This window comes from Terribacillus sp. JSM ZJ617 (assembly GCF_044383785.1).
GTDB lineage: Bacteria > Bacillota > Bacilli > Bacillales > Amphibacillaceae > Terribacillus.
In genome coordinates this window covers 114,418-224,403 of sequence record NZ_JBISEQ010000005.1, presented here as the reverse complement: position 1 = coordinate 224,403, position 109,986 = coordinate 114,418, and the positions used below count along the sequence as shown (strand labels likewise).

The window sequence follows — 109,986 nt, the reverse complement described above, 5'->3', positions numbered from 1 at the left end:
GTCAATTCCTTTTATAGTACCTCTAAAACCCCTCTATCTCAAGGTTATTTCAGCCACGCACTCAATATGCCCAGTCTGAGGGAACATGTCTACTGGTTGTACTTGCTTCGTTTCAAAGCCACCGTCTTCCAGGAAGCGGAGGTCGCGAGCGAGCGTGCTTGGGTTACAGCTCACATACACGATGCGTTTTGGCTTCATGTCGATCATAGCTTGAAGCAGATCTTCTTCACAGCCTTTACGTGGCGGGTCGACGACAATAACGTCAGGGTTGAGGCCTTGTGCTTTCCACCATGGCATAACTTCTTCAGCTTTGCCGACGTAAAATTCAGCGTTGTCCATGTGGTTGAGCTTGGCGTTCATTTTAGCGTCAGAGACTGCTTGCGGTACAATTTCAACACCGTAAACTTTCTTTGCTTTCTGTGCAAGGAATAGTGAGATCGTACCAATCCCAGAGTAAGCATCAATAACAGTTTCATTGCCGCTCAGGTTGGCATATGCCAGTGCTTGGTCGTACAATACTTTCGTTTGTGCGGGATTGACTTGGTAAAAAGATTGCGCTGAAATAGCGAATTTAATATCTCCGATTGTATCGTAGATGTATTCTTCGCCCCATAGCAGCTTCGTCTTACGGCCAAGAATCACGTTCGTGCGTTCCTTGTTGATGTTCTGAACGATAGACTTGATTTGCGGGTACGTCTCATGCAGTTCAGCTACAAGTTCCTTTGCATAAGGCAGTTCGTTCATGCGCGTGACGAGCACGATCATCGTCTCGTTCGTCTGCTGACCGGTACGGACCATGATGTGGCGCAGGTCACCGCGATGCGTTTCTTCATTATACGCCGAGATGCCAAGACGGCTAGCGATGCGGCGAACAGCCTCCACCATACGGTCATTTACTTCATCTTGAATAACACATGTTTCCATATCCTCGATGATGTCGTGGCTGCGTTTGCGATAAAATCCGGTGATCATTTCGCCATTGCGTTCTGCTGTCGGAATTTGGATTTTGTTTCGGTAACGCCATGGATCATCCATGCCAAGTGCCGAATGTACAGGTACATGCTCCAGATGGCCAATTTTCTTCATCGCGTTTTGTACTTGTTTTTGCTTCATGTCCAGCTGCATCTTATAGCTCATATGCTGCAGCTGACAGCCTCCGCATTGAATATATACATCACAAGGCGGTTCTACTCGATGTTCACTCGGCTTTGTTACTTCAAGTAGTTTACCGAAGCCGAAATTTTTCTTTGTCTTAATCACTTTCACTTGCGCTGTCTCGCCTGGAAGCGCATATGGTACAAACAATGGATAGCCGTCTACTTTACCGACACCGTCTCCATCATGCGTCAGGTCTTCGAAGGTCAGTTCAATTGTTTGGTTCTTTTCAACTGGTGGCGCTAATTTTGCCATTTTCATCGTCCTTTTTAATTTGCTTTCAAGATTGTATCACATTGTGGGTGAAATCAGAAATCCAGGTCTATTACCCGGGAAATATGTCGAAAAAAGAAACAAGACAGCTTAGTCAGCTAAGCTATCTTGTTTCTGGATGAATTCCTCTGTAACGAAGTATTCAATGTGCTGATGCAGATTAACGAATTCACCTGGCAATAAACCGCCGTATTCGCCATCTATGTTCAACTGCATTTTATCAGCAGGTTTTACCTTGATTCGATTCGCTCTTGTATAGAAGATAAGATCATGATCCAAGTGCGCTCCTCGGATTGCCAAGGAAGCAATACGGATAAATTCCGCTATATTCGTTTTGCGTAAGATAACCAAATCGAACAATCCATCATCCAATAACGCGTCCGGTGCGAGCTTCTCGAAGCCGCCAACGGAGTTTGTGTTAGACACAAGGAAAAGCATGATTTCATCTTCGAACCATTTGCCATCATACTCTATTTCCACCTTGATTGGACGAATCGATGGCAGCATTTCAATGCCTTTTAAATAATAGGCCATCTGACCGAGCATCGTCTTCGTCTTGCTTGGAACATCATAGGTAAGCTCTGTTAGCTTCCCTCCGCCAGCGATATTCATAAAGTAATGGTCATTGACCTTACCGATATCAAGCTTGCGAGTCTTTCCTTCCACAATGATCTCAGCTGCTCTCTTGATGTTGCGCGGAATAAATAGTGCACGAGCTAAATCGTTCGTCGTACCGACTGGAATGATGCCGAGCTTCGGTCGGTTTGGCTGTTCAGCCAAGCCTGATACGACCTCGTTGACAGTACCGTCCCCGCCGCATGCAACGACAAGATCATAGCCGCGCTCTACTGCCAAGCGCGCTGCCGCCGTCGCATCTCCTTCACATGTGGTCGCATGCGTCGAAGTTTCATAGCCTGCCTTTTCAAAAATTTCTAATACATCTGGGAGTTCGCGTCTAAACGCTTCTTTACCTGATGTTGGGTTGTAAATGATCCGAGCGCGTTTCATTGTATTGCCTCCTACCAAACCTTACGTTCACATTGTCCAAGTCTTATCATAGCTTTTTTTTCTTATTTTGAAAAGGTCTTTGCCCGTTCCTGGAAGCCTATCTCAATCAGTATAGGAATAATATGCCCCTTTTAACCCGGTTACAGGAAATTCCTTGGCTTTTTCCAAGTGTGTTGATAGACGTCGCTTCTCAGCTTCTTCATAATAAATTTCCTTTACATCACTCTGCAATTTGGCATATTTCTTTCTCTCTTAGTATATGTATTGATGTTCTGCCCTTTTATTTTGTAACGTTAACATAACGAGGTACTATAATTTGTTCTATTAATCCGCTAAACTAAAAGGAAGAAGAGGAGGAGATGAAACGTTTGGAAAACAAATGGAGCGACGTAGATACCGTGTTTTTGAATAGCTTGCTGCCTGCTGAGGAGGATCATAATTATGTACTGAAAGTAAATCAAGAAGCAGAACTGCCTCAGATCGATGTATCCCCATTACAGGGAAAGCTGCTGCATCTGCTGGCAAAAATCAGAGGAGCTAAGCGCATCCTGGAAATTGGCACGCTTGGCGGCTATAGTACTATCTGGCTTGCAAAAGCCCTTCCCGCTGCTGGAAAACTGTATACCCTGGAAGCCAATCCCTATTTTGCTGAAGTAGCACGCAGCAACATCGCAACAGCTGGGCTGGAGAATAAAGCAGAAGTAGTCGTCGGCAATGCAATTGATACACTGCCTGAACTCTATAATGAGCAGAAAAATGTTTTTGACTTCATCTTCCTCGATGCCGATAAACAAAGCTATCCAGATTATTTGAAATGGGCTACCAAGCTAGCTGCTCCAGGAGCAGTTATTGTTGCCGATAATGTAGTCCGCGAAGGCGAAGTAGCCAATGTGCAGAGCACAGATGAACGTGTCCAAGGCGTACAGGAGTTTCTGAAACTGCTTTCCGAAGAACCTCGTATTGAAGCTACAGCTGTGCAGACTGTAGGAAGCAAAGGTTATGACGGTTTTATTCTCGGATATGTTAAATGAGCTCCTGGATTAAGGACGCAGTGAAAATTATGATGCGTCCTTATTATTTCTTATTAAGTAGAATGCTTGCTGTCAGAGCAATAGCAGCAAGCATGCCTATCACAACTTGTTTATTATCAATGCTGCTATGTAATAATGCCTGAGATCCCTATATGAAAACAGCAGTGAGAAAAAATACAGTTAGTAATCCAAGAAATCCAGTGCGTATTTTCCGAGGAATAGCTATCCACCATTCAAGCAGTCTACGTTTCATATACAGCTTCTCCCGAATTGCTCGTTCAGCCAAGACTTGAGCCCTTCCACCATATCCTCCGTAAACTGATGATTGACATCGTTAAAGATATCAAAGGTAACATCGGAACTGCTGCAGTGCGCGTAATAAGCATACTGTCCAGAGGTATCGAGGACTTGATCACTATCTCCATGCATAAGCAGTACAGGTTTTCTGCTATATGTGTAATTTATTGGATCATACTTTTCAAGCACTGCTCTCTCCTTGCCAGACAGTTTGTCTCTTCCGTCAACTCTCCTGAAAAATTCATCTGCCACTACAAAGGCGCCGGATCCATTTACATTTACCAAACCTTGTATTTCAGGATTCTTTGCAAAAATACTACTGGCTATAAAACCGCCCATAGAACTGCCAATGACAAGGACGTCCTTCTTATTCACTTTCAAGTTGGCTATCAATTTATCGAATTCATCGATTGCCTGAAATACTGTCCCCCAGAACATTTGCTGACGAGTACTTTCGTCGAAGTAATTATCTATTGTCCCTCTGCTGTCATGATGGACTATGTCAGGTAAAACTACCGTATAGCCTTGTTCCTGAAGCTCTTCCGCCAAGTCATAATATCCGGCATTACTGCCTGCCCATCCGTGATAAATGACAAGTATCGGCGCTTTCTCATTAGTACCCTGAAAAAGGTGAAAAGGCAGTTTCTGATTACTGTTAGACTCAGATGAATGTATCTCCATCTTGCCGCCCCCTTTTCTAATATTCTACCAAAACTTGAAGCAATTAGAAGTTGGTATTAAAAACTTCAATACATAAAAAAATCCCGCCAAAGGCGGGATCTTCAGATTAGCGCTTATTCATTTCCGCAATCAGGATTTTGTTTACCATTGGCGGGTTGGCTTGGCCTTTTGTCTGTTTCATGACTTGGCCGACTAGGAAGCCGAGGGCACGGTCTTTCCCGTTCTTGAAGTCAACAACAGATTGTTCATTCTGATCAAGGATGCTTGAGATGATTTCAGTCAGCTGGCCTTCATCAGAGATTTGGACAAGTCCTTTATCTTTTACGATCTGTTCTGGATCGCCACCGTTCTCAACAAGCTCAGCGAATACTTTCTTCGCCATCTTAGAAGAGATAGTGCCATCTTCGATCAGTGTGATCATTTTCGCTAGTCCTTCTGGAGTCAAGGCGATATCAGCAAGATCTTTCTGCTGCTTGTTCAAGTATGCAGAAACCTCACCCATCAACCAGTTGGAAGCAGCTTTAGGATCAGCTTCAGCTTTCAATGTCGCCTCGAAGAAGTCGGACATTTCCACGCTTAGCGTCAATACCATTGCATCATATGCAGGTAAGCCAAGCTCGTTCACATAGCGGGCTTTACGAGCATCTGGAAGCTCAGGGATGGATGCACGTATGCGTTCCTTCCAAGCGTCGTCAATATACAATGGTACAAGATCTGGCTCTGGGAAGTAACGGTAATCGTCAGAACCCTCTTTAATACGCATTAAGATTGTCTCTTTTGTAGACTCATCATAACGGCGAGTTTCCTGCAGGATTTCTCCTCCAGCAAGCAAGACCTTCTGCTGGCGTTTTTCTTCGAACTCTAGGCCTTTTTGAACGAATGCGAAGCTGTTCAAGTTCTTCAGCTCTGCTTTTGTACCAAATTTCTCTTGTCCAATTGGACGAAGCGAGATGTTGGCGTCACAGCGAAGGGAACCTTCTTCCATTTTCACATCGGATACACCTGTGTACTGAATGATATTACGAAGCTTCTCAAGGTAAGCGTAAGCTTCTGCCGGTGTACGAAGATCTGGCTCGGACACGATCTCAATCAATGGTGTTCCTTGACGGTTATAATCGACAAGGGAGTAGCCATCGCCTGTGTGAGACAGTTTCCCAGCATCCTCTTCCATATGAATACGTGTGATACCAATTTTCTTTGTATAACCGTCTACTTCAATTTCAATCCAGCCATTCTCTCCGATCGGCTGATCGAATTGAGAAATCTGGTAAGCTTTCGGGTTATCCGGATAGAAGTAGTTCTTCCGGTCAAATTTTGTATGTGTCGCGATTTCACAGTTCAGTGCCATCGCTGCTTTCATAGCAAAGTTTACTGCTTCTTTATTTAAGACAGGAAGCACACCTGGGTACCCAAGGTCGATTGGGTTGGTGTTTTCATTTGGTGCGGCACCGAATGCATTTGGGCTCGGACTGAAAATCTTAGATTTCGTTTTCAGCTCCACATGTACTTCGAGTCCGATGATAGTTTCGAAATTCATCCTTTTACGCCTCCCAATGCCGGTTTCTGTTTGTGATAATCTGTCGCTTGCTCGAATGCGTGAGCAGCGCGATAGATCGTCGCCTCATCAAAGTGCTTCCCGATGATTTGCAAGCCAATCGGCAGCCCTTCACTTGAGAATCCGCAAGGCAAGGAGATTCCTGGTACGCCTGCAAGGTTTACAGGAATCGTCAGGATATCAGTTGCGTACATTGTCAATGGATCTTCAACTTTTTCGCCAACTTTGAAAGCAGGAGTAGGAGTTGTTGGTCCAACGATGACATCATAGTCCTCGAACACTTTATCAAAGTCGTTTTTAATCAATGTACGTGCTTTTTGTGCTTTTTTGTAATACGCATCATAATAGCCGGAGCTAAGAGCGAACGTACCAAGCATGACACGGCGTTTTACTTCTTCACCGAAACCATCGCGGCGGGAATATTTGAACACATCGACCATGTTTTCCGCTTGTGTAGAGCGAACACCATAGCGGACGCCATCAAAACGCGCTAAGTTAGCAGATGCTTCAGAAGAAGACAGCAAGTAGTATGCTGCTACTGCGTAACGGGAGTGAGGCAGGGAAACTTCTTCCCAAGTTGCGCCAAGATCCTCATATACTTTTAGTGCAGCTTTGATGGATTCGCGAACTTCATCAGAAACGCCTTCCCCAAGATACTCGGAAGGTACGGCAATGCGTAAACCTTTCACATCTTGTTTCAAAGCTTCTGTGTAGTTCGGAATTTCCACATCTGCACTTGTAGAATCCATTTCATCATGACCTACGATTGCTTGCAGCAAATGCGCGTTATCTTCAACCGTACGAGTCATCGGTCCGATCTGGTCAAGAGATGATGCGAATGCAACAAGACCGAAACGGGATACAAGACCGTATGTAGGCTTCAAACCGACTACGCCACAGAATGCAGCTGGTTCACGGATGGAACCACCTGTATCAGATCCTAGGGAGAAGAATACCTCTCCTGCAGCTACAGCAGCTGCTGATGCACCGCTGGATCCGCCAGGAACATAATCTGTATTCCAAGGGTTACGTGTCGTGAAATAAGCGGAGTTCTCATTGGAAGAACCCATCGCAAATTCATCCATGTTCAGTTTACCGATTGTAACAGTTTTCTTATCCTTTAGCTTGGAAACAACTGTCGCATCGTAAAGCGGATCTGTGAAATTATCAAGGAACTTACTCGCACAAGTTGTACGAAGACCTTTTGTTACGATATTATCCTTGATACCGATAGGAATACCGAATAGTGGGTTGTCGCTACCCTGCTCGTCCAATTCCTTAGCCGCTGCACGTGCATTTTCTTCATCAAGCGTCAAGAAAGCTTTCACTTCATCGTCTACTTCCTTAATACGCGCATAGGAAGCATCCACAAGATCCGTTACCGTGATCTCTTTGTTATGTAGCTTTTCCTGCAATTCTTTCAATGTATAATCAAACAAAGACATAATCTTCCTCCTCAGTCCAAAATCGACGGCACACGGAACTGGCCATTTTTCTGATCCGGTGCATTTTTCAATGCATCCTCCCGGTCGATCCACTTGCGCGCTTCATCCTCACGCATGACGTTCTTTAAATCAAGCACGTGCGTCGTAGGCTCCACGTTATCAGTATCAAGCTCATTCAAAAGCTCGGCATACCCGATAATCGCATCAAGTTCCTTCGTCATTTTTTCTGCTTCTTCATCAGTAATTGCAAGACGCGCCAAATGCGCTACATGCAACACCTGTTCTTTCGTAATCTCTGACATACTGTCACCTCCGGAATTCACCTTACATGTATATAAAAATGATCATAGCAAAAGGAGCTGCCGTAAAGCAACCAGACTATAACATATAACTATTTTAGCACGTTTTTCCCTCTAAACGAAACTAAGCACAATAAAAAGAAAAAGCCCGCCTTATCCGAAAATAAAGCGGGCAATTGAGGGTCTTACTTAAGGGAAATAGTACATGTTGTATTTATTCGGCGAAAAATTGAATTCTCCTTCTGAAAAAAGAAAAAAATGTAGCATGAGCTACATTTTAGAATGGTAGATTTATAATTGTATAAATACCAGGCTGATTATCAGCAGTATGAACATCATCATTATTTGAAATTAGAAAACTCGCACCTAGAGTAACAACAATTGCTCCAATAACGATAAGTTTTTTCATTGTGATTTCCTCCTAGATTTTCAAAAGATTTTCATACGTACGGCTAGCCAATTTGTAATAGTTAGCTGCATTCTTATACTTTTTAATATCTTCATAATATGAAGCGATCATATTAGAATAAGTAATAATAGATACATTATCCTCTTGTTCAATTAAATAAGGAATTAATTCATTTACCATTAAATTTTCATACTGGTCAAATTCTTTGTTTAACAAATACTTGAAAACTTTAATTTCCAAATCTACTAACTTTGTTTTAATAGAATTTGATTTCATTACTTCCTCAGCAAGAGATATATATTTACAGGCTTTTTCGAAATCCTTGTTTAGTAAATATTCTCTAATTAACGAAGTACCCGTAGTTAATTTATAATGTAAAGGTACATTCTCTAATTCAAATGCCGCTGTATAATATTTAATCGCTTCTACAGTATTTCCAGCTCTGGAATGCAAATAACCCAGGTTATGATTAGTCAATTGTATTACATCGTTAGATTCTGTTATTTCACCTAAGTGTTTAGCTAAATTATATTGTTTAATAGCTTGTTCTAGCATATGAAGTCTTCTATATGCAATGCCTAATATAATGTGGCATTGCGCGCAACGAACAAACTTATAACTATTTCTAAAAATATTCAAAGCTTTATTCGCATATTCCATCGCACTAAGATCATTTACAAGTTTACTATGCAATATACTTATAATGTAATAAAGATCTGCAGATTCATCTTCTGTAATATCAACAGTGTCTAAAAAACCTTCTGCTTGTTGGTAAAGGGATAACGCTTGATTTAATTTTTCTTTTTCACCATGATAATAATTTCCTAAGAACTTATACCAGTAAAACAAATGAATAGGCTCGAAAGTATTCTGCAGAGGTTCTAAACGTTCAATCTGATCCTTCGCTTCCTGCACTCTGCCCTCAACCAAAAAAAACCTGATCTTCTGAATTTCAAACAACATCTCATGGTCGGAATTATTCGCTTTGAACAGTGTTTCAAGTTCCTGGAACCGCTGTCTTCTTTCGTTAGCATTGTGCACTTCGTACAGCATGCCATACCATTCCTCAGCCTTTTCCTTAATTATATCCTCGTTCTCCGCGTTAAGCTGGATTCCGAGTCGTTCGCATAATAATGCGATGACTTCTGGACTGGCATCAGTTTTCTGGTTTTCGATTTTGGACAGGTAGGATTCTGAAACAATGCCCGCTGCTAGGTCTTCTTGCGTCATATTTTGCTTGATTCTATGTAGTTTAATTAAAGGGCCTATTTCCATTTGGGCTACACCTCGAAACATAGTTATTTCTTTCTGCGTAAGAGCTTGTGCCCAAGACCATTGCTGGGATGTGTTCCTGCTTTCATTCTAACACATCCCAGCTTTAAGTATATTGGGAAAGTAGGGATTGAAGCATGTGCTTCTCTACCTATTTTCTGGTGATACTTTCCTAGTCTTGTCTAATAATGCAATTTTTTGTCTCTTTTTGTATGGCTGCTTTAATTAAGGATGTAAACTTCCGGTTCTTTGGTATCATGTTCCCTCGTAATGATTGCTTCTGTCTGATCATTTGAGGTGATGTTTATTTCGAGGTCATAATAGTTCGGGAAGATATCCATGATCTGGCTGTATGCATATTGTGTAAAGGCAACTACTTCAGCATTTCCTTCGAATTGAATCGGGATATCAATCGTCAGCTTCTTAAGTTCGTCATTTTGGTAGAATCCTCTGCCGACCATTCCTGTGTAATTCGGGAAGAAGCTTGCCACTTTTGTCGTGAAAGCGGAAATATATTGACTTTCATCTGGATGGTTTTCATTTGCATCATCCGAAGGGAACAAGACGTTCTTCTCGTCGATCTTATCCCAATCTCCGACTGAGCTGCTGCCTTTATCTACAGTAGTTTCAGCAACGAAGCTACCTGGCACGACAGATTCCTTCTTAGCTTCCTGGTAAACTGTGATATGAATTGGAACGTCACTTAAGCCGTCCATGCTGCGCATTCTTTCGACAATCTTTTTAGACATTTCATTCGCCTGTGCGAGCATCTTATCCTCTGGAATTTCCTCACGGTAAGGACCTTTTCCGCCAGTCGTAAACTGATATTCCGACTTCATCGCAAGTGCAATGGAGACTCCGCCCAGCTTAATATCACCGTTATCATCTTCGATCATATAATCCTGCTCCAGGATGTGAGATAGATACTTCGGATTATCACGGAAATCCTTCTCCGATGCTTTGTCCTCATTCAGCTCCGGATTGAGCCCGAGCTCCTTCGCTTTTTCATCGTCGGATATTTTGCCCTTATCGTCCTTTTGTGCTTTTGCATAACGGCCGATCCAGCTGTAAAGTGTATCACTATCGAGCATTTGTCCTTCACGGAAATAATAATCATCTGGACTGAATACGTCCTTCGAATGATTGCGAAGCCCTTCTTCGACTTCATCAATATCCAAACGGTTGGCAATTTGGTTAATGATTACTCCGCGAGCTGCACTAGTCTCATAGTTGACGACGCCTTTAGATTTGCCGCTCTCATAAGGCAGCAGCACCTTGTATTCTTCGTCAGAGAAATTATAGCTGGAAACGACGGACGTTTTTTCCCCGCCATCTGCCGTTTCCTGCTTTACTTCTTCTTCCCCGCCGCCAGACGGTCCGCAGCTTGCCAGCAATACGAGTGCTCCTATAGATAGAACACCTGCTAATCTTTTCATGTGTTTCTCCTCTCTATTCCTGTAACGCTTCAATCAAACGTGCTTCATCCCATATCTCTATACCGAGCTTCTCTGCTTTTTCATATTTTGAACCAGCATCCTCGCCAGCAATCAGCAAATCAGTTTTCTTACTGACACTACCTGTGACAATACCACCGAGTGCTTCGATTTTCTCTTTCGCCTCTGGCCTTGTGAGAGCCTCCATTTTCCCGGTCAAAACAATGGTTTTGCCGCTGAAGATGCTATCACTTGTTACTTCCTGTGGCTTGATGCCTTTATAGGTCATATTGACGCCTACAGCTTTTAGTTCTTCTATCAGCTGAGTTACTTTGTCTTCTTGGAAATGCTGATAAATGGAGTCAGCCATTTTTTCTCCGATTTCATCAATAGCAACAAGCTCCTCAACAGTTGCCTGCTGCAATCTGTCAATTGTTTCGAAGGCTTGTGCTAATGTTTTCGCAGCTTTCGCTCCGACAAAGCGAACGCCTAGCCCGAATAGCAAGCGCTCCAGCGAATTGTCCTTAGACGCTTCAATTGATTTGAGCAGATTATCAGCTGATTTCTCGCCCATACGCTCCAGATCAAGTAAAGCATCCCGATCGAGTTTGTATAAATCATCAATCGTATGCACCAATTCAGAACGGTACAGTTGGATGATAACCTTCTCCCCAAGTCCATCAATGTTCATGGCATTCCGGGAAACAAAGTGAATCAATCCTTCGACAAGTTGTGCCGGGCAGTTAGGGTTGATACAGCGAAGAGCCACTTCTTCTTCCAAACGCACTGTTTCACTGCCGCATTCTGGACAGTGCTCTGGCATATGGAATTCCTTTTCCTCTCCTGTACGCGCATCTGTAACGACACGGACAACCTCTGGAATAATGTCACCGGCCTTTTTAATGACAACCGTATCTCCAATACGAATATCCTTCTCGCGAATCAGATCTTCGTTATGCAGAGTTGCTCGCTGTACCGTCGTTCCTGCCACTCGGACAGGTTCCAGCAATGCTGTCGGGGTGATGACACCAGTACGCCCGACATTAAGCTCTATATCATAAAGCTTTGTGGTCACTTCCTCGGCTGGGAATTTATACGCAATTGCCCAGCGCGGTGTCCGGGCCGTGAAGCCAAGTTCATCCTGCTGTTCACGCTTGTCCACCTTGATTACAATACCATCGATTTCGTAGCTTAGGTCGCGTCGTTTGGCGCTCCATTCCTCGACATAAGCGAGCACTTCTTCGATTGTCTGGCAGCGACGGCGTTCTTTATTTGTCTTGAAGCCTAGCTGCTCCAAGTAGTCGAGCAGCCCGCTATGTGAATCCAGATTATTGGTCTCCCATTGCCCGGAACCATAGAGGAATACGTCCAAATTACGGCTGGCAGCAATCTTCGGATCAAGCTGACGCAAAGATCCGGCTGCAGCATTGCGCGGATTCGCAAAAGGCGCTTCGCCGTTTTCTTCTTTTTGGGCATTCAGTGCTGCAAATGATTTTTGCGGCATAAATGCTTCTCCGCGCACTTCGATTGCTTCCTCTAAATCAATTCGAAGCGGGATGCTGCGAATTGTCCGTAGATTCTGGGTAATATCCTCACCAGTCGTCCCATCGCCGCGTGTCGCTCCTTGGACGAACTCTCCATTTTCGTAACGGAGAGAAACAGCCAGGCCATCTATCTTCAGCTCACAGATGTAAGAGTAGTCATCGGTTTCCAAGCCGTTTCGGACACGCTTATCAAAACTTCGCAAATCTTCTTCATTAAATGCGTTGCCCAAGGATAGCATCGGCACGCGGTGCTCTACCTTGTTGAATGCTTCAAGCGGTGCAGCGCCGACACGCTGCGATGGAGAATCGTTTGTGACAAGGTCAGGAAATTCCCCTTCGATATCAAGCAGTCGTTTCAGGGTCTGATCATACTCAAAATCAGACACCTGCGGATTATCAAGGACGTGATAATCATAATTATATTGATTGAGCTTTTTGCGCAAATCTGCAAGCTCTAAAATCGCTTCATCTTTGTTCATGCTTGCCACCTCGGTTAAGCTTTTGTGATCGGTGCGAATGAAGCAAGCAGTCGTTTGATTCCAACAGGCGCAGGGAAGGCGATATCAAGTTCCATCGCTTCTCCTTCTCCGTTGACCTTAACTACTGTTCCTTCGCCCCATTTCTTATGAACGGCCTTGTCACCAGGTCCCCATCCGAGCGCGTCTGCTCCAGATTTAGGCTTTGGTTTACGGACGATACGTTTTTGCTCTTGGGGTTTAGCTGGTTGACGACTGTTTCCAAGTCCGAATGGGTTTTGTTTTGTTTCTTGTATACCTTCTAGCAATTCACTTGGAATTTCACCGATAAAGCGGCTGACAGAGTTCATATTCGTCCGTCCGAACAATGTCCGCATTTTGGCATTCGTAAGGAATAACTCCTCTTCTGCACGAGTGATGCCGACATAAGCAAGACGTCGCTCTTCTTCCATCTCTGTCTCATCCATCTGGGAACGGCTATGTGGGAATACGTTCTCTTCCATTCCAATCAAGAACACAACCGGAAACTCAAGTCCTTTGGCACCATGCAGCGTCATAAGGATGACTTTATCATCGCTGGATGGATCTTCATCCATAGAATCGATATCCGCAATCAGCGCAAGATCTGTCAGGAAAGTAACCAGTGTTTTATCTTCACTCGTCTGCTCGAAGTTTTTTGTTACTGTCTTGAACTCTTCTAAGTTCTCAAGTCGGCTCTGTGATTCAATGCTTCGTTCTGCCTTCAGCATCTCCTCATAGCCGGAACCTTCCAGCACCTGCTCGACCATATCGGTCGCAGTCAGGAAATCAGTCTGCTTGGCCCAGTTGCTGATCATCGCTCCGAACTCACTTAAAGCATTTGCAGCTTTGGCACTGACGCCAGTGAAATCAACTTCTTTAAGCGTATCAAACAAAGAAATCTCGTGTTCGTTTGCATACGCCTGCAGTTTTTCGATCGATGTTTTACCGATGCCGCGCTTCGGTTCATTGACTACACGCTCAAAGCTGATGTCATCATCCGGATTCGCAATCAGACGAAGATAAGCCAACATATCCTTAATTTCTTTACGATCGTAGAACTTCGTTCCGCCGATCATTTGATACGGAACACCTGCTTTTACAAACGTTTCCTCAATGGATCGAGACTGGGCATTCGTCCGATAAAGGATCGCAATATCGCGGTAATGCCGTTTTTTCTCCATCATGACCATTTCTTCAATTTTCTCTGTTACATATAACGCTTCATCACGCTCAGTAGCTGCTTGGTAATAACGAAGCTTCGAACCATCGATATTGTCTGTCCAAAGATTTTTCGGTTTGCGTCCTGAATTGTTGCCGATCACTTTGTTAGCTGCATCCAGTATTGTCTTTGTCGAGCGGTAGTTCTGCTCGAGCATGACGACCTTCGCGTTCGGATAATCCTTTTCAAAAGAAAGGATATTCGTAATGTCTGCACCCCTCCAGCGGTAGATGGATTGATCGGAGTCCCCGACTACACAAAGGTTTTTATAACGGGAAGCTAGCTGGTTTACCAGGCGATACTGCGCGTGGTTTGTATCCTGATACTCATCCACGTGGATGTACTGGAAACGACGCTGGTAATATTGCAGCACTTCCGGCACCCGGTCAAATAGCTGTATTGTCTGCATGATCAAGTCATCAAAATCTAATGATTGATTGCGACGCAATGTCTTCTGATACAGGTCGAATATTTCGGCTACTTTTCTTTCGTAGACACTTCCTGCTTCCTTACTGTATTGATCAGGTGTGATCAGTTCATTCTTCGCTGAGCTGATGGCACCGAGCATTGCACGCGGATCGTATTGCTTCGGATCAAGGTTAAGCCGTTTGAGCGCTTGCTTGATCACAGAAAGCTGGTCGCTTGTATCCAGTATCGAAAAATTGCTATTGTATCCTATTCTGTCTATATCACGCCGTAAAATGCGTACACACATAGAGTGAAAAGTCGAAACCCAGATCTGAGAACCTTCATCTCCGACTAATTTGTGTACACGTTCCCGCATTTCGCGAGCTGCTTTATTTGTGAAGGTAATCGCCAAGATACTGCGCGGCGACACTTCCTTCTCTCCAAGCAAATAGGCAATTCTGTTCGTCAGCACGCGAGTTTTACCGCTTCCCGCACCTGCCATGATCAAAAGCGGCCCTTCGGTATGCTTAACCGCTTCTGCTTGTTCTTTATTTAAACCATTTATTAAATCATTCGCCAATCGGCTCATGTTTGCACCGCCTTTATTTCTTTCCTTTTACTGCTCTCACTGTCTTCAGAGCAGACTTTATATTATCATACACGCTGTTTCCCACAATAATCACATCAGCATATTGCTTCATCTCCGCTGCTTGCTCCGGCGAAACGATACCGCCTCCATAGAATAGCAGCGTGTTTGAAAGCTGATCTTTCACCTTTCTGACAAGTGCAGGATCAGCATATGCTCCGCTGTTTTCCAGATAAAAAATCGGGAGCTTGTACATATGTTCCGCCATATAAGCGTAAGCAACCGTATCTTCTTCAGTTGGCAGCTCACATTGCGTGTGGGTGAAAACCTTCGCTTGCGGATTGATGACACAATAGCCTTCCATCATGATTTCATCCCAGTGCATCATATCCCGATACGCTTTGACTGCTTCATGATGCAGCCCCATGACCCATTGCTTGTCCTTGCTGTTCATCACCATCGGCACATAATAAAAATCGAAGCCAGGTGTCAAAGCTTCCATCGTGCTGATCTCCAGAATGACCGGAACTGTGTGACGTCGTATCCGCGCGAGCAAATCGAGTACACCATCCAGAGTTACATTGTCTGTACCGCCGACAATGATGGCATCCGTACCGGACTCACAGATTTTCTCCAAATCTTCATCGCCTATTTCCTTGGCTGGATCGAGTTTGAATATATGTTGCCACTCTTTCATGTTATACACGTGCATATCCTCCATTACTTGCTTGCATAACGTTCATTATAGCAAAAATCGACTGGATAATTTAGTGGTTAGGGCGAGGAAAATACGAAGAGTTTGCGAATGAAGAAAGCCCGGCAACTGATTGCCAGGCTTCATTGTGTCATTGGATCCGATCAGCTGGGTAAATCAAGCCAAACTGACTTCGCGCTTTCTCCATAATTTCGGCTACAGATAGTGCCAGTTCATGTGTATTGATACTTGATTCCCGCTTGCCTGTTTGAATCAGGTTCACGAATTCCTCTATTTCATATTTCATGTTATGGTCGTTATCCTGCGGACCGCTGATGGTATCCTCTGTGCTGTCATGATATTGGATCGTAACGTCCTCAAAATGTCCAATATGATCGATCCGAATCGTCGCATCTTCTCCTTGAATCTCAGAAGGCAACGTAGAGCTGGTAATTTTCGAATAGTAAACAAGCGCCTCCATACCTTCATACGTCAGCGTTATTGTTGCTTGGCCATCCACACCGGACTCAAGCAAAGTTCCGCTCGCCTTGATTTCCTTCGGTTTGCCGAACAAAGCAACAAGTGGATACAAGCAATAGATACCGATATCCATTGTTGCACCATTACTAAGTTCGGGATTGAACGCATTCAGAATCGTCCCTTGCCGGTAAGCATCGTAGCGGGACGAGTACTGACAAAGCTGTGCCACATAGCGGCGCACCGGTCCTATTTTCTCAAGATGCTGCTGAACGGCATGGAAATTCGGAAGAAACGTCGATTTCATCGCTTCCATCAGTAAAACATCGTGCTGCTTTGCTGTTTGAATGAGGTCCTTTACTTCAGCAGTATTCGACGCCAGCGGCTTTTCACATAAAACATGAACACCATGCTGCATGAAAATCTTGGCTTGTCCTGCATGCAAAGCATTCGGACTCGCAATATAAACTGCATCGATTTCCCCGCTCGCCGCCATTTGTTCAATGTCGATGAACGTATGTACTGCTTTATGCTTGCTGGCGAATTCTTCCGCCTTTTCAAGCTTTCGAGAGTAGACAGCCGTCAGCTCGAAATTATCGACCTTTTTACTTGCTTCCAGAAATATTTCTGTAATCCAGTTCGTTCCGACCACACCAAAGCGTACCATCCAATGTCAGCTCCTTATTCTTCTGGTTTTTCTTCCAAACGCTCAAGAACCGTATTATAGCCGTCGTTCCCATAATTAAGGCAGCGTTTCACACGGGAGATCGTTGTCGTCGATGCGCTCGTTTCCTGAACGATTGCATGATATGTCGCTCCATCACGCAGCATCTTCGCCACTTGGAGGCGTTGTGTAAGCGATTGTATTTCGCTGATTGTCGCAATATCATCAAAGAAGCGATAGCATTCCTCGACGTCGTTTAATGAAAGTATTGCTTGAAATAATTCATCTAAATGCTCACCACGGAGCTTATCAAGCTGCATACAGCTTCCCTCCCCCATACGCACGTATGTGCTTCTTCCTTATCCTTTATGATACATCATCTCGACCCATTTGCGTAATACGATGCGCATTGGAATTTTTATACTAGCATAAACACCTGATATAGCAGGAAAAATAGAGTTAATAAAGGAAAGGGGTGCATAAGGTTGAAACCGAATATGGGAATAATCCAGGCAATGATTCGAATTGCGGCTGGCGTCAGCATGGTCGGGTATGCCACTGCTGCACTTGTCACAAAACCGAAGCAATTAACTGCCCATTTGACTTTGCTGGCAGGCGCCATCAAGATCGCTGAAGGTATTGTGCGCTATTGCCCAAGCATGACTCTGATCAATCAATTTCGCCAAAAACAGGATTCTCAAGGTGAATAAAAAAGAAGAACTGGCCCGTATACCAGTTCTTCTTTCCTTTATTTCCCGAATCCAATATCAGTCCGATAATGGAAATTTGGATTACTTTTAAAGATGGTAAGTCCTGTTTTGACACTTTCCACCGCATCCGTACGATTATGGTGTACAGAACCGATGAACAAGATACGTCCTCCGTTCGAAACATAACCTTCCGCCGTTTTTTCCGTACCGGCGTGAATACAGTACACGTCCTGCGGCAGTTCTGATAAGTCAGGAATCGGAAGCTGCTTGTCATAGCTTCCCGGATAGCCACTTGCAGCAATAACAGTACCTGTAGCATAAGCATCCTTCCACGTCAGCTGAGGATTGTTACCAGCTGTAACATCCCGCATTACTTGCAGCAAATCATTTTCCAACAATGGTAAAATGACCTGTGTTTCAGGATCTCCGAAACGGGCATTGAATTCAATTACTTTCGGTCCGTCTGTTGTTTCAATAAGTCCTGCGTACAAAACACCAGTAAAGGAACGGTCTTCTTTTAAAAGTCCAGCAGCAGCAGGCTTCAGAATTCGTTCAATTGCTTCATCAATCACACTTTGTTGCAGATCAGGGATCGGAGCATAGGCACCCATTCCGCCTGTATTCGGTCCTTGGTCATTATCGTAAACGCGCTTATGATCACGAGCAGGCACGAGCGGATAGACATCTTTACCATTCACGAAAGCCATAAGTGAAAATTCCTTACCGTCAAGGAAATCCTCAATAATAACAAGGCTTCCCGCTTGGCCGAACTGGTTATCGACCAGCATGCTTTCTACAGCTTCATTTGCTTCCTCAACTGTGTTGGCAACGACAACGCCTTTACCTGCAGCAAGACCATCTGCTTTCACAACAATTGGCGCACCTTTTGTCGCAATATAATCCTTTGCTTTCTCTGCGTCAGAAAAAGTCTCACTTGCAGCAGTCGGGATAGCATGTACACGCATAAAGCTTTTAGCGTAATCCTTGCTTCCTTCAATCAAAGCAGCTTCCTTCGTAGGTCCGAATACGTTTAGGTTTTCCTGCTGAAAAGCATTGACGACACCTGCAAGCAAAGGAATTTCCGGACCGACAAACGTCCAGTCGATTTGTTCTTCCTTTGCAAAATGGACAAGGTCATCTACAGCTGTTACATCAATTGGCACACAAGTTGCCAAATCGTTTATACCTCCATTGCCTGGTGCTGCGTACAATGCCGTTATCTCGGTACTTAAAGCTAGCTTTGCGACGATACTATGCTCGCGGCCGCCGCTGCCTATCACAAGAACTTTCACAACGTCTCCCCCTGACAATTAGTGCTTAAAGTGGCGCATATCTGTGTAGACCATGGCAATGTTGTGCGCATTACATACAGCTACAGAATCTTCATCTCGTTTAGATCCGCCTGGCTGGATGATTGCTGTCACGCCAGCTTTAATAGCTGCTTCTACTGTGTCCGGCATCGGGAAGAATGCATCCGATGCAAGCACCGCTCCTGCTGCTTTTTCACCAGCTTGTTCCAAGGCAATTTTAGCTGCTCCAACTCTATTCATTTGACCTGCACCAACACCGATTGTCTGATCATCTTTTGCGATTACAATCGCATTCGATTTTACATGCTTCACAACTTTCCAGGCAAAGAGAAGATTTTTCATTTCTTCCTCTGTCGGCTTACGATCAGTCGCTACAGTAGGTTCTGCTTCCGTAATAGCACCTGCATCATAATCCTGCACAAGCAAACCACCGCTTACGCTAACGAACTTTTTCGGCTGCTGAATTGCATCTGCAGCAAGCTCCAATAGACGGATGTTTTTCTTCTCTGTCAATAAAGCCAATGCTTCTTCTGTGAAGCTCGGCGCAATGACAATCTCAAGGAAGATTTCCTTCAGTTGCAATGCCGTATCTTTGTCGACTTCACCATTCAAAGCAACAATGCCGCCAAAAATAGATGTCGGATCTGCTTCGAATGCTTTTCGGAAAGCATTCGAAATAGTTTCTCCGATACCAACGCCGCAAGGGTTCATATGTTTGACTGCTACTGCGGCAGGCTCTTGGAATTCCATGACGATTTCAAGTGCCGCATTGGCATCCTGGATGTTGTTGTAAGAAAGCTCCTTACCATGAAGCTGTTTCGCATTTGCAACGGAAGCTCCTTTGACGATTGGATCCTTATAGAATGCTGCTGCCTGATGCGGGTTTTCTCCATAACGCAAGGATTGAACTTTTTCATATGTGAGCGTCAATGTTTCCGTATCATGCTCTTCGTTCAATTCGGCAAAATAACTTGCTATCATCGCATCATAGTTTGCTGTATGGCGGAATACCTTACCTGCTAAGCGGCGTTTCGCTTCATAAGAAAGCTCACCCTGTTGTAAAGCAGATAAAGTTGCGTCGTAATCTTCTGGATCAACTAGAACAGTGACACCTGCAAAGTTTTTAGCTGCAGAACGAAGCATTGTCGGTCCGCCGATGTCGATATTTTCAATTGCATCCGCTTCCGTAACGCCTGGTTTTTCAATTGTATTTTTAAACGGATAGAGATTTACCACGACCAAGTCGATTGGCGTTATGTCACGCTCTTTCAGCTGCTGCATATGGCTTTCATCATCTCTTCTAGCTAACAAACCACCGTGAATGGCTGGATGCAGAGTTTTCACACGTCCGTCCATAATTTCATCAAATTTCGTCACGTCAGACACTGCTACAGCTGGAATACCTTCTTCCTGCAGCTGTTTCAGAGTGCCTCCAGTCGAAATGATGTCATAATTCAATTCTGCTAAACCTTTAGCAAATGGGATGATTCCTGTTTTATCTGATACGCTGATTAACGCACGTGGCATTATAGTCATTCCTTTCTATCGCGTTCTTTGAGTATGTACGAAATCGTTTCCGGATAAAGACGGTGCTCAATTGCTTGGATTCGTTGATGCAATGTGTGATGTGTATCTTCTTCCAGTACTGGAACTGCTTCTTGGGCAATGATGTTTCCTGTATCCATTCCCGCGTCAACGAAATGGATCGTCACGCCGCTCACTTTCACACCTGCTGACAAAGCCTGCCCAATGGCATCCTTGCCGGCAAATGCAGGCAGGAGCGATGGATGGATGTTCAAGATCCGCTCTGGATATGCTTCGAGCAGTGTCGGCCCGATCAAACGCATATAACCTGCAAGAAAGATCCATTCTATATGCTTTTCCTGGAGCTTAGTAAGAATAGCTTGTTCATAGGCTTGTTTATCTTCAAAGGTTTTCGGGTCACAGACAAAAACCTCTGCGTCCCACTCTTTTGCTTTGCTTATAACAGGTGCTTCCGGTTTATCACAAACAAGCAGCTGGATTGTGCAAGGTAATTCCGAAGCCTGCACAATCGCTTCTGCGTTGCTGCCGCTGCCAGATGCAAAAATAGCAGCTGAAATCATGCGGTAAACTCCACGCCTGTCTTATCCGTTACTTCACCAATGATCCAGGCTCTCTCGCCTGCTTCTTGCAGGATTGTCATCGTCTCTGCCGCTTCTTCCTGAGATACGATTAGTGCCATGCCGATTCCTGTATTGAAGACACCGAGCATATCCTCGAAGACTAGCTGTGCTTTTTCCATTAGGAATTCATAGACAGCCGGCAGCTCCCAGCTTCCAGTCTGAATGCGAACACCTAGATCCTCGGGCACTGCGCGCGGCAGGTTCTCATGGAAGCCGCCGCCAGTAATATGAGAGATACCATGAATATCGATTTTCTCTTGGACAGCACGCACTGCTTTCGAGTAAATTTTGGTCGGCTCAAGCAAGATTTCTCCTAAAGGACGATCAAATGGTGCGTACACCTCGTCCAGGCTCAGTCCATGCTGATCGATCAGACGTCGCACGAGGGAGAAGCCATTGGAATGCAGGCCACTTGAAGCAATACCGATAATGCTATCTCCTGCTTTAACATCTGCACCACTAATTAGCTTTGACTTTTCTCCGATACCAACGACAAATCCAGCTAAATCATATTCTTCTGCTCCGTACATACCTGGCATTTCAGCTGTCTCGCCCCCTATCAACGCCGCACCTGCTTCGACACAGCCATCAGCAATACCTTTCACGATCTGCTCGATCTTCTCCGGTTCATTTTTGCCGCAGGCAATGTAATCAAGGAAGAACAACGCTTGTGCGCCTTGAGCGATGATATCATTCACACACATAGCGACAAGGTCGATTCCGACTGTATCATGCTGATCCATATCAATAGCAAGCTTCAGCTTCGTCCCAACTCCATCCGTTCCGGAAACAAGCACCGGTTCTTTATAAGAGAAAGACGACAAGTCGAACAGTCCGGCAAACGCGCCGACACCGCCGATCACTTCCGGACGGTTCGTACGGTTGATATGTTTTTTCATTAAATCTACTGCGCGATAGCCTGCTTCGACATCCACGCCGGCTTGTTTGTAAAGTTCGCTCATGCTTGCCCTCCTAACATTTATACGCCGGAAGTACTGTATCCGGATAGATTTCAGTTGGATAGTTTCCTGTAAAGCATGCTTTGCAAATACCATGTGTCATCGTGTCGTTGTCTCCGACGATGCAATCTTCCAGACCTTCGACAGTCAAGAAAGACAGGGAATCTGCTTCAATCAGCTCGCGCATCTCCTCAATACTGTGGTTAGCAGCAATGAGCTCAGATGTTGTCGATGTATCAATACCGTAGAAGCACGGATTTTGAATCGGAGGAGAAGCGATGCGCACGTGCACTTCTGTTGCACCCGCTTCTTTCAGCATCCTGACGATCCGTTTGCTTGTCGTCCCCCGCACGATTGAATCATCGACCATAACTACGCGTTTACCTTCGACAATCCCGCGTACAGCCGAAAGCTTCATTTTGACGCCTTGTTCACGAAGCTCCTGTGAAGGCTGGATAAAAGTACGGCCGACATAACGGTTTTTAATCAAACCAAGCTCGTATGGAATGCCAGAAGCCTCGGAAAATCCGATAGCGGCAGAAATACTTGAATCAGGTACACCTGTTACAACATCCGCTTCAATTGGAGCTTCCTGTGCGAGCATTTTACCTGTTTTTTTACGGGAAGCATGAACATTCTGGCCGTTCAAATTAGAATCTGGACGGGAGAAGTACACATACTCCATGGAACAAAGCGATCTTTCAAGAGTGGAAGAAAAACGCTGCGTATGAAGACCAGCATCGCTGATCGTTATCAATTCGCCTGGCTCCACTTCACGTACATATTCCGCACCTGTTACATCAAAAGCACACGTTTCAGAGGAAACTACCCAAGCGTCACCAAGACGACCAAGTGACAACGGACGCAATCCCTTCGGATCGACTGCCACAAACAGCTGTGTTTCGGTAAGGATTGTAAGGCTATACGCGCCCTTGACCATGCTGAGGGCTGATTTGATTGCATCTTCCAATTCTATCTGCCCGCTCCGTTTGATCAAGTGGGCGATCACTTCTGTATCAGAGGATGTTTGCAAAATGCTTCCCTGTGCTTCCAGCTGCTGTTTCAGTCCGTATGCATTGACGAGGTTTCCATTATGCGCGATTGCCAGACTATCTTTCTGGGAGCGGAACAGCAATGGCTGTACGTTCTCATAGCCTCCTCCGCCAGCAGTAGCATAGCGGACATGACCGATAGCAGCATCGCCGTTCAGCTTGTTGAATTGTCCTTCCGAAAATACATCATTGATTAGGCCAATTCCTTTATGCAAATGAAGGTTTTCCCGATCAGTAGTGACAATACCTGCTCCCTCCTGCCCGCGGTGCTGCAGGGCATGAAGGCCATAGTACGTTACTTCTGCCGCTTTCTCATGTCCCCAAATCGCAAAGACGCCGCATTCCTCATTCAAGCCTTTGATTTCAGCAAGCATGGGATAGCTCCTTTCCAAAGTGCCTCGAGTGTTGGTACTGCTTCTGAGATGATAGATTGCCCGTCTTGTTCTACAGCAAGCTCTGCTTCCTCTGTCACCAAACCAATTTGCTTCGCTCCTGGGACTGCCTGTTCAAAAGCTGCCTGGTTTTCTGAAGAAACTGTCAAAAGAAAGCGTGACTGTGATTCACTGAAAAGTGCTGCCGTCACATCACCGTCGATTGTTACTTTAGCGCCAAGCTCTGTACCAAACAGGCTTTCCGCCAATGCAACACCAAGTCCGCCTTCTGCGAGATCATGTGCAGACGCTACGAACCCTTGCTGGATGCTGGCTAGTACTGCTTGTTGATTGCTTGCTTCCACATCTAGATCGATAGCAGGCGCTTTGCCGTAATAACGTCCTTCGAGCACATTCTGCAGCTCGCTTCCGCCGAATTCAGCCTTCGTTTCACCTAGTAAATAAATAGCATCGCCAGCTTGTTTGAATTGGCTTGTCGTTACATGTGCCAATTTCTCTACCAAGCCAACCATTCCGACAATCGGTGTCGGGAAAATCGCTTGCTGGTTGGATTCATTGTAAAGCGATACGTTACCACTGATAACTGGCGTTTCCAAAGCTAGACATGCGGCGCTCATACCATCGACGCTTTTTTCCATTTGCCAGAAGTTCTCAGGTTTATCCGGGTTTCCGAAGTTCAAGCCGTCTGTCAGCGCAAGCGGCTTCGCACCAGAGCTGATGATATTTCGAGCTGCTTCAGCCACGGCAATTTTGCCGCCGGTTTCTGGATCCAAGTAGATATAGCGGGAGTTACAATCTGTCGTCATCGCTATTGCTTTCTCTGTTCCTCGCACACGCACGATTGCAGCATCACTTCCAGGTGCGACTACTGTACTTGCACCAACCATGGAATCATATTGATCATAAACATATTCCTTGCTGGCAATTGTCGGCTGCTGCAAAAGCTGCTTCAGCATCGCTGCATGGTTCATGACAGCTGGAGTATAATCTATAGTTTGGAATTCTGTGTAATAGTCAGGTACCTTTGATTCTTTGTAATATACCGGTGCATCTTCTGCTAGGCTGTCAACTGGAATTTCTGCTGCAACTTCACCGTGATGTAAAAGACGGAACTGCTTATCATCCGTTACAGTACCTACAGCAACAGCTTGTAGTCCGTATTTTTCGAATACTTCGATGATGCCCTGCTCTTGGCCTTTCTTCACGACAAGCAGCATACGCTCCTGAGATTCGGAAAGCATCAATTCATATGGTGTCATATGCTGTTCACGCTGCGGAACAAGGTCAAGGTTCATTTCCATACCCATACCAGCTTTACTTGCCATTTCACTTGCACTAGATGTCAAACCAGCTGCGCCCATATCCTGGATACCGACAAGCGCTTCATGCTGAATCACTTCTAAGCATGCTTCGATCAAAAGTTTTTCCATGAATGGATCTCCGACCTGTACGGAAGGACGTTTTGATTCGGATTCTTCACTCAAATCTTCTGATGCAAACGTCGCACCATGGATACCATCACGGCCAGTCGGAGCACCTGCGTAGATAACGGTATTACCGACACCAGCAGCAATCCCTTTTTGAATATCCTTTTGGTCGATCAAACCAACACACATCGCATTTACAAGCGGGTTGCCTTCGTAGCTGTCATCAAACTGGATCTCGCCGCCAACAGTCGGAACACCGACACAGTTTCCGTATCCAGCAATACCGTGGACAACTTCCTCAAGCAAATATTTAACACGCGGTGTTGTCAGGTTACCGAAACGCAAACTATTCAACAGCGCAATTGGTCGAGCTCCCATAGAGAATACGTCACGAATGATACCGCCGACACCTGTAGCTGCACCTTGGTAAGGTTCGACAGCAGACGGGTGATTATGACTCTCGATTTTGAACACAACCGCTTTGTCATCCCCGATATCAACGATTCCGGCACCTTCACCTGGTCCTTGCAGGACATGCGGACCCTCCGTCGGGAATTTACGCAATAATGGCTTGGATGTTTTGTAGCTGCAATGCTCTGACCACATAACCGAGAAAATGCCTGTTTCCGTAAAATTCGGCTGTCTGCCAAGGATATTCTTAACAGATTGGAATTCCTCATCTGTCAAACCCATATCCCGATACAGACGGTCTTGTTCGATTTTTTCCGGACTGATTTCAGCTTGTTGTAACATACATTTCCCTCCAGTGTTGTAGTACGGATTGGAACATTGCCAGCCCATCGCTTGAACCGAGCAGATCCTCGACAGCTCGTTCCGGATGCGGCATCATACCTAGCACATTACCTGCTTTATTGACGATCCCGGCTATATCAGACCGAGAACCGTTCGGATTGTTCTTGTAAGTAAAAACAATCTGATTATTTTGCTTCAACTCTTCCAGTGTTGCATCGTCGCAGTAGTAATTTCCTTCACCGTGAGCGATTGGAATTTGAATTTGCTGGCCTTTCTCATAGCCGCTTGTGAACATCGTATCGTCTCTTTCGACAACGAGTGTCTCATAATGGCACATGAACTTCAGCTTTTCATTTCGCAGCATTGCACCTGGCAGCAAGCCTGTTTCCAATAAAATCTGGAAGCCATTGCACACACCAAGGACTGGTGTACCAGCTTCAGCTTTAAGCTTGATTTGGTTCAGGACATTGGAGACAGATGCGATCGCGCCGGAGCGGAGATAATCACCGTAGCTGAATCCCCCTGGAAGCAAGATAGCATCATAGTCTGCCAGATTCGCATTTTCATACCATACTAGATCGACTTCTTCTCCTAAACCGTCCTTGACCGCATGGTACATATCCCGGTCACAGTTGGAGCCTGGAAAAACGATGACAGCAAATTTCACGAGCGTATGCCCTCCTCGACTGTATAGCTGTATTCCTCCATGACAGGGTTGGCAAGAAGCTTATCACACATACGCTGTACTTCCAGCGCGACATCAGCTTCATCCGGCAGCGTTATTTCGATGTACTTACCGACACGAGTTTCTGCTACATCCGGGAATCCATTCGCCTGCAATGCTTCCTGAACAGCCTTACCTTGCGGGTCTAAAACCCCTTCTTTCAGCGTGATAAAGATTTTTACCTTTTTCATTTTGCTGCCTCCAGTCGATTTAAGATTGCATCATATACGTCGATCAAGCTACCAAGGTCTTCTCGGAATACATCCTTGTCCATCTTGCCGCCATTCTCCTTATCCCAAAGCCTGCATGTATCTGGGGAAATTTCATCTGAGAGAATGATGGAGCCGTCTTGATCACGGCCAAATTCTAGTTTGAAATCAACCAGCTGCAGGCCGACTCTATCGAAGAACGTCTGCAGATGCTGGTTGACTTCCAATGCTGCTTGCTTAATGAAGGCAAGCTCCTCCTCATTCACATCCGTCAGCAGTAATGCGTGTGCATCATTGATGATCGGATCATCCAAGCTATCATCCTTATAGTAAAGCTCTGTCAAAACGGGTTGGAAAACTGTCTTTTCCGGAATACCAAGCCTTCTTGTAATGCTTCCTGCTGCAACATTCCGAACGACTACTTCAAGCGGTACAATCGTCGTCTTCTTTACTAGCTGCTCCGTTTCACTGAGCGGCTTGATAAAGTGCGAGGATATGCCCTGCTCTTTCAAGTACTCGAAGATATGGGTCGAGATAAGATTGTTGTAACGGCCTTTTCCTTCAAAGCTTGCTTTCTTCTTACCATTAAATGCTGTTGCATCATTTTTATAAGACAGCACGAGCTCTTGCTCATTTTCGGCTGATTGAAACACTTGCTTGGCTTTTCCTTCGTACAGCAATTTTCCTCTCACGTTCTCCACCCCGTTTGTCAAAGTATTATTCTAATCCGATCTTATGGAAAATCTGATCTACATTCTTCAAGTGGTACGTATAGTCGAAGCAGTCATCAATTTCTTCCTGGCTAAGGAATGCAGAGATTTCTGTTGTTGCTTCGATAAGCTGCTTGAACTGTGTTTCTGTTTCCCATGCTTCCATCGCTTTCGGCTGAACGATATCATACGCCTGCTCACGGCTCATGCCTTTATCGATTAGCGCAAGTAGTACACGCTGGGAGAAGATAACGCCGTATGTGCGATCGATATTACGCTTCATGTTTTCCGGGAAGACCGTCAAATTCTTCACGATGTTAGAGAAGCGGCTCAGCATATAATCTAACGCGATTGTCGCATCCGGCAAGATGACACGTTCGGCAGATGAATGAGAGATATCGCGTTCATGCCAAAGGGCAACGTTCTCGTAAGCTGTGACCATGTGTCCACGGATCAGACGGGACATGCCGACCATATTCTCAGATCCAATGGGATTACGTTTATGAGGCATCGCAGAAGAACCTTTTTGGCCTTTAGCGAAGAACTCTTCCACTTCACGCGTTTCTGTTTTTTGAAGACCGCGGATTTCAGTCGCGAATTTCTCGATGCTAGTTGCAATCAATGCCAATGTGCCCATGTATTGTGCATGGCGGTCACGCTGCAATGTTTGCGTGGATACTGGTGCTGGCTTCAAGCCTAGCTTCTTAGTGACGTATTTCTCCACGTACGGATCGATATTCGCATATGTACCGACCGCACCGGAAAGCTTGCCGTATTGGATCGTATCAGCAGCAGCGTCAAAACGCTCCAGATTACGTTTCATTTCTTCATACCATAATGCCATTTTCAAACCGAAAGTCGTTGGCTCAGCATGAACTCCATGTGTACGTCCCATCATGACCGTATGCTTATGTTCCTTCGCTTTCGCTTCCAAAATCTCGATGAAATTGACGATGCCTTTGCGAATGATTTGGTTCGCCTGCAGCAAAAGATAGGATAAAGCTGTGTCGACTACATCTGTGGATGTCAGGCCGTAATGCACCCATTTGCGTTCTTCGCCCAATGTCTCGGATACTGCGCGAGTGAAAGCAACAACATCATGACGTGTCTCCTGCTCGATTTCCAAAATACGATTAATATCGAAGGATGCATTTTCACGCAATGCTTTTACATCTGATTCAGGGATGATGCCTAGATCACTCCATGCTTCACATGCCAAGATCTCGACTTCAAGCCACGCCTTGTATTTATTTTCATCCGTCCAAATGTTGCCCATTTCTTCTCTTGTATAACGTTCAATCATGCTTTGTTTCCTCCTAGTGATCGTGTAAAAGCGTCGGTTGCGTCCAGCAAGGCCTTACGTGACGTACCCACCATTGTGAAATGCCCCATTTTCCTTTTGGGCTTGGCTTCTTGCTTGCCGTAATCATGGATGTGGGCTAATGGTCTGTCAGGCTGCTGCCAGTACTGGTCCAGCTCTTCTCCTAATAAATTTATCATAACGGCGGCCCCGATAAAATGGACCGACAAAAGAGGCAGTGCGCAAATGGCGCGGATATGCTGCTCGAATTGCGATACCGTACAAGCTTCAATTGTATAATGACCGGAATTATGCGGTCGCGGTGCCACTTCATTCATATAAAGCTCATCGCCTGAGACGAACATCTCGACGGTAAATGTACCGACAACTCCGGCTGCTTCTGCCAGCTTTCCAGCAGCAGTACGCGCTTGCTCCGCCACATTCTCAGAGACAGTTGCAGGTGCAATCGTCCGATAAAGGATGTGATCACGGTGTTCATTTTCTGCCACCGGAAAATAAGTAATTTCTCCATCCTTGCCTCTAGTCAGCACAACCGATATCTCCTTATCGAATGTAAGCCATGATTCAACAATGCAGCGTCCATTTTGCCGGACGAATGCAGCAGCTTCTTGCAAGTCATCCTTAGACTCCAGTTTTAGCTGTCCTTTGCCATCGTATCCGCCGCGGCAAGTTTTTACGACCGATGGAAAACCGATTTCTCTAACACCTGTCAGCAGTTCCTTTTCATCTGTGACTATTGTAAAGGGCGCTACGGGAAGATTCAGTTCCTTCATGAGATTCTTTTCATTCGCTCGATCTCGGCTGATTTCCAAAAGAAGGGAGCCTTGTGGAAGTTTCCCCTTTTCCTCTAGCAGTCTTGCTGCATCCAAATCGACGTTTTCGAATTCATAGGTGACAACATCGCTTAAGCTCTCTAGTTTCCGGATAGCGTCCCTATCATCATAGGCTGCTTCAATATGCAAGTCCGCTACTTGTGCAGCTGGACAATCGTGCGTAGGATCGAGGACAATAATTCGGTATCCCATATGCTTAGCAGTTATAGCCATCATGCGGCCAAGCTGCCCGCCTCCAAGAATGCCGATAGTGATGATATTATTTGGTCGCAAGCTGATTCCTCATTTCCGCTACTTGTTTCTTCATCCCTTGCTGATAATCCAGCAGACGTTCAGCAATTTGTTTGTCATGAGTACCGAGAATTTGGGCCGCCAGGATGCCGGCATTTTTAGCTCCTGCTTTTCCGATTGCTACCGTAGCTACTGGAACACCGCCTGGCATCTGAACGATAGAGAGCAAAGAATCCATTCCATCAAGCGCTTTTGTCTGTACTGGAACACCGATCACAGGCAACGTCGTCTTGCTTGCCACCATTCCTGGCAAATGGGCTGCACCGCCTGCTCCAGCAATGATAACTTTCAAGCCTTTTTCTCTAGCACTCGCTGCATAGTCAAACATATCCTCAGGTGTACGATGAGCTGAAATCACTTCTTTCTCAAAAGAAATATCCAGCTCTTCCAATAGCTTGCACGCATGCTCCATTGTCTCCCAATCAGAGATGCTTCCCATGATGATTCCAATCTCCGCCATCCAATCCCTCTTTTCTCTTTTTGCCGTAAAAAAAGCCTATTCACCTCTCCCGCTAACTGAGAGAAGACGAATAGGCATACGGTGTCGTAGGCTCATAATCATGCAGTCCATCTTCCCTCATAGTCCGCCATTTACGGTAGCAGGTAGAGACTTCCGGACCGTATTTCCGGAAATATATGAGGTACGATCTATAAAGCACAGCTTCACATCTCACGCTGTAGTGTTGTCAAATCTAGCCGTGTCTTTCATGCATGTTTATGATAACAATTCTGACACACATCGTCAATGAAAAAATCGAACGATGATTATATTGTTATATTTAATGTTCGGTTTTTAGTAATTTTGTATCAAAAATAACTTTTCTTCCAATAGGTTCTACCTTCTTTGCCCCATTCTCGGTGGTTTCCCGAAAGACCGGTTCTTCCACTTTCCGGACTGGCAGATAGCCCTCTGCTTTGATACGATCCAAGCAAGCATCGATTGTCTCATTCTCACCGAGCTCAAATCGTTTCTTTGCTGGTTTCTTTTCTTTTGGCATTACGGATACGCTCCCTCTTTACACTTTTCACCCAGAAACCGCCAAAGATTTGACGAGGCTCGTAGGCAATGATAAAAGCCTTCGGATCGACTTCCTTAATTGCCTCATACAACTGGAGCTCGTATTTACGAGGCGTCAGAATTTGCATGGCGAGGCGATCCCCATCCATTCCATAAGCAAACCAGCTGGTGACACCATACCCTTTCTCCCGCAGTCTTCTCGTGAACTCGATACTCGGGTCAGACGAGATAACATTGACGGTAATATAGCCGAGTGCAAGCTTCTCCTCTATCTTCGAACCAAGAATAACACCAATCCCGAAACCAAGTGCGTAGGCAATCAGGTTCTGGATTTGATCCAAGTTATCTAGAACTAAGCCGAGACCAATCGTATAGATCGTAACCTCGAAAACACTAACGAATGCTGCTATATAACGCCGTCCCTTCAATGTCAAAATCACCCGTAATGTATTCAGGCTCACATAAACAATATTGACGACAAAGATAATCAATAACATGACGAGTGGGATTTCTAACAACTTACTTCCTCCTTCTTGCTAATAAAAAATTGCTGCTTATGTGTATCAGTAGCCGTACTGCTTACGTTTTCGTCTTCGAAACAAATGAATCGGTATGGCAATCAAAATGACTAGCGCCATAATGCTGGCAACTGCTGTAATTGCCGGAAAGTTCTCCGCTCTCGCAGAAGCAATAGCCACATATGCCCAAATGAACACGAGTGGATAGATACTATCACGGAAAACATGCATGAAGCCAATTGCCAGAACAGCACCGACTATCAGCAAAATGATTGTCCAAACTTCTCCTGACAAAAGCCACCCTTCAATATTATCTACCCCAAGCGATACAAAGAGAATTCCGACGTTCAGAATTGTCGCGACGGAAACCCAGCCGATATAGATTGAAAACGGAAACAAATCAAATTTCCGGCGGTCAGATGAAGTGGAGATGGCTTGATACAGGATGATCAAGGAGATTAACAGTCCCACCATCGGAATGATGGAAATACTAAACAGCTGATAATGGAAGCTGAAAAGCCAAGCGATGTTAAAGATACAGCTTGCAATGAATGCTCCAGCTGCTCTTCCATACCACTCTGTTTCGCGTGTCGACCGCAAGAATAAGCGGATGACCCAAATAAAAGCGAATAGATAAATGACTCCCCAAATGCTGAAAGCATATCCTGCTGGCTGAAATAGTACGCCAAGTTGATCAGATAATTGACGGGTGTTTTTCCCACCGAGCGGCAAGGCGTTGGATAGATAATTGACGACGATGGCTGCGATAAATGCCAGTAAGCTGAACCAAGCCAGCTTCACTGAACGGTTACTCATAGAAACTCCTCCTCCTCGCCCGCTGACAGACGATTGTAATCTCTCGTAAGTATAATACAATTATACCCGTCACCGTTGCAATCAACGCATAAAGGTAAAATCCGATCACAAATCTGTCATATATCTCCTATAAAAAAGCCGCCCCAATAGGAGCGGCTTCTATTTATGCCAAAAAGATGAAGTACAAGATGAATACGACGAACAAGAACCACATAACTGGGTGGATCTCTTTTACACGCCCTTTTACAAGCAACGTAAGCGGATAGAAAATAAATCCGACCGCAATACCAGTAGCAATACTGCCTGTGAGCGGCATCATGAGAATTGTGAAGAAGGCTGGTACAGCCAACTCTACTTTATCCCATTCAATTTCCTTCAAGGAAGAACACATCAGTACACCAACCACGATCAAGGCCGGCGCTGTCACTTCGTTGGTAATGACAGACAATAGCGGACTGAAAAATAGTGCCAAAAGGAAACAAATCGCAGTTACTACAGCTGTAAATCCTGATCTTCCGCCTGCGCCTACACCTGTTGTTGATTCAACATATGCAGTTGTGTTTGAAGTACCAAGCACTGCACCTGCAACAGTAGCACCAGAATCAGCAAGTAAAGCCTGACCTGGATTTGGAAGCTTGCCGTCTTTCATCAAACCAGCTTTGGTAGCTACTGCAACCAATGTACCAGCTGTATCAAAGAAATCCACGAATAAGAAAGTCAAGATGACAGTCAGCATTTGAATCGTGAAGATATCACCGAAATGCGCAAATGCTGCCCCGAATGTAGGAGCAAGACTTGGTACGCTTCCGACAACGTCTCCGACTGCCGTTGGCGGATCAATCAATCCGACAACCATACCAGCTACTGCAGTAATGATCATTCCAATGAAGATCGCTGCGCGGAATCCTTTTACCAAGAGAATTGCTGTCACAAAAATACCAAAGATAGCTAACAGTGCTGGACCGCTATGGATATCTCCAAGAGCCACAACTGTATCCTCACTCATCACAACGAGGTTAGCGTTCTTTAAACCGATGAAAGCTATGAAAAGACCAATACCAGCGCCGACAGCCAATTTCAAAGTCGGTGGAATTGAGTTAATCAAAAGCTCACGTAAACCCGAGAGAGAAAGAATCATGAAAATGACACCGGAAGCAAAAACGCCTGCCAATGCTGTTTCCCACGGAATACCATAAGTTAGAACAACTGTAAAAGCGAAAAAGGCATTCAATCCCATACCAGGAGCGAGCGCAATCGGCAATTTAGCGAATACTCCCATTATCAATGTACCAATCGCGGAAGCAATCGCTGTTGCAGTGAAAATTGCACCCGCATCCATACGGCCTCCAGGAATTGCGCTGTCCGGCACACCTTGCAGAGTCAGAACATTAGGATTAACGAACAGGATGTACGCCATCGACAGGAATGTTGTGATACCGGCGATAATCTCAGTTCGGTAAGACGTGTTCAATTCATCAAAACGGAAAAAACGTTTCATAACTTGTTACTCCTCCTGTTGCTTCGATTGGGCAGGATAAGCTTTCAAATAAAAAACACTTCTGCCCTAAGAGCAAGAAGCGTTTCCTATCTACACCACATCTGCGTATGTAACTCAGATTGAGAGGTCAGCGTAGTCAGGTTAATGACGGTAACCTGGTAGAAACTCATGGGCCATATTCCCAAAATTATACGAAGACGAAAAATATATAGTATTAATACTCTTTCACTATAAAAGCATTCTGCCTGCTTCGTCAATGTTTTTTCGGTAAATGTACCTAAGAATAGTATTAGTAATCGTTTCCATCTTATTCAGCTGATAGTGGATTGTACCTTTTCTGCATTTTGTTCTTCGAAATATGATTGAATAATTGCGTGGTCAGAATGCGGAATAGCCTTTCCTCTGACGAACTGTGCACCATTGATTTGTCCGCCTGTAAGCAGGACAATATCTCCTTCCCGACTCAGATCGAGCGCAAGACAGACAGCTTTGGCTCTCGTCTGTGCCGTGGACACATTCTGCACCCGGTCACTAAAACCCTTACATACCGCATCGATGATGTTTTTTGGATCATGATGACCTGGATGATCAACAGACACAACAATCTCATCTGCTCTTCCCTCAATTGTCTGCGCCATTTTCGGCATCTTCCCGAAATCCCTGATGCCGACTCCCAATATCATTACGATCAAGCGACGATGCGGAATAGCATTCACCGCTGTTAATAACTGATCCAATGCAGCTGGAGTGTGGGCATAATCAAGAATAATTTTCCTGCTGCCGTACTGTTCGATTACTTCAAAACGCCCTTCAGGATTCTCCATTGTAACTAAGACATCCACGATTGATTCCAAATCGTAACCAAGATGCATTGCTGTTCCAACTGCAGCAAGAAGATTAGACACGTTGTACGCACCATAAATCGGTGCACGAATCGTATATGTTTTTCCATTTGTATAAAGCTCAAATTGGATACCATGCGCATCTGTCTGAAGATTTGATGCAATCAAATCTGCCTCGCTATTTTTCTTAAGACTATATGTCAGCAGCTTCCCTTGGAACGTATCCAGAATATCCTGCGCCATTCCTTCGTCGTCGATATTTACGATTGCAGTAGCGGCTTGCTCAAACAATTTCATCTTCGCCTGCTTGTAATTATCCATTGTTTCATGGTATTCCAAGTGCTCTGGAGATAAATTTGTATGAATTGCAACATCAAATGTCATGGCTGCCGTACGCTTCTGATCCAATGCAATAGACGTTGCCTCCATAACTACCGCTTTTTCGCCCTCCGATTCCAGCAATTTGAAAAGCGCATGCAAATCAGCAGATTCAGGCGTAGTAGGCGTGCTTTTAAAGAAGTCGAGCTTCTCTTTGGACGTAACAATACCGCATGTTCCAATTGACGTTGTCCGAAGCTGGAGCTGATTCAACAAGGAACGGACATACGCCGCTACTGTCGTCTTCCCATTTGTTCCGGTGACAGCAACTGTAACAAGCTTTGTCCAAGCCTCATCTGATAGCAGCACTGCCAACTGTGCCATCGCCAGCCGGGCATCCTCTACAACAAGGAAGGTGCAATCCTCAAACTGGCGATAATAGGATTTCAGCAGATCTTCATTTGTTCCTACAATGATAGAAGCACCTTGTGCAATGCTATCCTCTATAAAAGCGTGCCCATCATGGTTATCCCCTTGGATACAAACGAAAACATCATGTTTCGTTACGTAACGGGAATCAAAACGGACAATATTGGCAATCGTACTAGAAGCACCGTAAATACGCTTAAAATTGACCTTATTCTGTTTCATTAAATTGATAATCATGGCTACCCCCTGTATTTCCGGTCCAAGTATTTTCTTTTTTTACCCGAAATTTACGGCGGTTATACCATTTCTTCAAAAAACATGCTCCAAGCCCTATAACTCTTCCACATTCAACCATTGATTGCCAGCTTTATACACTTTATAATGTAAACATGCTACATCAAAGGTGTTGACAGACAGTGAAGAAATATTTCATCGGCAGCCGTGTCATCAAGACAGGGATTGCTGTGTTTTTTACTGCATTAATTTGTGAAATTGTACACATATCACCGGCTTTTGCGGTTATTGCAGCTATCGTGACGATAGAGCCGACAATTCATGCATCCATACAAAAAGGTCTGATCCGTTTACCAGCCAGTATGGTCGGAGCAGCATTTTCTGTTCTTTCGATTTATTTATTCGGAGCTTCTCCGCTGACCTACACGGCAGCGGCTTTTTTGACGATTCTGGTTTGCTTTAAATTAAAACTCCATGCAGGTTTGATTGTAGCGACAATTACAGCAGTTGCTATGATTGACGTGGAACATACAAGTTTATGGGCAGATTTCTGGGCCCGGCTCGGCGGAAGCGTTATTGGAATTATCATTTCAACATTGGTTAATATGCTTATCCTGCCGCCAGATTACTTTAAGAAATCTCGTCAGCAGTTAGATTTAGTTATTTCGCATACGAATGAGCTGATCCATGCTTTCGTTGATATAAGGATCAGGAAAACACAAGGTGACCAGCCTGTCCACAGTTTAACGGCATCGTTCAGCAAACTGACAGATGAACGGCTGCTCCTGGAACAGTATGTGCAGCACCAGCAGATGGAAATGCGATATCATCTTCCGAATTCGAAAGCAAAAGCAGTATTAGATAAAGAAGCAGCCCTAACTCAGAAGCTGAAGCTGATTCATTATCATCTTTGGAATTTGATTCACGCAGGGCGCAGCGACAGACAGCTGCATTGGAATACAGAACAGCGCAACCGCTTCGGTGCAGCTGCTGAAGCAGTTCAAGGGAAACTATCACATTGGATGAAGGAAGATCAAGTGTCAGGCGAAAAGCAGTTTCAGGACTTGTTCCAGTTATTCTGGAGCATCGATATGCCGAAGGATCCGTCAGATGGCTACTTCCCGATTGAAAGTATCTATCTGTACGAACTGCTATCCATACACGAGCTTGTTTATGACCAGAAATCCGGTAAAACTCATCTGCTTGTACAAAAAGAGGCCATGCTATCTGATTGATAGCATGGCCTCTTTCCTTTATTCCCACTCGATTGTTGCAGGTGGCTTACTCGTCACGTCATACACGACGCGGTTTACATGTTTCACTTCATTGACGAAACGTACAGAGATACGCTCCAATACATCCCATGGGATACGTGCCCAGTCGGAGGTCATACCATCAATAGAAGTTACCGCACGAATTCCTAGTGTGTAGTCATACGTACGAGCATCTCCCATTACACCGACGCTCTTGAATCCTGGAAGGACCGTGAAGTACTGCCAGATATCGCGTTCAAGACCTGCTTTTGCAACCTCTTCATGTAGAATCGCATCGGATTCGCGCACGATTTCCAGCTTCTCTTCTGTAATTTCACCGATAACACGGATTGCTAGTCCAGGCCCAGGGAATGGCTGACGGTGAACGATCGCGTCCGGCAAACCAAGCTCAGTTCCTAGTTCACGTACTTCATCTTTGAACAATGTTTTCAATGGTTCGATCAATTCGAACTGCATATCTTCTGGCAGTCCGCCCACGTTATGGTGAGATTTAATTGTCTGTGCTGTTTCTGTACCGCTTTCTACGATATCCGTATACAGTGTACCTTGTGCAAGGAAGTCCATGTTTTCAAGCTTGGATGCTTCATCATCGAATACATAGATGAATTCATTACCAATGATCTTACGTTTCTGTTCTGGATCTGAAACGCCTTTCAGCTTGCCCAAGAAACGGTCTTGTGCATGCACTGCAACCAAATTGATTTTAAATTCGTCACGGAAAGTCTTCTCGACCATTGCGCCTTCGTTTTTACGAAGCAAACCATGGTCCACAAAAATACATGTCAGCTGATCGCCGATTGCTTTGTGGATAAGGGCAGCTACTACGGAAGAGTCTACACCGCCGCTCAATGCGCAAAGAACGTTTTTGTCGCCGACTTGCTGACGAATTTTTTCTGTTTCCATTTCGATGAAGTTTTCCATCGTCCATTCCGCTTTTGCATGGCAGACGTCGAAAACGAACTGCTTCAGCATATGGTTTCCGTACTCGGAATGGCGCACTTCAGGGTGGTACTGAACACCATAAAGGTTACGTTCTTTGTTGCTGATGGCAGCAACTGGGGTGGACGGGCTTGTCGCATCAACGCTGAAGCCTGGTGCTGGATCCAATACTTTATCACCATGGCTCATCCAGACTAGCTGTTTTTCCGGTGAATCTTTAAAGATGACAGATGGGTTTGTCAATGTAATTTCCGCACGGCCGTATTCCCGGCTGTCAGCACGCTGAACATTTCCGCCGAAATGCTGCGTCATTAGCTGCATACCATAGCAGATACCCAATACTGGAATTCCAAGTTCGAAGATTTCTTCGTCACAACGGAAACTGTTTTCGTCATATACACTGTGCGGTCCGCCGGAAAGGATGATTCCTTTCGGGTTCATCTTACGAATCTCATCTGCTGTCAGTTTGTGGGAATGTAATTCGCTGTATACACCGAACTCCCGGATCCTTCTTGTGATTAATTGATTGTACTGGCTTCCAAAGTCCAGTACCAATATCATATCTGTATCGATATCCAAAGTCTGTCCACTCCTTCATTATTCTCTAGATATAAGCAGGTTGGGTGCATGCACCACATTTTACCTTTATCACGTCTTGAAAAAACAGAAGCTGAATTCGCGCCATGTTTAAGGCGGAATCCAGCAAAAGTAACGTTGTCGGCTCAAGCCTTCACAAACGTCAGCAGCACTAAACTGCGTCCTTCTGAAGGTGCTTATTGCCTCTTATTCTATCAATGTGCCCAAAATGGGTCAAGATGCCGCTTGTTTAATTAAATTTTCCCACAATTCGACGGCATTTATCCATGCAGGTGCGCTTTTTTCGTTGCGGTACAAGATTCTTTCGTATTCGCTCGTTAGTTCAGACATCTGTTTATTGCCGAATTCCCGATCAATTGTAATGGCATATTCCCTGAGCGTCTGACCGGAATGACGTTTAAAGCCCTTATGCGCTAGCAGGCGCAGCAAATAATGATAGGCTTTCTCATATGTCTCCTCAGATTGTTCATTTCGGTATTTTCGAATGTAATAAGCTGTCAGCCATTTGTAGCGGGTGAAATACAGGGCAAGTGCTGCTATAAGAAATACTGCCGACGGAATGACCCAATACAGTGGATGAATGGAAGCCCTATCCGTTTGACTATCTGCCGCCTGTTCTTCTTCCTGCTGCTGCTCTTCTGGCTGCTCTGGAGCCGGGCTTTGTTCTTCTTCTTCTGGCGTTTCTGTTTCTGCTTCCGGAGTCTCTGGCGTCTCATCTTCTTCGCTAGTAAACTCTGCTGGGTTTGTAAATCCTTGAGTTGGTTCAAATGGAACCCAACCAGTTTCCGGGAAATACACTTCTACCCATGAATGAGCATTTCCGTTCGTAATTAGATAAGAGGACATACCATCAAGGGTAGATACACTTGGGTTCGACCCAGGCTGTCCTGCTGTGAACCCTTTCACCCAGCGCGCAGGAATATCCGCTGCTCGTAACAGTACAACCATTGCAGACGAGAAGTTATCACAATAGCCGATTTTGCTTTCAAATAGAAACTGATCGACATAATCCTGATCATCTTCTGGTACAGGTATATCCTGTGTCTGGTATTGAAAGCCATTCTGATTGAAATATTGTTCCACTGCCTTTGCCTTATCATACCGTGTATCGGCAGAAGAAGTGATCTCCTCGGCTAATTCACGGACACGCTCCGGCAAATATTCAGGCAGCTGCGTATAACGATAATGGGTATTGTCATCATCCAGCTCAGAATCATTGCGCAGATCATCGATATTATACTGTGGTTCTTCAAAGGCAATCGTATAATTCTCATCTGGATATTGTGCTCGATTGAATGTTTCTACGACACCGAAATCAGAATCAACAGCAGCTCCTACCTGACCGCTGAAAAATGTCTGCACACCATAAGGATATACGAGCCTGTCCAGTATTTGATTTTGACTTGGATAGACAATCGCTTCCCGCGCTTCAGTGGCTACATTTTCTGTGTAAAGATCAATACCGACTTGGTCTCCGCTTTGGAAGCTTTGCGGTTCTGCCTCCCTTGAACGTTCCCAGCCCTTGCCTGTATACACATCCTTACTGTCAACACGCCAATAGCCGCTTGCTTCTGTTGCTGCCCAGAATGCGATTGAATTGTCCTGAACAAACGGACCTCCAAGACGGGAATCATTTTCTCCGTAGCCTACTTTTTGGATGCCGCCTTCCCCTTCATTTTCATTGTTGTTATCTGACATCGTTTGGATAAATGGCACAGGATCAGCCCATTGCGGCGGCAGCTTCGGTGCTGCATAGCCTACTGCAGCGGAAACAGCAAGTATGGAGAGTAGCGGGATGCTCCACAGCAGCACCTGCTTCGGAAACTTCCGTTTTTCTCTGCCTTGATATAATTTTGCAAAAGTAGAAATTCCCATCGCAAAAAAGCTGATCAGAAAGACACGGACAATTGCTCCGCTGCCATCGTAAGGGGTAAATGTATCAAGAATCCCGATGTAAAGGAAAGTCATGATAATAAAGAAAAAAATACGATTGACTACGATGAACCAGTAATAAAGCAAATAGCTCATCAGCCAGAGCAAAGTCAAAAATAGTAACGTTCTAAAAAATGGTGTCAACGAGACAAAATCACCCGTAAACAGCAATTGGAGATTATTTTCAAGCTCCGTTAGGATAAACGTAAACCAGCTTCCGGATATTAAGTTTTCCTGAATAAGAAATACTTGCAGAACTATTACCATTAAAATAAACTTCAGCAAAAAGCTGACCCACCAGCGCAGTTTAAGCGCGGACAGCAAAAAGCAGATTGCTGTAAATACTACAAAGATGGGCAAATTGCCTGTATCACTAATCTGATCAAGCGGACGGAGCCATTCCCAAAACAAGAGGAATCCACACACAAAGATGAGATAACGCAGCCACTGTAATTGACCGATTTTTCTACGCATTTTGCTGCACCTCCGTTTGGACCGTTTGCTGTATCGGATAGATATCCATCTGATGACCAAGCTGACGAACTTCCCGTATTAGGTTCTTTTCCTTTGTTCCTACTTCTGCATGACGACAGATGTATAAAACGGTCAGTATATAACCGCTTTGCCTTAATTTGCGGAGCACTGCCAGCTCCCGACTGTCCAAATCAGTTGTTACATAATAAACTGTTGAACCTTTAGGTTGTCGAGACAGTTCTGCTGCTAAAGCTTGGAGCCGCGTCTGTTCCTGCTCCTGTTTCACAGTAGTCAAATACTGCTGCACACGCTGAAGCTGAGCACTGCCCATTGCAGCTGGCAGCCACTTAGCTGAATTGCCGATGCTCATGAAGCCGACTTGCTCATTTCTGCTTTTCAGCTTCTGGTAGACAGAAAAAGCAATGACGACGCTATATTCAAAAAGTTCTTCTGTCTGCTTTGCTCCTCTTCTATCGAAAACTACAAGTACATCCGCGCTTTTTTCCTGTTCGAATTCTTTCGTCATCATATCTTGTTTCCTGGCAGACGCTTTCCAGTCGATCCAGCTGAACCGGTCACCTGGGGTGTACTCCCGAATGCCAGAGACAACGCTAGTCTGCTTTGAACGCGGAGCATAGGCAACAGCAGCACCTTCTTCAAAAACGCTTTGCGGGTTCCCAACTGTAATCTCCCTTTCAGCTGGATAAACATGCAGCTTCTGAACGACTTCAAAAACCGCTTCTTTTTCGACCAGCTTAAACGGGTCGCCAGTACGCAGACGAATTTGATAGAAGCTATGCTCCCCTCGAGGAAGCCTGTCCAGCACATATTGGATTCTAAGATTCCTCCGAAACCAAGGAAATAGAATATGCTGCTTCGGCTGACGAGATTGGGCAAACTGCAGGGTTCCGTCTGGTCGGCTTACTTTGAGCAGAGATCGGTCATAAAGATCTTCCATTTCCAAATATATAAGCGGGAAGGGAAAACGGCGGGTCAAACTGACTTCGACAGTTACTTCTCCACCGCTCCTGATATATGTTTTGGAAAGCGTACGATCCACCTTCCAGCTAGCAAGCGGGTAGCACAGCACCAGCAGCACATAAAGCAGAATCGGAAGAAAAGCATAAAACAGAAACCAGCTGACAAAACCGCCTTGGAACATGCTGTAACAGAATAGGATGGCAGCCAGCAAGACGATGCCTCCGAGCCTAAAGGCGAACCGGAACTTACCTTTCATGTACAGATTCCCTCTCTACAGGTACATCCACTGCTTCCAGCAGACGCTGGACCAATCTTTCAGGTGTCAGGCCATCGTAGCGTGCTTCTGAACGGAGTAAAATCCGGTGGCCAAGTACAAACGGCGCCAAAACTTGTACATCATCCGGTAAACAATAGTCGCGATTATGGATATAAGCATAAGCCTTCGCTGCCCGCATCATGGCAATGGATCCGCGCGGGCTAAGTCCTAAATAAACATCTGGATGACTGCGGGATATCTGCGCTAAATCTACTATATACTGCTGTATCTGAGGAGCGACATACACATTGGCTGCTGCTTCCTGCATTTTTAGTAGATCTGCTTTAGTCATAACTGGCTCAACACGATTAATTGGATGTTTCATACCAACAGAATCAAGCATCTGCATTTCTTCTTGTGCATTCGGATATCCCATTCGCAGCTTCAGAAGGAAGCGATCTAACTGTGCTTCAGGCAGCGAATACGTACCTTCGTAGTCGACAGGATTCTGTGTTGCCATGACTAAAAAAGGATCCGCTAGCGGCAGTGCATTACCCTCTACTGTAATATTCTTCTCCTCCATCGCCTCAAGCAAAGCAGACTGTGTCTTTGGAGATGTACGGTTAATCTCATCGGCAAGCACGATATTCCCTAAAATAGGTCCAGGACGGAACTCGAATTCTAGCGTTTTTGGGTTGTAGATAGAAACACCTGTAACGTCAGATGGCAATAAATCAGGTGTGAATTGGATACGTTTGAAATCACAATCAACTGAACGAGCAAGGGAGCGGACCAGCATCGTTTTACCGACACCAGGTACGTCTTCCAGTAAAACATGACCCCCAGCAAGGAGTGCAGTCAGACTAAGTACAATTGGTTCTTCTTTTCCAATGATTACTTTATTAATATTATCTATAATCCGCGAGACTGACGGATGATAGATTGATAGCTTCGTCATACAAGCATTCCCTTCAAATTGGATTCGACAGAATATTTTGGACAAGTGTTCCTTATATGTTACCTGCCATATACGGCTTGCCGCAAGCTATATACTTGTAAATTTATTGTCATAACAAAAAGAAGGCACACTTTGTGCACCTTCCTTTTAAATTAGGATTCACGAACCCTTTTCGGTTTGACTTCCTGCCATTTGAATATTTTATTAAGGAAGTTAAAGATATGCTTGGATTCTTTTGTCATCAATGGGCCAAGTATGGCAAGAATCAGCACATACAACGCTGAGAACGGCTGCAGCACACCCATAAGTCCTCCGGCCAAACCTATATTGGCCATGATAATAGAAAATTCTCCACGAGAGACAATGGTCAGACCGATGTTCGTGGACGCTTTATGTGATAGACCTGCCCGCCGCCCTGCGATCATACCAGCAACAAAGTTACCGATTATTGTGATGGCTACAGCTCCGAGTGCAAGCCATACAGCGTCTCCCAGTGTAGTCGGATCGATACTCAAACCAAAGCTGAAGAAGAAGATGGCTCCGAAGAAATCACGGAATGGGACAACCATATGCTCGATCCGTTCACCTTGATCGGTTTCAGAGAATACAAGTCCGAGTAAGAGGGCTCCGATTGCTTCGGCTACATGGATTGTCTCCGAGAAGCCTGCGATAAAGAATAGTGATGCGAAAATGACGATGATAAATATCTCATTTGAGGAGATACGTAGAAGCTTGCTTAAAAGAGGTGCTGCTTTCCGTGCAATGACGAAGAACAACAGCATGTAACCTAGCGCGATCAGAATGGACAGGATTGTTCCTCCCAAGGAACTGGAGTCTCCTAATACCAAGCCTGATACAGTGGATAAATAAACTGCGAGGAAAATGTCCTCAAACATAATGATACCTAGAATCAATTCAGTTTCCGTATTACCGGTACGACGTAAATCTACAAGAACTTTTGCGACGATCGCACTGGAACTGATTGTTATGACACCTGCAATAATCAATGTTTCCTTGATTGGAAAACCGAGTATAAACGGATACAGGAAGCCGAGGGCAAAGTTGATACCGATATAGATACTGCCGCCTACAACAATATTTTTACCTGATTTAATCAGTTTCCCTATTGAGAATTCCAACCCTAGATAGAACAGGAGGAATAGAACACCAATTCGTCCGAGGAATGCAATGATATCTTCACTGTGGACAAACTGGAGATTAATAATGCCAAAACTAGGTGCATGTGGTCCGACCAGCATCCCGATGATAATGAGGAACGGGATGATGGAGAAGTTTAACTTGTTGGCAAGTATGGCTGCGATTGCAATTAAAACAAGCGCAGTCCCTACTTCAAATACTAAATGGTCCATAGCCTATCCCCTTTCTTTCAAGAATAATTCACTGTTGGCACGTTTAATATCGGCCCGCTCTCCTGAAATAACAATAGTATCTCCACTCTTGAATGCTGTATCGACACCAGGGTTCAGCTGCTTCGAATGATTCTTGCGAACGATTCCAATGATGTTGATGTTGTAATTCTGGCGGATACCGATCTCTCCAATGGTCTTCCCGATGATCGGAGCATTGGGGCCAAGCTTATACCATTCGATCACAAGGTCATCGAATGCGACTTCAATTGTTTCCACTGCCTTCGGCTTATACGTCATGCCGCCGATGATGGAAGCGAGCTGTCTTGCCTCAGAGTCGGTGAAAGTAACACCGGAGATGCTTTCATCCAAATCTTCGTCATCGTAATGGTAAACTTCCCGACGGCCATCGTCATGGATGATAACGACTACCTTATCGTCATTATCCGTCATAAGCTCGAACTTTTTCCCGATACCCGGCAAATCTGATTCACGGATGTTCATACTGATGCCTCCTATTTCAATTGTTTTGCCTTCCGGACGACTTCCTTGAACTTACTGTCACTTAGTATTTCCTGCAGATCGTGGATCGAATCAAGATCCGCCTTCGCCATGAACACGATACCGCCTTCTTCAACAAATGCGACATGTTCTCCTTCTTTGACGCTGAGCACATCCCGGATATGTTTCGGAACGGTGATCTGCCCTTTTGAACTAAGCTTTGCTAACTCCATGATTTCGCCCTTCTTTCAAGTTTTCCTTACATTCTTTACTTTCTTTACAACTAAAGTTTACTATACATTCAGGATAGGTGCAAATAGCGCGCTTACATTACTGAATGTTTTCTATCATTGCTGTTCAATAATTTGTCACAATCAATCAAGGTTTATTTTGCCAATTTACACTAGTCAACTTACTGCATATCCTTTATACTATAAACAAGAACAAACGTTCTAATTTATAGAGCATACCTAGGAGGACGAACAGCCAGATGCAATTTCGATACGCATATACTGCAGGCAAAGAAGCAGTTATCCGGCATGAGCTAGAGCGGAGCATTTCCGATTATGTAAAGGAAATCATCCCGGATGCACATCGACTCTATTCCAAGAAGACAGCTTCAACTAATAAAGGACAAATTCGACAGGATTGGCGCAATATCATAAATAAGGATGGCCAGGAAATAAACCAGATCTATATTGAGATGTACAAAGAACTAGCAGATGGGTCTTCCTATTACATTGCTGATGTCGAATTGGCAAAATAAAAAACGATGCGGAATTTCCGCATCGTTTCGTGTTTTTTATTGATAATAATTCTCCAGTCCCTGCACAATTCCAGATGCAGCTTTTTCCTGATAGCTGCTTGTTGCCAGATTAGCAGATTCTGCTGAATTGGTAATATAACCAATTTCCGCTAAGATCGCTGGTGCATTGGTATTACGCAGGACACTGAAATCAGCTGCCTGTGTACCTCGGTCAATCGATCCAAGCTGAGAAGAAAGATTATCCTGTACTTTCGAAGCGAGCTGGACACTCGTATCTCCATCCGGATAATAATAAACTTCCGTACCGCTGACGTATTCCTCTGAAGTAGCATTCAAGTGAATACTTACGAACATAGATGCATTCGCAGCATTTGACATGGCTGCTCTTGCTTCCAGCGCTACAAATGTATCATCATCCCGCGTCATGATTACATTTGCGCCTAAATTCTCCAGCTGTGCTTGTGTTTTTAATGCAATGGACAGGACGACGGACTTCTCATAAAAGTAATCCCCGATAGCGCCGCTGTCTTTTCCGCCATGACCTGCATCAATTACAATAGTTTTTCCTTTTAACGGTGACAGGCTGTAAGATGCTTCATTTTCACTTGTCGTAATGAAGTCCATGCTCACATAACCCGTTGTTCCATTATGTTCAATTTGTGCCCAATTATTATCAATCGAAAGAATAGAGACAGCATCACCATTATACAGACTGTCTACTACAGAAGCTGACATATCCGGAGTTGATCGGACATTCAACGACGTGGCAACTTGGACATAGCCTTCGGTTGCGTCAGCAGTCTGTGAAGTCTGCTGCACATCTGCTTGTGCAGAACCCGAGTCTTGGGCTCCGCTGACAAACACCATACTTATGTATCCTTCTTGCCCATAATAATCTATCTTGCCCCAGTCATGATTGACTTCCTTAATTTCAATTGCTTGTCCGCCTTGCAGTTTACCAATTACTTCTGCAGCATTAGAAGGCTCTGCTCTTACATTCAGAGACGTTGATACGTCGATAGTTCCGCTATTCGCATAACTCGTTGCCGGCATAAAAGCAACAACTGCTATAAGTGCGATAATAAAGACCAACAGCGAGCGGTGCGTCAGATGTTTTCCTAGCATACGATTTCCCCTTCCGTGTTTGTAGAATTTTGTAGATTCGCCATCCATTATAGATGAATATGTTACCAATTAATAGTCTAATAGTCTTGCCAAATATTTTACAATTCCTCTCCTTAAAGGAAATCAGAGCTTTTATGCGCTACTTGATCAAGTCAATGAAAGTAAAAGGCAGCAAATACTAGATTTGCTGCCTTTTACCGGAATAAATAAATAGATTATTCTGTGTATTCTTTTACTCCTTGCACAAGTCCAGTGGCTGCTTTGTCCTGATATGCACTCGATGCCAGCTTACCCGCTTCTGCAGCATTTGTGACGAACCCGATCTCTGCTAGTATAGCAGGCATGCTTGTGTTTCGAAGAACATTGAAATCAGCACTCTTAATGCCACGATTACGTGATCCAAGCTGGTTCACGAGACCACTTTGCACACTGTTCGCTAGTGATTGGCCGCTAGATGACCTAGGATAATAATAGACTTCCGTGCCGCTAGCAGATGTTGCCGAGGAAGCATTTGCATGAATACTCACAAATACATCCGCTCCTGCTGCATTTGCCTTAGCAGCTCGATCTTCCAGCTCAATGAATGTATCCCCTGATCTAGTCATGATCACATCAGCACCTTGTGCTTTGAGCTTCGCTTCTGTTTTCTGTGCAATAGGCAGAACAACATTCTTTTCGAGCACACCGTTTGCGACAGCACCGCTGTCCTTGCCGCCATGCCCAGCATCAATAGCAATTGTCTTTCCTTCTAATGCACCAGAACCTGTCTGTATGTAAGTCATGCTTACATAACCTGTTTTGCCTTTGTATGTAATCTTGCCCCAGCTGTTTGTCACTTCCAACAGATTGACTGTCTCGCCCGGTTGAAGACTCCCGATAATAGCGGAAGAAGTGGACGGCTCTGCCCGGACATTTAAAGTCGTATCAACATCAACAGTGCCGCTTTGGGCGAAACTCGTTGATGGATAGAGCAGAATAAATGCGCCAAAAAGAACTAAAATCCCTATAAGTAACTGTCGTTTCATATACATGCATGTCCTCCTTTGCTGATACTAATCAGATATTGTCACAATTATAGAGGACATGCTGTATAGCAGATAGACCCAAACCGGTAAAGGGTGCGGACTGTCTAGATGCCATACTTGTTTTTCCAGACATGGGTGCATCTGCATAACCTTTTTCCCATTACTAAACTGCCATGATTCGTTAACGGTTAGCATAAATCTGTTCTGTTCTGTACTGTGTGAATAAACCTCAATAATATTTCCGAATGGATCCTGGCAGTATACAAGACAATAACCTTTTTCTTCATCCAGCGTCCATATTTTGCTGATGATTTTTCCGCCTGTCTTCTCTATTTTTTTTGCCATGCCATGCACATCTCCACCTTCTGCTACTACACATAAATGGAATATTCCTGGTTCCCAAGGTTTTCTAGACGCCTCTCCTCTTGTTTCCGGCACAACAAACTCGAATAATTCAATACCAACTTGATTTGATGCACTCATATGGACATTCCGGATGTGCTTCACTTTCTCTCCCTGAAGATCACGGGTCATGTCACCTTCTTCTGTTTTCATGTCGAAGGGTCCAGCAATGATCCGGAAGCCTAATGCCTCCTTATACCAATTGATTGCAGCATCGAGATTGGAAACCGTCATGCCAATATGCGTTATTGCCGTCATTGCGCATCTTCCTTTCCAATTTTTAGATGATATTTACAAAAAAATTATATCCTTCTTCTTTTTCACTTCACAAACGTTTTCAAACACCGATTATATAGGTGAACGGATCTATGTTCAGAGGGGGATTACCATGAAAAAAAGACATGGCTTAGCAACAAGGTTAATGATTGTCGTTGCAGTGATCACGATTATCTGCGGCGCGGCTGTCGGTACCATCAGTTATATGACAGCAAAGAATGAATTGATTGATGCTGGAAAGATGGATTTGCAGCATATGGCCAATAGTGCCACCAGTCTGCTCACAGTGTTGAACGAGCGCGTGGAAAATGGTGAAATGACCTTAGAAGAAGCACAGGAAGAAGCACGTAATATCTTGAATGGTCCTATCGAAGACGGCGCACATGACTTATCGCAATCAAATTTCAATTATAAAGACGGCGCCGGATATATTATCGCTTACGATAACCAAGCTAATATGGTGCTTCACCCAACCGAGGAGATTGGCTCACCTCCGGCGGATGACAGTACAAAGAAAAATAGAGAAGATATGATTTTATTAGCCCAATCGACCGATGAAGAAGATGCAGATAGCTTTCTAAGCTACGATGACACCGATGAGAAATCAGGAGATGTTAGGGAGAAGATGGCTTATGTGAACTATTTCCAGCCTTGGAATTGGACGGTAGGTATAACTGTCTATACGGATCTTTTCTATAAGGATCTGGAAAGTGTTAAATGGTTTATAATTGCGGTTACAACAGCCCTTACCATACTGAGTCTCGTTCTTTTTTATTTTTTGATCCGGCCGAAACTGACACAATTAAAAGCGGTGACGGACGCAGCTACACAGCTTGCTGCCGGTGATTTCAGAGAACAAGAGCTAAAAGAAACCAAGGATGAAATTGGTGTTCTAAGTAATGCTTTCACGAAAATGTCTGGCGAACTGCGTTCACTAGTACAAAGCATCATCCAATCCAGTGATAAAGTATCAGATGCAGCTTCCGAGCTCTCCGCAGTCAGTGAGGAAACATCTGCAAGCAGCGAACAAGTCGGCGTGGCAGTAGATGATATTGCCAATGGAGCTAGCTCTCAAGCATCTGATCTGGAAACGACAACATATCATCTAAGCGGATTCAACGATTCTATCCACATGATGACAGCGCAAAGTGATGCAATAGCCCAAGCCGCACTTCAAACAAGTGAAGCAACAACAAAAGGCAGCAATATGATGCATGATTTGACGTCGGCCAATAATGCTTCGATGCAATCAGTAGAAGCTATCTCAGCTGGAATGCAGGAACTTGATAAGAACTTGCAGCAGATTGTCCGAATTACTGATGTAATAGAGAATATAACAGAAGAAACGAATTTACTTGCTCTTAATGCAAGTATCGAAGCAGCACGGGCAGGAGAACATGGCAAAGGCTTTGCTGTAGTTGCAAGCGAAGTTCGAAAGCTTGCTGATCAGTCTAATGCTGCTACGAAAGAGATTCAGCAAATGATTAGCTCCATTACGAAAGAAGCAGCAGAAAATGTAGCTCGAATTGAATCAAATAAACAGCAGGCAGAACAGCTAAATCATTCTGTCATTGCTACAGCTGCTGAGTTCACAGCCATCGAGGCGGCAGCAGAAGCCACAAAGAATGCCGGCAACAGATTACTCGAAGAAATCAAGCAAGTCACTGCACAAACGAATGACATTACGGACAGCATCCAAAATGCATCCAGTGTATCTGAAGAAACAGCTGCCAGTGTTGAAGAAATCGCAGCCTCGATTGCCGATCAAATTCAAGCTGTCGCAAATATCGCAACATCCGCAGAAGAACTGACGCATATAAGCCGTCAGCTTAATGAATCAATTGCAGTATTCAAGCTATAAAAAAAGGCGACCCATGAGCATTAGCTCTGGGTCGCCTTTTTAATCAGGTGCATCCTTCACATTCGTAATATTGTTTGCTTGCATCCAATGTACGTAGCAAGGTGCCGATTTCGACTTCTTCTGGTTCAACGAATTCCAAATCTGCCACACGTTCCTTAATGGACTGGCGCGCTTCTTCCTCAGAAGCTGCAACGTGACTGAATTCACTTGTTTCGCCAGTTGGCAGGATTTTGTACTCGAATAGGTATCTTTGCATGTTCATGGCCTCCGTTACACTATATCTTGTGTACATTCACTATACACCATCCCATATATACAGGTCAATTGTAAAAATGCACTTCTACTATATTGCTAGTTTTCTTAATAATCTGTTTCCCAACCCCGCCGATTGCTAAACGGTTTTTCAGCTCATAAAGGAAATTTAACTCCATCCTTAATAAGTTGGGACAGCCCAGCATACGTTATACAAAGGAGGTAGGGACGTTGGAATTTCCTATGATCATGACGAACTTCTGGGATGCCGTGCTCGGTGTGCCCATCGTTCTTATTTTTACGCAAATCGTAAAGCACCTGCTGCCGCTTCCCGGCAAGTATACGCCTACGATTGCCTTACTGAGCGGTTTGATTTTATCTATCTTTTTCAGCCATCCCCACAATCTGATTGCGGCTATTTTTATGGGCTATTTTTATGGCTATGCCGCTATTGGAAGCTATGCAGCCTTACGATCTACCCTTCGCGCCTATCGGAAAGACAAGCATGATTATCGATAACGAGACGAACGCCGGGCAGGCGTTCTTTTATATTCCGTAAACGCTCTGGAGAATTGTATCTTTGACTCGTTCGAATGCTTCTGCTTCATAAGCATATGGATAGCTCATAAGCTGCAAAGGAAGAGGTGCTTCTCCCTGCCGCAAGGGCGGCTGCTCATAAGGAAAGTCATGCAGGTGAAACCCTAGTTTCTCATAAAATCGCACGCGGCGGGCAGCATTTTCTTCTCTTTCTGGCGGTTCCACCTCGAGAATGATCGGTTTATCTGAGCTGGTTATAACTTCTTTCATGATCTTACTGCCCATACCTTGGCCTCGAAAATCTTCATTGACTGCAATATGTTCAATAAACGTTAATTCCGACAAGTTATAAATCGCACAAAACGCCGCAAGTTTATCTTGTTTTTCATATATGTGAATGTGATAATCTTCCCTCTCAAGCAGCGCTTTTTGCTCCGCATAGCTGCGATATTCCTCAGGCGGAAAAGCATTTTCCATCAGTTCATAGATTGTATTGAAATCCTGCATTTTAAAACGTCCTTTTTTTTCTATAAGTATACATGAAAAAAAGCGTCAGCCGCAGCTGACGCTTCTTTTCTTGCTTTAGGACACCACTTCGGAAATACCTTTCACTACTGCAAAGAACGTAACCCAAAGCGGAATACTCAAGCCTGTACCATATAATAATCCTACGAAAAAATTATTCTCATTTTTCTTCATTACTGTCCACTCCTTCTTTTTTGAGGATGCAGAACTTGCTTATATACATTCTATAATGAAAGCGTTTACACAGTAAAGAATTTCCTTATGTCAAATTTCTGCACTATCCGCTTTCTTACTTCAAGGTTTCCCATAATAACCCTATGATAAACGTTCCAGCAAAAGGATAGAACTTATTAATTATATAGATCAGAATATTATTCATTCAAATTACCAAACATATTTTCCCTCCGATTCGGGAAACTAAAGAATATATGGAAGGAGGAATAAAAGATGGATAATTCAAAGCAAGAAGTTGCAAATGAGGTAGCCGAAAAGATGTACAAACCTCAAGACAATGAATCATCAAATTCAGTGGATAAGGGTATTTCGGATACTCATGAGCAAGTTAAGGATACGTATACAGAGGGTACTGTTGATGAAAAGATAGATAACGCAAAAGAAGATGGGTCCGAGAAGGACAAATAAATACTAGGTGAAGTGTACTGATTAAAAAGGGACAGCCCGTATTGGGCTGTCCCTTCTCCCTATCTTCTCCGGACATCTTTTGTCCGTTGGTGAAACCATTCATAAAAACGATTCGCTTCACTTGCTGGAATATCTTTGATTTTATTATGCAGAACCGGCTTCGCTCGATTGACGGATTCGATTGTTGCCAGCTTAAGCCAGCGTTGCATCGGGTTCTGACTGCGAGCAATCTCAATCATTTTGTTTCGTTTTGTCACAAACAGTGTTGTTGTTAATGCTCCCATTTTAGTCTGGAAGAATTTTTCGCTAATCAGATAGCTCGTATGTTTAAAATCCAAATAGCGATACCCTTCTATCACGATAAGCAGAACGATAGAAACAATCCACCACTTTATTTCATAGCCCAGCAACTCTGGGCGCCAGAAATACAAGGTGATGGTCACTCCGAGCCAAATAATACTCGGCTGCAGCAAGCGGTAAAGCAATACCTTCTGCTCCAGTCTCTCCATCGAAAGCTGCACCTCATACTCCGGCAATATCTCGGTAATCAGGATCTTTGCCTGTTTCAGTGGAAAATAAGGATATAGCGAGTTGATAGTTTCCGTCTCGTCGCTAATATCCAGAGAACCTGTACTAATCAGCTTCACCTTCGCTAACCCTAACAGTCGATGCAAGACCGGCTGGGTGATTTCAATGCCTTGTACCCTATCTTTCCGAATGGAGAAGGCTGATTCACTTAAAAGCCCTGTCTGGATATAAATATACTCATCATCTGACGCCAGCTCATAGTTTCCGTACTTTTGCACAACCCGCCACATCCCGACAAGCAAGGACACCACAATAATTCCGATAAGCCCAAATGCCGTAATCCACCAGACTTTCAATAGTGGTAAATACTGACGCATTTCGCTCCAGTCAAAGAAAATATCGAATTTCAGCAAGAAGGATATCAACAGCGGCGGAACCAGCAAAAAGCTCAACGAAGTGAATGATGCTCTGATAAGTTCTTTTTTTGTAGGTTTGAAGTGGATAATTTTCTTCTCAGTATGAGGAACTGTTTGTTCAGATACTGCATCCTCTTCTTCTAAATCGTCTCCGCTTATCTCTATTTCCTGTATAGCAGCTTGCTCCTGTACATTTCCTTTGGTCAACTGCTCTATTCGAGAGGCTTCTTCTTTCGTCAGGACTTGAAAGTCTACAGCTTTCTCCTTGGAACCTGTTTCGAACTTAATCGCAGTTAATCGAAGTAAGCGATGTAGGAGATTTGTATGCTTCGTTACATTTTGGATTTTTTCGTACGGAACAGTTCGACTTGATTTTGAAAAGATACCGCTGTACAAGTGAAACGCTCGCTCATCGGCTGTATATTTATCTGTAAGCCATTTTAGAATACTACTGATAATAGAAAGCAGCATTATTCCTAGAATGCCGTACTTTGCATATGATCCCCAACCATCTGTATTGTTGAAAAAGAAAACAATTATAAGCGGCACAATCCAGCCCCTAATTATCTTCACAATAGCAAACAACATATTAGCCGGATGATAACGTCTCTTCTCCATCAGTCATCCTCTTCCTTTGCCTTAGCATATGCTGCAATTTCATCCCTCAATGCATAGGCCTCTTTATCAGGTAGTGCCGGGATGCTGTACTCCCCAGCCATTGTCTCGATCTCCACTGCCCGAAGTTTGTATCTCCTCAGAAGTGGTCCTTGCTTCGTTTCAACAGACTGAATTTTCGTGACTGGAATAAGCTGATCCTTTTGGAACCATGCTCCTTGTCTCAACTGGACATATTCCTCGTCTATATCATAGCGCCAGTTGCGATGGTCGATTACGGTTCCTAAGTAGCCAATAATTAAGAGCGGTACAGAGATGATTAACAGAATTAAAAGTACTGTTCCAATCCAAGCCGGCCATTCGAAAAGAAAATCTAGTCCAAACAGAACAGCAAAAATCAGCAGTACTACCACATCAAAAATGACGTCTCCTATCAATCCGACGCGCAATGATTCTTTCGGCAATTTATTCTGAGGTTCTTTTACTTGAGTTTGCATCGGTTTCCTCCCTTTTCTCTCTCTGTTAATTCTTTACGTGGACGAATAGGAATAAGTTCCAAAATTGTACTAAGGAAATAGTACACCACTACCAAAAGGCAAGCAATATAATTTTTGGAAAAATATTCTTAAGATTTTCTTAAGATAAAATGAGTGTAGAGGGAAGGAAAAACCTGAGATTTGCAGTGACTGTGACCTAACCGAAATATATTATCTACAAAAAAGAATGGACCCGGTAAAACCGGATCCATTCTTTTTATTTTGCGGGCTCAGGATTAACCTGACCGCTCCTATCTTGTTTTTCAATTTTCCTTACAGCATCACTGCTAGTGTCCACACGTTTTACAAACAGTGCCAGCACCAATGCCACAATATTAATCGCTAGTGCTACCCAGAAGGCAGCTTGGATACCTGCCAACAGTGCCTTCTGCGTCATTAGCGCAGTAGATGCTTCTGTTAAAGTAGTCGGGTCCACTCCTGCCATCAAGCTTTCACCTTCATTTTTCGTTACAGAGTTCATGATTGTGACTAAGATAGCTGTACCGATTGAACCGGATACTTGCTGAGCCGTGTTATTCACCGCTGTACCATGCGGGTTCAGAACCGTTGGCAATTGGTTCAGACCATTTGTCATGATCGGCATCATTACCATCGACATACCAAACATCCGCAATGTGTAGATGAAGATGATATAGGCATAGCTGGAATCCAGCTGTAAGTGTGCAAGCATATAAGTAGAAACTGCCGTTATAGCTAAACCGACCACTGCCAAGATGCGCGGTCCGAATTTATCGAATAGACGACCGGTAATTGGTGACATCACACCCATGATGATGGCACCAGGAAGCATCATCAATCCTGAATCCAATGGTGAAATTCCGCGTACATTCTGAACGTATGCTGGTGTCAAAATCATACCTGAGAACATTGCCACAGCATTTACGACAGAAATAACGGAAGAAAGTGCAAACATCGGATGTTTATAAACACGCAAATCCAATAATGGTTTCTCCATGCGCAGCTGACGCATGACAAAGACCATTAAAGCAATTGCACCGACAATCAATGTTGTAAGTACGATTGGATCTGTCCAGCCGTCAGAGCTTGCGGAACTGAATCCATAAAGCAAACCACCGAAACCGATGGAAGAAAGCACAATAGATAGATAATCTAGTGTAGCTTCTGTATTTTGCTGCATCACATTCTTAAGCTTCCAGACAGCAAGTAACAAGCTGATTACTGCCAATGGAAGAATCATTTCAAACAATACACGCCAATCATAATACTCTACGATATACCCTGATAAAGTAGGGCCGATAGCTGGTGCTGTAATCATAACTAAACCGAAGATACCCATAGCTGTACCGCGTTTTTCACGTGGGAAACTAACGAGCATGATGTTCATCAGCAAAGGTCCCATTACAGAAGAACCCGCCGCTTGGATCATACGCCCAGTCAGCAATAGGCCGAAGTTCGGTGCGAATGCTGCCAAGGCAGTACCTAATGTAAAGATAATCATCGCTGTAATAAACAACATACGGTTAGAGAATCGAGTAACTAAAAATGCAGAGGCTGGAATCAGCACACCGCTGACCAGCATATAACCGGTCGCAAGCCATTGTACTGTTGAATAATCCTTAATATCTAAGTCAACCATGATAGATGGCAAGGCGACATTCAGTAAAGAGTTATTCAAAAAGGAGACAAATGCTCCTACAAATAAAATCGCCAGCATCAAATATGGTACTTTTCTAGGTTGTGTTGCATCGGTGTTCAAATTTCTATCTCCCTTTAATTTTTAGTGCTGCAAAAGCGGCCGTTTGCAGAGTGTTGCGTTGATTCCTTGCTTTTGCAGTGTCTCCACTAGCTTCTTCATCAAATCATCACTTTTTTTGATTACAGTGCTGTACATCAGTCGACCTCTTTCCTTTGCAGTCCTTTTTTTATCAAACTAATTTGTGCTTCATAATTGTAGATGGCTTCTTCATCCGTAAGATCATGAACGAATACCTGCACAAGATTATGAAAAGTAATAGCTCCGACAATTCGAATGACATGCGATAGCTCCTGCTTATCTTCTATATTCAGAAAAGAGATATCCACCATTTCAAGTGTTTGAGAGCGCTCATTCTTCAAGCTTTCTTTATATATGTTGTTTGCCATAGTATTTTCTTTCCTATGGTTCATATTCAGAAAAGCATACCGAAGAAAGTCATTATGCTCTTCATGATGACGTAAAGAAATCATATATCGGAACTGTTCCAACAAGGCTTCGAATAAGTTCCCTTTCTTTTCCTGAAGAATAGAATTCAGCTTTTTATTATTCTCCTGCGCTACCTGATTCAGCAGATAATAATACAGATCTTCTTTATCCTCGAAATACTGATAAAAGCTGCCTCTAGGTATTCCGGCATCTTTAATGATGTTCGCTATAGACGCTTCATGCAGGGGGACACGAGAAAATTCTTTTTTTGCTGATTGAATCAATGTATTTTGTTTATCTTCCGGTAAAGAAAGAAAGGTTTGCTTCGGCATTTCTTCCCTCCTGCCCAAACATATGACAACGTGTCACAATTGATGATAAATAGATTATATGTGACACCGTGTCACATGTCAAGACTATACTACTATTTATTACCATACGAAGAGAAACGGATTGCCCAATAGACAATCCGCTTCTCTTCATTCATATAATCAAGGTAGATTATTACCTGCTGTTCGATACAATTTGTACCACTCTTCCCTAGTCAACCGTACATCCTGCGCCTTACAAATAGCTTGGATTCGTTCCGGATTCATAGAACCTATAACAGCTTGGATTGAGGCAGGATGGCGCAATATCCAGGCAATCGCAATCGCTGATTTGCTTACGGTATACTTATCCGCCAGTTCCTGTAGTGCTGCATTTACTTCCGGAAAGTCTGGGTTGTCGACGAATACGCCTTCTATCATACCAAATTGGAATGGCGACCACGCCTGTACCGTCATCTTGTTAAGCTGACTATACGGAAGTAAACCGCTGTCCCTCACGACTGACTCTCTGTTCTGCATATTCACATTTAATCCAGCGTCAATTAAAGGCGTGTGCATCAAACTGAGTTGAAGCTGATTGATAATCAGATCATCTTTTACATATTGCTTCAACAGCTCTATTTGATGAGGATGGTGGTTGCTGACACCAAAGTACCTTACCTTTCCGCTTTCCTTCAGCTTCTGGAAAGCCTCCGCTACTTCCTCTGGCTCCATCAGCGCATCAGGACGATGCAGCAATAGGATATCGAGATAATCTGTCTGCAGCCTATTGAGGATAGCATCCACACTGGACTGAATATGTTCCTTTGAAAAATCGAAATACCCTTTGCGGATTCCGCATTTCGACTGTAGAATTACATCCTCTCGCTTAATCGTGCTTTCTTTAAGTGCAGCAGTAAAAACTTCCTCTGACGCTCCGGCGCCATAAATATCAGCATGATCGAATAGGTTGATACCAGCCTCAGCACTTGCTTCAATTACTTTTACAGCTTCCTGCGTATTCAAATCATTCATCCGCATACAGCCAAGGGCAATCGGAGCTGTATTCAATTCACTCGTTCCTAGCTTCATCGTTATCTCTCCCTTGTCTTTTACTGTAATACTTGCTTCAAACGTTCCAAAGCCCATTCCAGCTCATCTTCGGTAATAACCAGCGGCGGTGCAATGCGAATTACCGTCTCATGTGTCTCTTTGCAAAGCACACCAAGCTCTTTCAGTTTTTCACAGTACGGCCTTGCTGGTTCCGTCAATTCGATACCGACAAACAATCCTCTGCCTCTGACTTCCTTAATCTTATTCGAAGTTAGCTGCTGCAGCTGTTCCTGGAGATACTTTCCTAGACGTTGAGACCTGGCAGCAAGATCTTCGTCTTCGAGCACATCCAGTGCTGCAATCGAAACAGCACAAGCTAATGGATTCCCCCCAAATGTGGAACCATGCGAGCCAGGGTTGAAGACTTCTAAGACATCTTTATCCCCTGCCACACAGGAAATCGGGAAGACTCCGCCGCCCAGGGCCTTTCCAAGGATAAACAAGTCAGGAGTGACATCTTCCCAGTCACAAGCAAAACGCTTACCCGTACGTCCCAACCCTACTTGAATCTCATCAGCGATGAATAAGACATTCTCTTCCTTACACAATTCTGATGCTGCTTTCAAATACCCTTCTGGCGGGATGATAATGCCTGCTTCCCCTTGGATAGGCTCCAGTATGAAGGCAGCGGTGTTTGGCGTGATGGCTGACTTCAAAGCATCCAGATTACCATACGGAATAACTTTAATTCCCGGGATCATCGGACCGAATCCGCGGCGATATTCTGCTTCTGAGGATAGTGAGACTGCAGTCATCGTCCGGCCATGAAAGTTTCCGCTGCACACAATGATTTCTGCAAGGTCATCAGCAATACCCTTCACATCATATCCCCAGCGCCTTGCTGCTTTAAAGGCTGTCTCTACAGCTTCCGCACCTGTGTTCATCGGCAGGATCATATCCTTGCCAGTTAATTCCGCAACTTTTTCATACCATAAACCTAGCTGATCATTATGGAAAGCACGGGATGTGAGCGTAACCTTTTGTGCCTGCTCGATTAGCGCTTTGATAATTTTCGGATGGCGATGCCCTTGGTTCACTGCCGAATAGGCACTGAGCATATCCATGTAACGCTTGCCAGCGGTATCCTCTACCCATACTCCCTCCGCCTTAGCAATGACGATCGGAAGCGGGTGATAATTATTTGCTCCGTATTGCTCTGTCAACTGCATCAAATCTTGTGCATCTGTAGCCTTCATCCCAACTGCCCCTTTCCAGGTTCATTTGGCGCCCATGATACAGCGCAATCATTCTGCTTTTATTTTAACAAAGTAATAACAATATGTAAGCGCTATATCAGAAATAAAAAAATGAATCGTCTTCCATTAGGATTTAGACGATTCATAGATTGGCATAATGCCGAGGCGCTGAAGAACAATAAATGCATATTGCAGCAAAAAGCCTCCTAATAATACAGTCAGTACAGTACCCGGTCCAATCGGGCCTGCAAGTAAAAAGGCAGAAACAAGGCAGACTGCATACAAAAATGTTTTAGTAACAGCTATACTTGTATGTAATTTATCAATTAATACAAGCATAAGCCGATCAATCGGAATAAGTGCGAACTTTGTATGCAGATACAAAGCTGTTCCGGCAGCGAGGAGCAGCTGTGCACAAAGAAATAAACCTGCCCGGCTGATGATCGACTCTAGATGCATCCCAGCCAGCAGAAATAACCACCCATCGAGGAAAAGACCAGTTGCGAATGCAGTCAGCAAGCCCGCTAATTCGGGTGCTGTACGAGTGAGCAGGGAATTTATCATAATAAAAAGACCCGCTAGAATGATTTCCCACATTCCTACTGACATCCCTGCACTTTCCGCTAATCCAACCAGTACTGCATCGAAAGGCGATGTGCCCAAATCTGCTTCAATAGTCAGGGCAATTCCAAGAGTCATCAAGAGAAGACCCGATAAAAAGAGTATTCCTCTACCCCTCATTTTCCTGCTTCTCCATAATAAGATGAGGAATCCCATCCTCATCGAATTCATCTGAAACGCCTTTATATCCAAGCTTTTCATAGAATCCTTTTGCTTGGACTTGCGCATGGAGTTTGTATTTCTTTTTGCCTGTCTGTTTCGCTATCTCTTCAAGACTTGAAATGATAACACTGCCTAATCCATACTTTCGATACTGCTTCAGCATACAAATACGCTCCAATTTAGCGTAGTCATCTACATAACGAATACGACCAGTTCCAACTGCTTCTCCCTCGTGATAGACAAGGATGTGCTGGCAGCTATCTTCTAACATATCAAACTGATCGAACTCATCCTCTAACGGGACTCCTTGCTCTTCTACAAACACCGCTAATCTTATCGCCTTTGCTTTCTCCAGATCATTCTTATCTTGTATGATTTTATATGAAGCCAAAATAATACCTACCTTCACTATTAATATATCCTTCAAACATCATTATGTTGTAAATGCAACATAATGTAAAGATGGAATTAGGGCTCCTTGCTATTTTTAAAAATATGTTTCACCCTATTTCAGAGAAGTGTGTACGGGTAAAAAAACAAATACCTAATAACAATAAAAAAAGAGCTGCAAGTAAAAAATGCAGCTCTCTTCAACCACGTATCTCTTTCCCTTCCAGCGGCTTATTCCGAAATAAAGCATATATACCTAAAATCACTCCTCCGAGCAATCCAGCAATCAAATCCGTCATCGTATCTGTATTTCCGCTCCGCTGCATGACACTTGTCACCGTCATGTCTCCGATGAACTCGACGCTTTCCCATATCGCACTCCCTATTGTCGCCATACCGCAGACAAATAGGAAGATGATCCAGCGTGAAATATAGATGCCTGCTGGTCGCAGTACTTTATAGCGATAGATAGCCAAGGCAAGCCAGGCAATATACATACTGCCTACCACATGAAGCGTAACATCCCACCACTTGTACTTATCATAAAAATGGAATATGGCACCCAAGATGAAAGTACAAACAAGCAGACCGTAAAATCCAAGAATATGAGGTATACGGAATGGGCTACGCTTGAGAAAGAGCAAGCCTAGCGGCAGTGCACTCATAATCACCCTGCCTCCGCCTTTGGTCCAGGAATTCGTATCTCCATTTTTCAGTTCTATCACAAAGGAGACCACCATGAAGCATATGAATAAAAAGCTCAAGACAATAATCGTTTTCTTCAAACCTCATCTCTCCTTAACTCTTTTTCCATAGTCTAACCAGTTAAGGAGGATTCTAGTGCAGAAACGAAAAAAGACGATTCACCAGCTCGGTGAACCCTCTTCTTTATTGAATGAATTTCTTTATATCCTCATCTAAGTAAACCCAGCCCTTCCAACCAATATGAATCGTATCACGCATAAAATGCGGATCATATTCGTGGTCGGAATAGTCGGCATAAGTAAAACCATTATCATCAATTTGTTTTTTGATACGATTATAATAGTCTTCCCGTCCCTGCTTCGGGAAACCTGTGTAATCGTAATACTCTCCATTAACCGGTATGATGACGAATAGCGGCTTGGCATCTGCTTTTTTCAGAATATCGAGCATTAGCTGAAAATCTGCATATTCAGGTGATTCCGCATAGGAATGCCCTTTGTTTTTGCCTTCCATCTCTTTGATGTGATTTTTTTTATGCTTATAGACCTTATAGTCGATATTGAATTTTGAATCCTTTGTGCGTTTTTCGCCATACGCATCTGCTTGAGCTTGCAGTTCCTCCCAAGTCTTGTTCTTTACTTTATCAGACTGACGCCGGTTCGATGGATCATCCTTGATAAGTGTGTAATATAGGTCCTTCTTCTTCAGCATTGATATGTAAGCTTTAGCTGGTGCGGTTAATAGGTTGAACTTGATTTCCTCATCATTCAAGTACGCATCATACAGCTCATAAAGCATCGTGTCATTTTTCACCGCATCATATGACATCAGCCTTTGCATCAATTCCCGCTTCACCTGTTCATCTATTTCTTTATTGAATGGCAGCTGGTATGCCTGTAAAGAGGAATAGTTCGGTGCAAAATGCTGCTCATCTGTACCATGCTTGACGAACCACTGCGGCGAGACGATGATGACCATCTGCTTGTCCTTCAGCTCTTCTGCATGTGTAGCAAAGTTGAGATCATTAATGATGGATGTTGTACCGCCTTTCCCTACTAAGTAAGGCGTAAAGTCAGCACCAGTTGCTTCGAAGTAATTCGATGGATGAAACGGGTCCCAGCGTGACAGCTCGGAGGACCCGTAGATCGGAACATACTTCGGATCAGCAAGCATTTCACTCTGTAAGTATGTCCCCTGAAACATATTCGGCTCCAGACTCGTTGCTGATTCTTCCAAACGATCCGCTGGCACCAGTTTGGCCAGCCAGGAAGCCGGCACAAAAACGAGCGCAGCGAACAGGACCAATGCTAATATAATCGGTCCGAATAGATACTTCTTCTTCATTATTTCAGCTCATTCAGACGATCAATAATTGCATTCGGTGTATTCCATGTATCACGGTCGAACTCTGTAATCGGTACGTTGATGCCCAGCTGTTCTTCAAATTGCACAATCAGCTCCACTGTAGCAAATGAATCCAGCAATCCTGCTTCAAAAATATCAAGATCGTTCTCCTCTTTTACAACATCATCTTCACAAACTTCTGCAATAACTTGTAGTACTTTCTCTTTAAAATCCATTAGTATATTCCCCTTTTATTGAAATGGTCTTCCGGAAAACAGATAGAATCCGAAACAGACGACATGGAAAGTGATGACAATTGAAACAATTGTCATGGTTTTGCCGGTCGGCCAGCGTTTATGTTTTTTGTTCCACGTCTCAAAGAAATTAAAAGCTGTCATCATCAGGGCATGATAAGCACCATAGACGATGTACTGAATCGCTAATCCATGCCATACTCCCATCAACAGGAATAAGAGGATATAGCCTAGATTCGACACGAGCATTTTGTTTTGTATCCATTTTTTCTTTTTCATCAAGAAGACAAAACGCATGAATACATAGTCTCGGAACCAGAACGACAGCGACATATGCCATCTGTTCCAGAAATCCTTGATGTTCCGGCTGATGAACGGCATATTGAAGTTCTCCGGCGAACGGATACCCATGATATAACTGACGCCGACAGCAAACGCTGTATAGCCAGCAAAGTCGAAGAACAGATACAGGCTGTAGCTGTACATATACAGCAGGTGGTAGCTGAACCTGCCATCTGCTATATGCTCGAGATTCATGATGAAATAGGTGTTGATTGCATACCCGATAATGAACTTATACAGGAAGCCGAGGAAGATCTTATTGATACCCTTATAAAGCAGCTCCTTGTATTCTTCTTGCGCCCATCGCTTCTCTTCATCCTTCTGAAAACGGCGAAATCTATCAATAGGACCAGAAGAAATCGTCGGGTAAAACAGCATGAAATTAACAAGCTGATAAATCGATAACTGCTTCTTGATCAATCCATCTCTCGTTTCAATAATTATTTGAACAGCACGGAATGTCAGATATGAGATACCAAGAAAGCTTGCCCAATTATCCACTGCCAGGAACGGCAGGATCTTTGAGAGGATCAAAGGCAATATCGATAGGAAACTCATCAGATAGAATACTAGACTGCTATTCTTTTTCTGCCTGTACGAAATATAGCCTTTGATCAGAATCAGCTGCAGAACGGTGAAAAGGACGAGTGAATAAAATCCTTCATCTCCGCCAGAAAAAATCAAGGCCAGTACAGCAATCGAAACGAACACATTGTAATAACGCAAATGCTTGCCCATGATACCGAGAATCATCGTCGGCAGGAGCAGAATGCCTAGAATAATAAAGAAAAGGAACGAACTATACGGGGTCATGCGAATACCTCTTCCTTCATTTTCTTACGATCCGCTTTCCCGTTCATCGTCATCGGGATAGTCATCTGATAGGTAAATTTACGCGGAATCATATAAGCAGGCAGACGTAAAGCAAGGTCTTTCCGAATAGCTGCTGTGAGCTGATATTCCTTTTCAAAGTCATGTTCCTCTGGAACGACTGCTGCAATCAAGTATTCAATTTCCTCTTTCGGCGTATATGGAATGATGATGGCAGATTTAATATACTCAGATTGCTGTAAGTGGAATTCGATTTCCTCAAGCTCCATCCGGTAGCCATGCAGCTTGATCTGATAATCCAGTCTGCCCTGACAATATACGAGACCATCCTTGATAAAACCAGCATCTCCAGTTTGATAAGCTTGCATATCACACATAATGCCGTATGCTTTTTCTGTCAGCAGCGGCTCACCAAGGTAACCTTTTGTGACGCTCGGCCCTACGAGGATAAGCTCTCCTTTTTCTCCATCCGGGAGCGGATTACCGGTTTCGTCTACGACAAGAATACGCATATCAGGTTTCGGGCGGCCGACTGGCAATGCTTCCTCTTTTGCCAGTAAATCCTCTGTAACTTCAATCGAAGTCACGGCAACTGTTGCTTCTGTTGGTCCGTATGTATTGAATACCCTTGCTTCCGGAAAGCGTTCCTTCAATTCTTTTGCTACTGCCAGTGGAAGTACTTCTCCACAGAAAAGGAAGGTATCAAGCTCTGGAAGCATCTCCGCGCGGAAGTCAGGATTCGGAAAGCACATTTGGACGAAGGATGGCGTGGAAGTCCAAATCTGTAAATCAGAACCACGGAGATTCTCGAAAAGCAGCTTTGGCTTATTGATCACATCTTTCATCAGCGTATGGATGGTACCGCCGCTTTGTAATGCTGGATAAAAATCCATTACAGACAAATCGAATGAAAATGGTGCCTGATTCAAAAACACTTTTCCTTGTCCGAGCGGAAAGTCATTCGTCATCCAATCGGTAAAAGACTGCAGGTTCGCTGCTGTGACCTGTACACCTTTTGGATTCCCTGTACTTCCGGATGTGTAGATGATATAGAATACCTCATCTTCCTTCACCCACAAGTTTTGACTGATACACTCTTCTTGTTCCAGCTTTAAAGCTGCTGTATATAAAACAGCCACATTATCAAGCCCAAGGTCATAATCCGTTGTATTGATGACCAAGCCTGCACCGGATTTTTCCACGATTAGACGCACCCGCTCCATCGGAATGGATGTATCAATAGGTATGTATGGGTAGCCTGCTTTCACACAGGCGAGGAAGGATACCGGCATATCCGTTCCCATATGACCGTACACAACAATTGGTGTCTGCCGTTCAAGCTGACAGCTGTTACGGATAAGAACTGCCAGTCTGTCCGATCGTTCCCAAAGCATCCTGTAGCTAATTGCATCCTCTCCATTACGGAATGCTGTTTGCTCAGGGCTACCTGCCGCATGCTGTGCAATAGTTGTTAAAAGTTTCATTGTTATATCTTCTCCAATTAAAAATCGTTATATATGTAGTTACCTGTGTTGGCTGTATGGAAGCCATACAGCATGAACAAGGTGACAAGGACTGCCAAATAGAAACAGGTATGCACAACAAAGCGAACACCTGTATGTGCATACAGCTGCTTGATCTTATTCATTTTTTCCTCTGCCTTCTATTCAAATTTGTATCCAGTACCGATAACAGTCCGAATATGATGAGATTCATCCACAAGTTTGGCACGCAGCTTCTTAATATGCGTGTCCACTACGCGGTTATCCCCTTCAAAATCTATGCCCCATACATGATTCAGAATTGTTTCACGTGAAAGGACGTTATTTTTATGCTGCAGCAGGAGCAGCAAGAGATCATATTCCTTCGGTGTCAACTCGACTTGCTGTTTATCCAATTCCAGCTGACGTGATTTTGTATTGACCACGGCATGACCGAAGCTGAGCATATGTCCATTCGGCAAGTAATGTTCGGTTGCCCGCTTCATCAAGGAATTAGCCCGTGCAACCAGCACTTTCGGACTAAATGGCTTCGTTACATAATCATCTGCTCCGAGATCAAATCCATGGATTTTATCATCGTCACTGGACTTGGCTGTCAACAGGATGATTGGTACACCCGATTTTGCACGGACCTCTTTTGTAACAGCAAAGCCATCCATCTTCGGCATCATGATATCCAGAATGACTAGATCGGGATAAATAGCCTCAAACCAATCAATAGCGCTGCTGCCATTATCTGTTTCATGCACTTCCCAGCCATCCTTTTTGAAATAGTCCGCCACTACTTCCCGGATACGTAATTCATCCTCGACAAGCAGCACTTTCTTTCTCATCGCGAATCCTTCCTTCCAACTGATATACATAAATTAACAAGCTCATATGTCCTTCATGTGTCCAAATAAGTAATTTTTCCCATTACTGATAAAATTGCACGATGAAACGGACTCCTTCTGGTGTATTTTCGACTCCATAGCTGTAGTGGTGCAAATCGAGTATTTGCTGCACAATAGCAAGTCCCAAACCTGTGCCACCTGTCAATCTGCTTCTGGAGGATTCCGTGCGGTAAAAACGATTCCAGATCTTATCCAGCTGTTCTTCTGGTATTTGAGAACCTTTGTTGTCAATCATGAACACACTGCGAGCAGTGTCCAGGTCTGTTTCGATACGGATACTAATGACAGAATCTGTTTCGCTATGACGGACTGCATTAACTAGCAGATTCCGCATGACTCGCTCCATCCACTCATAATCAGCCGTAATCGGCATCTCATTCCTTGGCATCACTTCAATGGAAACTTGCTTATCCTTCGCCATGCAGTACATTTTATCGGAAAGATCTTCTATCATTTCACTCAGCAGGAATGATGATTTTCTTAGCTTAATAGCTCCGTTCTCAAGCTTGGCCAAATCCAGCATATCCCCGATCAGTACTTGCATCTTGTCTGATTCCTCAATAATTACGTCAATATAGTGATCGTGCTTGTCTGGGCTGATACCATCCTGCAGCCCTTCTGCAAAGCTTTTGACGATACTGAGCGGTGTCTTCAGTTCATGAGAAGCATGCTCAAAGAATTCGCGCTGCGCTTTTTCCATCTTTTTGCGCTTCTCCATATCCTGCTTCAGCTTTTCGTTGGCTTGTTTCAAATCATCCAGTGCTACATCCAAGTTCTGCGCCATAATCAGCATGTTATTGGAAAGGCTGCCAAGTTCATCTTTTTGCTTGATTGGCTTCACCGATGAAAAGTCCAGATGTACCATTTTTTTAGCCATCTCATTCAGTTTGATCAATGGACTGCTCACAAGACGTGAATAAAACAAAGAAAGCAAAAGAATGAGTAAAATACCGGCGATACCGATATAAAGATAAAAAACGCGCAGTGCTTCATTCGTATCTTTGGTTTCCTGTAAGGAAGTGACAGAGAAGAGATATTGTATTTCGCCGTCTTTCTTAATTGGATCCATCAGTACTAGATTATGCTTTCCAGTCCATGGTTCCACCCAATTCAGCTGTAGACTTTCTCCATTGTTAAGCTGCTTCAGCAGATCTTCATCCAGCGGGAACCATTCCAGCAGCGCATCGTAAAGAAGGCCTAACCCTCTATTTGACATACCACCCTGGGGAAGTGAAACACTTTTTACTTTTCCTTGGAGAGTTATTTCATTCTCTTCCAGATGTTCACCCACACTTTCCTCATCCTTACTGATTACAGAAGGATAAATGACCGAAGTGACCGACAAATCTGATTCTCCATTAATCTCTAACGTATCTCCCTTTTTGATGTTCAACGCATCCAAGTCGGTACCATAATCAGTCACAAACAACGATAATGCCACTTCAAGTACATCCCCATCTTCAGTTTGCAGCATAATATGGAACGGATCTTGTACTAGCTGATATCCTTCTGCATCAACAATCGTCAAAGGACTTTTCGTCTCCTGCATATAAGACAGCGTGTGCTTTGTCAGCTCCTCTGCACTCCAGGAATTCTCTTCATAGCCATCTGCCAATGCATGCAGATGCTCAGCAGCTTCTTTCGTTTTATAGTGCTGGTAAAAGCTATCAAAGAACACAAGCTGAAAAATCATAATCATAGCGTAAAATGCCAAGAAGAATAAAGCTGTCACAGCGAACAGCTTGATCGTAATGCCTCGTTTTCTCATGTGGTACCCCTTTATGTACTACGACAGTTAGTTATATATACTTTAATTTACAGATATGTTTTTTGTGTGTCCGCACACTTCATCAGCGTACACGTATTTATAAAAATACGGAACCCTTTTTTTGTAAAATCCAAATATCCGCCACTCGCATACTCTAACTCCGAAGCACTTCAACAGAAAGAAGGGGAAGGTATGGGGAAAGAAAATGAGTACATGGACTACACCAAGAGCAATGTCCAGTATTTTAGCGATGTGAATAAAAACCGTCTATTCACACGGAATAACCGGAACTATATAAACCGGCTCGGCCGTGATGTATTGAATACACTGGGAGATGTGTCTCTTCTCGATATCTATTTGAGCAAAGGGAAAACAGTCGAACCTCATTACCATCAAAATGCTGCTGAACTTGTCTACTGCATTAGCGGGTCAGCTCAAGTTTCCCTGATTAATCCATTCACGAATAAAGTTGAAAACATCCGCATTACCCGCGGCCAAGTCGCGAATGTCCCTCAAGGCTGGTGGCACTGGGAAACAGCAGCAGAAGATCAAACACATCTGCTGGCCATTTTCGATGCGCCATACCCTGAATATATTTTCGGTTCGGATATCTTAGCGAGGACACCAGCAGAAGTACTCGCTAAAACCTATTGTCTGGATAAGACGAAGCTTCAGGAAACACTACGCCCGCTCAACAACCAGACTATTATCATCGGTCCGCCAGATGAATGCAGCCAGCAGCGGTCTGAAGAACAAAAAGCCTCTCACCAAGAAAATACAGACGGGTATCACTATTATCGTTTCAAATAAGAAATAAGAACAGCCTCTCCTTTTGAGGAGAGGCTGTTCTTATTTAAGAAAGATATTAGTTCAAAATTAATTTGTTCATCGGAGCAGCATTCGCAAATCTGCTTCATTCTCTAATAAATCCTGCAGCGTATACGCATCAAGCACTTGCAAATATGCATGCAATGCTTTACCTAATATTCCTCTCAAGCCGCAAACAGAAGCAATCGGGCATGTATTGTTCTCTCTATTGAAGCATTCGACGAGATGAAAATCATCTTCCATCCTCCGTACAACCGCTCCAATATTGATCTCTTTTGGATCACGTGCTAGTTTAATACCGCCTGAACGCCCACGCACAGCTTCAATATAACCTGCCTGGCGCATTTCATGTGCTACTTTCATCAAATGGTTTTTGGATATATGATATGCTGTCGCGATTTCTTGAATCGTCGACAGCTTGTCTTTTTCTTTTGTTCCCAAATAAAGAAGGACTCTTAGGGAAAAGTCAGTATACATCGTCAATCGCATCTTGGTTATATCCTCCTCTTCTTGAGGATTATAGCATAACAGAATAACTGATTGGGCATAAAGAGAATGTGACACTTTTGTTAAAGTGGTATTTAAAATATATCTTTTATCCACTGTTAGTTCTATGATAGAGGTAGATCAAAGAAAGAAGGAATCCAAAATGCTATCACAAGAAACTATCGACATCATTAAAAGCACTGTACCTGTGCTAGAAGAGCATGGCACTCAAATTACTACTGTCTTTTACGAAGAATTGTTTAAAGCGCACCCTGAACTTCTGAACATTTTCAACCATGCAAACCAGGCAAGAGGCAAACAGCAAACTGCACTCGCTAATGCAGTCTATGCAGCTGCGGTACATATCGATAAGCTGGAGGCAATACTTCCGACGGTCGTACAGATTTCTCACAAGCATGTCAGCTTAGGTGTAAAATCCGAGCATTATCCGGTTGTAGGCGAATACTTACTTAAAGCAATCAAGATGGTTCTAGGAGATGCTGCGACACCTCAGATTCTGAAAGCATGGGAAGAAGCTTATGGCGTCATCGCAGATGCTTTTATCGGTGTAGAAGCCAATATGTATGAAGAAAATGAAAAGAAAGAAGGCGGCTGGGCATTCTTTAAAGACTTCGTTGTCGAAAAGAAAGTCCAAGAAAGTAATGTTATCACATCCTTTTACTTGAAACCTGCTGACTCTGAACGCGTGCCTGATTTCGAACCTGGTCAGTATATTTCCGTCCGTGTATCAATTCCTGGAGAAAAATACATGATGATCCGTCAATACAGTCTATCTAAGACACCTTCATCAGATACGTTCCGTATTTCTGTGAAGAAAGAAGACGATAATGATCCGGATGGCAAGGTTTCCGTCTACTTACACGAACAAGTAAAAGAAGGAGACAAATTAGAAGTAAGTGCACCTGCTGGTGTCTTCACTCTTGAGAAAAATGCTGACAAACCGATTACTTTCATCGCAGGCGGTGTTGGCATCACGCCAATCATGAGTATGCTTGAGACTCTTGCAGCAGAAGATTCCAAGCGGGAAGTCGTCTTCCTGCAAGCTGCACGCACTCCAGAGTTTGCTGCTTTTACTAAGCAGATCCAAAGCATTCAAGAAAGAATGCCTAATTTGACGTATCAGACATATTATGAAGATAAGAGAATCGATGAAACTATCCTTAAAGATATGGTGAACACTGATAGCGATGTTTATGTCTGTGGTCCAGCTGGTTTCATGGAATTCGTCATTTCCACACTGTACCACGCTGGTATCAGTAAAGAACAAGTTCATTTTGAGTTCTTCGGCCCTGCTGCTGATCTTGAAAAAGCTCAATAAAACAAGTAAGCGCACTGCCTCGGCAGTGCGCTTTTTTTATTCAATCTGCTTATCTTGCTCTTCTATACTTTGCACAATATCCTCAATCGTCACATGCGCCAATGCTTTTTCCATGACCGCCTGTGCTCCAGCGAATATTGGAAGAACAGCTGCTTGAATATTCCTGCCAACCGTACATTGTGGATTCGGATTTCCATGAACACTGAAGAGTTCATTTTCCGGGACTGCTTCCACTGCTTTGTACACATCAAGCAGTGTGATTTCATCAAGCTTACGTGCTAGTTCCGCTCCTGCTACTCCTGGGCGTACATTGACCAGCTCCGCTTTTTTAAGCATACCCATGATCTTACGGATAACGACCGGGTTCGTATTGACACTGGCTGCAATGAACTCAGACGAATTCACCTCGTCTTTATTCACCTCTAGAAGTGTCAGTATATGGATACCAACAGCAAAACGGCTGCTTATTGACATAATTTCCAGCTCACTTTCAAATGAATTCCTATCTCTATAGTATAACGCAAAATGAAACGGGTAAAAGGAAAGTGTTGACAAGTTATAACCTGTAACTTATTATACTACATGTAACTAAATTAATTACAAGATAAAACACAAGGAGGAGTTACCATGAAAATAGGGATTATCGGAGCTACAGGTAAAGCAGGCAGCTTAATTACAAAAGAAGCTATGGATCGCGGCCACGAGGTGACAGCAATTGTACGCAGCGCTGCAAAAGTAAAACAGAACATTAACATACTAGAAAAAGGCATATTTGATATCCAAACATCCGATATCAAGGACTTTGATGTGATCGTTAACGCCTTCAATACTGCTCCTGGCCAAGAAAAACAGCACATTGAAGCTGGTCGGATTCTTATTGAAGCATTAAAGAATGCTCCTTCCACTCGTCTTCTCGTTGTCGGCGGTGCTGGAAGCTTGTTCGTAGATGAACAGAAAACCACTCGGGTATCTGAAACACCTGACTTCCCAGCTGCCTTTTTACCGACAGCTACCAATATGGGTGAAAACCTGAAGGAACTGGAAAGCAGTGAAGGTATCCAATGGACCTACATCAGTCCTGGTGGATTCTTCGATGCAGATGGCAAACGGACTGGCAGCTACCAAACTGGCGGTGAGGTCATGATTTTGAATAAACAAGGCAACAGCTATATCAGCTACGCTGACTATGCTATCGCTGTCTTGGATGAAATTGAAAAACCTGCACATCTTAATGAACGTTTCTCTGTTGTTGGAGAAAAGGAATAAATAAAAGCGCTAGACCACTTGGTCTAGCGCTTTCCTCTTATTTCAACAGATTCAATGATTCGCGGTTGAATGCTTCCAAATCATCCGGTGTTCTGCTTGTGACGATGTTATGGCTTACGACTACCTCTTCATCTTTGTAATTCGCACCCGCATTGATCAAATCTTTGCGGACACTGCGATAGCCCGTAATATCCTTGCCTTTTAGCAAGTCTGTATCGATCAATACTTGCGGACCATGGCAGATAGCGAATACAGGTTTTTCATTTTCTACGAAAGCTTTTGCGAATTCACCGGGACGGTCATCTCCGCGAAGCAAGTCAGGAGAAAATCCCCCAGGAATCAATAGTGCATCGAATTCACTTGCATCAACATCGGAAATCGCTTTGTCGATTTTCACTTTCTCACCGTGCTTACCATTAACTTCTTTGCCAGCTTCGAACTCCACGTTTACGACACTGTGACCAGCTTCTTCGTATGCTTTTACCGGACTTGTATATTCGATATCTTCAAATTCATCTGTAATTAGAACTGCGATTTTTTTACTCATATATAGTCCCTCCTATTTTATCTTTAACTTAAGACTACCAGAGGGTTCTCACTCTATTCAACTATCGCGCTCACAGGTTATCACCCAATACTTATAACCCCGAATATCAATGCCGCGATAGTCATCACAATTGTTGATCCGAATGCCCAAAACATAGCATAGCGCTGCAGTTCCCCGAATTGTATGCCTACCATACCGATTAGTAGATGGGCTGCGGCTACTAGCGGACTCAATACGTGAACTGGCTGACCGAGCAATGCCGCACGACCGATTTCTACTTTGCTGACACCGTACGCTTGTGCTGCTTCGGCCAGTATCGGCAGTACGCCAAGGTAGAATGCATTATTAGACATAAAGAAAGTAAATGGAGCACTAATGATGGCGATAATGACTGCGAGATATGGTGACATGAACTCTGGGATGATTGATACAAGCGTATTCGCCATCGCATCAATCATTTCCGTACCAGACATGATACCTGTAAAAATACCTGCAGCAATAACTATCGTCGTGACAGCTAATCCGTTTTTTGCATGTGCTGCCATTCTCTCCTGCTGCTCACTCATACGTGGATAGTTGATCATCAGAGCGACGGCAAAAGCAACCATGAATAAAATCGTCAGTGAAATGAAGTCCATGATTAGGCAAACAAGCAACGCTATTGTAAGCAGCAAGTTCACCCAAACAAGCTTCGGACGACGATAAGCTGGTACTTCTTCTGCGGCACTGATTTCTCTGTGCGTTTGATCATCCAGCTGCACAACACCTAAGCGCTTCCTTTCCTTTCTCCCAAGGATGAAAGCTACTGTTATCGCATAAACAAGCCCTACTCCCATAACAGGAATAATCGGTATGAACAGCTCAGATGCTTCCAGGTTCAAAGCAGCCATAGCCATAGCAGAAGCCCCGCCCCAAGGCGTGATATTCATTACCCCCATTGAGAGCATAGCTACTGTTGCAAGAATCAAACGATTCATTCCTAATCGTTTATAGAGCGGTAGTAACGCAGAAACAGTGATCATATATGTTGTTGTACCATCTCCATCAAGTGCTACCATCATAGAAAGAATAGACGTACCAACAACAATTTTGAGCGGATCCCCTTTTACAACTTTCAAAATGAGATTGATCAAGGGATCGAACAGTCCTGCATCAATCATGACTCCGAAGTAAAGGATAGCAAACAGGATCATAATAGCTGTGGCCGCAATTCCTTCTACACCTTCCAGCATCATCGGCCCGAGTGAAGAAGTGAAGCCGCCAATTATACCAAAGAGAATAGGAATAAGCGTCAACGCCACAAGCGGTGATAGCTTTTTGGACATTATCAAATACATAAATACAGCAACCATGGAGAAGCCCAATAAAGATAACAAAAGAAAGTCCTCCTTCAAACAGCGCTAATTGTTAGCGCTTTCAATTGAAAGAAGTGTAACATTGTGTTCACAAAATGCACAGTTTACTTACATTAAGTGCATTTTTTTCATTTTTCTCACGGCTATTAGGATGAGTTCTCGGCTCGGTATTTATACTTGCGGACAGGCCTTCCGACTGTTCCATAGGTGACTTCCACTTCCGCTTCTTTTCTCGACACCATATATTCCAAGTAGCGGCGAACTGTAGAATGGCTTATCCCTATTTTCGCTGCTATTTCCTCAGCCTTTTCGCTGTTCTGCTGCTCCTTCATTGCCTTTCGTACCGATTCCAAGGTGTGGCGGTCTACTCCTTTTGGATAGACTTCCTGTTCCACTGCTTCTGCTGTATGTATATTAGGATGAAAGATAGCATCTACTTGCTGCTGACCGACTTCATTGCCTGATTGAAGTTCCTTCTTATAGATAGCATATTCCTGAAGCACACGCTGGAAGCGATCACCATCTACCGGTTTGATCAAATAACTGTACACGCCTCCACGCATCGCCTCACCGACCGTCTCCGTATCATTCGCCGCTGTCAGCAGAATTACATCCGTCTTGCGGTAATTCTGGCGGATGAACCAAAGGATATCGATACCATTCGTATCAGGAAGATAGACATCAAGCAGCACCACGTCTGGCTTCAATACATGAAGCAGACTTTTGGCTTGTTCTCCATTTTCTGCAACACCAATTAGTCGATACCCTTCCATTTGATTCAAGTAATTCTGAAATATCATTGATGCTTCTACATTATCTTCCACTATCAGAACGTTCATCCGGTCCATTTTTCACGCTTCCTTTCGGGAGAACAATTGTTGCGAGAGTTCCTCCTGCTTCGCTATCTCCATAATACAAAGCTCCATTCAGTTTCTCCAGTGCTGCCTGTACAATAGTCAGTCCAATACCATGCCCATCGCCAGCTTCCTTTTTAGTTGAATATCCATCCACCAATACTGTCTGTTTTTCCTTCTCAGACAGCCGCTTGCCATTGTCCTCGATATCGACTATCACTTCTTGTCCTAGATCTGTGAAAGACACAAAAACCTTTCCTTCCGTACCCTGGTGCTTCGAAGCGGACTCAAAGGCATTCTCTAGTAAGTTTCCTATGATAGTCACAATCTTCTCTGTTGCTTCCGGTCGCAGGTCAATGTTCATGCTGCTGCCTTCATCAATCGTCAATGACACCTTCAGCTCTTTGGCACGATTGAATTTTCCTAGCAGGCAGGCTGCAATCATCGGTTCCTTTATGCTTGCCATCAGCAAATTGACGACACTTTGCTGTTCCTCTACTTCCTCTGAAATGAATACGAGTGCCTTGTCATATTCCTGTAAGCGAATCAAGCCGTACAAAGTATTTAACTTATTCATAAATTCATGATTAGAAGCACGCATCTGATCTGCTTGCTGCTTCATTTTTACAATTGTCTCTGATACGTCAATCACTTCTGTTTCAGGACGTAATGTAAAGACGACTCCCAATGTTTCTTCCGCTTCTTTTATGGGAGAAGCATCTACTATATAAATATCGCCAGCAACAAAAGTATATTTGTTATACCTTCCTTCCCCATCTGCCAAAACTGCTTGATAAAGAGATCGCAGATTCTTCTGGTCGATTGCATCCTCCAGCACGGATTTACGCTTAAATATCTCTTGGGCTCTACGATTAATAGATGTAATATAACCTTTGCGATCAATGGCTATGGTAGCATCTTTGATCGATGCCAGTGTTGTCTCCTTCTCTTTAAATAAGAAGGAAATCTCTTTTGGCTCTAATCCATAAATCAGCTTTTTCACCCGTTTCGCCACAAGATAGGCACCAAGGAGACCAACAGCAAAGATGAGCAGGAACCAGATGATTACCTCCTGCAAATAGGAAAGTATCTGATCATTTAAGTTCTGCTTCAAAAAACCGACTGATGCTACACCAATGATATCACCTGATTCATTTCTTATCGGTGTTTTTGCTTTAACCGCATAGCCGGAAATACCATACCCTTCGTATATGACTTCCTTTCCTTCTTCTAATACTTGGTCATTGCTCGTCTTGGTTGGTTTACCGATTCTCTCCGGTTCTGGATGTGAAATTCGGATTCCATTCGTATCAGCAATTACAACATAATCTGCACCGCTATTTTGCTGGATCTTTAACGACTCCTGCTGTATCGCATCGTCATTATCCCTCTCCTCCAGATGCTGAAGAATTGTGTCATCCTTGGCAGCAAGCTTAGCGACGACCATCGCAGTGTTTCCTGCATCTTCCTCGACTATCTCATCAACCTTCCTTATGAATAGAGTGCTTACAAATAATAGACTAATCATAAGCAATATTGTCACCAATAAGACAATCTGACCTAGTAAACCAAAACGCAGTCGTCTCCGCAGTTCCCCCATATAAGTCGTCCCCTTTGTTCTCCTCTACTATTATCTTACTACTTTACAGCTGTAGGAAGAAGAAAGGTTATGAAAATTAAAAAGCACCCACTCAAGGAATGGGTGCTAAACTCGTTATCTGCTTGTATAACCTGCATCAGCATGAATTGTCGTACCAGTCACGTAAGAAGATTGATCAGATGCTAGCCATAGGCTTGCTTGAGCAATCTCTTCCGGCTGACCGAATCTGCCAAGAAGGCTTAGCATCGGTGCAAATTCTTCTTCAGTCTGACCTGTTTCTTCCAGGGAACCTCTAAGCATCGGTGTATCAATTGCTCCAGGAGCGACTGTGTTTACACGAATGTTCATCGGACCGTTTTCAAGAGCTGCAACCTTGGTCATACCTACAACGCCATGCTTAGCTACAACGTATGCGATGTTATTAGGCTGTGGACGGAAGCCGCTGACAGAAGAAATGTTAACGATACTGCCGCCTTCACCTTGCTTAATCATTTGCTGTAATTCATATTTCATACAAAGCGCAGTACCTGTTAGATCAACCGAAATCAAACGGTTCCAGTACGCTTCATCGAATTCTGCTGCTGGTGCATTATCCGGTGTGAGGGCTGCGTTATTGATCGCAACATCCAGACGTCCGAACTTTGCTATTGTTTCTTCTACCATTTGTTTTACTTGTGCTGAATCAGATACATCAACTTTTACGAAGAAAGCAGTTCCGCCAGCTGCTTCAATCTCTTCGACTGCTGCTTTACCTTTTTCTTCATTAAAGTCTGCTACGACAACTTCCGCTTTCGCTTCGGCAAATAGTTTTGCTGTCGCAAGACCCATCCCCATTGCTGCGCCAGTTACGATTGCTACTTTACCTTCTAAAACTGGAAATGTCATGATTATTCCCCCTTATGTTCTACGCTTAATTCATTTGCTACGACAATATGCGATAATAGAGATAGTAAATTATCTTGAACAGGCAGACCATACTGTTCAATAAAAGTGAGGAGAAACCTGTGAGCATCACCTATCCCGACAAACGAGTAGAAAGAACCCAGCATGCGTTAAAGGAAGCTTTAATGAAACTGTTGGCAGAGAAAGCACTTCAAAAAATCCATATTTCTGAGATAACCGAAGAAGCTGGTGTCAGCAGGGGAACTTTCTATACCCATTATGAAAAGAAAGAAGATCTTCTGGATGAACTCTCTGAGGATATGCTTGAGGAAATGACCATCGCTTTCCGAAAACCTTACGAACAGTTAGGAATGGTAGACTTTCGGAGCCTGCCAGCTGAGTCCCTTGTTCTGTTCGATCATTTCCTGGAAAATAAAGCATTCTACCAGCTAATGCTTGGTGGCACTTCGGACATTTTTTTTAAAGAAAAGATGACAGATCAGCTTCATTACCTTTTCCGGAGAGACTATGCTTTTTATTTTCGTCAAATTGATGCAGAAATAGATCTTGAACTGTTCTGTACGTATCGCATCCATGGCATCATTGGATTGATTGTTGAATGGATTCAAAAAGGGTTCGATAAACCTGTTCCCTTCATGGCAGAACAGCTGCTGCATATTTTCAGATTTCATACCGATAGTGTTATGATCAGGCATTAAAAATTGAAAAAAAAAGCCCTCCAAAAGAGGGCTTTTTCTAATCAATTACTTGCTACATTATTCTTCGCTTTTACCCGAACCTGATAAACAATTAACAAAATAATGAACCATACTGGTGTGACAAACAAGGCAATACGTGTATCTTCAGCTAATGCTAGTACTACGATAACAAATGCCAGGAATGCCAGGATTAGATAATTGGATATCGGTGATAATGGCATTTTGAATTTGCTTTTCTTTGCAAGCTCTGGACGTGTCTTACGATATTTCAAGTGGGCTAGAACTGTAATACCCCAGATGAAGATAAAACAGACTGTCGAAATGCTAGTAATTAAGGTAAATACACCTTCAGGTATAATATAGTTCAGAATAACCGCAATTAATATGACGATTATGGAGAAGAACAATGCGTTCTTCGGTACTTTACGTAAATTCAGCTTTTTGAACGGCTGCGGTGCGTGGTCTTCCTTAGCTAAACTATAAACCATACGGCTTGTACTAAAGACCGCACTGTTACAAGCTGATGCTGCTGATGTCAAAACGACAAAATTGACGATACCTGCAGCTGCGACGATACCAACTGCTGTAAATACTTGAACAAACGGACTTTCCGAAGGATTGATTGCATCCCATGGATAGATACTCATGATAACGATGAGCGCACCAATATAGAATACAAGGATCCGAATCGGTATGTTATTGATTGCTCTTGGAATGACTTTTTCCGGATCCTCTGTTTCTCCGGCTGTCAGACCGACAAGTTCAATTCCGACAAAAGCGAAGACAACCATTTGGAATGATAGAATAAATCCATGGATGCCATTTGGGAAGAAACCGCCATGATCCCAAAGGTTCGCAAAGCTGGATGGTCCAGCATCTGTCGAGAAACCGCGGAGTATCATAAACACACCGACAACAATCAATGCCAGGATTGCAACAATCTTAATTAAGGCAAACCAGAATTCCATCTCACCGAACAGTTTCACAGTCGCTAGATTCATAATGAGCAGTATAACAAGTGCAACTAGACCCGGCATCCACTGCGGCACTCCCGGGAACCAGAATTGTGTGTAGATACCCACTGCAGTCAAATCGGCCATCGCAATCGATATCCAGCAGAACCAATAGGTCCATCCAGTAACGAAGGCAGCCCTATCACCAAAGTAATCACCGATAAAGTCCACGAATGATCCATATCCAAGATTACTTAATAGAATCTCCCCTAACGCTCGCATGATAAGAAAACAGAAAATACCGGTAATTAAATACGCAAATAAAATGGATGGTCCAGTCAGATGAATCGATTTCCCGGCACCAAGGAATAATCCTGTACCAATCGCTCCGCCAATCGCGATCAATTGGACATGCCTATTTTTCAATCCTCTGGCTAACTTTTCTTCAGCCATATGTTATGCTCCCCTCTTCCTTCATTTCGAGCATGGAAACATGTAGTATAGCCCTGACTCAAAATAAGTATACTAGTATATAGTATCTGAACAGAAACAGGGGTGCAATAATCAAATTTTTCTAAAACTTAACTTTACAGGTGAGAATTATAGCCTATTTTTACGCTTCTTTATGACATATGCTCCGATAATTACTAGATAGATAGCCAAAGTCACTGCTGTAATGATCACAGATGTTGTCCATATTACTCCAATCAGGATCAGTAACAGTGCAAGGATTGCAAACCATGTCGTCACAGGAAATGCTTTGACATGATATGTCGACTTATCAGTCCGACCTTTCCGGGATTTCAAATGGGCAAAAGCAATAATCAGCCAAATGAATAGAACCGTGTAACCTAGTGATCCCATCAAATAATCAAATGTCTTGCTTCCTATAAACAAGGAAATAAGCACACCTACATATAAGAAAGAAGTACAAACAAGTATAGCGACAACCGGCACTTGTCTTTTTGACAGCCAAGCGAACCGTTTCGAAATTCTGCCGTCGAGTGCTTGCGTATAAAGCACGCGTGATGAGCCATAAAGACCTGAATTCATGGACGAGATGATTGCCAGTAAGATGACTGCGTTCATGACGTGATCTGCTCCCGGAATTCCGATAAGCTGGAAGACAAGCACAAATGGACTTACTGCTGATCCGTTCACTTCATTCCACGGAATAAGACTCACAATAATGAAGAACGGAAACAGATAGAAAGCGATAATCCGAGTCAGCGTGCTGCGGACTGCCTTTGGTACGACCTTTTCCGGATTTTTCGTTTCAGCCAACGTCACACCAATGATTTCTGTTCCTCCATAGGAATAAATAACAACAAGCATTGCTGTAACTAGACCTCCGGCACCATTCGGGAAAAATCCGCCATGTGCTGTCAAATTACTGAATCCGGGAGCTGTGTGATCTCCGAATGAAACAAGCAGCAGGACGACACCAGCAAGAATGAATAGAATGATAACACTTATTTTGATTAATGCCAGCCAGTATTCTGTCTCTGCGAATGCTTTAACCGAGAAAAGATTGACTGCTGTCACAAGCACCGCAACAATCAGCGTCAATAGCCATACCGGATAATCAGGAAGCCAATATTGCAAGAAAATTGCTGCCACTACAGCTTCAGCCGCAATGTTTAACACCCACATCTTCCAATAAATCCAATCCAAGAAGAATGCCGGAAACTTTCCGATACTATTTTGTACTAAGTCACGGAAGGTTCTTGCTTCCTTATTTTGTACTGCCATTTCGGCAAGACCTTGCATAACGAATAAAAGAATAATGCCTCCAATTAAATAAGCAAGGATGACAGATGGTCCAGCCATATCGACAGCGGAGCTTGAACCTTTGAACAAGCCGGCACCGATTGCCCCGCCCAACGCCATCATCATAATATGGCGTGCTGTCATTGTTCGTTTTAATCCATGTTGATCTTTCTTCATGATGTTGCCTCCTTGTTGTTCTCTAGCATTTCTCCAAAGAAAAAAGCCTTCCGTCTCATCTCCATCTAGGATGGAAAAGAGACGGAAAGCTTCTTTACTTCCGCGGTACCACTCTTGTTGGTTTTATAAAAACCCACTCTTCACCTTGTAACGAAGGTCACTCGTCAAAACCTAAAGAATAAATCTATCAGTTCTGCTGCTCCAGGGTGAGTTCGAAGGAAGACATAGTCTGCGTTTCACCAACCCGCAGCTCTCTATGGCTATGCCTATCCTACTACTACTCCCATTCGTCGCTTTTGTTAAAATATTTCGATCAATTTCGAATTATTCCTAACTATAATCGCAGCAGAATAGTTTGTCAACATTTCTTACAAATTAATAGACACGGAGTTTCACGTTGCCTAGCAAACTGAAATCAGCTTCGTATAGTCCCTTCCCTAACGGAATTGGAGATAGGAATGTACCGGAGCTGATTACCATTCCTTTTTTCAGGAACAAATTCTTTTCAGCTAATTTCTCTGTCAGCCAAGCTACCGAAGTGACGGGATTTCCCATAACTTCCGAGGCAAATCCCGTACCTACCTCTTTTCCGTCATGTGTTAAAGTAAGCTTGATACTTCCCACTTCTCTTAGTGCCAAATCATCTCGGCCTTTTTCAGAAACAACCACTTTTCCTGTCACGCCATTATCACAGATTAAGTCCATCAGCTGGAACTTCGGGAACCAATCAGCGAAACGGGAATCGGGTATCTCTATACCGGCTGAGAGGATACTTTTCGCTAATATCTCCTCTTCTTCCGCTCCAATACTTAAATCCTCTTTTAGTACAAAAACAATCTCCGGCTCGAGTAGTGGAGATAACATCGAAGCCAGCTCTATTTCTGTATCACCAGTATGTATTGTATCTTCAAATAACGTTCCATAAGCTGGCTCCTTCGCTCCGAATAATGCCTGCGTGGCGGGACTTGTCATACTTATTTTATGTCCATTACTTTGCTTGCCAGTTTTTTCGGCTCTTCTTTTGGCAAAAGTCTCTTGTACTTCATAGGCCTGTTCTACTGTAAGGTGATGCTGTTGGCTGATAAAGTTTATTGGCTGCTTTGTTTCCTGGACTTCAAGCAGCTGTGCTGCTAGTTCCTCTTTATCAACTTGTTTTGTTTGTTCTGGCATTTCTTTCTCCCTCTCTTTGTTTGAATTGTCTGATTTATAAGATTATATTATACGCATATAGTAATTTCCAGGAAAATTCCGTTATCCAAATTTGTTTACCAGTATTCCTCTGTCTAATACACACACTATCCTCTGTTGCCACTCAACAAAAAAAGCACCTATCTTTGATAGGTGCTTGCATTTTGCCCTTATTTTTCGATTACTTTTGCATTCGTCACATTCGCAAGATTAACAACTTCTCCAGCTACACCGAACCAGCCGTTTTCACTTGCCTTAATCTCGTTGACAACGTGAACATAAGATCCAGACTGATAATCTGTGAATGTGTATTTCTCCCCACCAATAAACGTAAACTCTACATCAAACTTTTCCTGCACGAATAGTGCCTCCTTCAAAATCATCTTCATATATGGATTTCCCTTCGCTGACTAAGTTAAACGCTTATTTGCTTATTATCAAACTATTTAGTAATCTTGAGGTATAGCATCTTTGCTATAGAGGGAGATTATGATGGAAAAGTATATATTCTTGCATCTTGTTGGAACTTTCATCCTAGTCGGCGGTATTTACTTATCTTTAAAGCATACAATAATCGGTGCTTGTATGGCACTATTCGGGGCGCTTCTTCTCGGTATCGGATCCTATTTAATACCTAGTAAAAAAACGAAGCAGCCGAATCATCAATAGGAAAAGCTTTTTTTACGCTGCAAGTATACAAGCATAATGAGTATATTCGGGACCCAAGAAAGCCAAGCAGTGTAAGCATAATACACATCATATAGAGCTGGGCCGAAAACAAACATAAACATACCTAACCAGATTCGCAGTGTGACAGCAGCGAATGTCACACTGTAAATGACCATTGTCCAGCGTCGATGCTGGGCTATTTTTCTTTTGGGTTGCTGCTTTCACAGCAAAGAAGACTGTTACCAGCCAGGTGATTGCCATCAAGGCAAAACCTATTTTTGCAAATGTTCCCCCAGATGCATAGTAAGCCAAATAAAGACCAGTTATCCATCCACCAATTACCCCTGCTGTATAAATATAGCCCATCCGTTTGTGTAATACTTTATTCTTTTGTCTGATACTATCCAGGATCAGAAACGGACCAAGTACGAGCGCGAAGATACTTGTGGCAATGTGTATACTGAGCATGATTCTCCACATATCTGATAAAACCTCACCAGAACTGATTTTCTGCATTACCATGCCTGCTTTATCCAATCCGACAAACCCGTACTGAACTACAGAATATCCAGCAATACCGATTGCCAGCAAAGTCACAACACCCAACCGAATTCGTTTCAGGATCATTTCATCCTCCTATTTTGACCAGCGATCAGTTTTAGTTATAATAAAAGACCACTCAAATGTAAACAAAATCCTCTTGTCTACATTATTATTGTTCGACACTTTCTTCCAAATAATCACAAAATAAGCCTCTATATACAAGATATCAAACCGCTTACAATATAAGTAAGACAAGTATATGACGGAAGGATGATGCAATGTGGTGCTTAACATGAAATGTATCTCCATCTTACATGCTTTTAAGAAAGGTGATCCAGGCGGTGCGTCCATTCTATTTTGGCAACACCATACATACAGCTTATTTACAAAAAAATTCACTATTACCAATCTCGACTGAAAGCTACACAATATTTATTAATTTTACAATGAAATAATTGGGTACAAATCCCATTTGTGTTACAGTTGGAAAGGTAGATAACTGTAAAAGATTGGATGGATAGAATTGATAAGACGCAAAATACGATTACGCTTTTTTGCATTGCCTATTCTTCTTCTGCTGACTGCAGCTGGATGTAGTAATACAGAAGAGGCAAGTACATACGAAACTAATTTACATACCAAAGAAATTCAGATGGAACATAAAGATACACCTACTTCTGCAGTGCTTGAGAATGAGTTAACAACTGAAGCTAAAGCAGAGTCCGAAACACAGCAGGATGCAAACGATGATAATGCTGACACAGATACGGTTAGTCAGGCCAATACTAGTGAAACAAACCCAGAAGAAACAGAAACTAGCGAGGATAAGACCAAGTTTATAAATAGCTCTGATGAAGCTGTTGCTCTGCTTAAAGATCGACTTTCCATCACCGATGACGACGATCTCATTGTTGATTCTTTGGGTGGAACCCTCAAGAAGGATGGCTACGGTGCCTACTATACTTTAGTCACAAAAGTAAAGTCATGGGTAGAGAATGGTGGATCTGGTACCGCAGACACTTACCTTGTGTATGAAGACGGAACGATTATCGATCAAAGCGCAAGAAATGCCTCACAGGAAACCACGAATTCGAAGCTTGTAGGAAGCGCCGATGAAGCTATTAATCTAGTAATTAAGCAGCTTGATTACTATGACGATGATTTCCTAATTGATTCAACAGGCGGAGATACGGAGGAAGATGAATACGGCACGTACTATTATGTAATTGTAAAGTCCAAATCAGCAATGGAAAATGGCGGAACCGGATCTGTAGGGATTTACCGAGTATATGAAGATGGCACAATTATCGATGCATACGCAGAAGCTGCAGGTAGATAACTTATAAAAAAACACTAAATAAAACCGGATGAATTAGTAATTAAAACTAATTCATCCGGTTATTTATTTTCTAAATCACTTCTCATCAAAAATCGTATTCTGCTTCTTTTTTTGTTCGTATGGAAGCCTGTGCTTCCGCCAGGTCGAATGCATCTTCAATAAGTCTCTGCACTCGGAAATGCACATCATCATTAATAATTTTTCCGTTCAAAAAATCCTTTTCTTCTGCAAATACGTACGATGATACAAGATGAGCTTTCATATACGAAAGAATTGGTTTCAGCTGCTGCTCTGCCACTAGGAAATGTCTTGCCGAGCCAGCAGTGACTATGATAGCTGCAACTTTATCGCGTAATGCTTGTGTTGGCAGCAGATCGAATACATTTTTTAATGTGCCGGGAATCGATGCCTGGAAGATTGGTGTACCGATAAAAAGAATGTCTGCTTGCATAATTTGCTCGGTGACATATGCTGTATCACCAGTGTAATCCAAATAGTTTCTTCCATCGCTGAATTGCAGCTGATAGTCCGCTAAGTCCAATAGCACGTGTTCTGCATTAGGATAAGCCTTATTCATCTCTTCCCAAAGAAGCGACATTGCTGTTTTTGTCTTAGATCCGACAATCGAACCGGATATACCTACCACTTTCATTGCTCAGCGCCTCCTTGCTTTGTATATTTCTTGATAGCCGGTAAAATTTCGGTACCAATATACTCAATGTTCCGTGCCATTTTCTCGAAAGGCACACCGCCGAAGTCAAGCTGGGCTAAATAACGCTGATGACCGAATTGCTCATGCTGATAGAGGATTTTCTCAATGATTTGCTGCGGGCTGCCGACATTGATGATGCTTCGGTGATCGGCACCTTGTGCAAATAGCTGTTTCGGGAAACCTTGTCCATTCGTCTTTTTCATACCTTCATTTATGTGCGGATAATAATCGCGTAACGCTTCCTGTGTTGTCTCCGCTGCATAGAAGAAGCCTGTCGTTGCTACTGGCAGCTGAGTCGGATCGTATCCACTTGCTGCCAGCGCTTCCCGGTAAGTATCAATCGTCTGTTTGAACACGCTTGCCGGTCCGCCAAGCATTGCCACTGTCATTGGTACACCAGCATAACCTGCTTTGATTGCGCTGGCAGGTGTTCCGCCCACAGCACGCCAAATCGGCAGAGTGCCAGTGACTGGACGAGGTAGTACCTCTGCATTACGCAAAGGTCTGCGGAATTCACCGCTCCAATTGACGACTTCTTCCTCATTTAGTTGAAGAAGCAAATCGAACTTCTCTTCGAAAAGCGCCTCATAGTTATGCAGGTCGTATCCAAGCAATTCAAACAGACCAACACGTGATGCACGGCCGGCGATAATTTCTGCGCGTCCATTGGATATTAAGTCGAGCGTTGCAAAGTTCTCATACACACGAACCGGATCTGATGTACTAAGGATTGTCGAGGAACTGCCGATTTTGATTTTTTCCGTAGCTTGCGCAATTGCTGCCAGTATAACAGCGTGAGCCTGCGATGCAAAATAAGGCTGATGGCTTTCACCAACACTGAAGAAATCGATGCCAGCTTGATCAGCTAGTTGAGCGAGCTGGACCATCTGCTGGATCCTCTCTTTAGCAGAGATACGTTCACCTGTACGCGGATCAGCCAAATGGTCACCTAATGTGTATATGCCAAATTCCATACCTTTACTTGGGTCAATGCGATATTTTTCCATATTCCTGTCTCCCTAAGCTTTATCGTACAACCATTATCCTCCAAAGAACTCTTATTGGAAAGTACGCACTTCAAAGTGGTATAGTATAGAAAAGGATACTGTGAATGGGGGATATAAAATGAAAGATGTACCTGTAGAAATACAACCGGAAATGTGTAAAGTGACGGATGCGCTTGGTATTCTTGTAGGAAAGTGGAAACCGGTCATCCTTCTGCATCTGCTAAACAGTGGGACACAGCGCTTTAATGAACTGAAGCGTAGTTTACCCGGTATCACGCAGAAGATGCTGACAAACCAGCTTCGCGAATTAGAAGAAGAAGATATCATCGAACGTAAGGTATACGCGCAGGTTCCTCCGAAAGTTGAATATAGCGTTACGGAATACGGAAGAAGTCTCGAACCAATTTTGCATGCAATGCATGAATGGGGAGCCAAGCATACAATCCATAAGCAATCAAAGAAACATAATCAAGCAGAAGCTAAATAAATACAAAAAAAGATGAACTGTCGCCAGTTCATCTTTTTTGTATTATGCTAAAGTTTTCAAACGTGCAGCTGCTTCTTTCACTTGTGCAAGACCAGCTTCTACGATTGAAGCTGCTTCGCTAGGAGATGCATTATGACCTTCGATGATTACTTCATCAATGATTTCCATTCCGAAGATACCGCCGAATACATTACGCATGTAGTTAACAGCCATTTCCATTGGTGCAGCTTCTGGTGCAGAGTAAACGCCGCCGCGTGCATTTAGGAAGATTGCTTTTTTGTCAGTCATCAATTGAATCATGTTGCCTTCTGCATCATATTTGAATGCAAATCCTGCAGCATAAACGTAGTCGATGAATGTTTGCAATTTAGCAGGAATAGTCAAGTTCCATAGTGGGAACGCGAATACAACTACATCTGCTGCTGTAAGAAGATCCATCGCTTTTTGTTTTGCAGCCAATAGACGCTGCTCTGTATCATTTAGTTCAGCACCAGTTTGTACTTTACCGAAAGCATCGAACAACTCTTGGCCGAAATAAGGTGTATCCTCTGCGAATACATCATAAGTAGTAACAGAAAGATTTTCTGCACCTTCAATTTCTTGCATGAAAGACTCATACATTTTGCTAGAAATCGCCTCGGTAGCCGGGCGGTTATTTGCTTTAACAACTAATACGTTCATTCTGTAAAACCTCCATTATTCCTCATTCAGGATCGTATTCCCCTAAATCCCCTGTTATCTATTATTAAGTTTTTTAGACACTGCAACAAGTACGCACTTAAAAGTGGCATAGTATCTTTTAGGATACTATTGGGAAGATACAGCAAAAAAGCAGCCTATCCAGGCTGCTTCTCCATCTTAATCTTCTTTATTCTGATGTAACGGCGGTGGAATCAGCCAGCCTTTTTCCTTCAAAAGCTTCAAGAATTTCGCACCTAACATCGCTTTATTTGTATGGAACTGTCCAAACATCATACCCACATCTTCTCTGATAGACTGACCCATCATCGTACTGCAGCTGACAAGCCCAGCTGCCACAGCAGCAGAAGCTGTAGCTGCCACGTCTGGATCAATAAAGCGCGCTCCGACCGGGATAGATTCGAGATCCACTTTTGGTGGTTCCGGAGCAGCAGGAGGCAATGCAATACCATTCGCCTTTAGTATTTCCGATACTTGCTTGACCTCTGCCTGTGCTCCATCAATTGCTTCCCCGATTAATTTCTTCAAATCATCATCGCCAACATGATTCAAAAGCATCTGATGATTCGCGATCATTTTATTACCTGTTAATACAAACGTCCACAGACCATATACTTCACCATAATGCAACGGCTCATCTTGCGGGTTTCCGCTCAAAATTCCCATAGTAATCCTCCTAAACAAGTTCATACTTGTGCCGCCTTTCCCTTGCACACTATTAGAATTACCAATTTCACTGAGTTTATGTAGATCTTTAACAGCATCTGCCATCAAGTTAAAAACATGGAAAGAAAGTGACAATTAGTTCAGCTGTTGAGGAGGTTCAGGCTGATGTTTGTGTTTAATTTCAGAAAACAGATTGGATGCTTCCGTTTGTGCCGGTAGAGGGCTTGGGTAGCTCTGATTACCTTTTAAGATGCCTTCGATCATCTCTTTTAGTTCGGCTACTTCTCCCTTGGTTGCTGGCTGACTTTTGTCTTTTAAAAGATAGCCCAGTTGACCGCTCGGCTCGACAGTGGCCCACTTAACATCTTGAATGGATGAAATACCTTGTTGCCTGAGACGCATCTCGAGCTTATCAACGGATAACTTCAATTTTTGAAGGGTTTGTACGTCTAATTGTCCGTTCTCAATAACTACTTTTGCCCTGCCGGTAAAAAAAGACTCTGCTCTATCCCACTTCAATTGGATATATTCAATGACCAGCAAAGTAAAAATTAAAATCGCAGCAATGCCGAATGTCCCCCAGAGATTCTTCCCGCTGACTGGCTGGATCAGTAATGTACCAATTGAAATCATGATGACTGTTTGGGAAATAGTCATCTGAGAGATGGACCGTCTCCCCGAAAACCTGATAAGCAATATACCAACGATAATAATGAGGACAGATTTCCAAATAACGTCCCAATCCATTTTTAAATCACCTTCCACAGTGTTCGTTTGTCTTAACATCTCCCTTTAATCTAAAAACATGTATGATTGGAATCTAAAAAAGCCAGCCCATATAGGCTGGCTCCAATTATGCATTTTTCAATTCGATTATTCCTTTTCGAATCGGCGTCAATGATCTGCCAAGCAATTTTTCAAAGTCATCACTTGCCACTTCCAAAGCACCTTCCCGGATTCCCTTTTGAATATCGACGAGCATCGGCAGAAGGAAATCTGGTACCCCTGCTTCTTTCATAAATCCTGCATATGCTTGGTCATCCACTTGCTGCACCTGTACTTCTTTACCAAGAACTTCTCCTACTTCTTTAGCAAATTCTGCTTGAGAAAGGAGTGGTCCAGACAGTTCATAAATTTTATTCTCATGCCCTTCTCCTGCAAGAACAGCTGCCGCTGCTTCTGCATAATCCTGCTGCAAGGCCCAGCCTACTTTTCCATTTTCTGCAGATGTAACCCAAGGGGCACCTGCAAGTACTCCTTGAATACTTGAAGCTTCGTTTTCAAAATACCAGTTATTGCGAAGGAACGCGTAAGGAATTCCTGCATCCATGATCGCTTGCTCTGTAGCTTTATGCGTAGGAGCAAGGAACAGCTTACTTTCCTGTGCATTTACAACACTTGTATAAGCAATGAACTTCACATTAGCCTTCACAGCTGCTTTCACTGCTTGGGTATGCTGGAGAATTCGAGTCTCATTATCTCCATCTGCAGAAATAAGCAACAAGCGATCAATCCCAGCAAATGCTTTATCCAAAGAATCAGGTTGATCAAAATCCCCATGACGCACCTCTACCCCTTGTGCTCGCAAATCTTCAGCTTTTTCTGGTTTACGTACACTCACTGCTAAATTTTCAGCAGGAACTGTTTCAAGCAGTTTCTTTATAATTTTGGTTCCTAGGTTACCAGTAGCGCCTGTTACTAACATTTTCATATGTATAGCCTCCATCTCCATGTAATTTTTTAGGTTACTTGTAATCAATATAGTTACTAGGGGTGTCCTTGTCAATCAAAAGGTTTCTTTAATTTCTTACTGTATGAGATACATTACATCACCGAACTGAACATGATGAGCACCACATACGTTAGACACGACCTTCCAATAAATAGCTCATTACAATAAGTATCCCTTTCGATCCCTTAACTCGGCGGCCCGTATCCTTGTAACCATACTTCTCATAAAGCATACGAGCAAACCCATTCGCTACATTCACTGCAAGCACAACTTCATTTACGTGCGGAAACTGAAGCTGTACGAATTCCGGCAGCTGCTGCAGCGCAGCTTTTCCGTATCCTTTTCCGAGTTCATTATATTCAGTTGATAAAGTGCGCAACAGTATTGCTTTGGGGTTATCCGAATAAGGCTGTACTCCTTCTTGCTCATGCAAAGCGAAATAAACTACAAGACGATCATTTTCTATCCCTAGGATTGCATGACGATTCGGTTCCGCCATGCATAAGGGGATAGTCTTAGATGGATGCGCCGTAAAACGGAGCTGTTCTTCTGATAGTACATAGGCATCAACCAAGCTTGTATGTGTTTCTCTATAGTTAATGAGTTCCATATCGTTTCCCCTTTCAGTAAATAAATGAACTAATCTTAAACTGTAAAGCAAGATTACTGAAGAATTTATAATAATCAAAATATAAAGCAGAAGCAATTAGTTATTTGTATTAATTTTACAATTATATACTTGATTGAAATATATAATTGAATTAATCTTATATCATGAACAAAACAAGTTTACTCAAAGGTCACTTAGAAATGTGTGTATTATCGATTTTGAAGAAGAAAAAAAGCTATGGATATGAAATTATGAAGGAATTGGAGAAATACGATTTAAAACTGAAAGGAGTAAGCAGCATTTACCCTATTCTCACCAAATTGAAGGAACAGCAATGGGTCGATGTCAGCAGTGAAATTACCGATAGTGGTAAAGCACGAATTTACTACACGATTAATCACCTCGGTGAAAAGCATTTGGAAAAAATTATCGGGGATTGGATAGAACTGCAATCTAATATCAAGTCTTTACTCACGAATAATGAGGAGGAATTGTAATGGGTGTAGAACTTACTAGTAAAGAAAAGGAGTATTTGAAGAACGTCTCACAAGAGTTAATCAGCAGAAAGTCTACGAAGGAACAAATTCATATTATCGAACAACAGCTCCTGGAACATATGGAGGAATCCAGACTGCATGGGATCGATCCATTTGAGGACTTGGAAACACCAGCAGAATTCGTAAAGAACTACTTAGAAATCAATCAGACACAATCTATGGCTCAACAAAAAAGATCCATATCAAAGAAGCAAATCCTTCTGGGACTTTCATCTTTTATCATCATATATCTGTTATCCCAGCTCATATTATCCATGTTTCTCACTCCATCATTCAGTCCAGCATTTAAAATTGCTGATTTTAACTACAATATTTTTTACAGCATCTCAGATAATTTGTGGTGGAATACCATGCTTATCATGATCAGTTTGATTGCAGCAGCACTCATCACGTCTCTTATAGTCTTTTATCTTTTTAGCAGGAAGGGCAGATCGAGATAATGATGCGTTTTTTCCTTCTCCTCATTGTCTGCTTCTCACTCCTTCCATTTTCTGTCCAAGCAGAAACTAGCAAAGAAACCAGATTGACAGAATACCTGGAAAAGTACCTGGAACAAGAAAAAATACCCGGTGCATCTATTTCCATTGTCAGTAAAGGCGAAACAGTTTATTCATATAATTGGGGTGTAACAGGAGAAGATGAACAGCAAATCACCTCCCAAACCCCTTTTGCCCTAGGTTCTATCAGCAAATCCTTTACCGGTCTGGCCATTGCAAAGCTAGTCGATGAGGGGAAGCTCTCACTTGAAGATAAAGTAAGTGATCTTCTACCGTACCTACATTTACAGGGCAAAGAAAACAGCATTACGATTCATCATCTTCTGACTCATACAAGCGGCATTAGCAGCTATGACGGGTTGAAAGTTGCAGATTTAGGAATTACGGAACAAATTGAACTATATGATATTGTACACAGACTGTCCGATATCACACTTACACATGACCCAGGTTCCGTTCACCAGTATAGCCCTGCTAATTATCTAATTCTTGGAGCTATCATCGAAGAAATAACAAATCAAAGATATGCGGACTATATGCAGCAACATATCTTTTCAGCGCTTGGAATGACGAATACTGCAGCTGATGATGATGCTGCCAACCGTACCGGTTATCGCTACGGCTACCAATCGTGGTTCGGTTATCCCGTTAAAAGCAAGGTTGCATACGACAATAGCGGCGCACCATACAGTACTATTACTTCAAGTGCAGAAGAAATGACACAATTCATCTCAATGCTCTCCGGCAGAAGCAGCGAAAAGATAGATGATTCCATTTTAAACCTATACACCGAAAAACTTTACGAAAGGAAATCGGAGGTCTATTACGGCTTTGGGCTTCGGCATACCAAGCTTGATTCCGGACAAAACATTATCTGGCACTCAGGATCCACACCAGATGCTCATGCTGAATTATTCTACATTCCAGAAAATGATTGGGGAGCTATCATTTTAACCAATAAAAATCACATCCTCGAAGAAACTTCACTCCCTCTGCTTAAGCAAGGTATTGTTGATATTATGCAAGACAATGAACCTGCCAACATCCCTGGATACTTCCCAATCTTTCAAGTTATCCTGTGCATACTTGTTGTGGTACTTTTTCTTTGGACAGTTTATTTGATTACGAAAAGAAAAAAACTCAAAAGGAAAAAAAGATTATTTATAATAGGCACACTATCCTTAATATTCGGAGGCATTGTTATACCAAGCTTAATCTATATGACACAGTCACCATGGAGAAGCATCTCTGCATTCGCTCCTGATATTGCTTTCTTGACTCTATCACTGGCAGTTTTAATGATGAGTAGCGGGATAATTTGCTTGCTGTTTTACTTTCGCAAATCACCAAATTAAAAAGAGGCTGGGACATTAGTATTTTAGCCATATACAAAACCGAACTATATTGTAAATCTTCATAAGAAGATTTGCATAAGTTCGGTCTTTTTGATTAGTTATCCATCCTAGCGTAGGCAGAACACGGAGACTCCTACGGGGAACAGCACGAGCTGAAGACCCCGCAGTGGTGAACTTTCCACGAGGAGGCTGAGGCCGTGCCCGTGGAAAGCGGAGTGTTCTGCCGAAGCGGCGCTCAAGAATAATATTCGGTTTTAAGCAATGGGAATTTAGTTATGTCCCAGCCTCTTTTCTTACTAATATGTTGTTATAGTCCGTTCATTTTCTCAATGAAACTTATGACGTCACCCGTACATAATATCCATCAGGATCCACTATGCGAAAATCAAGTTTTCCCCATGGCTGAGAAGCAACTGCAGATTCAATACAGTCTGGATATATACGATTTATCTTGTTAAAAACCAATTCCACGTCGTTAACAGGAAAAATCAGTTCTACGCCCTTTCCTTTCTTGGATTCTGCCATAGCGGCAAAATAGTGATTCCCACCTAGCACAGATTCGTCTGTCAGCAAAAGTGAAGTGCCCTCTTCATTCTTAAAGACTGCTCTTTTCTCGTTATAATCCGCACAAGCTTTTCCAAACAAACAACGATAGAAAACAATAGATGCAGATAGCTTATGTACGAACAGTTCAGTATGAAACATACTAATCACCACCACATTTTTTTACAATTAGAACAATGGTCCCTTGAATCCATTCAACCTGGCAATAACTCCAATCTGACCAGCATGATACGCTTCATGAGAATAGACATGATGAAACAGCCAGCGTATCGTCGGTTCAGATGGAGGTTTCCACCCATCTGAGAAGTCAGGAACATCTACCAGCCTGTCCCAGTCGCTTGCTTGTAAAGATTGCAAAACTTGATCAGTTTCTTTTCTGATTTGGAGATACTGTTCTAACGGATTCAGATTACTTCCCGATAATCTGCTTTCTTCACTCAGCCCGATCTGAAATACCCAATAATCTTCCGTTTGAGCCATATGTTCGATTACCCAGGAAATAGTATTATGGTAAGCATTTGCATCCCATTGCTGCGGTGAGAGTTTATGCAAATAAGGAATGAGAATCTTTCTGACATCATTTCGATATGTAAATATGAAAATCATCTCCTTCCATAAAACTTATCAATTTATATAGAATATTCTATCAATATAAATAATATTTGGAAAGAGAGAGGTACTGTTGGATTCTTTCGATGAACCACAGTCTTTTCCTACTGAACGGTTCACTGTCTTATCTGATCCTATCGGAAATAAGCTAGAGTTGCTGAATTTTGCTAAGAAAAAAAGAAACATTTACTTAATATTAGGAAGAAGCCGATCTTTGTCGGCCTCCATCTTTAAAGGCAAAAATATACCAATCTTAAAAGGCTGCCGTAATTCCCGACAGCCTTACGTATAGTTCTTTAATGAATTAAGGAACCTCTCAAACTACTAACTCCATTTTCCAAATAACCCTTCAAACAAGTTAACGTATACACCCAACCTTCTTTTTGTCCTAGCATCTTGTTTACTATATTAGGGTCGTCTGCCTTAAGACCTGATTCAACCACTTCAATGACTGAACTTGTATCATCCAACTCTTTCAGTGTAATGGTAACAACTGTTTTTTCATTGGATTCCTCTCCCCATGAAAAAACAATTTTCCTATCTTCTTCGACTTCCAGAACTTTTATGGTTACTTCTGCATTGTATTCATCATAATTCAATGTAACGGATGAGCCTGCTTTCCATACTTCGGAACTCGATGAAAACCAGAAGTTTCCTATCGTAACGGGATCAACTATAGCATCATATACCTCATTAGCTGGCTTATATATTTTCATTTTCGCAGTTACTTGGGTATCCATTAAAATCAACTCACCTTCGCATTTTATTTTTTCCATTATATCCTTCTAGGGAGACGCTGATAACATGCTAGAAGAACTCTAATCTCTTATTTCCAAGCATAATAAAAAGCTGGAGGTTACCCCAGCTCATTTATTGGCCAAAAATAGCCCTAACTCTGACAATAACGCACTGCCGACATAAGTTCCGGTAAAGACAAACACTGCGACAATACCGACTTTCCAGGATGTCTTGCGCAAATCAACTAATCGGTCTACTACCGAGATTCCCGCAAAAGTTAAGATAGGTGTTGTAATAGCAAGAAAGTCCACATAACCAATTGCTTCTACAAAGAAATCGAAGAACATGCACAGAACAAGGGATGTAACTGCAACCCAGCCAAGCATCGGAAATTCCTGCAGTATTTTTATTGGCGTTTTTTTCATCAAATCAGATAGCAGCACACCAATCATCGAGAATAGCCATAGAGTTAATAAACCCATGATTGTCATCCATTCGACTGGCGTAGATGCAGGATCCTTCAACAGCTTGATTTGCTGCGTAAATAGAATCAGAGCCGTACTAAGCAGGATGACTAATCCATATTTAAAATATTTATTCAGCTGCACGGACATCCGCTGGCACCTCCGGTTGTTTTTTCGTTTTTGTCAGTCTGTTGTACAAGAAACGCTGCAATGGTACTGCAAGGAACACCATTGTGAAGGTTCCGAGGAAACTTGTAAGCAGCTGGCTTGCTGCGGCATAACCAAGGATGGTGCTCTCCATTTCCGGAACTCTCTCTATTAATGTGGCAGATGAAGCGGTCATCATGCTCGCGGAACCAACTCCGGATGCCATCGCCAATGCTTCTACACGGAAACCAATATCAAGCATAATCGGTGCAATCAAACTAAAGAAAATGGTACCGAAAAGCGTACCGATAATATAAAGGGACAGAACTCCCTGCCCTTCCTTTGATTCAAGTGTGTATTTCTCCGATATGTATGCAAGCTCCCCTTCCCGGCCAAGACCGAGCGTCGCTCCAATAGCTTCTCGCCGCAATCCGATAAGCAATGCCACTGGTAAACCAAATAACACAGTCCCGAGATTTCCAAGTTCCTGAGCAATGAATACCCATCCGACATTGAGGATTTCCCTCAGCTGCGGTGCAACATCAGCACCGTACCTTGCCATTAGCGGCAGCATGATGAAAATTAAATATTTGCTGGAGAATTGCACATTCGCTTTGCTGTATATTTTTTTCAAGAAACCTTTCCGAATGACTGGCAAGCCGAGAATCATCGTAATAAGAATTGCGAAAGCAAGCGGCAGCAGGGAAATAGAGAATGCCCCGAATGATAGGGATTGTGTCCCAATCATTTCTGCTGCGGTAATAACAATAAGTGCGAAGACAAGTAGAATTACATAATTACGCTTCAATTCCATGCTCCTCCTTTTGTTCTAAAATAGATTGAATCAACTGCCCATACTCCTCATAGGACCTTTTGTACAGCTTGCTTCTATCAATCTTGCCATTCAGCTTGTCCAGCACCTGAAACAGGAATTTCGGAAAGATATCATAGATATATTCCGGATCGACGTCGATGAAATCATCACCATGAATCGTCCCTGTAAACCCACTATAGCCAATTTGGATACACGGCATCATATAGGACAAATCTCCAATATCGCCCGCTGCACTGATGCTGTTATCCTCCCAAATATCCTCAATCTGTCCCTCTTCTTCATAAGCTGCTTTCACAAACGACGATAAATAACGATCCTGTTGAAACGGTAAATAGCCCATTTGCGTATCAATTTCTACTTCACCCTGTAGCGCCAACGCACTGCCTTGTGCTGCAGCATCCAATCTTTTTGCGACAGTTTGCATATATGGTGTCGATAGCGTACGTAAATCAGTTCCTACTTTTATCTGATTCGGTATGACGTTCGTCGACATATCCGATTCCATTACAATTGGATTAAGCCGGACTTTTTCCTTCTCATCCAACTGCTGCCGGCCAAGACTGATTGCCGTGTGAAACAACGTAGACATGTTGTAGGCATTGACCGATGAAAATGGGTCGAACCCAGCATGTGTTGACTTTCCTTTAAAGGTGTAACGCTTATATAGGAAGCCCGCCAAATCACAATCAATTTCAATAGTACGTTTCGAAAATTCCCCGCCCATCGCATGCACACAGATGCTCACATCAATATCATCAAACACACCAAGCTTCATCGCTTCCGGCTTTCCACCATAATGTGAGATGACTCCCTTCTGTATCAGCTCATCACGAAAAGCAAGATCTAAATATTCTTCTGCAGGAACGAAAATAAAACTGATTGTATAATCGAATTGTTCATATGCTTTTGATTCGACTAGCTGGCGATAAAGAGCTAGTGCGATGGCCACCTGCGTGTAATGTCCACAGTTATGAGCAGCTCCTGTTTCCGAGTCTGCCCGGAAATGCGACGGTGCATAGACGGCATCCAATTCAGCCAAAAAGGCAATATGTATAGGCTTTCCTTCACCAAGTGTTGTTCGCAAACCAGTTGTGCTGAATTTTTGAATAGTACATTCTGGATTATATTTCTTTAGATAATCAATGACTGCCTGTTTCGTATGTTCCTCTTTGTAGCCTAATTCAGGATTCTCATAAATAGATTCACCAAGCTTTTTAATTTCCTCGTAATGTGTACTGGACAGAAATCCCGCCTCCACTCACTAAATATTTTAATAATTATGATTAATTTAACTATTTATATCGTATTAAGTCAATAGTAAAAATGTAATTTACTAAGCAAAAACCGAACTATATAGTTAATTAACTAAATAAAATTCGTTTATGTTCGGTTTTTCTATTTTTAGAGAAGGTGAAACTCGGAGCTACTTATAATTTTATTCGTTTAATTTTCCAGCCTCTTGCGACTATTTGATTTCTTAATCCGTTCACAAAAAAAATACACCGCAGAAGCCCTGGGCTTCTGCGGTGTATTTCAAACAATATTTAAAAATCCCCTTGTTTAACTCGCTTGATTAACTCTTCCAACCAATGAATGGTATGTTCCGTTCTTGTTGTTACATAGCCACTCATAAAATCAATGAATTTTTCTTTATCTTCATCTTTTTGGACAAGCTTATCGAAGGTTTTGATTTGCTCCCAGCGATCTGTAATTCTTTCTAGCTTATCTTCTAGAATACTGACTACTTTATCACGCTCAACATATTTAATATTAGCTAAGCAAACGACCATGTCGCTTATCTTATCTGCATTCTTCATGACTTTATAGATCTTTTTCGGCAGCTCTTCGCGACCCTTTGCTGTAATCTGAAATACTTGCTTATCGGGGCGATGTTCTTCTTTTATGATTTCCACTGCTTCAATTAATCCTTGCTTAGCTAAGGAATCGAAGTGATAGTAAAGCTTGCTTTCTGTCAGCCCGCCAAGTTGATCTAATGGGATAGGCTCGGACAGCTGTTTTTTAAGTTTGTAAGGATAGTTTTTATCCTCCATCAGTTTGCTGAGTATGAAAATTTGAATGGACATCCTCTTTGCTCCCTCAAGCAGAATGATTCTATTATATCAAATTTAAACTGTCACTTTAATAGCTTCTGTTTCTTCGTTGCTAATTCCGCCTTCTGCCGCCTTCGGTTTGTGAAGGAAAACAACAATGATGATGTTAATCAGCATTGCAGCAGCACCTACCGCAACCATTGACCAGATAAATGGACTCGGGCTTGTGCTTCCAAACAGATTAGCAAAGTATGCTTGCACAGAGTAATACATTGGTGAGATATGGCTCATCCATTCATATGGCGCGTACATCATATCACGTGTGATGGTAGCACCATTTGCTAATGTCTGCATCAACAAGATTGGCAAGTTTAGAATCATACCACCTTGGCCAAGCAAGAAGATGAAGATTGCTGTGAAGTTGAAGCACACCATATAGTTCAAAATTTGCTGACCTAGCATACCGAAGAACAAATCACCGCTAGGGTCATTCACTAGATAGACAATTCCTGTCGCAACCAATGCAGCAAACACTGCAATCAACAATGCCGTAAGCTGGACATATATGAATAGGCGCGTTCTGCTTGCTTTTCCTTGGCTTTCTTTAAATGCACCTACTAATTGCATCCCACCGATCATTGCACCAACATAACCTGCCATTGTCAAGAACATAGGCAACATATTGTTGTTCATACCATCCGGCATTTCGTTGATCGTTACAACGTTACCTTGGTAGGCTGTTTCAATTTGGTCACTAAGTGCTGCAGCTTGATCCTCCGGTACGTTGAAGTTCATCAATACACCTTCAGCTGTCTGCTGCGAGAACTGAGCACTTAATTGATTATTAATCTGTCCAACTACTGAACTCATCGTAGAGGAAACAGTCGTTGCACCTGCTTCATTAATCGTAAAGTCGATACTAGAAGAAGCTTCTCCGCTTTGTACATTCTCGGAGAAATTTTCTGGAATATGGACAACTAGTGCCAAATCGTTTTTCTCTAAGTCATCTAACGCTTGCTTATTCGTCAAATCCGTTTCGATATCCTTGAAAGGCAGATTTTCTGACAGCTGGTCTGCGATTGTAGTACCAACTTCACCAGCATCATCATTTACGATAGCAACCTTTAGTTGATCAACATTTCCCGGTATCGCCGAATAACCAGGGAGGAATATTCCAAGCATGAAGACAGCATATAGAATACCCATGAAAATAGCGCCGATAGCTCCTTTAGATTTTAAGAACTGTGTAAATTTCATATTTGCATCCTTCCTTAAGTAAGAGAGTATTGTGGTTTGTTAAAAGTACTCAAATTAGAGTACTTTTGTTAGAGTAATTAATATTCTATTTCACTTTCTTAATGAAGTCAACACAGATTTTCTCCCATTTCTTTAGCAATCTGGTTATATCTTTTTCTCTTCACATTATGGACACAAAAAAAAACGAACTTACGCGTACCTTCTTTAGAAAGTTCAACGTTACAGTTCGTTTTTTTCTGACTAAATTACTTTTTGTTCCAGCCTCTTCGAAATCAATTCCATATATCTTTTAATTTCCACAGATTAAATTCATTTACATGAGCTGTGCCATTCTCAGCAAACACTTCCACACCAAAGATATCTTCTTTTGGATAAGTACGGCTGGTCATGGTCGCCTGCCCCTCATTTATAAAAACCTCTATCGATGACCGATCAATAAAAACTCTTAAGGACAAGTTATTATCTGTATCTAATTTAATACTTCTGATTCCATCATCATGTCTACCTGATTGAGAACAGTCAAGTGTAAATATCCCCGTAATTTTGTTAAATGACAATATAGTTTGTTCTTCCTTTTTCCCACGAATTCTAATTCCTCTTATTTCTGCGTCTGTATGCTTTATATCAAATTCTGTTTGGAACTCAATCAATTTTCCTTCCGTTTCAACTAAATAACTCTCAGAGACGAGCTTATCATTGAATCCATCGATTTGTGCTTCTCTCAAAAGTATCATTTCTTCTGGTGGATTCATATAAATCTTGTCATCTTCTGATAAAGTCAGGACTCTTGGAAGTGTCAAAGCCCCGCACCATCCGTCTTCTTTCGTTGGCATAGGCGATTCCCACATATCCATCCAGCCAAATGCAATACGTCTTCCCTGACCATCCAGAAAAGTTTGCACTGCATAAAAATCGTGACCGTTATCCAATTCTGTAAAGACCCCATGCTGGTAATCATTTCTTCCATAATCATATTCTCCGATAAAGTAACCAGTCTGAAATAGATTACGATACTTGTTTCCATCTGCTTTCATTCCCTGTGGCGAAACTAACAATACTTGTTTTCCATTCAGCTCAAAAAAGTCAGGACATTCCCACATATATCCGTGGGTTCCGTCACTCTCCGCAACCACACCTACATACTCCCAATCGCATAAGTCAGAGGATTTATAGAGAATTACTCTGCCTATTTCTTCTTTAGTGGCATTTCCGATTATCATATACCACGAATCTCCATGTCTCCATACTTTTGGATCTCGAAAGTGATGACCACTATCCTGCGGTGGAATAGCTACAACTGGATTTAAATTCGATTTCTTAAACGTTATTCCGTCTTCGCTAGTTGCGATATTTTGATTCTGATAAAAGATATCCTTTTCCTTATCTATATAATGGTGTCCTGTATAAATTAGAGTCAATTCCCCATCATTATCGACTGCCGACCCTGAGAAACAGCCATCACGATCACAATCATCACCAGGCACAAGCGCTATCGGTAAGTGCTCCCAATGAACTAAATCTTTGCTCTTCACGTGGCCCCAATGCATCGGCCCCCAATTCTCATCATACGGATGATGCTGATAAAATACATGATATTCATTGTTGAAGTAAATCAGCCCATTAGGATCATTAATCCAATTCGCCGGAGCCATGATGTGATAGCCAAGCCGGAATCGTGTGTTCATATTCTCTTTAGCAGATTGCAGTGCAGCCTCAGCCTGCTGTTTCTTTTTCTGTGTTAACATCTTGTATTTCCTCCTAGATCACTTTTTCTATCATTTTTTTGTTTTTGGTTTTTGAATTTAAGAGTGTAAACATAGAAATTACAGTAAAACAAAGCACCAGTAGACCTATGATAATGTATGTCTGGCGAAAACCGATCGTATCGTATAGCTTTCCTGCTATCGGCGATAAAATAGAGGCACCAACTTGTGATGCAAACTGAAAACCTACAAGATATAATACAGAAGACAAACGAGTATCAAAGTTTGCAGCAAGATATTTAAAAATAGCAATCAACATAATCGGCAGCTCTAATGCATGAATTAATTTCATTACAGATATACCAATTGGCTCAAATGCCATCCCGGAACCAATAATTCGGAAAGCCATTAAGAATCCTGCTAAAACCAAACTATTTTTAGCTCCAAGTTTATTAACGACAAAAGGCGCAAGGAACATCATTCCAGCTTCCAAAAAGACTTGAAACGAGTTTAGATATCCAAAGACCTGATTTCCTGTGGCTTCTGTGGGAAATAAAGACGAATAATATACAGGAAATTGCTGATCATAAACGCTGTATACGCAAGTTACACCAATCACGTATAAAATAAAGAACCAAAAGTCTTTTAAAAGAAACAATTCTCCTACATCTTTTAAACTTACTGACTTCGCTCTCACGACTTCTTCATTGGTCATTTCTATCCTTATCGATAGGATGATACCTACCAAAACTACTGCTGAAACTGATGCGACCCAGAAGTTAATATTGGGATTAATATTGAAAAGCTGTCCAGCAAAGAATGTAGCTGCTGCCCATCCTAAAGAACCCCACATCCTCGACTTTCCGTATTCGAATCCGTACTTTCTGCTGATTTTTTCGATATACGTTTCTATTGCGCCTATGCCTGCGAGGAATGATACACCTAAATATATTCCTCCAATTATAGCTCCCAAGAATGCACTATATTGCAGCAAAGGACCGTAGACATAAATATAGAAGGGACCTGTAAACACTAGTAATATACTAATGAAAAATAAAATGTTTTTCTTTAGACCAATTTTGTCAGAGATGTAGCCATAAAGTGGTTGTATACACAAAGCAAAGATAGCGTTTACAGAAAAAATCATTCCTGTCTCTGCACCACTTAGATTAATCTCTTGCCCTAACCAAATGGCAAACAAAGAATAACTAGCTGACCACGTGAAAAAGAAAAAGAAAAAATATGCACTTAATTTCCAATAAAGTTTCTTTGATTTTTCCATTCCCTGCTTCTCCTTTACATTTAGAGTCTTTAGTAAAAAGAAAACGTTTTCAAATTCAATATATGTCAACCGGTTACATATGTCAACGGGTTGACATAGAAAACCAAAAAAAAACATTGCCTTAGGCAACGTAATTTTAAGTAGTGGACCCTTCTATTAGGGTGATTGGTAGTTTTGTTTCATACGGAAGATCTGTAAATTCGCCTTCTATCTCTTTAAGTAAAATGTTAATTGCCTCTTTGGCAATTAACTCTATAGGCTGTCTTATTGTTGTTAGATCTGGTAAGACAGTTCGCACCGTTTCGGTACCATCATAACCGACAACTTTGATATCTTCAGGAATTTTCTTGCCGTGTCGCTTTGCAGCAGTTATGTAAGATGCAGCAAAAATGTCGTTGGTTGCAAACACTCCATCCGCTTCAGGATGTTCACTAAATATCTTTTCAATAATTACTTGCTGACTCTGTACATTAAATACCTCAGGTATTTCATAAATAATTGGTTTTTTTCCTACTTTAACTAGCGCATCTGTGTAGGCCTCTCTCCTAAGATAAGACTTTTCTATCTCTTTTACGCCGTCTATTAGTACAATATGTTCGCAACCTTTTCCAATTAAAAGTTCTGTTGCTAATTTACCTCCTGCGTAATTGTCCGAGCTCACAACAGGAATGGTTTCAGACAAATACCGATCAATCGATACGACAGCTAAATTTTGCTTCTGATAATTTAATATGCCTAAATTATGAGTACCAACAATAATTCCATCAACCTGATTGCGCATCAGCATATCTAAATATTTTTTTTCTTTATCTTTCTGGTTAAGACTATTACATAAGAGCACTTTATAGCCTAAAGAAGCGCAGATACTTTCCAAATGAAATGTAAGCTCTCCAAAAAAAGGATTGCTTGTTGTTGGCATGATAATACCAAGTAAATTAGAACGCTTCGTAAACAATGAACGGGCAATATCGTTAGGGAAATAATTCAGCTTGGTCATTGCATCTTGTACTTTTTCTCTTGTCTCATTACTTATGTATCCTCGATCATTCAAGACTCGCGAAACAGTTGTAGGAGATACTCCTGCTAATCTTGCTACATCATCAATTTTAGGTTTCAATTGTCACCATCCTCTTTCACAATACCTTTACAAATTATAATATCAGAATATATGGACTCCTGCCTTCAACAGCTTTAATTACTGTTGCGAATTATACAATCCACCCACCTGGAAATTTAAAAAAGTCCTTATACCATTGTATAAGGACTTTCGTTTACTCAATTATTATTGTTGCTTTTACCTTGCTCAAATCTTTAAGTCTATACCCTGGTTCACCGAAATACGGCATCCCATCCTTCCAGAAGAAACGCTGGATGCGAGCATGGCGGTTCGGGTCGTATAGTGGGTTTCCTTCAATTTCCTTATAAGATCTAGCATGATAGACAAGCAAATCAAAGCCTTCCTCTGTCGCTGTAAAACTATTATGACCAGGTCCATAAAGACCGGTATTCTCCGAGCTTGTCAGCACAGGATCTGGCAGCTTTGTCCATGATGCAGGATCAAGCAGGTCAGCATTTTCATCTGCATATAAGAGACCCATTGCATAGCGATCATCTGTTGCACTAGCAGAGAATGTCAGGAATACTTTTCCGTGGCGATGCAGGAATGCCGGGCCTTCGTTAACGTCGAAACCGTCTGTTTCCCATGCATGTTCAGGTTTTGCCAGCAGTACTTGCTCACCTTTTATCTCCCAAGGATTTTTCATCTCGGCAATATAAAGATTGGAGATTGTATCATTCTCTGTTTTCTGAGCCCAGACCAGATATCGTCTACCTTGATGCTCGAACGTTGTGGCATCCAATGAGAAGCTTTGGAAATCTGTATTGATTGCTCCCTTTTCCGTCCACTCATCAGAAAACGGATCACCTGTACACTCCAGCACATATGGACGTATTGCCCACACATCCTCTTTTTCTCCGGCTGCAAAATGTATGTACCATTTCCCATCTATGTGGTGCAGCTCAGGTGCCCAGATATGTTCTGATAATACGCCTGATTCACGTGCTTCCCAAACCGTATGTTCCTTTGCCTCACGCAAACCTTCCAATGTCTTGGCGCGGCGCAGAACAATTCTGTCATATTTCGGATAAGAGCCTGTGAAATAGTAGAATCCATCCTCTGCTTTCAGAATATACGGATCAGCACGCTGCTCGATGAACGGTTCTGGAAAATCATCCGTTTCAATCTCTCCTTCAAATTCATATGTTCCAGCTTCACTGAGATCCGGCAGATTGGGCCAGCTTACGCGGTATGCTGCTTGCACGCCTTCGTCAATAAATACGTCGACTGTTCTCGGAAGCTCTACATGCTCTCCTTGCTTCACGCGAACTTCTATACGTTCGACATCAATTGTTTTCATCGTATCTCCTCCATATTCTTAAGTGAATGGAAGTTCCTTGATGGATGGCAGAATCAGATCTGGCTTGATACTAGAAATATCTGCCTGTTCTTTTGTTGTATTTCCTGTGAGCACTAATGCTGTCTTTAGGCCGAACATAGCACCCATAGCGATGTCGGAGGTCAGACTGTCTCCAACAATCATTGTCTTTTCTGGTTCACTGCCCGCTTGCTGCATTACCTTTTGATACATGAAATGTGATGGTTTGCCGACGATAATATCGGTTTTCTTGCCTGTTGACGCTTCTATTGCTCCAATCAATCCACCAACATCCAGCTGTAAACCATCTTTTCCCGGGAAAACAGGATCCTGATTGGTTGCAAGAATCCTAGCGCCATGGATGACAGCCCGAAAAGCCTGGTTCAGATCCTGATAGGTAACACCTGTGTGCAAGGAAATCACGAGCCAATCAGCATCTTCCGGTTCTTTAGCAAGTGTCAAACCAGCTTCAGTGAGCTCATCCCGTAAGCCTTCTTCCCCGAGCACCCAAACAGGCAGTTTAGGATAATGGGTCTGCAGATAATCAGCTGCAAGATAGGAGGATAAAATAATATCTTCCTTTTCCCACTGGATACCCTGCTCCCTAAAATATGATGCGATCTGATTTCGAGAATGTGTGCCTCGATTGCTCAGCCCAATCACTCGTTTACCCGCTTTCTGCAAGGTCCGGATCGTTTCAGCAGCCCCGTCAATTAACGTAAAATCCTTCCATACCGTTCCGTCCAAATCGAATAGAATGCTATCTAATGCCTGATAGTAAGCCATAACTATCGCCTCCTTGCTTAGATTATACCTGCTGCCAGCGATTTCCGTCAGGATCTGGGCAGCGTTTATCCGGAAGGGAGGCTCGGAAAGCAACAAAACAGCCGCAACGCGCACAAGTATGATCTGCTGAAAGCGATGGACAATTTGAACAGATTGCTAAACGAGCAGAAACTGTGCTTTTTTCAGCCAAAATAGGTTCCAATGCTAATTGATCTGCAACAAGTGCTGTCACTTCCTCCACTGTATAGCTTTTCTTTTGCAGACAAGTCCGGCAAGTCATCGAGTGCCGATCCGATCCTGCGGTGGGTAGCTGATCTGTTCTTTCTTAAATTGATTGATAAGAAGCAGACCAGTGCAGCGATCACGCAAATGATACGCTTCATTCAAGCTGTCCTGTACAAGCTCTGAACCTATCCCAATTTCCTCAGCAGAAGCAGGTGCTCCGACCTGGTACAAATAATATTGCAGTGCTTCCGGCGTCGGGAGCGCAGCAATCAATAAACTGATTTCTTCCCAATTCTCCAGTAATCTTGCCGCATAATCTCCATTTGCTTCAGAAGGATCAAACTGCTCAATCCAGTTTTTGTACAATTCCGTAATGATGCTGCAAGCAACACCAACTTTAGCTCCATGAAGAAGCTGCCGTTTATCTGTTTCGAGCAAATGCATCTCCCAATAATGAGACAAATGATGCTCCGCTCCTGAAGCAGGTCGGGAGAAATCCAGCACCTGCATGACGAGACCAGATTCGATTAGTGCTTCCATTAAGATTCGTATGCCCGCTTCATCCGCCTTAGCTATTTCCTCGACATGATCGACACAAGTGTCCAGCGAATGCCGTGTCATTTTGGCAGCCAGTGCATTATAAGGTTCTCCTCCGACAGTTGCGGAAATCTCCCAATCAAGCAGCGAGGTGAACTTTCCTAGGATATCTCCGAAACCAGCCGCAGTAAGTGGCTTAGGCGCAGCACATAATACATCCAGGTCGGCAAACACTGCCACCGGAGCAGCTGTCTGGATTGTCTGCTTCACTCCCCGCAGGATCAGTGGCGCTCCTTTGGAGGTGAAGCCATCGACTGATGCTGCTGTTGGAACTGACACGAATGGAATAGAAAGCTTCTGGCTGCAGAATCGTGTTATATCATGAATCGTTCCAGACCCTACTGCCAACAGGACATCTGTATCTGCCGGTGTTTCAACAAGCACCTGTACAAGCGAAGCTTCATCGGCGTTCACTTGACCGTGATGATTCGCTAAAAGTTCAATCGTCTGAATCTGGATGTTCTCTCTTTCAAGCAGCGCTGCCAGTTTGTCCCCTGCGGCTGCTCTAGTCTGAGCATCCATAACAAGCACAGCTTTGCTCAAGCCCTTCTCATTCAAGTAAGCTCCAATTGATGAGAGTGCTCCAGCTTCCACTTGCAAGCGGGGAAAAGTGTCCGAACTTATCCCGTATTCATCTGCTAATGCCAGCATATCTGCCGATAACTGCATCAGGCACCCTCCTCGATTGTCAAAACCGTTACGCTCATTGCTGGTAAAGTAACTTGTAATCCGCCATCCTGCTCGGCGAAATTCGTAAACGGTACTACCTCCACGTCATCAGGCGCATCGAACGTATTTCGGGCATCTTTCTTATCTGATGTGAGAATTTTGCCACTTATAGTTCCGAGTGTTGCACCGCGAAGCTCTGTATCTACTGTAACCTCATTTGTGTGATCCAGATTACAGAAGCTAACATGAATCTTGCCGTCTTTTCCTCTGGATACAGAAGTACTGACAGTTGGATAAGCCAATTCACCATGCTTTATTTCATCTGATTCCAGATGAGACGAAAGACGTTCCGCATCTTGATGCACTTGATACAAATCAAATACATGATACGTCGGTGTCTTGATCATTTCCTGTCCTTCTGTCAGGATCATCGCCTGCAATACGTTGACTGTTTGCGCAATATTAGCCATCTGAACACGTTCGCTATGGTTATTGAAGATATTGAGTGAAGCTCCAGCTACGAGAGCATCACGGATTGTATTTTGCTGATACAGGAAGCCTGGGTTAGTGCCAGGTTCCACGTCGAACCAAGTTCCCCACTCATCAATGATCAGTCCAACGCGTTTCTCAGGATCGTATTTATCCATGATAGTGCCATGCTTCTCGATCAATTCTTCGATATGAAGTGCACGCTTCAGCGTCAGATGCCATTCGTCTTCGGAGAAATCAGTAGCAGAGCCCTTACCAAGCCAGAAATCTCCCGGAATCGTGTAATAATGAAGGCTTAATCCATCCATCATCGGTGCTGCTTCTTGCATGAGTATCTCTGTCCACTTGTAATCGTCAATATTGGCTCCGCCTGCAATCTTATACAGTTTGTTGTCGCCGTAATTGCGTACATACGTCTGATAGCGACGATAGAGATCTGCATAATATTCCGGCCGCATATTTCCGCCGCAGCCCCAGTTCTCATTACCAACGCCGAAATACGTCAGCTGCCACGGCTCCTGGCGGCCGTTCTCCTGGCGCCAAGTCGTCATCGGTGATTCGCCATCGAATGTCATGTACTCGACCCACTCAGACATTTCCTGGACGGTTCCGCTGCCAACGTTTCCGCAAATGTATGGCTCTGCTCCGAGCAGCTCGCAAAGCGTGAAGAACTCATGTGTTCCGAAATGGTTGTTCTCCACAACTCCTCCCCAATGGGTATTGACCATACGCTTGCGCTCTTCACGAGGGCCAACTCCATCTTTCCAGTGATATTCATCTGCAAAACAACCACCAGGCCAGCGTAGTACCGGGATGTTCAGCTTTTGGAGTGCCTCCAGTACATCGTTGCGGATGCCTTTAGTATTCGGTATGGAAGAATCCTCTCCGACCCAGATTCCTTCATATATTCCTCTACCAAGATGCTCCGCGAAATGACCGTATATGTTTTTATTTATTATCCCTTCTGTGACATCAGCTTGAATGATCAATTTTGTTGACATGCTTATCGCTCCAATCTATCAAAAATAAACTAACTGGCTAACTGTTCTTCTTGTTTCATTGTGGAGAATACCTTCATGCTCAGCCACATCCAGCCAAACGCACTGATACTGAAACAGAAGAACAGCAGCAGCACCGGCAAGCCGATGCTATGATACAAAAGCGCGAACAGAAGTACACCAATCGATAGCGTCATATGGAATCTCGTCAGCCCAATGATGAACGCACTCCTGATGACTTGGAACGTTCCTGCCTTATAATTCGCCAGAAGCGGAAAGCTCCAGAGCACAACCGTCATATAGCAGAAAATGAGTACATAGAAAAGGAAAGGCACCAGGAAGAATAACTGTCCATCCGCCTGTCTAATAAGCAGATAGTTTGTATACAGGATGAAACCTGCTGCTCCAAGGAGCCACCCTAACTTGTTTGCTGACCAGAACTCCTGTTTAAATGCTTTGCGGAATGCTTGGTGCACCTTTACTTCCTCTCCATTCAGAATCCGGCGGGAAACCTGCAATGCAGCTACCGTTGCCGGAGCTGCTCCGGCAACGACCAGTCCTAAGAGGCTGTATAGCAGAAACAATGCATTCAAGTGTGCAAATCGGGTGATCCACAAGAGAGACTTATCGAGATTCTTCATCGCTTTCTTCAGCATGGTTCTAACTCCTTTCTAATCAAAACTCTGACTCAGCCTTTGACGCCGCCCACAGTCAATCCGGAAATGAAATAGCGCTGGAAGAAGATGAACAGAATCACAATCGGAATAATTGTCATAACAGACCCAGCAATCAAGACGTCATAGTTATTTCCGTACGGCGTAAGCAGTGTTGCCAGCCCGAGCGGCAACGTGAACATATCGTTCGAACGAAGTACGAGCAATGGCCACAGGAAGTTATTCCAGCTGCCAAGACCTTGCAGGATTGCCATCGCTGCTAGTGAAGGTCCCATCAGCGGCAGCATGATTTTAAAGAAGATGCCGTATTCGGTCGATCCGTCAATCCTGGCAGCATCCATCAGCTCTTTTGGCAAACCAAGTGCATATTGCCGGAAGAAGAAGACTGCCACCGGTGCTACGATACCTGGCAGTATCACCCCTAGATACGTATCAATCAGCATCATATCCATCATAAGACGGAATAGCGGCAACATTAGAATTTCAAATGGCACCATCAAAATGAATACCACCGCAACGAAGAAGATATTGCTTCCTTTGAAATCGTACATTGCCAACGCATAACCAACCATGGAAGAAAAGAATAGTGACAGAACAATCATCAACGCTGAAATCCAAAGGCTGTTTCCATACCAAGTCCAATATTCTGCTGATTGTGTAAAGATGTATGTGTAATTGCTAAGCGTCAGTTCATCCCAAGGGAAACTGAATGAAATACCGTTTCGCATCAAGGAGGCGGAAGGAATGAACGAAGATAGCACGATACTGATGA

114 protein-coding genes, 2 riboswitches and 1 other annotated feature (1 of these 117 only partly in view) are annotated in these 109,986 nt (G+C 43.2%); of the genes, 17 read left to right on the top strand and 97 right to left on the bottom strand.

The window, feature by feature from the left end; all coding sequences use genetic code 11:
- Positions 1–33 precede the first annotated feature (33 nt).
- A complete protein-coding gene (rlmD, locus tag ACH6C1_RS16585) occupies positions 34–1,410 on the bottom strand; it encodes a 23S rRNA (uracil(1939)-C(5))-methyltransferase RlmD (protein ID WP_374078977.1) in 1,377 nt (458 codons plus the stop codon).
- A gap of 108 nt (positions 1,411–1,518) precedes the next feature.
- Complete coding sequence (locus ACH6C1_RS16580) at positions 1,519–2,436, bottom strand: diacylglycerol kinase (RefSeq protein ID WP_095218819.1); 918 nt, start codon at positions 2,434–2,436, stop codon at positions 1,519–1,521.
- Positions 2,437–2,795: 359 nt separating this feature from the next.
- Here ACH6C1_RS16580 and ACH6C1_RS16575 point away from each other — a divergent pair, with 359 nt between their 5' ends.
- The gene (locus tag ACH6C1_RS16575; RefSeq protein WP_175074168.1) at positions 2,796–3,467 is read left to right on the top strand and encodes an O-methyltransferase; all 672 of its coding nucleotides are present in this window, start codon (positions 2,796–2,798) and stop codon (positions 3,465–3,467) included.
- A gap of 249 nt (positions 3,468–3,716) precedes the next feature.
- Here the strand turns inward: ACH6C1_RS16575 and ACH6C1_RS16570 are convergent, their stop codons facing one another.
- The 12 genes from ACH6C1_RS16570 to ACH6C1_RS16515 all read right to left on the bottom strand — a co-directional run bounded on the left by ACH6C1_RS16570 (position 3,717) and on the right by ACH6C1_RS16515 (position 17,267).
- Positions 3,717–4,445, bottom strand: coding sequence for an alpha/beta hydrolase (locus ACH6C1_RS16570; protein ID WP_374078974.1), 729 nt, complete (start codon positions 4,443–4,445; stop codon positions 3,717–3,719).
- Positions 4,446–4,551: 106 nt separating this feature from the next.
- Positions 4,552–5,982 (bottom strand): Asp-tRNA(Asn)/Glu-tRNA(Gln) amidotransferase subunit GatB, encoded by a 1,431-nt coding sequence (gatB, locus tag ACH6C1_RS16565; RefSeq protein WP_095270945.1) that lies wholly within the window; start codon positions 5,980–5,982, stop codon positions 4,552–4,554.
- Entirely contained in the window at positions 5,979–7,445 is a 1,467-nt protein-coding gene (gene gatA / locus ACH6C1_RS16560; RefSeq protein ID WP_374078971.1) for an Asp-tRNA(Asn)/Glu-tRNA(Gln) amidotransferase subunit GatA, read from the bottom strand. Before gatA ends, gatB begins: the two co-directional genes overlap by 4 nt.
- An 11-nt stretch (positions 7,446–7,456) precedes the next feature.
- Positions 7,457–7,747 carry an Asp-tRNA(Asn)/Glu-tRNA(Gln) amidotransferase subunit GatC gene (gene gatC, locus ACH6C1_RS16555; protein WP_038558545.1) on the bottom strand — a complete coding sequence of 97 codons (291 nt, stop codon included), beginning with the start codon at positions 7,745–7,747 and terminating at the stop codon, positions 7,457–7,459.
- 274 nt (positions 7,748–8,021) lie between these two features.
- Positions 8,022–8,153, bottom strand: coding sequence for a hypothetical protein (locus tag ACH6C1_RS16550; RefSeq protein ID WP_374078968.1), 132 nt, complete (start codon positions 8,151–8,153; stop codon positions 8,022–8,024).
- A 12-nt stretch (positions 8,154–8,165) separates the two neighbouring features.
- Positions 8,166–9,428 (bottom strand): helix-turn-helix domain-containing protein, encoded by a 1,263-nt coding sequence (locus tag ACH6C1_RS16545; protein WP_374078966.1) that lies wholly within the window; start codon positions 9,426–9,428, stop codon positions 8,166–8,168.
- A 218-nt stretch (positions 9,429–9,646) separates the two neighbouring features.
- Positions 9,647–10,861, bottom strand: coding sequence for a CamS family sex pheromone protein (locus ACH6C1_RS16540; RefSeq protein WP_374078964.1), 1,215 nt, complete (start codon positions 10,859–10,861; stop codon positions 9,647–9,649).
- A 13-nt stretch (positions 10,862–10,874) separates the two neighbouring features.
- Complete coding sequence (gene ligA, locus ACH6C1_RS16535) at positions 10,875–12,881, bottom strand: NAD-dependent DNA ligase LigA (RefSeq protein WP_095218827.1); 2,007 nt, start codon at positions 12,879–12,881, stop codon at positions 10,875–10,877.
- A 14-nt stretch (positions 12,882–12,895) separates the two neighbouring features.
- Positions 12,896–15,115, bottom strand: a complete 2,220-nt coding sequence (pcrA, locus tag ACH6C1_RS16530; RefSeq protein WP_095270930.1) for a DNA helicase PcrA — start codon at positions 15,113–15,115, stop codon at positions 12,896–12,898.
- 13 nt (positions 15,116–15,128) lie between these two features.
- Positions 15,129–15,818, bottom strand: a complete 690-nt coding sequence (pcrB, locus tag ACH6C1_RS16525) for a heptaprenylglyceryl phosphate synthase (protein ID WP_095270925.1) — start codon at positions 15,816–15,818, stop codon at positions 15,129–15,131.
- A 139-nt stretch (positions 15,819–15,957) separates the two neighbouring features.
- On the bottom strand, positions 15,958–16,950 hold the full coding sequence (locus ACH6C1_RS16520) for a Gfo/Idh/MocA family protein (RefSeq protein ID WP_095218830.1): 993 nt from the start codon (positions 16,948–16,950) through the stop codon (positions 15,958–15,960).
- A gap of 14 nt (positions 16,951–16,964) precedes the next feature.
- Positions 16,965–17,267 (bottom strand): YerC/YecD family TrpR-related protein, encoded by a 303-nt coding sequence (locus ACH6C1_RS16515; protein WP_095218831.1) that lies wholly within the window; start codon positions 17,265–17,267, stop codon positions 16,965–16,967.
- A 165-nt stretch (positions 17,268–17,432) separates the two neighbouring features.
- On the opposite strand from ACH6C1_RS16515, the gene ACH6C1_RS16510 reads away from it, so the two are divergent.
- Positions 17,433–17,657, top strand: a complete 225-nt coding sequence (locus tag ACH6C1_RS16510; protein WP_095218832.1) for a YgaP family membrane protein — start codon at positions 17,433–17,435, stop codon at positions 17,655–17,657.
- 38 nt (positions 17,658–17,695) lie between these two features.
- On the opposite strand, the gene purD is transcribed toward ACH6C1_RS16510, so the two are convergent.
- From purD to ACH6C1_RS16425, 17 genes are all read right to left on the bottom strand, one after another.
- Positions 17,696–18,949, bottom strand: coding sequence for a phosphoribosylamine--glycine ligase (gene purD, locus ACH6C1_RS16505; RefSeq protein ID WP_374078960.1), 1,254 nt, complete (start codon positions 18,947–18,949; stop codon positions 17,696–17,698).
- Between the two features lie 18 nt (positions 18,950–18,967).
- Entirely contained in the window at positions 18,968–20,497 is a 1,530-nt protein-coding gene (gene purH / locus ACH6C1_RS16500) for a bifunctional phosphoribosylaminoimidazolecarboxamide formyltransferase/IMP cyclohydrolase (RefSeq protein WP_374078992.1), read from the bottom strand.
- 2 nt (positions 20,498–20,499) lie between these two features.
- Positions 20,500–21,072 (bottom strand): phosphoribosylglycinamide formyltransferase, encoded by a 573-nt coding sequence (gene purN / locus ACH6C1_RS16495; protein WP_095218834.1) that lies wholly within the window; start codon positions 21,070–21,072, stop codon positions 20,500–20,502.
- The gene (gene purM, locus ACH6C1_RS16490; protein WP_175074159.1) at positions 21,069–22,094 is read right to left on the bottom strand and encodes a phosphoribosylformylglycinamidine cyclo-ligase; all 1,026 of its coding nucleotides are present in this window, start codon (positions 22,092–22,094) and stop codon (positions 21,069–21,071) included. The genes purN and purM overlap by 4 nt, the downstream gene beginning before the upstream one ends.
- 10 nt (positions 22,095–22,104) lie before the next feature.
- Positions 22,105–23,517: an amidophosphoribosyltransferase gene (purF, locus tag ACH6C1_RS16485; protein WP_095218836.1), complete on the bottom strand. Its 1,413-nt coding sequence runs from the start codon at positions 23,515–23,517 to the stop codon at positions 22,105–22,107.
- Positions 23,493–25,715 carry a phosphoribosylformylglycinamidine synthase subunit PurL gene (gene purL / locus ACH6C1_RS16480; protein WP_374078956.1) on the bottom strand — a complete coding sequence of 741 codons (2,223 nt, stop codon included), beginning with the start codon at positions 25,713–25,715 and terminating at the stop codon, positions 23,493–23,495. Before purL ends, purF begins: the two co-directional genes overlap by 25 nt.
- Positions 25,699–26,382 carry a phosphoribosylformylglycinamidine synthase subunit PurQ gene (gene purQ, locus ACH6C1_RS16475; RefSeq protein ID WP_095270904.1) on the bottom strand — a complete coding sequence of 228 codons (684 nt, stop codon included), beginning with the start codon at positions 26,380–26,382 and terminating at the stop codon, positions 25,699–25,701. Before purQ ends, purL begins: the two co-directional genes overlap by 17 nt.
- Entirely contained in the window at positions 26,379–26,630 is a 252-nt protein-coding gene (gene purS / locus ACH6C1_RS16470; protein WP_374078954.1) for a phosphoribosylformylglycinamidine synthase subunit PurS, read from the bottom strand. Before purS ends, purQ begins: the two co-directional genes overlap by 4 nt.
- Positions 26,627–27,340 carry a phosphoribosylaminoimidazolesuccinocarboxamide synthase gene (purC, locus tag ACH6C1_RS16465; protein WP_175074157.1) on the bottom strand — a complete coding sequence of 238 codons (714 nt, stop codon included), beginning with the start codon at positions 27,338–27,340 and terminating at the stop codon, positions 26,627–26,629. Before purC ends, purS begins: the two co-directional genes overlap by 4 nt.
- Positions 27,341–27,365: 25 nt before the next feature.
- Positions 27,366–28,661 carry an adenylosuccinate lyase gene (gene purB, locus ACH6C1_RS16460; RefSeq protein ID WP_095218841.1) on the bottom strand — a complete coding sequence of 432 codons (1,296 nt, stop codon included), beginning with the start codon at positions 28,659–28,661 and terminating at the stop codon, positions 27,366–27,368.
- Entirely contained in the window at positions 28,658–29,785 is a 1,128-nt protein-coding gene (gene purK / locus ACH6C1_RS16455) for a 5-(carboxyamino)imidazole ribonucleotide synthase (protein ID WP_374078951.1), read from the bottom strand. Before purK ends, purB begins: the two co-directional genes overlap by 4 nt.
- Complete coding sequence (gene purE / locus ACH6C1_RS16450) at positions 29,772–30,263, bottom strand: 5-(carboxyamino)imidazole ribonucleotide mutase (RefSeq protein ID WP_095218843.1); 492 nt, start codon at positions 30,261–30,263, stop codon at positions 29,772–29,774. Before purE ends, purK begins: the two co-directional genes overlap by 14 nt.
- 100 nt (positions 30,264–30,363) lie before the next feature.
- Positions 30,364–30,463, bottom strand: a riboswitch (purine riboswitch).
- Between the two features lie 119 nt (positions 30,464–30,582).
- Positions 30,583–30,801, bottom strand: a complete 219-nt coding sequence (locus ACH6C1_RS16445; protein ID WP_095270896.1) for an NETI motif-containing protein — start codon at positions 30,799–30,801, stop codon at positions 30,583–30,585.
- Positions 30,764–31,339, bottom strand: coding sequence for a DUF2179 domain-containing protein (locus ACH6C1_RS16440; protein ID WP_095218845.1), 576 nt, complete (start codon positions 31,337–31,339; stop codon positions 30,764–30,766). The genes ACH6C1_RS16445 and ACH6C1_RS16440 overlap by 38 nt, the downstream gene beginning before the upstream one ends.
- Positions 31,340–31,384: 45 nt before the next feature.
- The gene (locus ACH6C1_RS16435) at positions 31,385–32,155 is read right to left on the bottom strand and encodes a tryptophan-rich sensory protein (protein WP_374078946.1); all 771 of its coding nucleotides are present in this window, start codon (positions 32,153–32,155) and stop codon (positions 31,385–31,387) included.
- Positions 32,156–32,318: 163 nt separating this feature from the next.
- Positions 32,319–33,653, bottom strand: coding sequence for an NCS2 family permease (locus ACH6C1_RS16430; protein WP_095218847.1), 1,335 nt, complete (start codon positions 33,651–33,653; stop codon positions 32,319–32,321).
- A 113-nt stretch (positions 33,654–33,766) separates the two neighbouring features.
- A riboswitch (purine riboswitch) is annotated at positions 33,767–33,868 on the bottom strand.
- A gap of 96 nt (positions 33,869–33,964) precedes the next feature.
- On the bottom strand, positions 33,965–35,479 hold the full coding sequence (locus ACH6C1_RS16425) for a UDP-N-acetylmuramoyl-L-alanyl-D-glutamate--2,6-diaminopimelate ligase (protein WP_374078944.1): 1,515 nt from the start codon (positions 35,477–35,479) through the stop codon (positions 33,965–33,967).
- A 179-nt stretch (positions 35,480–35,658) separates the two neighbouring features.
- Between ACH6C1_RS16425 and ACH6C1_RS16420 the strand changes: the two genes are divergently transcribed.
- Positions 35,659–36,711, top strand: coding sequence for an FUSC family protein (locus ACH6C1_RS16420; RefSeq protein ID WP_374078941.1), 1,053 nt, complete (start codon positions 35,659–35,661; stop codon positions 36,709–36,711).
- Between the two features lie 18 nt (positions 36,712–36,729).
- Here the strand turns inward: ACH6C1_RS16420 and guaA are convergent, their stop codons facing one another.
- From guaA to ACH6C1_RS16385, 7 genes are all read right to left on the bottom strand, one after another.
- A complete protein-coding gene (guaA, locus tag ACH6C1_RS16415) occupies positions 36,730–38,250 on the bottom strand; it encodes a glutamine-hydrolyzing GMP synthase (protein ID WP_095270865.1) in 1,521 nt (506 codons plus the stop codon).
- A 249-nt stretch (positions 38,251–38,499) separates the two neighbouring features.
- Entirely contained in the window at positions 38,500–40,692 is a 2,193-nt protein-coding gene (locus tag ACH6C1_RS16410; RefSeq protein WP_374078939.1) for a DUF4129 domain-containing transglutaminase family protein, read from the bottom strand.
- The gene (locus ACH6C1_RS16405; RefSeq protein ID WP_374078937.1) at positions 40,685–41,929 is read right to left on the bottom strand and encodes a DUF58 domain-containing protein; all 1,245 of its coding nucleotides are present in this window, start codon (positions 41,927–41,929) and stop codon (positions 40,685–40,687) included. Before ACH6C1_RS16405 ends, ACH6C1_RS16410 begins: the two co-directional genes overlap by 8 nt.
- Entirely contained in the window at positions 41,919–42,887 is a 969-nt protein-coding gene (locus ACH6C1_RS16400) for an AAA family ATPase (RefSeq protein ID WP_374078934.1), read from the bottom strand. The genes ACH6C1_RS16405 and ACH6C1_RS16400 overlap by 11 nt, the downstream gene beginning before the upstream one ends.
- A gap of 152 nt (positions 42,888–43,039) precedes the next feature.
- Entirely contained in the window at positions 43,040–44,257 is a 1,218-nt protein-coding gene (locus ACH6C1_RS16395) for a cation:proton antiporter (RefSeq protein WP_095218853.1), read from the bottom strand.
- 3 nt (positions 44,258–44,260) lie between these two features.
- Positions 44,261–44,758, bottom strand: a complete 498-nt coding sequence (locus tag ACH6C1_RS16390) for a cation:proton antiporter regulatory subunit (RefSeq protein WP_038558500.1) — start codon at positions 44,756–44,758, stop codon at positions 44,261–44,263.
- Positions 44,759–44,769: 11 nt separating this feature from the next.
- On the bottom strand, positions 44,770–44,988 hold the full coding sequence (locus tag ACH6C1_RS16385) for an AbrB/MazE/SpoVT family DNA-binding domain-containing protein (RefSeq protein WP_038558498.1): 219 nt from the start codon (positions 44,986–44,988) through the stop codon (positions 44,770–44,772).
- A 257-nt stretch (positions 44,989–45,245) separates the two neighbouring features.
- Between ACH6C1_RS16385 and ACH6C1_RS16380 the strand changes: the two genes are divergently transcribed.
- Positions 45,246–45,521: a hypothetical protein gene (locus ACH6C1_RS16380; RefSeq protein ID WP_175074147.1), complete on the top strand. Its 276-nt coding sequence runs from the start codon at positions 45,246–45,248 to the stop codon at positions 45,519–45,521.
- Positions 45,522–45,557: 36 nt separating this feature from the next.
- Here the strand turns inward: ACH6C1_RS16380 and ACH6C1_RS16375 are convergent, their stop codons facing one another.
- The 3 genes from ACH6C1_RS16375 to ACH6C1_RS16365 form a co-directional block, all read right to left on the bottom strand.
- The gene (locus ACH6C1_RS16375; protein ID WP_374078930.1) at positions 45,558–46,646 is read right to left on the bottom strand and encodes an N-acetylmuramoyl-L-alanine amidase family protein; all 1,089 of its coding nucleotides are present in this window, start codon (positions 46,644–46,646) and stop codon (positions 45,558–45,560) included.
- A gap of 215 nt (positions 46,647–46,861) precedes the next feature.
- Positions 46,862–47,677, bottom strand: coding sequence for an N-acetylmuramoyl-L-alanine amidase (locus ACH6C1_RS16370; protein ID WP_374078927.1), 816 nt, complete (start codon positions 47,675–47,677; stop codon positions 46,862–46,864).
- Positions 47,678–47,698: 21 nt separating this feature from the next.
- Positions 47,699–48,331: a VOC family protein gene (locus ACH6C1_RS16365; RefSeq protein WP_374078924.1), complete on the bottom strand. Its 633-nt coding sequence runs from the start codon at positions 48,329–48,331 to the stop codon at positions 47,699–47,701.
- A gap of 130 nt (positions 48,332–48,461) precedes the next feature.
- Between ACH6C1_RS16365 and ACH6C1_RS16360 the strand changes: the two genes are divergently transcribed.
- Complete coding sequence (locus ACH6C1_RS16360; RefSeq protein ID WP_175074144.1) at positions 48,462–50,210, top strand: methyl-accepting chemotaxis protein; 1,749 nt, start codon at positions 48,462–48,464, stop codon at positions 50,208–50,210.
- Positions 50,211–50,253: 43 nt separating this feature from the next.
- Here ACH6C1_RS16360 and ACH6C1_RS16355 read toward each other — a convergent pair whose 3' ends face one another.
- Entirely contained in the window at positions 50,254–50,466 is a 213-nt protein-coding gene (locus tag ACH6C1_RS16355) for a hypothetical protein (protein WP_038558485.1), read from the bottom strand.
- A gap of 227 nt (positions 50,467–50,693) precedes the next feature.
- Between ACH6C1_RS16355 and ACH6C1_RS16350 the strand changes: the two genes are divergently transcribed.
- The gene (locus ACH6C1_RS16350) at positions 50,694–50,981 is read left to right on the top strand and encodes a hypothetical protein (RefSeq protein WP_038558483.1); all 288 of its coding nucleotides are present in this window, start codon (positions 50,694–50,696) and stop codon (positions 50,979–50,981) included.
- A gap of 27 nt (positions 50,982–51,008) precedes the next feature.
- On the opposite strand, the gene ACH6C1_RS16345 is transcribed toward ACH6C1_RS16350, so the two are convergent.
- Complete coding sequence (locus tag ACH6C1_RS16345; protein ID WP_374078921.1) at positions 51,009–51,506, bottom strand: GNAT family N-acetyltransferase; 498 nt, start codon at positions 51,504–51,506, stop codon at positions 51,009–51,011.
- Between the two features lie 465 nt (positions 51,507–51,971).
- On the opposite strand from ACH6C1_RS16345, the gene ACH6C1_RS16340 reads away from it, so the two are divergent.
- Entirely contained in the window at positions 51,972–52,166 is a 195-nt protein-coding gene (locus tag ACH6C1_RS16340; RefSeq protein ID WP_095218858.1) for a YozQ family protein, read from the top strand.
- Positions 52,167–52,225: 59 nt separating this feature from the next.
- On the opposite strand, the gene ACH6C1_RS16335 is transcribed toward ACH6C1_RS16340, so the two are convergent.
- The 16 genes from ACH6C1_RS16335 to ACH6C1_RS16260 all read right to left on the bottom strand — a co-directional run bounded on the left by ACH6C1_RS16335 (position 52,226) and on the right by ACH6C1_RS16260 (position 67,854).
- Positions 52,226–53,728, bottom strand: coding sequence for a PH domain-containing protein (locus ACH6C1_RS16335; RefSeq protein ID WP_374078918.1), 1,503 nt, complete (start codon positions 53,726–53,728; stop codon positions 52,226–52,228).
- Positions 53,728–54,222 (bottom strand): PH domain-containing protein, encoded by a 495-nt coding sequence (locus ACH6C1_RS16330; protein ID WP_095218860.1) that lies wholly within the window; start codon positions 54,220–54,222, stop codon positions 53,728–53,730. Before ACH6C1_RS16330 ends, ACH6C1_RS16335 begins: the two co-directional genes overlap by 1 nt.
- A gap of 256 nt (positions 54,223–54,478) precedes the next feature.
- A complete protein-coding gene (locus tag ACH6C1_RS16325) occupies positions 54,479–55,957 on the bottom strand; it encodes a DHA2 family efflux MFS transporter permease subunit (protein ID WP_374078989.1) in 1,479 nt (492 codons plus the stop codon).
- Positions 55,958–56,133: 176 nt separating this feature from the next.
- On the bottom strand, positions 56,134–56,757 hold the full coding sequence (locus ACH6C1_RS16320; RefSeq protein ID WP_095270827.1) for a TetR/AcrR family transcriptional regulator: 624 nt from the start codon (positions 56,755–56,757) through the stop codon (positions 56,134–56,136).
- A 159-nt stretch (positions 56,758–56,916) separates the two neighbouring features.
- Positions 56,917–57,825 (bottom strand): aldo/keto reductase, encoded by a 909-nt coding sequence (locus ACH6C1_RS16315; RefSeq protein ID WP_095218901.1) that lies wholly within the window; start codon positions 57,823–57,825, stop codon positions 56,917–56,919.
- A 20-nt stretch (positions 57,826–57,845) separates the two neighbouring features.
- Complete coding sequence (locus ACH6C1_RS16310) at positions 57,846–59,042, bottom strand: ornithine--oxo-acid transaminase (RefSeq protein ID WP_374078913.1); 1,197 nt, start codon at positions 59,040–59,042, stop codon at positions 57,846–57,848.
- Positions 59,043–59,168: 126 nt separating this feature from the next.
- Positions 59,169–59,783, bottom strand: a complete 615-nt coding sequence (locus ACH6C1_RS16305; RefSeq protein WP_374078911.1) for a YczE/YyaS/YitT family protein — start codon at positions 59,781–59,783, stop codon at positions 59,169–59,171.
- Positions 59,773–60,234 (bottom strand): GNAT family N-acetyltransferase, encoded by a 462-nt coding sequence (locus ACH6C1_RS16300; protein ID WP_374078909.1) that lies wholly within the window; start codon positions 60,232–60,234, stop codon positions 59,773–59,775. Before ACH6C1_RS16300 ends, ACH6C1_RS16305 begins: the two co-directional genes overlap by 11 nt.
- A 181-nt stretch (positions 60,235–60,415) precedes the next feature.
- Positions 60,416–61,000, bottom strand: a complete 585-nt coding sequence (locus ACH6C1_RS16295) for a DUF2238 domain-containing protein (protein WP_095218864.1) — start codon at positions 60,998–61,000, stop codon at positions 60,416–60,418.
- Between the two features lie 103 nt (positions 61,001–61,103).
- Positions 61,104–62,264: a D-alanyl-lipoteichoic acid biosynthesis protein DltD gene (gene dltD, locus ACH6C1_RS16290; RefSeq protein WP_175074140.1), complete on the bottom strand. Its 1,161-nt coding sequence runs from the start codon at positions 62,262–62,264 to the stop codon at positions 61,104–61,106.
- Positions 62,264–62,500, bottom strand: coding sequence for a D-alanine--poly(phosphoribitol) ligase subunit DltC (dltC, locus tag ACH6C1_RS16285; RefSeq protein WP_095270815.1), 237 nt, complete (start codon positions 62,498–62,500; stop codon positions 62,264–62,266). Before dltC ends, dltD begins: the two co-directional genes overlap by 1 nt.
- A 15-nt stretch (positions 62,501–62,515) precedes the next feature.
- Positions 62,516–63,673: a D-alanyl-lipoteichoic acid biosynthesis protein DltB gene (gene dltB / locus ACH6C1_RS16280; RefSeq protein ID WP_374078905.1), complete on the bottom strand. Its 1,158-nt coding sequence runs from the start codon at positions 63,671–63,673 to the stop codon at positions 62,516–62,518.
- Positions 63,670–65,175, bottom strand: coding sequence for a D-alanine--poly(phosphoribitol) ligase subunit DltA (dltA, locus tag ACH6C1_RS16275; protein WP_374078903.1), 1,506 nt, complete (start codon positions 65,173–65,175; stop codon positions 63,670–63,672). The genes dltB and dltA overlap by 4 nt, the downstream gene beginning before the upstream one ends.
- 17 nt (positions 65,176–65,192) lie before the next feature.
- Positions 65,193–65,339 carry a teichoic acid D-Ala incorporation-associated protein DltX gene (locus ACH6C1_RS16270; protein WP_374078901.1) on the bottom strand — a complete coding sequence of 49 codons (147 nt, stop codon included), beginning with the start codon at positions 65,337–65,339 and terminating at the stop codon, positions 65,193–65,195.
- A gap of 15 nt (positions 65,340–65,354) precedes the next feature.
- Positions 65,355–66,026 (bottom strand): response regulator transcription factor, encoded by a 672-nt coding sequence (locus ACH6C1_RS16265; protein ID WP_374078899.1) that lies wholly within the window; start codon positions 66,024–66,026, stop codon positions 65,355–65,357.
- 82 nt (positions 66,027–66,108) lie between these two features.
- Positions 66,109–67,854: a sensor histidine kinase gene (locus ACH6C1_RS16260; protein ID WP_095270802.1), complete on the bottom strand. Its 1,746-nt coding sequence runs from the start codon at positions 67,852–67,854 to the stop codon at positions 66,109–66,111.
- Positions 67,855–68,046: 192 nt separating this feature from the next.
- On the opposite strand from ACH6C1_RS16260, the gene ACH6C1_RS16255 reads away from it, so the two are divergent.
- Positions 68,047–68,664 (top strand): cupin domain-containing protein, encoded by a 618-nt coding sequence (locus ACH6C1_RS16255; RefSeq protein ID WP_095270799.1) that lies wholly within the window; start codon positions 68,047–68,049, stop codon positions 68,662–68,664.
- Positions 68,665–68,739: 75 nt separating this feature from the next.
- Here the strand turns inward: ACH6C1_RS16255 and ACH6C1_RS16250 are convergent, their stop codons facing one another.
- Entirely contained in the window at positions 68,740–69,171 is a 432-nt protein-coding gene (locus tag ACH6C1_RS16250) for an RrF2 family transcriptional regulator (protein WP_095270796.1), read from the bottom strand.
- A 160-nt stretch (positions 69,172–69,331) separates the two neighbouring features.
- Here ACH6C1_RS16250 and hmpA point away from each other — a divergent pair, with 160 nt between their 5' ends.
- On the top strand, positions 69,332–70,507 hold the full coding sequence (gene hmpA, locus ACH6C1_RS16245) for an NO-inducible flavohemoprotein (RefSeq protein WP_175074136.1): 1,176 nt from the start codon (positions 69,332–69,334) through the stop codon (positions 70,505–70,507).
- 36 nt (positions 70,508–70,543) lie between these two features.
- On the opposite strand, the gene ACH6C1_RS16240 is transcribed toward hmpA, so the two are convergent.
- Positions 70,544–70,981, bottom strand: a complete 438-nt coding sequence (locus ACH6C1_RS16240; RefSeq protein WP_095218877.1) for an Rrf2 family transcriptional regulator — start codon at positions 70,979–70,981, stop codon at positions 70,544–70,546.
- A 153-nt stretch (positions 70,982–71,134) separates the two neighbouring features.
- Here ACH6C1_RS16240 and ACH6C1_RS16235 point away from each other — a divergent pair, with 153 nt between their 5' ends.
- Positions 71,135–71,773: an NAD(P)-dependent oxidoreductase gene (locus tag ACH6C1_RS16235; protein WP_095218878.1), complete on the top strand. Its 639-nt coding sequence runs from the start codon at positions 71,135–71,137 to the stop codon at positions 71,771–71,773.
- Between the two features lie 37 nt (positions 71,774–71,810).
- On the opposite strand, the gene ACH6C1_RS16230 is transcribed toward ACH6C1_RS16235, so the two are convergent.
- The 5 genes from ACH6C1_RS16230 to ACH6C1_RS16210 all read right to left on the bottom strand — a co-directional run bounded on the left by ACH6C1_RS16230 (position 71,811) and on the right by ACH6C1_RS16210 (position 77,014).
- The gene (locus ACH6C1_RS16230) at positions 71,811–72,320 is read right to left on the bottom strand and encodes a type 1 glutamine amidotransferase domain-containing protein (protein ID WP_095218879.1); all 510 of its coding nucleotides are present in this window, start codon (positions 72,318–72,320) and stop codon (positions 71,811–71,813) included.
- An 80-nt stretch (positions 72,321–72,400) separates the two neighbouring features.
- Complete coding sequence (locus ACH6C1_RS16225) at positions 72,401–73,696, bottom strand: CitMHS family transporter (RefSeq protein WP_374078893.1); 1,296 nt, start codon at positions 73,694–73,696, stop codon at positions 72,401–72,403.
- 125 nt (positions 73,697–73,821) lie between these two features.
- Positions 73,822–74,523, bottom strand: a complete 702-nt coding sequence (locus ACH6C1_RS16220; RefSeq protein ID WP_374078890.1) for a response regulator — start codon at positions 74,521–74,523, stop codon at positions 73,822–73,824.
- On the bottom strand, positions 74,489–76,129 hold the full coding sequence (locus ACH6C1_RS16215; RefSeq protein WP_374078888.1) for an ATP-binding protein: 1,641 nt from the start codon (positions 76,127–76,129) through the stop codon (positions 74,489–74,491). The genes ACH6C1_RS16220 and ACH6C1_RS16215 overlap by 35 nt, the downstream gene beginning before the upstream one ends.
- Before the next feature lie 114 nt (positions 76,130–76,243).
- A complete protein-coding gene (locus tag ACH6C1_RS16210) occupies positions 76,244–77,014 on the bottom strand; it encodes an SDR family NAD(P)-dependent oxidoreductase (RefSeq protein WP_374078885.1) in 771 nt (256 codons plus the stop codon).
- Positions 77,015–77,133: 119 nt separating this feature from the next.
- Here ACH6C1_RS16210 and ACH6C1_RS16205 point away from each other — a divergent pair, with 119 nt between their 5' ends.
- Positions 77,134–77,730, top strand: coding sequence for a TetR/AcrR family transcriptional regulator (locus tag ACH6C1_RS16205; protein ID WP_374078883.1), 597 nt, complete (start codon positions 77,134–77,136; stop codon positions 77,728–77,730).
- A gap of 41 nt (positions 77,731–77,771) precedes the next feature.
- Here ACH6C1_RS16205 and ACH6C1_RS16200 read toward each other — a convergent pair whose 3' ends face one another.
- From ACH6C1_RS16200 to ACH6C1_RS16185, 4 genes are all read right to left on the bottom strand, one after another.
- Complete coding sequence (locus ACH6C1_RS16200) at positions 77,772–79,136, bottom strand: amino acid permease (protein WP_374078881.1); 1,365 nt, start codon at positions 79,134–79,136, stop codon at positions 77,772–77,774.
- Positions 79,137–79,283: 147 nt separating this feature from the next.
- The gene (locus ACH6C1_RS16195) at positions 79,284–80,630 is read right to left on the bottom strand and encodes an amino acid permease (protein WP_374078878.1); all 1,347 of its coding nucleotides are present in this window, start codon (positions 80,628–80,630) and stop codon (positions 79,284–79,286) included.
- Between the two features lie 74 nt (positions 80,631–80,704).
- Positions 80,705–80,930 (bottom strand) — a binding site (T-box leader).
- Positions 80,931–81,005: 75 nt separating this feature from the next.
- Positions 81,006–81,800: a 2-keto-4-pentenoate hydratase gene (locus ACH6C1_RS16190; RefSeq protein WP_374078876.1), complete on the bottom strand. Its 795-nt coding sequence runs from the start codon at positions 81,798–81,800 to the stop codon at positions 81,006–81,008.
- Between the two features lie 188 nt (positions 81,801–81,988).
- Positions 81,989–82,177, bottom strand: a complete 189-nt coding sequence (locus ACH6C1_RS16185; protein ID WP_038558421.1) for a hypothetical protein — start codon at positions 82,175–82,177, stop codon at positions 81,989–81,991.
- A gap of 130 nt (positions 82,178–82,307) precedes the next feature.
- Here ACH6C1_RS16185 and ACH6C1_RS16180 point away from each other — a divergent pair, with 130 nt between their 5' ends.
- The gene (locus tag ACH6C1_RS16180) at positions 82,308–82,487 is read left to right on the top strand and encodes a hypothetical protein (protein WP_374078873.1); all 180 of its coding nucleotides are present in this window, start codon (positions 82,308–82,310) and stop codon (positions 82,485–82,487) included.
- Here ACH6C1_RS16180 and ACH6C1_RS16175 read toward each other — a convergent pair.
- Positions 82,481–82,663: a DUF2306 domain-containing protein gene (locus tag ACH6C1_RS16175; protein WP_371809566.1), complete on the bottom strand. Its 183-nt coding sequence runs from the start codon at positions 82,661–82,663 to the stop codon at positions 82,481–82,483. The two genes, ACH6C1_RS16180 and ACH6C1_RS16175, sit on opposite strands and share 7 nt — an antisense overlap.
- The gene (locus ACH6C1_RS16170) at positions 82,575–83,114 is read right to left on the bottom strand and encodes a DUF2306 domain-containing protein (protein ID WP_374078870.1); all 540 of its coding nucleotides are present in this window, start codon (positions 83,112–83,114) and stop codon (positions 82,575–82,577) included. The genes ACH6C1_RS16175 and ACH6C1_RS16170 overlap by 89 nt, the downstream gene beginning before the upstream one ends.
- Before the next feature lie 439 nt (positions 83,115–83,553).
- Between ACH6C1_RS16170 and ACH6C1_RS16165 the strand changes: the two genes are divergently transcribed.
- On the top strand, positions 83,554–84,369 hold the full coding sequence (locus tag ACH6C1_RS16165) for a hypothetical protein (RefSeq protein WP_175074125.1): 816 nt from the start codon (positions 83,554–83,556) through the stop codon (positions 84,367–84,369).
- A gap of 85 nt (positions 84,370–84,454) precedes the next feature.
- On the opposite strand, the gene ACH6C1_RS16160 is transcribed toward ACH6C1_RS16165, so the two are convergent.
- Complete coding sequence (locus ACH6C1_RS16160; RefSeq protein WP_374078867.1) at positions 84,455–85,021, bottom strand: NADPH-dependent FMN reductase; 567 nt, start codon at positions 85,019–85,021, stop codon at positions 84,455–84,457.
- Positions 85,018–86,088 (bottom strand): LLM class flavin-dependent oxidoreductase, encoded by a 1,071-nt coding sequence (locus tag ACH6C1_RS16155; protein WP_095218912.1) that lies wholly within the window; start codon positions 86,086–86,088, stop codon positions 85,018–85,020. The genes ACH6C1_RS16160 and ACH6C1_RS16155 overlap by 4 nt, the downstream gene beginning before the upstream one ends.
- A 118-nt stretch (positions 86,089–86,206) precedes the next feature.
- Between ACH6C1_RS16155 and ACH6C1_RS16150 the strand changes: the two genes are divergently transcribed.
- The gene (locus ACH6C1_RS16150) at positions 86,207–86,575 is read left to right on the top strand and encodes a winged helix-turn-helix transcriptional regulator (protein WP_038558413.1); all 369 of its coding nucleotides are present in this window, start codon (positions 86,207–86,209) and stop codon (positions 86,573–86,575) included.
- 42 nt (positions 86,576–86,617) lie between these two features.
- Here the strand turns inward: ACH6C1_RS16150 and ACH6C1_RS16145 are convergent, their stop codons facing one another.
- From ACH6C1_RS16145 to ACH6C1_RS16125, 5 genes are all read right to left on the bottom strand, one after another.
- On the bottom strand, positions 86,618–87,256 hold the full coding sequence (locus ACH6C1_RS16145; RefSeq protein ID WP_175074122.1) for an FMN-dependent NADH-azoreductase: 639 nt from the start codon (positions 87,254–87,256) through the stop codon (positions 86,618–86,620).
- 177 nt (positions 87,257–87,433) lie between these two features.
- Entirely contained in the window at positions 87,434–87,940 is a 507-nt protein-coding gene (locus ACH6C1_RS16140) for a DUF3231 family protein (RefSeq protein WP_095218914.1), read from the bottom strand.
- 135 nt (positions 87,941–88,075) lie between these two features.
- Entirely contained in the window at positions 88,076–88,687 is a 612-nt protein-coding gene (locus ACH6C1_RS16135) for a DUF421 domain-containing protein (protein WP_374078863.1), read from the bottom strand.
- A 106-nt stretch (positions 88,688–88,793) separates the two neighbouring features.
- Complete coding sequence (locus tag ACH6C1_RS16130) at positions 88,794–89,651, bottom strand: SDR family oxidoreductase (RefSeq protein ID WP_095218916.1); 858 nt, start codon at positions 89,649–89,651, stop codon at positions 88,794–88,796.
- 151 nt (positions 89,652–89,802) lie between these two features.
- Positions 89,803–90,282: a GNAT family N-acetyltransferase gene (locus tag ACH6C1_RS16125; protein WP_374078861.1), complete on the bottom strand. Its 480-nt coding sequence runs from the start codon at positions 90,280–90,282 to the stop codon at positions 89,803–89,805.
- A 164-nt stretch (positions 90,283–90,446) separates the two neighbouring features.
- On the opposite strand from ACH6C1_RS16125, the gene ACH6C1_RS16120 reads away from it, so the two are divergent.
- Genes ACH6C1_RS16120 through ACH6C1_RS16110 form a run of 3 tightly spaced genes read left to right on the top strand, consistent with a single transcriptional unit; the run spans position 90,447 to position 92,691 of the window.
- On the top strand, positions 90,447–90,779 hold the full coding sequence (locus ACH6C1_RS16120) for a PadR family transcriptional regulator (RefSeq protein ID WP_095218918.1): 333 nt from the start codon (positions 90,447–90,449) through the stop codon (positions 90,777–90,779).
- Complete coding sequence (locus tag ACH6C1_RS16115; protein ID WP_095218919.1) at positions 90,779–91,279, top strand: hypothetical protein; 501 nt, start codon at positions 90,779–90,781, stop codon at positions 91,277–91,279. Before ACH6C1_RS16120 ends, ACH6C1_RS16115 begins: the two co-directional genes overlap by 1 nt.
- A complete protein-coding gene (locus tag ACH6C1_RS16110) occupies positions 91,279–92,691 on the top strand; it encodes a serine hydrolase domain-containing protein (RefSeq protein WP_095218920.1) in 1,413 nt (470 codons plus the stop codon). The genes ACH6C1_RS16115 and ACH6C1_RS16110 overlap by 1 nt, the downstream gene beginning before the upstream one ends.
- A 336-nt stretch (positions 92,692–93,027) precedes the next feature.
- On the opposite strand, the gene ACH6C1_RS16105 is transcribed toward ACH6C1_RS16110, so the two are convergent.
- The 18 genes from ACH6C1_RS16105 to ACH6C1_RS16020 form a co-directional block, all read right to left on the bottom strand.
- Positions 93,028–93,396: a VOC family protein gene (locus ACH6C1_RS16105; RefSeq protein ID WP_374078856.1), complete on the bottom strand. Its 369-nt coding sequence runs from the start codon at positions 93,394–93,396 to the stop codon at positions 93,028–93,030.
- Between the two features lie 27 nt (positions 93,397–93,423).
- A complete protein-coding gene (locus tag ACH6C1_RS16100; RefSeq protein WP_095218922.1) occupies positions 93,424–93,861 on the bottom strand; it encodes a DinB family protein in 438 nt (145 codons plus the stop codon).
- Positions 93,862–94,160: 299 nt separating this feature from the next.
- On the bottom strand, positions 94,161–94,604 hold the full coding sequence (locus ACH6C1_RS16095) for an SRPBCC family protein (protein ID WP_374078987.1): 444 nt from the start codon (positions 94,602–94,604) through the stop codon (positions 94,161–94,163).
- Between the two features lie 126 nt (positions 94,605–94,730).
- The gene (locus ACH6C1_RS16090) at positions 94,731–95,216 is read right to left on the bottom strand and encodes a hypothetical protein (RefSeq protein ID WP_175074117.1); all 486 of its coding nucleotides are present in this window, start codon (positions 95,214–95,216) and stop codon (positions 94,731–94,733) included.
- Positions 95,197–96,027: a DUF3100 domain-containing protein gene (locus tag ACH6C1_RS16085; protein WP_374078854.1), complete on the bottom strand. Its 831-nt coding sequence runs from the start codon at positions 96,025–96,027 to the stop codon at positions 95,197–95,199. Before ACH6C1_RS16085 ends, ACH6C1_RS16090 begins: the two co-directional genes overlap by 20 nt.
- Entirely contained in the window at positions 96,011–97,306 is a 1,296-nt protein-coding gene (locus ACH6C1_RS16080; RefSeq protein WP_374078852.1) for a M20/M25/M40 family metallo-hydrolase, read from the bottom strand. Before ACH6C1_RS16080 ends, ACH6C1_RS16085 begins: the two co-directional genes overlap by 17 nt.
- Before the next feature lie 286 nt (positions 97,307–97,592).
- Positions 97,593–98,132: a PadR family transcriptional regulator gene (locus tag ACH6C1_RS16075; protein WP_175074115.1), complete on the bottom strand. Its 540-nt coding sequence runs from the start codon at positions 98,130–98,132 to the stop codon at positions 97,593–97,595.
- Positions 98,133–98,174: 42 nt separating this feature from the next.
- On the bottom strand, positions 98,175–99,356 hold the full coding sequence (locus tag ACH6C1_RS16070; protein WP_374078850.1) for a YhgE/Pip domain-containing protein: 1,182 nt from the start codon (positions 99,354–99,356) through the stop codon (positions 98,175–98,177).
- 272 nt (positions 99,357–99,628) lie between these two features.
- Positions 99,629–101,101: a glycoside hydrolase family 32 protein gene (locus tag ACH6C1_RS16065; RefSeq protein WP_374078848.1), complete on the bottom strand. Its 1,473-nt coding sequence runs from the start codon at positions 101,099–101,101 to the stop codon at positions 99,629–99,631.
- Between the two features lie 13 nt (positions 101,102–101,114).
- The gene (locus ACH6C1_RS16060; RefSeq protein WP_374078846.1) at positions 101,115–102,341 is read right to left on the bottom strand and encodes an MFS transporter; all 1,227 of its coding nucleotides are present in this window, start codon (positions 102,339–102,341) and stop codon (positions 101,115–101,117) included.
- A 136-nt stretch (positions 102,342–102,477) separates the two neighbouring features.
- A complete protein-coding gene (locus tag ACH6C1_RS16055) occupies positions 102,478–103,458 on the bottom strand; it encodes a LacI family DNA-binding transcriptional regulator (RefSeq protein ID WP_374078844.1) in 981 nt (326 codons plus the stop codon).
- A 154-nt stretch (positions 103,459–103,612) separates the two neighbouring features.
- A complete protein-coding gene (locus ACH6C1_RS16050; protein WP_095270713.1) occupies positions 103,613–104,758 on the bottom strand; it encodes a family 43 glycosylhydrolase in 1,146 nt (381 codons plus the stop codon).
- 18 nt (positions 104,759–104,776) lie between these two features.
- Positions 104,777–105,562: an HAD-IIA family hydrolase gene (locus ACH6C1_RS16045; protein ID WP_374078841.1), complete on the bottom strand. Its 786-nt coding sequence runs from the start codon at positions 105,560–105,562 to the stop codon at positions 104,777–104,779.
- Between the two features lie 22 nt (positions 105,563–105,584).
- On the bottom strand, positions 105,585–105,842 hold the full coding sequence (locus tag ACH6C1_RS16040) for a DUF6171 family protein (protein ID WP_095218932.1): 258 nt from the start codon (positions 105,840–105,842) through the stop codon (positions 105,585–105,587).
- Positions 105,839–107,053, bottom strand: coding sequence for a sn-glycerol-1-phosphate dehydrogenase (locus tag ACH6C1_RS16035; RefSeq protein WP_374078838.1), 1,215 nt, complete (start codon positions 107,051–107,053; stop codon positions 105,839–105,841). The genes ACH6C1_RS16040 and ACH6C1_RS16035 overlap by 4 nt, the downstream gene beginning before the upstream one ends.
- Complete coding sequence (locus ACH6C1_RS16030) at positions 107,053–108,543, bottom strand: alpha-N-arabinofuranosidase (RefSeq protein WP_374078836.1); 1,491 nt, start codon at positions 108,541–108,543, stop codon at positions 107,053–107,055. The genes ACH6C1_RS16035 and ACH6C1_RS16030 overlap by 1 nt, the downstream gene beginning before the upstream one ends.
- Positions 108,544–108,572: 29 nt before the next feature.
- Positions 108,573–109,196 carry a YesL family protein gene (locus tag ACH6C1_RS16025; protein ID WP_175074110.1) on the bottom strand — a complete coding sequence of 208 codons (624 nt, stop codon included), beginning with the start codon at positions 109,194–109,196 and terminating at the stop codon, positions 108,573–108,575.
- Positions 109,197–109,228: 32 nt separating this feature from the next.
- Positions 109,229–109,986, bottom strand: the 3' portion of a protein-coding gene (locus ACH6C1_RS16020) for a carbohydrate ABC transporter permease (protein WP_305852009.1). 82 nt of this gene lie beyond the right edge of the window; only the last 758 of its 840 coding nucleotides appear in the window; its start codon lies off the right edge, out of view — the gene reads right to left on this strand; its stop codon occupies positions 109,229–109,231.

Bases quoted from the DNA above. Each gene is read 5' to 3' on its own strand.
- ACH6C1_RS16425 (WP_374078944.1), bottom strand. From the start codon at position 35,479: ATGATTATCAATTTAATGAAACAGAATAAGGTCAATTTTAAGCGTATT.
- ACH6C1_RS16360 (WP_175074144.1), top strand. From the start codon at position 48,462: ATGAAAAAAAGACATGGCTTAGCAACAAGGTTAATGATTGTCGTTGCA.
- ACH6C1_RS16375 (WP_374078930.1), bottom strand. From the start codon at position 46,646: ATGCTAGGAAAACATCTGACGCACCGCTCGCTGTTGGTCTTTATTATC.
- ACH6C1_RS16060 (WP_374078846.1), bottom strand. From the start codon at position 102,341: ATGGAAAAATCAAAGAAACTTTATTGGAAATTAAGTGCATATTTTTTC.
- ACH6C1_RS16330 (WP_095218860.1), bottom strand. From the start codon at position 54,222: ATGCAAACTCAAGTAAAAGAACCTCAGAATAAATTGCCGAAAGAATCA.
- ACH6C1_RS16320 (WP_095270827.1), bottom strand. From the start codon at position 56,757: ATGCCGAAGCAAACCTTTCTTTCTTTACCGGAAGATAAACAAAATACA.
- ACH6C1_RS16580 (WP_095218819.1), bottom strand. From the start codon at position 2,436: ATGAAACGCGCTCGGATCATTTACAACCCAACATCAGGTAAAGAAGCG.
- ACH6C1_RS16200 (WP_374078881.1), bottom strand. From the start codon at position 79,136: ATGGCTGAAGAAAAGTTAGCCAGAGGATTGAAAAATAGGCATGTCCAA.
- ACH6C1_RS16110 (WP_095218920.1), top strand. From the start codon at position 91,279: ATGATGCGTTTTTTCCTTCTCCTCATTGTCTGCTTCTCACTCCTTCCA.
- ACH6C1_RS16230 (WP_095218879.1), bottom strand. From the start codon at position 72,320: ATGAGTAAAAAAATCGCAGTTCTAATTACAGATGAATTTGAAGATATC.
- ACH6C1_RS16550 (WP_374078968.1), bottom strand. From the start codon at position 8,153: ATGAAAAAACTTATCGTTATTGGAGCAATTGTTGTTACTCTAGGTGCG.
- ACH6C1_RS16520 (WP_095218830.1), bottom strand. From the start codon at position 16,950: ATGGTACGCTTTGGTGTGGTCGGAACGAACTGGATTACAGAAATATTT.
- ACH6C1_RS16120 (WP_095218918.1), top strand. From the start codon at position 90,447: ATGAACAAAACAAGTTTACTCAAAGGTCACTTAGAAATGTGTGTATTA.
- purS (WP_374078954.1), bottom strand. From the start codon at position 26,630: ATGAAAAAGGTAAAAATCTTTATCACGCTGAAAGAAGGGGTTTTAGAC.
- ACH6C1_RS16370 (WP_374078927.1), bottom strand. From the start codon at position 47,677: ATGTATATGAAACGACAGTTACTTATAGGGATTTTAGTTCTTTTTGGC.
- gatB (WP_095270945.1), bottom strand. From the start codon at position 5,982: ATGAATTTCGAAACTATCATCGGACTCGAAGTACATGTGGAGCTGAAA.
- ACH6C1_RS16090 (WP_175074117.1), bottom strand. From the start codon at position 95,216: ATGTCCGTGCAGCTGAATAAATATTTTAAATATGGATTAGTCATCCTG.
- ACH6C1_RS16255 (WP_095270799.1), top strand. From the start codon at position 68,047: ATGGGGAAAGAAAATGAGTACATGGACTACACCAAGAGCAATGTCCAG.
- purM (WP_175074159.1), bottom strand. From the start codon at position 22,094: ATGAGCGAACTTTACAAACAAGCCGGCGTGGATGTCGAAGCAGGCTAT.
- dltB (WP_374078905.1), bottom strand. From the start codon at position 63,673: ATGACCCCGTATAGTTCGTTCCTTTTCTTTATTATTCTAGGCATTCTG.
- hmpA (WP_175074136.1), top strand. From the start codon at position 69,332: ATGCTATCACAAGAAACTATCGACATCATTAAAAGCACTGTACCTGTG.
- ACH6C1_RS16025 (WP_175074110.1), bottom strand. From the start codon at position 109,196: ATGCTGAAGAAAGCGATGAAGAATCTCGATAAGTCTCTCTTGTGGATC.
- ACH6C1_RS16365 (WP_374078924.1), bottom strand. From the start codon at position 48,331: ATGACGGCAATAACGCATATTGGCATGACGGTTTCCAATCTCGATGCT.
- purB (WP_095218841.1), bottom strand. From the start codon at position 28,661: ATGATTGAACGTTATACAAGAGAAGAAATGGGCAACATTTGGACGGAT.
- purN (WP_095218834.1), bottom strand. From the start codon at position 21,072: ATGATTTCAGCTGCTATTTTTGCATCTGGCAGCGGCAGCAACGCAGAA.
- ACH6C1_RS16250 (WP_095270796.1), bottom strand. From the start codon at position 69,171: ATGCGATTGACGATGTATACTGACTTTTCCCTAAGAGTCCTTCTTTAT.
- rlmD (WP_374078977.1), bottom strand. From the start codon at position 1,410: ATGGCAAAATTAGCGCCACCAGTTGAAAAGAACCAAACAATTGAACTG.
- ACH6C1_RS16445 (WP_095270896.1), bottom strand. From the start codon at position 30,801: ATGCCAAAAGAAAAGAAACCAGCAAAGAAACGATTTGAGCTCGGTGAG.
- ACH6C1_RS16310 (WP_374078913.1), bottom strand. From the start codon at position 59,042: ATGAAGGCTACAGATGCACAAGATTTGATGCAGTTGACAGAGCAATAC.
- ligA (WP_095218827.1), bottom strand. From the start codon at position 12,881: ATGAACAAAGATGAAGCGATTTTAGAGCTTGCAGATTTGCGCAAAAAG.
- dltC (WP_095270815.1), bottom strand. From the start codon at position 62,500: ATGGATTTTAAAGAGAAAGTACTACAAGTTATTGCAGAAGTTTGTGAA.
- pcrA (WP_095270930.1), bottom strand. From the start codon at position 15,115: ATGAGCCGATTGGCGAATGATTTAATAAATGGTTTAAATAAAGAACAA.
- ACH6C1_RS16270 (WP_374078901.1), bottom strand. From the start codon at position 65,339: ATGAATAAGATCAAGCAGCTGTATGCACATACAGGTGTTCGCTTTGTT.
- ACH6C1_RS16240 (WP_095218877.1), bottom strand. From the start codon at position 70,981: ATGTCAATAAGCAGCCGTTTTGCTGTTGGTATCCATATACTGACACTT.
- ACH6C1_RS16035 (WP_374078838.1), bottom strand. From the start codon at position 107,053: ATGCAGTTATCGGCAGATATGCTGGCATTAGCAGATGAATACGGGATA.
- guaA (WP_095270865.1), bottom strand. From the start codon at position 38,250: ATGATATTGGTACTGGACTTTGGAAGCCAGTACAATCAATTAATCACA.
- ACH6C1_RS16355 (WP_038558485.1), bottom strand. From the start codon at position 50,466: ATGCAAAGATACCTATTCGAGTACAAAATCCTGCCAACTGGCGAAACA.
- ACH6C1_RS16220 (WP_374078890.1), bottom strand. From the start codon at position 74,523: ATGGACCGGATGAACGTTCTGATAGTGGAAGATAATGTAGAAGCATCA.
- dltA (WP_374078903.1), bottom strand. From the start codon at position 65,175: ATGAAACTTTTAACAACTATTGCACAGCATGCGGCAGGTAGCCCTGAG.
- ACH6C1_RS16030 (WP_374078836.1), bottom strand. From the start codon at position 108,543: ATGTCAACAAAATTGATCATTCAAGCTGATGTCACAGAAGGGATAATA.
- ACH6C1_RS16335 (WP_374078918.1), bottom strand. From the start codon at position 53,728: ATGGAGAAGAGACGTTATCATCCGGCTAATATGTTGTTTGCTATTGTG.
- ACH6C1_RS16340 (WP_095218858.1), top strand. From the start codon at position 51,972: ATGGATAATTCAAAGCAAGAAGTTGCAAATGAGGTAGCCGAAAAGATG.
- gatA (WP_374078971.1), bottom strand. From the start codon at position 7,445: ATGTCTTTGTTTGATTATACATTGAAAGAATTGCAGGAAAAGCTACAT.
- ACH6C1_RS16235 (WP_095218878.1), top strand. From the start codon at position 71,135: ATGAAAATAGGGATTATCGGAGCTACAGGTAAAGCAGGCAGCTTAATT.
- ACH6C1_RS16145 (WP_175074122.1), bottom strand. From the start codon at position 87,256: ATGAACGTATTAGTTGTTAAAGCAAATAACCGCCCGGCTACCGAGGCG.
- ACH6C1_RS16215 (WP_374078888.1), bottom strand. From the start codon at position 76,129: ATGGGGGAACTGCGGAGACGACTGCGTTTTGGTTTACTAGGTCAGATT.
- ACH6C1_RS16160 (WP_374078867.1), bottom strand. From the start codon at position 85,021: ATGAAAGTGGTAGGTATATCCGGTTCGATTGTCGGATCTAAGACAAAA.
- ACH6C1_RS16105 (WP_374078856.1), bottom strand. From the start codon at position 93,396: ATGTTTCATACTGAACTGTTCGTACATAAGCTATCTGCATCTATTGTT.
- ACH6C1_RS16400 (WP_374078934.1), bottom strand. From the start codon at position 42,887: ATGACGAAGCTATCAATCTATCATCCGTCAGTCTCGCGGATTATAGAT.
- ACH6C1_RS16325 (WP_374078989.1), bottom strand. From the start codon at position 55,957: ATGCTGGCGATTTTATTTGTAGGAGCATTTGTCTCCTTTTTGAATAAC.
- purL (WP_374078956.1), bottom strand. From the start codon at position 25,715: ATGTTACAACAAGCTGAAATCAGTCCGGAAAAAATCGAACAAGACCGT.
- ACH6C1_RS16075 (WP_175074115.1), bottom strand. From the start codon at position 98,132: ATGTCCATTCAAATTTTCATACTCAGCAAACTGATGGAGGATAAAAAC.
- ACH6C1_RS16190 (WP_374078876.1), bottom strand. From the start codon at position 81,800: ATGCCAGAACAAACAAAACAAGTTGATAAAGAGGAACTAGCAGCACAG.
- ACH6C1_RS16385 (WP_038558498.1), bottom strand. From the start codon at position 44,988: ATGGAGTTAGCAAAGCTTAGTTCAAAAGGGCAGATCACCGTTCCGAAA.
- ACH6C1_RS16390 (WP_038558500.1), bottom strand. From the start codon at position 44,758: ATGAACATCCGTGAATCAGATTTGCCGGGTATCGGGAAAAAGTTCGAG.
- ACH6C1_RS16405 (WP_374078937.1), bottom strand. From the start codon at position 41,929: ATGAAAGGTAAGTTCCGGTTCGCCTTTAGGCTCGGAGGCATCGTCTTG.
- ACH6C1_RS16040 (WP_095218932.1), bottom strand. From the start codon at position 105,842: ATGACTTGCCGGACTTGTCTGCAAAAGAAAAGCTATACAGTGGAGGAA.
- ACH6C1_RS16545 (WP_374078966.1), bottom strand. From the start codon at position 9,428: ATGGAAATAGGCCCTTTAATTAAACTACATAGAATCAAGCAAAATATG.
- ACH6C1_RS16515 (WP_095218831.1), bottom strand. From the start codon at position 17,267: ATGCAGCTTGATAAGCTCCGTGGTGAGCATTTAGATGAATTATTTCAA.
- ACH6C1_RS16175 (WP_371809566.1), bottom strand. From the start codon at position 82,663: ATGGTCATTTACAGTGTGACATTCGCTGCTGTCACACTGCGAATCTGG.
- ACH6C1_RS16135 (WP_374078863.1), bottom strand. From the start codon at position 88,687: ATGGATTGGGACGTTATTTGGAAATCTGTCCTCATTATTATCGTTGGT.
- ACH6C1_RS16050 (WP_095270713.1), bottom strand. From the start codon at position 104,758: ATGAAAACAATTGATGTCGAACGTATAGAAGTTCGCGTGAAGCAAGGA.
- ACH6C1_RS16100 (WP_095218922.1), bottom strand. From the start codon at position 93,861: ATGATTTTCATATTTACATATCGAAATGATGTCAGAAAGATTCTCATT.
- ACH6C1_RS16155 (WP_095218912.1), bottom strand. From the start codon at position 86,088: ATGGAAAAATATCGCATTGACCCAAGTAAAGGTATGGAATTTGGCATA.
- ACH6C1_RS16130 (WP_095218916.1), bottom strand. From the start codon at position 89,651: ATGAAAATGTTAGTAACAGGCGCTACTGGTAACCTAGGAACCAAAATT.
- ACH6C1_RS16410 (WP_374078939.1), bottom strand. From the start codon at position 40,692: ATGCGTAGAAAAATCGGTCAATTACAGTGGCTGCGTTATCTCATCTTT.
- ACH6C1_RS16170 (WP_374078870.1), bottom strand. From the start codon at position 83,114: ATGATCCTGAAACGAATTCGGTTGGGTGTTGTGACTTTGCTGGCAATC.
- ACH6C1_RS16305 (WP_374078911.1), bottom strand. From the start codon at position 59,783: ATGAGGGGTAGAGGAATACTCTTTTTATCGGGTCTTCTCTTGATGACT.
- ACH6C1_RS16210 (WP_374078885.1), bottom strand. From the start codon at position 77,014: ATGACATTTCCAGTTTTAGAAGGTAAAGTAGCAATCGTAACTGGCGCA.
- ACH6C1_RS16150 (WP_038558413.1), top strand. From the start codon at position 86,207: ATGAAAGATGTACCTGTAGAAATACAACCGGAAATGTGTAAAGTGACG.
- ACH6C1_RS16095 (WP_374078987.1), bottom strand. From the start codon at position 94,604: ATGGATACCCAAGTAACTGCGAAAATGAAAATATATAAGCCAGCTAAT.
- ACH6C1_RS16125 (WP_374078861.1), bottom strand. From the start codon at position 90,282: ATGGAACTCATTAACTATAGAGAAACACATACAAGCTTGGTTGATGCC.
- ACH6C1_RS16045 (WP_374078841.1), bottom strand. From the start codon at position 105,562: ATGGCTTACTATCAGGCATTAGATAGCATTCTATTCGATTTGGACGGA.
- ACH6C1_RS16345 (WP_374078921.1), bottom strand. From the start codon at position 51,506: ATGCAGGATTTCAATACAATCTATGAACTGATGGAAAATGCTTTTCCG.
- purE (WP_095218843.1), bottom strand. From the start codon at position 30,263: ATGGCGGAGATTGGAATCATCATGGGAAGCATCTCTGATTGGGAGACA.
- ACH6C1_RS16570 (WP_374078974.1), bottom strand. From the start codon at position 4,445: ATGGAGATACATTCATCTGAGTCTAACAGTAATCAGAAACTGCCTTTT.
- ACH6C1_RS16265 (WP_374078899.1), bottom strand. From the start codon at position 66,026: ATGAGAAAGAAAGTGCTGCTTGTCGAGGATGAATTACGTATCCGGGAA.
- dltD (WP_175074140.1), bottom strand. From the start codon at position 62,264: ATGAAGAAGAAGTATCTATTCGGACCGATTATATTAGCATTGGTCCTG.
- ACH6C1_RS16315 (WP_095218901.1), bottom strand. From the start codon at position 57,825: ATGAAGCTAGGAACGAGTGAATTGAATACAGCTCCGATTGCCCTTGGC.
- ACH6C1_RS16140 (WP_095218914.1), bottom strand. From the start codon at position 87,940: ATGGGAATTTTGAGCGGAAACCCGCAAGATGAGCCGTTGCATTATGGT.
- ACH6C1_RS16380 (WP_175074147.1), top strand. From the start codon at position 45,246: ATGCAATTTCGATACGCATATACTGCAGGCAAAGAAGCAGTTATCCGG.
- gatC (WP_038558545.1), bottom strand. From the start codon at position 7,747: ATGTCAGAGATTACGAAAGAACAGGTGTTGCATGTAGCGCATTTGGCG.
- ACH6C1_RS16435 (WP_374078946.1), bottom strand. From the start codon at position 32,155: ATGAGTAACCGTTCAGTGAAGCTGGCTTGGTTCAGCTTACTGGCATTT.
- ACH6C1_RS16575 (WP_175074168.1), top strand. From the start codon at position 2,796: ATGAAACGTTTGGAAAACAAATGGAGCGACGTAGATACCGTGTTTTTG.
- ACH6C1_RS16065 (WP_374078848.1), bottom strand. From the start codon at position 101,101: ATGTTAACACAGAAAAAGAAACAGCAGGCTGAGGCTGCACTGCAATCT.
- ACH6C1_RS16430 (WP_095218847.1), bottom strand. From the start codon at position 33,653: ATGAAACGTTTTTTCCGTTTTGATGAATTGAACACGTCTTACCGAACT.
- ACH6C1_RS16085 (WP_374078854.1), bottom strand. From the start codon at position 96,027: ATGGAATTGAAGCGTAATTATGTAATTCTACTTGTCTTCGCACTTATT.
- purF (WP_095218836.1), bottom strand. From the start codon at position 23,517: ATGCTTGCTGAAATCAAAGGCTTGAATGAGGAATGCGGCGTCTTTGCG.
- ACH6C1_RS16180 (WP_374078873.1), top strand. From the start codon at position 82,308: ATGATGGAAAAGTATATATTCTTGCATCTTGTTGGAACTTTCATCCTA.
- ACH6C1_RS16395 (WP_095218853.1), bottom strand. From the start codon at position 44,257: ATGGACCATTTAGTATTTGAAGTAGGGACTGCGCTTGTTTTAATTGCA.
- ACH6C1_RS16070 (WP_374078850.1), bottom strand. From the start codon at position 99,356: ATGAAATTTACACAGTTCTTAAAATCTAAAGGAGCTATCGGCGCTATT.
- ACH6C1_RS16195 (WP_374078878.1), bottom strand. From the start codon at position 80,630: ATGAAGAAAGATCAACATGGATTAAAACGAACAATGACAGCACGCCAT.
- ACH6C1_RS16260 (WP_095270802.1), bottom strand. From the start codon at position 67,854: ATGAGAAAACGAGGCATTACGATCAAGCTGTTCGCTGTGACAGCTTTA.
- ACH6C1_RS16115 (WP_095218919.1), top strand. From the start codon at position 90,779: ATGGGTGTAGAACTTACTAGTAAAGAAAAGGAGTATTTGAAGAACGTC.
- ACH6C1_RS16540 (WP_374078964.1), bottom strand. From the start codon at position 10,861: ATGAAAAGATTAGCAGGTGTTCTATCTATAGGAGCACTCGTATTGCTG.